This is a genomic window from Corynebacterium marquesiae, assembly GCF_030229635.1.
Taxonomy (GTDB): Bacteria; Actinomycetota; Actinomycetes; order Mycobacteriales; family Mycobacteriaceae; genus Corynebacterium; species Corynebacterium marquesiae.
Genome location: NZ_JASPII010000008.1, coordinates 1 through 115,343, shown reverse-complemented (window position 1 = coordinate 115,343; position 115,343 = coordinate 1). Strand labels below are relative to the sequence as shown.

Below are 115,343 nucleotides of genomic sequence, written 5' to 3'. Positions count from 1 at the left end.
CCTTGATTCCGCATCCGAGTTTGCTGGTGTAGTCTCTAGCCTCGATGAAATCCTCGCGGTGGAAGGCGAGGCGCGCAGGCGCGCGAATGCGCTGATTGATTCGCTGGCTGACTAGAAAGCTTTCACACCATGGCAAACTTGCTGGGCATTGTGTTTTTCGCCCTCGGCATCGGGCTTACCGTAGCGCTGCACGAAGCAGGCCATATGCTCACCGCGCGTGCCTTTGGCATGCGCGTGCGCCGCTATTTTATTGGCTTTGGGCCGCGCCTTTTTTCCTTCCGGAAGGGCCACACCGAATATGGACTTGCGGCCTTCCCAGTAGGCGGGTTTTGCGATATCGCTGGCATGACCGCGCAGGATGAATTCCTCACCGAGGAAGAAGAGCCCCATGCGATGTATAAAAAGCCGTGGTGGCAGCGCATAATCGTGATGGCCGGCGGCATCGCTGTCAACCTGATTTTGGGCTTTGTCATCCTCTATTTTGTGGCGATGACGGCTGGCCTGCCCAATCCGGATGCTGATGTGCGCCCGCGTGTGGGCGAGGTGACTTGCTCGGCCAATCAGAAGCCGAACCAAGAGCTAGAAACGTGCACGGGTAAAGGCCCTGCTGGAAGGGCCGGCGTGCAGGAGGGCGATATTATTGTGGCCCTCGATGGTCAGAAGCTGGATTCTTTTACCCAGCTGCGCGATGAGGTAATGCAGCGCCCTGGCGAGACCATCACGCTGACGGTTGAGCGCGGTGGGGAAGACAGGGACTTCACAGTCCACCTCGATACGGTCAAGCGGTTGAACCAAGACGGCGAGCTAGTGGATGCTGGCTCAATCGGGCTGAGCAATCAACTTATCGATGTCGTCGAAAAGCACGACGCCGTCGACGCGCTACCGGCAACCTGGCGCTTTAGCACCTATTCGCTGGGCGCAACGGTCGATGGTCTCAAGCAATTCCCCGGCAAAATTCCGGGTGTGGTGGCCTCCATCTTCGGCCACGAACGCGAGGCCGATGGCCCGATGTCCGTCGTCGGCGCATCCCGCGTGGGCGGCGAATTGGCGGAGCGCTCCCTGTGGTCGATGTTCTTTATGATGCTGGCCACGCTGAACTTCTTCCTCGCACTCTTTAACCTGATTCCGCTGCCGCCTTTCGACGGCGGACATATCGCAGTCATCATCTATGAAAAGCTGCGCGATGGCATCCGCAAGCTGGCAGGTAAGCCCGCTCTGGGCCCAGCCGATTACACCAAGCTGATGCCGGTGACCTATGTAATGGCCGGCCTGCTGATGGGCGTTGGTGTCATCGTCATCGTCGCCGATGTGGTCAACCCCATACAGCTATTTGGCTAGCCGCCGCAGCCCTCGCTGCACGCACTTCAGGCATAAAGCAAGCAGTGCTAGAGTGGGGGCGTTAATCACCCACCGTATGTACTTACTGTGCTTCAACAAGGAGAATTCATGTCGACCCCCATCGGTCTAGGAATCCCAGACGGCCCACCACCAGTCCTGCACCCACGCCGCAAGACTCGTCAGCTGCAGGTGGGCCCGGTCGGTGTCGGCTCTGACTCACCAATTTCGGTGCAGTCGATGACCAATACGAAGACGCACGACATCAATGGCACACTGCAGCAGATCGCTCAGCTAACCGCTTCCGGCTGCGATATCGTGCGCGTGGCTTGCCCTAAGCCTGTCGATGCGGAAGCGCTTCCGGCCATTGCCAAGAAATCTCCCATCCCGGTGATTGCGGATATCCACTTCCAGCCTAAGTACATCTTCCAGGCCATCGATGCTGGTTGCGCCGCCATCCGCGTGAACCCGGGCAATATCCGCGAGTTTGATGGCCGCGTGAAGGAAGTTGCTAAGGCAGCCGGCGATGCCGGCATTCCAATTCGCATCGGCGTGAATGGTGGCTCCTTGGATAAGCGCTTGCTGGAAAAGTATGGCAAGGCCACCCCGGAGGCACTCGTCGAGTCCGCTATTTGGGAGGCTGGCCTGTTTGAGGAGCACGGTTATGGCGATATCGCTATTTCCGTTAAGCACTCCGATCCGGTTCTGATGGTGGAGGCCTACCGCCAGCTGGCGGAAAAGACTGATTACCCGCTGCACCTCGGCGTGACCGAGGCCGGTCCGAAGTTCATGGGCACCATCAAGTCTTCGGTTGCCTTTGGTGCACTGTTGGCAGAAGGCATTGGCGATACCATTCGCGTGTCCCTGTCCGCTCCGCCGGTAGAGGAAATCAAGGTGGGCGACCAGATTCTGCAGTCGCTCAACCTGCGCCCGCGCAAACTGGAAATCGTTTCCTGCCCGTCCTGTGGCCGCGCCCAGGTGGACGTTTACAAGCTGGCGGAGGAAGTTACCGCCGGCTTGGAGGGCATGGAGTTCCCGCTGCGCGTTGCCGTGATGGGTTGCGTTGTCAATGGCCCAGGCGAGGCCCGCGATGCCGACCTCGGCGTTGCCTCCGGCAATGGCAAGGGCCAGATCTTTGTTAAGGGCGAGGTCGTTCGCACCGTGCCGGAGGACAAGATTGTGGAAACCCTCATTGAAGAGGCCATGCGCATTGCCGATGAGCAGGGTATGGAAGCCGTGGAAGGCGCCAAGGCTGAGGTTCGCGTAACCCAGTAATTTACCCACTTTGAGCAGACTGCCCCGCACTTCGGTGTGGGGCAGTCTTTTTTGGCGCTTGCGCTGCTAGAGTGCCAAGACATGAAGAAGTTGGTCGCGCTGGTTGCAACTATCACGCTCGCCTCCACCAGCGTGGTTGCCTGTACACCGAAGCCGGTTTCTGCGGAACCGGTCGCGGAAGAATTCCTCCAGGGGATGGAATCCCGCAATAATGACGGCTTAGCCGCGCTTACCGACGCCCCCTCCGACGCCACCTCCGCCCTCGATGCCACCTACTCCGGCCTGCAGGCCGAGGGGCTCGACATTGAGCTTGAAGGCGTGGACCAAGATGAGAACCTCGCCACGGCGAACTACAAGGTCACCTGGGATCTGCCCAAGGATCGTACCTTGAGCTATGACACGCAGATGACGCTGACGAAGACTGAGGATGAGTGGACGGTGCGGTGGAAGCCAAGCCTTATCCACCCCGACCTGGGAGCAAACCAGCACTTGGAGCTGCGCGCGTTGGAAGCAAAGCGTGCCAGCGTGGTTTCTTCCAATGGGGTGGAATTGATGAGCCCGGGGCTGAACTACCGGCTGGTGGTAGATACCAGCTCGCTCGATGATGTGCGGCCCACCGCCTCAAAGATCAGCGGCGCGTTGGCAGCCGCCCATAGCCAGGATGATTCAATTGCAGAGATTGATGCCAAGGATTTGGCCAAGAAATTGGAGGATGCAGACGGTTCTTACTCCGTAACTATGTTCACGGAGGACCAAGCCAAGGCGGTGCGCCCGAAGGTGGAGGGCATGGACGGCGTGCGCCTTAATGAGGAACCAGCCTTGGTTACCCGCGACCGCGGGTTAGCCCCCGATCTTATGTCGCGCGTGCGCTCTGCGGTCCAAGACGAGGTCGATGGTCAAACTGGCTGGTCCATCTCCGTGGTTAATGAGAATGGTGCGGCGCTTTCGGACGTCGAGAAGCATGCGCCTAATGCTGCGCCGTCGATTAAGGTGGGCCTTGATTACGACGTGCAGCGAGCCGCACAAGAAGCGGTAAACGAGCGCTCGGATTCGCAAGCTATGCTCGTAGCCATCCGGCCTTCTAATGGCGATATTTTGGCCGTCGCCCAAACCGAGAAAGCCGATGAAGACGGTGACGTAGCCCTCCAAGGCCAGTACCCACCCGGCTCAGTGTTCAAGATTCTCACTGCCGCGGCTGGTGTAGAAAAGCAGGGCCTTAATACCGACTCCATCGTGCCGTGCCCGGGCACCATGGATATCTTTGGCCGCGTGGTGACCAACTATAATGCCTTCGCCCTAGGCAGCGTTCCGCTTAGCCAAGCCTTCGCGCAGTCCTGCAACACCACCTTTGCGGATATTTCTACTAAGCTCAAGCCCGGTGAATTGAAGGACATGGGAAAGAAGTTCGGCTTCGGCGTGGAATACGATATTCCGGGCCTGACTACCATTACTGGTTCCATCCCGGAGGGAAAAGAACCACTAGAGCGCACGGAAGCCGGCTATGGACAGGGCTATGACTTGGCGAGCCCTTTCGGCATGGCACTTGTTTCTGCAACGGTTGCTAACGGCAAGACGCCTATACCGACGCTTATCGAGGGACACAAAACCACAGCTTCCGATAAGCCGCAGCGGATTCCCAAGCACGTGCTGGACAATGTCCGCGCCATGATGCGCCAAGTGGTCACCAGCGGTACTGCCCGCAGTATGGCAGCGGGTGGCACGATTTACGGCAAGACCGGTGAGGCCGAGATTAATGAGGGCTCGCACGCCTGGTTTACCGGCTACCGCGAAGAAGACGATATTGCCTTTGCCACCCTCGTGGTCTTGGGCGGCGGCTCCGATGCTTCGGTCAATATCACCAGCAATTTCTTGCAGAAGGTCGATGGCTACCGCTCCGGTCCGCACGAGGGTGCGGCTCCGCCGGCCGAAGGGTAGACCTAGACCCAGAGCTGGAGCTACGGCCCTAGCTTATGACCCCGGCTGCTGCATTATGGGCGCAGAGGACTACCATGGGAAACCATGAGTAATCGAGGAAAGCTAAAGCCAGGCAAGCCCACTCCGATCCTCACCGTGCCGGAGAGCATTGAGCGACCGGAGTACGTGTGGAAGGACGAGGTACAAGAGGGCATTGGTGAGCCCTACGTCCAGTCCCCCGAGGTTATTGAGAAGATGCGCGAGGCCTGCAAAATCGCGGCTAACGCCCTCAAGGAGGCTGGAAAGGCCGTGCAGCCGGGCGTAACCACTGATTACGTGGACCGCGTAGCGCACGAGTACATGTGCGACCACGGCGCTTACCCGTCTACGCTAGGCTACCGCGGCTTCCCTAAGTCCAGCTGCGTCTCCCTCAATGAGATTGTTTGCCACGGCATCCCGGATACCACCGTGATTGAGGACGGCGACATCGTCAATATCGATATCACGGCTTATAAGAATGGCGTCCACGGCGATAATAACGCCACCTTCCTTGCCGGTAACGTCTCCGAGGAACACCGCCTGCTGGTGGAGCGCACCAAGGAGGCCACCATGCGCGGCATCAAGGCCGCAAAGCCTGGCCGCGAGATCAATGTCATTGGTCGCGTGATTGAGTCTTATGCCAAGCGCTTTGGCTACAACGTCGTGCGCGATTTCACCGGTCACGGCGTCGGCCCAACCTTCCACAACGGCCTTGTTGTCCTGCACCATGACTCGACCGTGTACCGCGACATCCTTGAGCCTGGTATGACCCTGACTATTGAGCCGATGATTAACCTTGGCTCCTTGGATTACGAGATCTGGGATGACGACTGGACCGTGCAAAACACCGACGGCAAGTTTACCGCCCAGTTTGAGCACACCCTCGTCATTACCGAGGATGGCAACGAAATCCTCACCATTCCCGACGAGGACTAAAGCTTTTTAACAAAGGCCGCCTCCACACGACCCAATGCAGGGAAGTGGGGGCGGCCTTTGTGCATGCTTGCCGACGTCGTGTGGAAGCCAACCCGCCCTAAGTAGTGAAAAGGCACATAGTAAAAGGGTCTCCTTCTAAGAATGCAACCTAGTGTAAGCCTTAGCTTTCTAGCTCCAACACGTCGCCAGCAATTAGCGGAGGATTGTGCCCAAAACTTGTGGATAGATACGTTGTTACTGCGAAGTTATAATCACCGGTCACATCTTCGAATTGTGGAGTTTCGGCCGAGAAGAACGGGGCGTAGAACACGGCTCGCTATACCCCTAGTGCAGGTGGTAGTTTCCGGTCTCTTGCGAGTCCTGCGCTAGCTGTAGAACCGATCTTAGAGGACAAAGATGTGCACTCGAAGTTGCCAGCATTGAAGTCCTTGACAACTAAGAGCGGCCGAAAACTGGGCTGATCATACCGTCATGCAGAGTGCTGATGCCTGTACGGCGCTAGCCCTGAAAGACCATTTGCCCACGCAGGATCGTGGAAAAGTCCTTGGAGGAGACAATGACGCCAACGCCTTTAACTACTCGTGGCCGTCGGGCTAATTGTAAACCCTAGATTAAAGGGAAGGGGAGTAGTTGTCCAGATTGGGTTTTGCTGCCTTTTCTGTCTTGAAATGGTTAGCCTGCTCCAAATGATCTGCTCTACTCGGGGCAAACGTTCAAGTCAGCGGAGGTAATGGCGGTGTCATCGAATGCGACGGCGATTGCGGTAGCTATATCGAGATTGGATATTTCAAAATTACTTTTAAGGGTATTAGCAATGTTTTGCAGTGGGGAAACCAAAGTGTAATTGAGAATCTGGCAGAATTAGTAAAAGCGATGACATGTGCCTATCGGTTTGGGCCGGTATTTCGAGTGAATTTAGTAAACCTCCCGTCCTTTTGCGCGTCCAAGACTGGAATTTCAGCGATTAAATTAACTTGAGCCCAATTATGGTGGTGAATTGCCCCAAATTGTGAATGGGGCTTCCTTGGGGTGAAGTGGAAAAAGCCCTAAAACCCGGCAGGAAATTGGAAGAATGCGATAAGGCTCACGTAATAGTTCACTAATTCCACTCCAGTCCCAAGAGGGCATTTTCCACTACTTCTGGCAGCGCAGGATGGATCCAATATTGGTTGCGGGTGAACTCCCGCATGTCCAACTTGTAGGCCATCGCGGTAATCAATTGCTGGATCAAGGTAGAGGCCTGTGGACCCATGAGGTGCGCGCCGAGAAGCTGCCCAGTGGAGCGGTCTGCTATCAGCTTGCAGATGCCTGTGTGATCTTCCATAGCCCAGCCGTAGGCAACGTCGCTAAAGTTTTGTACCTTGACGGTGACGTCGAAGCCCTTCTGTCGTGCCTGCTTCTCAGTTAGGCCCACTGTGGCGATTTGTGGATGGGTAAAGATCGCAGCGGGGACATTGTGGTGGGGCAGTGGGCGGAGATCCTCTGGGTGGAGCAGGTTGTGCTGCACGGCGCGGGTCTCGGCATTAGCAACGTGCTTGAGCATGTACGGCGAGGAGACGTCGCCAAGCGCCCAAACGCCCTCGGCGGTGGTGCGGCCGAACTCGTCGGTGCTTACGCGGGCGTCGGCAAGCAGCTCAATGCCTGCCTTGTCCAGATCCATCTGATCGCCGTTTGGGGTGCGCCCGGTAGCAACGAGAATCGCTTCTGCTTCCACGGACTCACCATTGTCGAGCTCCAACCGCACTCCATTGTCGGTCTTTTCGAGTTTGGTGCCATTGGCTATGCGCACGTCGAAGCGATCGCGAGCAATCTGGTTGAAGCGGCTGGACAGGTCATCATCCAAGTGGCGCAGCAAGGTCTCGGAGCGATTGACTACGGTCACCTTGGTGCCGAGGCCGTCAAAGACATGGGCAAACTCCATGGCGATATAGCCACCGCCTACCACAATGAGGCTTTCTGGCTGGTGGTCCATGCGCATGATGTCTTCATTGGTGTAGTACTTCACGCCCGAGTTGGCATAGACCTTCGGAATCACCGGACGGGAGCCGGCGGCAATGACGATCTGGTCGCCGCTGATGACATGTTCGCCGGTTCGAATGGTCTTCGGACCGACAAAACGTGCGTGCCCGTCGTACACGGTGATATTCGGGGTTTCTTCACCGCGGCGATACTGCTCGCCGCCCTGGGCAATCTGGTCGATGCGGTTGGTAAAGACCCGGTCCACGATGGAATCCCAATCCACGCTATTGACCTGAGCATCTAGGCCTAGACGGCCGGCCTCGCGCGCCGCTAGGGCAATATCGGCGGCATAGACATACATCTTGGTGGGAATGCAGCCTACGTTGAGGCAGGTGCCGCCGAAGGTGCCTTTTTCAATGATGGCGATTTTCTGGTCGTCAAAATCCGGGCTAGGGATGGAGTTTCCGGAGCCGGTGCCGATGATGATGAGGTCGAAATGTTCCTCGGCAGCGGGCGTGTGGGACTGGTGTGAAGTAGTCACGTTTATTCCTTATATATAGGGACTAAATTACTGAGTGGATTGTGGAGTATCGAGGACGGTGGGCAGCCACTTATCACAGGTGTCAAAAGCTTCTTGGAGCGGGTCCGGAAGCGATAGGAACACATCGTGCCTAGCGCCCTTGATGGGATGCAAGGTGTAGTGGGCATTGAGTTCCTTTGCCCAGCGCCGCGTTTGCGCAACGTCGATGATGACATCCGCGTGGTTCACGCTGTCGGAGTACGGCTGACCCAATAGGGTTCGGGTGGACTGCAGTGTCAATATGGGGACGCCGGCATCAACGCGGCCGCTGTGGATAGCATCAAAGCCATGGAACACCGCGGCTATCCAGCCGACATATTTCTTATGGCCGGCCAATGGCTTAAAGCGAAGATCAAAATCCCAGTCGCCGTAGAAATCCTTGTGTACGGACTCGCCATAGGCGGTGAGGTTGCCGCCGGGCAGGGGAGTCATGGGGGCCTTGCGGCCCAGCGCATAGAGCAACGGCTTGAGGGGAGTGAGAATCTGGCCGGGCACGCCCATCATGTCGAGCCATGGACTATTAAGGATGAGGCCTGCTAAGCGCTGGTGGCGTTCTCGGTCGGTTCGGCGCAGATGATCCATCCACAGCGGGGCGATCAAGCCACCGGTGGAGTGGGCGATGAAGACGACCTCATCATTGGGGATGGCATCAAGTGCGGCGGTGAGGTCAGCGAAATAGAACGCCAAATCCGATACATAGTGCCACGACTGGCCCGAGCGGCGCGAGCGGCCGCACTTGCGCAGATCGATGGCATAAAAGTCATAACCCTCGGCGGCAAAGTGCTCCGCTACGTGGGTGTGGAAGAAATAATCGGTCATGCCGTGTAGCCACACCAGCGCCGGGCGTGACGGGGTGGCTGGCTCACGTGCAGTACCACCCGCGTGCTCCGGCGCGTAGTGCACCAGCGTGGTGACCACGTCGCCCTCGCCATCGGGGTCGGTGCCCAAGTCAATGGTGGCAGCTTCATAGTCAGGGCCAAGTTTGTCTGGGCCCCATACCGGGGAGTGTGTAACCATGCCTCGATTCTAGGCGCAATGAAGAACTTATGGTGCTGCCGGTGGGGTGTAAATACTGGGGGCGGAAATTCCCACATTTTCGCCACTGGTCTGGGGGAGAAATCCCAAATTGGATGAGAAAAGCGTAGAGTAAGGCCTTAATGCGTGACGCACTACCAGGTTGTCATAGCGCAACGATGGTGGCGCGGGGCGCTAAGCGCTAAAAATCAAGGCGTAGACCGCGCCGATGGATATCTATTTTCAATTCGAAGAGGTAATAACACAGTGTCCTCCGCTAAGAAGACAGCACAGGTTGTAGACGAGGTCGATGTAGCACTTATCGGTGCTGGCATCATGAGCGCCACCCTGGGTGCTATGCTCCGCGAGTTGGAGCCCAGCTGGACTCAGATGGTCTTTGAGCGCCTCGATGGCCCCGCATTGGAATCCTCCTCCCCATGGAATAACGCCGGTACTGGCCACTCCGCGCTGTGCGAGCTGAACTACACCCCGGAGAAGAATGGCCGCATTGATATCTCCAAGGCTCTGGGCATCAACGAGAAGTTCCAGAAGTCTCGCCAGTTCTGGTCCCACCAGCTCAACAACGGTATTCTCACCGACCCGAGCGAATTCATTAACCCGGTTCCGCACGTGTCCTTCGCACAGGGTGAAATCCAGGTAGATTACCTCAAGCGCCGCTATGATGTGCTGAGCGAGAAGCACATGTTCCCGGGCATGCAGTTCTCCGCAGATGATTCCGACTTTGCTGAGAAGCTGCCGCTGATGGCGAAGGGCCGTGACTTCTCCAATAAGGTGGCCATTTCCTGGACCGACGCTGGTACTGACGTCAACTTTGGCGCGCTGACCAAGCAGTTCCTGACCGCAGCTAAGGCCTCCGGCACCGAGATCCGCTACGGACATGAAGTCATCGACATCAAGCGTGATGGCTCCGCGTGGAAGGTGTACTCCAAGAACAAGCACACCGGTGACATCACTGTAGTTAAGGCAAAGTTCGTCTTCGTTGGTGCCGGCGGTTACGCCCTGGACCTGCTGCGCAAGGCAAAGGTGAAGGAAGTTGCCGGTTACGCAGGCTTCCCAGTATCCGGTCTGTGGCTGCGTTCCAAGAACCCTGAACTTATTGAGCAGCACCAGGCAAAGGTCTACGGCAAGGCCGCTGTGGGCGCCCCGCCAATGTCCGTGCCGCACCTGGATACCCGCGTTATCGACGGCGAGAAGGGCCTGCTTTTCGGTCCTTACGGTGGTTGGAGCCCGAAGTTCCTGAAGAAGGGCACCTACCTGGACCTGTTCAAGTCCATCCGCCCAGACAACATCACCTCTTACCTCGGCGTTGCCGTGCAGGAGTTCGGCCTGACCAAGTACCTGGTGGATGAGGTGCGCAAGAGCTTCTCGGACCGTGTGGAGGCCCTGCGCGAGTACGTACCGGAAGCAAAGGAAAGCGACTGGGAGACCGTTATCGCTGGCCAGCGCGTCCAGGTGATTAAGCCTGCTGGTGCTCCGCAGTTCGGCTCCCTCGAGTTTGGCACCACCTTGGTGAATAACCAGGAGGGCAATATCGCCGGCCTGCTCGGCGCTTCCCCGGGTGCATCCATTGCCCCGGCCGTCATGCTGGAGCTGCTGGAGCGTTGCTTCGGCGAGCGCATGATTGATTGGGCAGACAAGATCCGCGAGATGGTTCCGTCTTATGGCGTCAAGCTGCGCAACGATGAGAAGCTGTACGACGAGATGTGGGAGTACACCCAGAAGACCCTGAAGCTGGATCGCTAAAGCCGGCTTCTGTCTCGTTAGCCCCTGCACCGCTGCCGTTGTGGTGCAGGGGTTTCGTGCGCTTTGGGCAAGGTGGGGATTAGGTGCCGCAGTAGGTGAGGTAGCCCTCGAGACCATTAGGATCCGGCGATTCGAACGTTGGGTTGGGCTCCCACGGGTGGGTGACCGCGTGGAGAAGCTCCTGATACGGGCCCAACTCCCCGCGTTCGGCAGCATCCAGCGCGGATTCTACGGCGAGGTTGCGCGGGATAACCCGCGGCATGGCGCTATCAACACGGGAAGGGTCGGGCGAGGACGCAAGGTAGTCGTCCAAGAAGTCTCCCTCGGCAAAGAGCTCGCGGGCGTGGGTGGGGTGGCCCGCGGCGGCGTCGGCAAGAGCGCGGTGAGCCAGCGTGATATCTGGCCCGTTGAGCTGCATGGCAGCCGCATAAGAAGAGGCGACTTCTCGAGAGGTATCCAAAGCCTTTGCTAAATCTGCCCTGTGCTGGTCCTCAAAGCGCTCGGTAAAGTCGTTGATGGATTCTTGGGCGAAGTCCATGGCCTTATTCATGTCTATATCAAAAAGCGGCAGGAGGGATTCCGCCAAGCGGGCCAGGTTCCATCCCAGGATGGAAGGTTGATTGCCAAAGGCATAACGGCCTTGCCTATCGATGCTGGAAAAGACCGTCGCGGGCGAATAGGCCTCCATGAAGGCGCAGGGGCCATAGTCAATGGTTTCGCCAGAGATGGTGGTGTTATCCGTATTCATCACGCCGTGGATAAAGCCCAAGCGCATCCAGCGGGACACGGTGCGGATCTGCGCATCCATCACCTGGGTGAAAAACTCCTGGTAGTCCGCTCCAGGGTAGTGGCGCGCAATGGCATAGTCGGCCAACTGTCGGGTGTAATCCGTCTGCGCGGCAAGATGGAAAGTGCCGACGCGGATATGGCTGGCCGCTACGCGTACCACAATGCCGGCCGGTTGCACGTGCCCGCGCTGAATGGGCTGTCCGGTGGAAATAACCGCCAGCGCCCGGGTGGTGGGAACCCCCAAGGCATGCATAGCCTCAGAGACTAGGTACTCGCGCAGCATGGAAGACAGCGTTCCGCGGCCATCGGACCCGAGGCGGGAAAAGGGAGTAAGCCCAGTTCCCTTGGCATGGAGATCCCATAACCGGCCGTCCTTTTCCACCTCGCCCAAGAGCATGGCCCGGCCGTCTCCCATTTGCGGGTTAAACGCACCGAATTGGAAGCCGGAATAGGCCATGGCGTGGCCGCACGCGCGGCCGGTAAGGAAATCTACGCCCTCGGAGGATCGCAGCCAGTCTGGGTCGAGGCCCAACTCGGTGGCGAGCTCCTCGTTGAGGATGACCATCTGTGGGTTCGGCTGCTCCTCACCCTCGGTGGGGCGAACCAAGTGGGGAAGCTTTTGGGCAAAATCGTGGTGGAGCTGCATCTAGACCTCCAGTGTTCCGCGCACGCGAATCTGGGCGCGACCGCCCACCCAAATATCCGTGCCGTCATCGTTGATAAATACTTCTCCCGCCCGGCCAATCTGGCTGCCTTGTGTTGCGGTATAGAGTGGCGGGACGAGGTTGCGTGAGCGCATAAACTGCGCGGCGCCGCCGTTGAAAGAACCGGTGACTGGGTCTTCGAATTGGGTGGTAAAGGCCCGCACCTCATAGGCCGGCTCGCTCTCTGCGGCGTTGGGATTAAGACCCACAACGCCGACCTTGGGGCGCTCGGCCCGGGGCTCAACCGCGCGCACCGCCGCGGCGTCGCGCAATTGAAGCAGGCGCCAGCCCGGGCCATTGTCCACCCAGCCATGGTCCACAATATCCGCGCTATCTAGCCCCAACCCAGCGCAGGCCTCCTTCAGCTCCGCCGGGCTCAGCGGTTCTTCGCGGCGCAGCGGCGGGGTAGCAAAGGAAAAGACTTCGCCCTCTTCACGGACGGTTACCAAGCCCACGCCGCATTCTTGAACGATAGTTCCCTCTGTCTGCGGGCTATTGCCCAGCGCCCGCCACGCGGCAGCGCTACCCAGCGTGGGGTGGCCGGCGAAATCAAACTCTTCGTACGGGGTGAAAATGCGCACGCGGTAGTCCGCGCGGGCGTCGCTAGGCTCGAGCAAGAAGGTGGTTTCAGAAAAGTTGGTCCAGTTCGCGATTGCCTGCATCTGCTCGGTACTTAGGCCATCGGCGCCCGCAATCACCGCCAAGGCATTGCCGTTAAAGGCACCCGTGGCAAAAACATCAACCTCAAAGAACTCGTGGTGCATGCCCACCAGTCTAGTCAGCCCCAGGGATGAGGACTAAGGCTTAGAGCCTGCGCTAGCCTAGAAAGCCATGAAGAAGCTATGGCCCGATGCACTTCGCGCGTGGGTAGGCCCACCGTGGAGATTTATCATTCCGCTGTTTTTCTGGGTTTCTTCGGTTTCTTATGCTGCTGATGTAGTGGACGGGGATTCCCTCTTTCACAGGGGCGTTTTAATTCTTTATTGCGTGGTTCTCCCATTGGCGTTGTGGCTGCATCCTAAGTTGAAGGAAAAGGCGATAGGCGCAATCGCTATTGTCTTTACCCTGTGTCTTTTTACCCCTTTGGCCGCGCTGAGTAACGTCCATGCTTTTCCCTTGGCGTATTGCGTTTTTCTCATTGGGGCGCATTCCCCGAAGCGCATGCGCCGTGTATGGATTGCCTGGATAGGCGTAGGCACCCTTTTCTCTGTGTGGGCACAGCATTTTGGAAACCTTATCTTTAGTGATATTGATTTTGGGCTCGAGGGAGCACAGATTGATCCCCTAGTGTCCTTAGCCTCCGTCGTCATCATCGCGTGGCCGGTCATGGGCTTTTTCTTCCTGCTTGGCACCAATGACCGCAAAAAGCGCGAGGACCAGCAGCTTCTGATTGAACGTGCGGAGATGGCCGGCGCGGTAGAGCGCAACCGCATCGCCCGCGAGATGCATGACATCGTGGCGCATAACTTGGCGGGCGTTATCGCTCTTGCCGACGGCGCCCGGTTCGCCGCCGCCAAAAATCCCGCAGCTGCCACAGAAGCCTTGGAAACCATCGCCTCTACCTCCCGCGATTCCCTCAAGCAGATGCGCGGATTGCTCTCTGTGCTGCGAGATGGAGATTCCCGCGCCGATACCAAGGCGCCCGGCGCGAGTGATATCGCAGGACTCATCTCGGAAGCCCGCCGCAGCGGTTTCGATATCACCGTGCACGGGCTGGAGGACCTGCCGACCGAAAGCGACGAGCTCTATCAGTTCACCGTCTACCGCGTGGTGCAAGAAATTTTGACCAATATGCTCAAGCATTCCCGCGATAAAAGGGGAGTTCTGCGCTTCCGCTCTACTGGAAGCGGCCTAGTATTGAGCGCCGATAACCCGGCCGCACGCACGCCGGACAATCACGAGCCCGGTTACGGGCTCATCGGGATGAGCGAGCGCGTTAGGGCCTATGGCGGCAGCGTTGCTACCCGCACAGAGGACGGACACTTCTTTATCACCGTGGAGGTACCCAATGACTAACCCTGAGCAACCAGCAAGATCGCATGCCGCTCCCATCCGCATTGGCCTAGTAGATGACCAGCCCCTCGTGCGCGCCGGGTTCGCCATGCTCCTTGGCTCCCAAGAGGATTTAGACGTTGCCTGGCAGGCATCCGATGGCGATGAAGTCCTCGACCTCGCCCGCGCGCAGCCTGCCGATATCGTGCTCATGGATGTCCAGATGGCGCGCGTCAACGGCATCGCCGCCACCGAAAGGTTGCTGCCGGAATTCCCAGACACCCAGGTCATTATGCTTACCACCTTCGATGACCAGAACTTTGTCCACGGCGCCATTTCCGCCGGGGCTTCCGGATTCCTGCTCAAAGACGTCGAACCGGAGGAACTCCTCGCCGCCATTCGCACCGTACATTCCGGCGAGGCCGTCCTTTCACCGCGCATTACCGCACAGGTACTGCAGCAATTGCGCAGCGAGCAGTCCGCGTCACAGCCCGATTCACATGCCACCCCCGTTGCGGCAGCAGCTACCGCCCCTCCGGCTGAAGATATCACGCCACGCGAGCTGGACGTCCTCAAGCTCATGGCACTGGGGTATTCGAATACCGAAATCGCGGAATGCGAGTTTGTCTCCATGGCCACGGTCAAGACCCACGTACGCCATATCTTGACGAAAACCGGCTCGCGCGACCGCGTGCATGCTGTGCTCTACGCCCTTACTCATGGCGTGGTCTCGGTGGAGGAGCTGCTGTCTCATCCCTAGGTATGACCTGCCAAATCACTCCCAAGGATGGTTACTTCGTGCCGGTCAGGCGGCACGATGGAAACCATGCTCAAAGTTTCACACCTTTCCAAGAAATTCCGTTCCTTTAAAGCAGTAGATGACCTCTCCTTTGAGGTCCCAGACGGTCAAGTCACCGGCTTCCTCGGTCCGAATGGTTCTGGTAAATCCACCACCATGCGCATGTGCGTGGGGTTGGAGAATCCGACTTCCGGCACCGCGACTTTCGATGGCACGTCCTTCCGCGGGCTGTCCAATCCCGCTACCACGGTAGGCACCTTGTTGGACGCCAACTGGTTTCATCCGGGCCGCAGCGCCCGTGCTCACTTGGGCTACATGGCCGCGTTGCAGGGCGTATCCATGAACCATGTGGATGACACCCTGGACCGCGTCGGCCTTACCCAGGTAGCCACCAAGCGAGTGGGCGGCTATTCGCTAGGCATGAAGCAGCGCCTGGGCCTTGCTTGTGCGCTCATCGGCGAGCCGAAGCACTTGCTTCTTGACGAACCCGTCAACGGCCTCGACCCCGAAGGTGTGCACTGGATGCGTGCCCGTATCCGCGAATTTGCTGAGGCTGGTTGCTCCGTGCTGGTTTCCTCCCACCTGCTTTCGGAAATGCAGCTCACCGCAGACCGCCTCGTGGTCATCGGCAAGGGCAAGCTGCTGGGTGAGGGCACCATGGATGAATTCGTTAACGGAACTGGAGGCGCAAGCCTTGAAGTCATCGTTGACCAGCCCGATGAGCTCCTGCGCCTGTTGCACGGCACCGATGCGGAGACCTCCTTTGACGGTGAGATCCTGCGCGTGCGCGGCCTAGAAGGCTCTGACATTGGCCGAATCTGCCTGGATAACCGCATTCTCATCTCCAGCTTGGAACGCAAGCAGCCCTCCCTGGAAGAGGCCTACCTTGGCGCGACCGCCGACCACGTGGCCTACCGCTCCGCCTAAACACACAACCCCACCTTAAGGACAGATTTCTATGAATACTGTGGTTTCAGAATCCCGCAAACTCTTTTCCCTGCGCTCTACCTGGGTCTACCTCGCCATCGTGGCACTCGGTATGGCCGCCGGCGGCGTGCTCATGGCTTGGGGCTATGACTTTAACGGCAGCGTGGATGGCAAATTTCAATCTAGTGATGTCTTAGCAGCTAGTGACCTCGCCATGGTGGTGATGATCTTTGCCTCTGCGATGATGGTCGGAGGTGACCTGGGAAAGGGAACTGTTGCTTGGTCTTATCTTTCATCTAACCGCCGCGTTGGCATAGTGCTCAGCCAATTCTTAGTCATCCTGGTATCACTCTTGCTTGCGGCCACACTGGGTATAGCTGTGGGAACTTTGCTGATTGCGGCATTCGGCGGCGATATTGACTTCACAAGCTTTTATGAGTGGCCGGACTGCAACCGAGTGGTGTTTGCTTACCTGGAATGGACCGGATTTAGCCTGCTGGCTATGGGGCTGGCTTTTCTCTTGCGTAGCGGCACATTTGCCGCAATGATCCTCGTGGTGGAATTCTTTGTCGTAGAAACTGCGCTTATGGCATTTGATACCTCTTGGGCAGAAGCGATATTGGGCTGCCTGCCCTTCGCCAATATGCAGACCTTGGTCCTGGGTAGCGATTCGGGCCCCTTGGACCATTCCCGTGGCGTATCGGCTTTGATTCTGGGCATCACGCTGGCAGTCTGCGTCGGCGGTGCGTGCGTAGTATCCCGCCGCCGGTCCGTCGCCAAATAGCACCCAGAACTAGCTACGCTGGTGGGCATGAGTGATGCACTTTTTGCCCGCATAGAACCCATCCAGACCATGCGGGATGGCACGGTCAAGCAGGTCAACCCGTTCTCCGGGACCGAGGTGTGGACCGTGCCGGGCCGGGGCAACCGCCCCTTGTCCACACCGGTGGCTAACCCGCAGCCGTTGCACGAAGAAGACTTCACCCACCGCTGCGCCTTTTGCTCAGGTCGCATGACTGATACCCCGCCGGAAAAGGCCCGCATCCTGCCTTCCGGCGGGATTGTGCGTGGCTTGCCTTTGAGCGAATACAGCCACACCGTGCCGGCCTTTCGCCGCATCCCCAATCTGTTTGAAATCGTCTCCTATGCCTACTGGCACGCTAACTACGGCTTCGACATGGATGCTGAGACCCGACAGCGCATGGACAACTACCTTGCCGATCCTGCCGGCCGGGAACATGTGCTCAATATCGTGCGCACGAAGCGAAAGGCAGCGCACCTGCCTGAGGCAAGCGAAGAAGAACTTATAGAACAGGCGGCGGGCTTCTTCGCAGGAGGCCACGACGTCATCGTGGCCGGCCGCCATTTTGAGCGCGGTGCACAGGATGATTCGCACGTGGTATCTTCCGGCACCCTAAGCGCCGAAGAGCACCTGCTTTTTATGCAGCTGACTATCGATGCCATGCGGGACCTCTACGAGCGCAACCGCTACGCACCCTATGTGGTGGCCTTCCAAAACTGGCTGCAGCCAGCCGGCGCCTCCTTTGAGCACTTGCACAAGCAACTCGTTGCCATCGATGACCGCGGCATGGCTTCCCACCGGGAGGTACAGATGCTGCGCAGCAATATGAACATGTACAACGAGTGGGCGGTGGACTATGCCGCTAGCCGCAACCTCATCGTCGCGGAAAATGACCATGCCGTTCTCTTCGCCGGCTTTGGGCACCGCTATCCCACCTTGGAGGTCTACTCCAAGTCCGCGACCTGTGAGCCGTGGCGGCAGTCAGAAGAGGAAATCCGCGCCATGAGCGACCTTGTTCACGCCGCCCACGCCGCAGTAGGCCGCGAGGTGCCCTGCAATGAGGAGTGGCACCACAAGCCTGCCGACGTCGACGTCGCTCAGCCATGGCGCATCCTCATCAAGCTCCGCATTTCCACCCTTGCCGGATTCGAAGGCGGCACCAAAATTTACCTCAACACCATCTCGCCCTGGGATCTGCGCGATAGGGTAGTAAGCCAGCTTTATCCCCTGCGCGAGTCCGGGCATGTTGCCCGCTCGGTCCGCGTGGCTACCGAATGTTCGGTACAGCGCAACAGCCTGCTGTATAACCCACAGCTGCGCTAGACAAGCTGTGCTGAGTAGTTTGCGGTGGGCTTAGCGCTTGACGACGAGCGTGAGCTCACTCGACCCAGGCCCCGGCTCCTCAACTGTCATACCCGCGGCGCGCGCAATGGCGGCAACGTCGGCGGCGCAATAGGCGTCAGCAGGCGAGAGCGCTAACTCGCGGGCTAAAAGGCCCTTGTAGTGCTTATTGAAGTGGCTGACCACCTTGCGCGATCCATCGTCCTGCACGCTTTCCACCCGTACCGTTACCGCATCCTTTACGCGGCCGAGCTGCTGGTAGGTGCCCGAGCGCAGATCCACAAGAAGCTCGTCTACCCCCTCGAGCGCCTGCGTGATCTGTGTGCCCCAGCGTGACTTCATGGTGCGGCCGCCTAGCTTCGAGCCTCCCGAAAGTCGGTAATGCGGAATGGGGTCGCCGGCGCGGAGGACGCCAAAGAGGGCGTCGCCAATAGCAAGGCGATCCCACGTGGGCAGGGAAGGGGCATCCAAGGCATCAAAAAGCACGCCGGTATAGCGCAACACGGCTGGCATGGTGGGGGTGGTGAAAAGCCCCTGGTTGGATTCGGCCTCACCGCGCAGCTTTTCCGAAAGCTTGAGTACCTCCATGGCCTCGTCTACCGGAAGAGACTGCAGTTCAGCAGCAATTTCTTGCCGGGTGGCATGCAATTGCGGAAAGGACAGCTGGCTGAAGTCAAGGGGCTGTCCCGTACCGCCATGAGCTTTAGTTTCTGAAGGAGGGAGGATAATGAGCATATATACAGGGTAGCGGGGTATATTTTGGTGCATGATTACCCGCCTTTCTGAACTATTTCTCCGTACCCTTCGTGAGGACCCCGCCGATGCCGAGGTTCCTAGCCACAAGCTGCTCGTACGCGCCGGTTATGTACGCCGCGTCGCGCCGGGCGTATATACCTGGCTGCCGTTAGGGCTGCGCACCCTGCGCAAGATTGAAGATGTAGTCCGTCAGGAAATGGACGCCATTGGCGGCCAGGAAATGCTATTTCCTGCCCTGCTGCCGCGCGAGCCTTATGAAAAGACCAACCGCTGGGTGGAATACGGCGATAACCTCTTCCGCCTGAAGGACCGCAAGAACGCAGATATGCTGCTTGGCCCTACCCACGAGGAAATGTTTGCCAGCGCGGTCAAGGATATGTATTCCTCCTATAAGGATTTTCCGGTCACGCTGTACCAGATTCAGACCAAGTACCGCGATGAGGAGCGCCCTCGCGCTGGTGTGCTGCGTGGCCGCGAATTCACGATGAAGGATTCCTACTCCTTCGACATGACCGACGAGGGCTTGGACGAGTCCTACGGCCGCCACCGCAAGGCGTATCAGAATATCTTCAACCGTCTAGAGATTGACTACGCCATCTGTAAGGCCACCTCTGGTGCCATGGGAGGCTCCGCCTCCGAGGAATTCCTCGCCGTCTCTGAGGTGGGCGAGGATACTTTTGTGCGTTCCACCGAGGGTGACTACGCAGCCAACGTCGAGGCCGTGGTGACCCCAGCACCGGCGGAGAAGGATATTGAGGGCCAGCCGGAGGCACAGGAGTATGACACCCCGGGAGCAGAGACCATTGAGAAGCTGGTCGAATGGGCCCAGGGCGCAGGCCTTACTGTCGACGGCCGCGAGGCCACCGCTGCAGATACCCTCAAGTGCATGATGGTCAAGCTCTTCCACCCGGCCGCGGAGAGCGAAGAGCGCGAGTCGGAGTTGGCGGCCGTTCTCATCCCTGGCGATCGCGAGCTGGATGAAAAGCGCCTTGAGGCCGCACTCGAGCCGGTGGAGTTTGAGTTGGCCGGGGACAAGGACTTTGCTGACAATGCCTTCTTGGTCAAGGGGTATGTTGGCCCGCGCGCCTTGAACGCCAATGGCATCAAGGTCTTGGCCGATCCGCGCGTGGTCAAGGGTACGGCGTGGATTACCGGCGCCGATGCGAGCGAGCGCCACGTGGTTGACTGCGTGGCCGGCCGCGATTTCACCGTGGATGAGTTCATTGAGGCCGCAGAGGTTAAAGAAGGCGACCTGGCTCCTGATAACCAAGGCACCTTGACCTTGGAGCGCGGCATTGAGCTCGGCCATATCTTCCAGCTGGGCCGCAAATACACCGAGGCCTTTGACGTGCAAATCTTGGATGAGAACGGCAAGCGTGCCGTTCCTACCATGGGGTCCTATGGCATTGGTATTACCCGCATGCTGGCCGTCCTGGCCGAGCAGCGCCATGACGACAAGGGCCTCAATTGGCCGGTTGCCATCGCGCCTTACCAAGTGCACGTGGCCGTGGCTAACAAAGACGCCGCCGCCATGGAGGCCGGCGACAAGCTGGTAGAGGAGCTCTCTGCCAAGGGGCTCGAGGTGCTTTTCGATGACCGTCCAAAGGTCTCCCCAGGTGTGAAGTTCAAGGATGCAGAGCTCCTTGGCATGCCCTTCGTGGCCATCTTGGGCCGTGCCTTCAAGGAAGGGAAAATCGAGTTGCGCATCCGCGGTGGTGAGACCCTCGAGGTTCCAGCCGAGGACATCGTGGACAAGATCCTCGAGCTCGTGCGTGGTTAAATAAGACCAACCTCTGCGCGGCGGGGTACCGTGGAAGGCATGAACTTTCAAAAGAATGGGCTTTCCACCGTGCTTTCAGCAATGGGCGTACTGCACTTTGTGAAGGCGAAGACTTTCGAATCCATTGTTCCGCCGCAACTGCCAGGCCCTGCGCGCTTCTATAACTTTGCTTCGGGCCTGTGGGAGATTGCCACCGGTGCTTTGCTTCGCCGCCGCGCCACCCGCGGCTTCGGCGGTGCTTCCGCACTCGCACTCTTTGCTGCGGTGTGGCCGGCTAATATGTACCACGCTTGGATTGAGCGTAAGGCAGGGTGGCCAAAGAAGCTCTACCACATCATCCGCCAGCCGCTACAAGTGCTGTTGATGGTGTATGCCTGGAACATCGCCAAGCACGAGGCCTAAATTCACCATGGCTGCATGCTAGCCATTTATAGGAAGCACAAAACCGGCCTCCTCCCCATCCCGCGAAACCCCGCGGAGTAAGGGAGGAGGCCGGCTTCGTGTTAAATGCCGGGGCTAGGAACTAGCCGGCGACGGGGCCGCCGCAGTTGGGCCAGGCGCCAGCACCCTGGGTGGCTAGGACGCTTTCGGCCACGGCAATCTGCTGCTCGCGGGTTGCCTGGTCAGCGGTCGGGGCGTACTGGGTACCGCCATTGGCGGCCCAGGTCTGCGGGTTGAACTGCAGGCCGCCCTGGTAACCATTTCCGGTATTGATGTGCCAATCGCCGCCGGACTCGCAGGCGGCTACCTGGTCCCAGGCGCTAGCCGGTGCGGCGGTAGCAGCAGGCGCGGCCAAGCCAGCAAGGCCGAGAGCTGCGGCGGAAACGGTCAACATGGTCTTCTTAGAACGCATTGAGAGGAAACTCCTTCTCTTTGTGTCTGTTTAGCTTGCGGAATCTCCTGCAAGCTCATGGTGACCCAACCTACGCACGCTAGAGGAACCGAGGCAATGCATAGCGTCGTAGAGGTAGCTGTCATTTCGCTGGCCCATTGCCAGGGGATGGACAGGTGGGGCTGGCTGGGGCGGCTGTGGTCTAGCGCATGCCGTGGGACTCCGCCGCGATGCCAATGAGCCAAGTAACCCATTCCTGATCTGGGGACTCTTCTTGCGCTGCACCCGTAGCGGCCGCGGACCACTTGCGGCCGTCGTGGTCGGCAAGGCCATCGATAAAGGCCAGGGCGGAAGCGGAATCGTGGGGCAGTTCTTGCTCTCCGGAGGTATAAGCCGGCTCCGGCTGCGGCGTGTTGCCGTAGCGGGCTAGTGCGTCCTGGAGGGCGTCGATGCGGCGATGATGAACGGCTAGGCGATGATCCACCTTGTCCTCGTGTTCGGGGCCAACGTAGGCGCGGGCGAAATCTAGGCCGTATACCTGCTCATACTCCCAACTCAAGAGATCAGCAGCGCTCTTTTGCTCCGGTTGGGAAAGCTCGGGGATATCGGGGGCATCGCCAGGCAGCCAAGCATTGAGCGCGATGGCCTGCTCGGTAACTAGGGTGCGCGATTCGACGGTGACTTCATCGGCCGCCTCTGTTGTTGCGGAGGCGGCATTTTCCATAATTTCGCCAGAGTCTGCGGCGTGATTGGCCTCGGTAGGACGCTCTACCTCGCAGGAGCGTGGGGGATTGCCAGCATCATCCGTGCCACATAGCCGTGTAATTTCGGCATAAAGGGCGTCCGCCTGGGAGTTGCGCAGCCCTGCGGCATGGTCATCGACGCCGCTGAGGGACAAGGCGTCGGTGGCGGCGGCGTCGGCAAGCGCCAGTAGCCTGCTTTCTGGCCGCGGGCCAAAATAGTCGACGACGGAATCAACCGCTTGGCACCCAGCCAAGGCGGGCAGGGTGGCGGTTGTGGCTACGAGGGTTAAAGCTATTCGTCGGCGGTTCACGCAAAAGACTGTACCCCGTAGCACGTAGGCTAGTGCACATGGCTTTCCCAGATGCACAACAATTGACCGATCTCCTACAACCCAAACTGGCTGAGCGGGGATTGGACGTAGAAGACATTAAAACCACCAAGGCGGGAAAGAAATCCCAGGTCATTATCCGTATTGACGGCGATAAGCGTCCTAGCTCCGATGTGTTGGAGGAAGTATCCAACGAGATTTCTGCCTTCTTTGATGACAAGGAAGCGCAAGGAGAGCTGAACTTCGGCGCAGGCTATACCTTGGAGGTCTCCACCCCCGGCGTGGACTTGCCGTTAACCGCCCCGCGCCACTGGCGCCGCAATCGGGGGCGCAAGGTCTCCTTTGACCTTGGCGATGGCAAGACTCACTCGGCGCGCATTGGCGCGCTTAACGACGCCGCCGATGCCGTAATTCTCATCACGGCAAGCAAAAAGGACGTGCAGGCGCGCGCCGAACGATTGGAAAACATTGCCCGGGCAGTGGTAGAAATTGAGTTTGCACAGCCGTCCGAACAAGAGTTAGAGGCAGTGCGCAAGACGTTTGAAGAAGCCGAGAATTAACCGGCAACCGAGAGGAATGACAAGTGAATATTGATCTACAGGCACTTCGTACCATCGAGTCCGAGCGCAACGTCCCCGTAAAGGACTTGCTGGAAGCGATTGCGGGTGCCTTGTTGTATTCCTACCTGGATTACCGCGAGTCTAATGCTGGCGGCAAGGTAGAAGGCGCCAAGTCCCGCGTCGATATCGACGCCACCACCGGTGCGGTCAGCGTCATTGTCTCGGAGCGGGACCCAGAAACTGGGGAAGTAACCACCGAATATGATGACACCCCGGAAAACTTTGGACGTGTGGGCGCGCAGGCCGTGCGCGAGGCCATCCTGCGCAAGCTGCGCGAGGCCGAGGCAGAGCGCACCTACGATTCCTATTCGGAGCTTACCGGTCGCGTTGTCAGCGGCATCGTCCAGCGTGATGCGCGCGCTAATGCCCGCGGCATCGTCGTGGTCCAGCTGGGCTCTGAGCTGGAGTCCCAAGACGGCATCTTGTTGCCGGCCGAGCAGATTCCGGGAGAAAAGCTCGAGCATGGTGACCGCATTAAGGCCTATGTCGTAGGCGTTAACCGCAACGGCGCCCAAGTACAGATCAATCTCTCCCGCACCCACCCGGAGCTGGTGCGTGGCCTTTTCGAGCTCGAAGTTCCAGAAGTTGCTGATGGCGCCGTAGAAATGATTGCCATCGCCCGCGAGGCGGGACACCGCTCCAAGGTGGCCGTTGTGGGCCATGCCAAGGGCCTGAACGCTAAGGGAGCCTGCATCGGCCCGCGCGGTCAGCGCGTCAACAACATCATGCGCCAGCTCGGCGGTGAGAAGATTGACATCATCGACTTCAGCGAGGATCCAACGGTCTACGTGGGTAACGCATTGGCTCCCTCGAAGGTGGTCAAGGTCACCGTTGTAGACAATGAGGCGCAAATCGCGCGCGTGGTGGTGCCGGATTACCAGCTGTCCCTGGCTATTGGTAAAGAGGGGCAGAATGCCCGTCTAGCTGCCCGTTTGACCGGTTGGAAGATCGATATTCACTCGGACGCTGACGCTAATTAAGGATCTGCGCTTTTGTAGCGTAGGCTAGTAAACGGCCCAGTTGCAGATTGGGGCATATTGGCGACGCGAAAAGTAAGGAGTTGAATGTCTGAGAGACTAAGACTCCGGACCTGCATCGCTACTCGCCGCCGCCTGCCAGATACGGACTTGCTACGGGTGGTCATTGACCACGATGATCCGCACGGCCGCCGTCTGGTAGCAGATCCACACCGCCGGCTTCCCGGCCGCGGGGCGTGGATTAGCCCCACTCTTTCTGCACTCGAGCTAGCGGAGCGCAAACGCGCTTTCAAGCGCGCGCTTCGCACGTCCGCACCCGTGGACACAGGTCAGGTACGGCAGTACTTGGAAGCGCATAGCGGACAGGTACCTAGCGCGGAAAACGCCGCGTTGGATTCGTACGAACCAGAGTTACAAAGGAAGACCGAACACTGATGAGCGCACAACGATGAAGCATCAGCGATGAAAGTCCTACACACCTAACTAGGGGTCAGGCCAGTTTCCGCGGCCTTGACTCCTAGTCGATACCAAGAGGAGACAAGTGCCCGGAAAGCTACGTGTTCACGAGCTCGCAAAGCAGCTCGGAGTAACCAGCAAGGAACTGCTCGCCACCCTGAAAGAACAGGGTGAGTTTGTAAAGACTGCTTCTTCCACCATCGAACCGCCGGTGGTTAAGAAGATGCGAGCTCATTATGAAGCACAGTCCGGCGGCGATGACGCCGCCGAAAAGAAGCAAGACAATAAGCCTGCCAAGGGTGCCGCTAAGAGCACCGCAAAGGCGAGCGCCCCTAAGCCGGGTGCGAAGCCCGCTGCCCCCAAGCCGGGCGCAGAGGCGCCAAAGCCAGGCGCGAAGGCCGCTGCACCGAAGCCTGGCCAGGGCGCACCGAAGCCGGGACAGGGTGCTGCTGCTAAGCCCGGCGCAAAGCCAGCTGCCCCGAAGCCGGGTGCTCAGGCCCCGAAGCCTGGTGCTAAGCCTGCTGCACCGAAGCCTGGCCAGGGCGCACCGAAGCCAGACCAGGCTGGCGGCAAGAAGTCGGGCGAGCGCCCGACCCCAGGCAATTCCATGCCTCGTCCAATGCCGAAGCCAGGCGGTTCCCGTCGCGTAGCCAATAACCCGTTCTCCACGGGTGGCGGCGACAACCGTCCGGGCCCCCGCCCAGGCGGTTCCAAGGGTCAGCGTGGCGGCAATAAGCCAGGCGATAACCGCGGTAAGCGCGGTGGCCAGAACGAGGGCGGAAATAACCGCCAGGGTGGCAATAACCAGGGTGGCGGCGGTCGTCGTCCATCCCCGGCCATGATGCCGTCCCACCCGAACCCTGCGTCGATGCCGTCTAAGGCACCGAGCGGCGGTGGACGTGGTGGTCGCGGTCGCGGCGGTCGCGGCGGTCCGGGTCACGGTGGCCCAGGTGGTGGCCGTCCAGGCGGTTTCCGCGGAGGCGGACGCGGCGGACGCCGCGGCGGCACCGCGGGTGCATTCGGCCGTCCAGGTGGCGCTCCACGTAAAGGCAAGAAGTCCAAGCGTCAGAAGCGCCATGAGTACGAGGAGCAGCAAAAGCATGTCGTAGGCGGCGTGCGCTTGCCAGATGGCAAGGGCCAGACCGTCCGCCTGCGTCGTGGCGCATCCCTGTCTGACTTCGCCGAGAAGATCGGCGCGGATCCAGCAGCACTGGTGCAGGCACTGTTCAACCTCGGTGAAATGGTGACGGCAACCGCTTCCGTATCGGAAGATACGCTGCAGCTGCTTGGCTCCGAGATCAACTACAACGTTGAGGTCGTCTCGCCTGAGGACGAGGATCGCGAGCTGCTCGAGTCCTTCGACCTGAAGTTCGGCGAGGACGAAGGCGGCGAGGAAGCACTGGAGAATCGTCCTCCAGTCGTCTCCGTTATGGGTCACGTTGACCACGGTAAGACCCGGCTGTTGGACGCCATCCGTAAGACCAACGAGGGCGCCCGCGAGGAAGGCGGCATCACCCAGGGCATTGGTGCCTACCAAACCACGGTGGACGTGGACGGCGAGCGCACCATCACCTTCCTGGATACCCCGGGCCACGAGGCCTTTACCGCCATGCGTGCCCGTGGTGCTAAGTCCACCGACTTGGCCATCCTCGTGGTTGCCGCCGATGACGGCGTCATGCCACAGACCGTGGAGGCCATCAACCACGCTAAGGCTGCCGATATTCCGGTCGTCGTGGCTGTGAACAAGGTGGATAAGCCGGAAGCTCAGCCGGATAAGATCCGTGGCCAGCTCACCGAGTACGGCCTGGTTCCGGAAGAGTACGGCGGTGACACCATGTTCGTGGATATCTCCGCGAAGCAGGGCAAGAACATTGACCAGTTGCTTGAGTCGGTCATCTTGACCGCGGATGCCGCCTTGGAGCTGACCGCTAACCCAGACATGGACGCACAGGGCGTGGCCATTGAGTCGCACCTGGATCGCGGCCGTGGTCCGGTGGCAACGGTCATCATTCAGCGCGGTACCTTGCACGTGGGTGACTCCATCGTCGTCGGTGATGCGCACGGTCGTGTCCGCCGCATGCTCGATGAGTTTGGCGAAGATGTCGAAGAGGCTGGCCCATCCCGTCCGGTGCAGGTCCAGGGTCTGTCCGGTGTGCCGGGTGCAGGCGATAACCTGCTCGTGGTGGAAGACGACCGCGTTGCCCGCCAGATTGCTAACCAGCGTGATGCTCGCAAGCGCTCTGCCCTGCAGGCCAAGCAGCGCAAGCGCGTCTCCCTGGAGGATCTGGACAAGGTATTGCAGGAGACTTCGACCCTCAACCTCATCCTCAAGGGCGACAACGCCGGTTCCGTCGAGGCACTGGAAGATGCCCTGCTGGATATCAAGACCGAGGACGAAGTTGAGCTCAACATCATCGACCGTGGTGTCGGTGCTGTGACCGAGACCAACGTATCTCTCGCAGCGGCTTCCGACGCCGTCATTATTGCCTTCAACACCCGTGCGGAAGGCAAGGCGACGGAGATGGCCACCCAAGAGGGCGTGGATATTCGCTACTACACGATCATCTACAAGGCCATCGAAGAGGTCGAGGCTGCGCTCAAGGGCATGCTCAAGCCGATTTACGAGGAACGCGACACCGGTGCGGCCGAAATCCGCGCCCTGTTCAAGTCCTCCGCGGTGGGTACCATCGCCGGCTGCATGGTCACCGAGGGCAAGGTTGTCCGCAACGGCAAGGTTCGCCTGCTGCGCGATAACAACGTCATCACTGCCGATGCCAAGATTGAGTCCCTGCGTCACGAAAAGGACGACGCAACCGAGATCAAGGCCGGCTACGAGTGCGGTATGGTGCTCTCTTACCCGGATATCCAGGTAGGCGACATCATCCAGGCCTACGAAGAGGTCGAGGTTCCGCGCGACTAAGAGTCGCCGTCTCAAGGCCCGCTTCCGCTCCCGCCGTCCCCACTGCATGTGCTGCCAGCACACAGTAGGGAAGGCCCGGGGAGATGGGGAAGCGGGCCTTGTGCTATTCCTGCGTCTGTGAGTCGAGGGCGCCGTGGGTACCGCTGCCTACAGGCGCTGCCGCGACGGGTTTTCATTGTCCGCGATTCGGCACTAAACTGGTGGTTTCTTCTACCGGTTGGCGGTAATTTTAGAGATAGATTCTTTTTGAGCTGGGAGGTTCACATGGTCGATCACGCACGCGCAGCGCGCATGGCCAAGCGCATTCAGGAAATCGTGGCAAGCGCCATCGAACGCCAGATTAAGGATCGCCGCCTCGAGTTGGTGACCATTACGGATACTCGAGTGACGGGCGACCTGCACGATGCCACCGTTTTTTATACCGTGCGCGGAAAAGACATTGACTCCGAGCCAGACTTCGCACAAGCAGAAGAAGCCCTCAAGCGCGCTAAAGGTCAGCTGCGCAAGATTGTGGGCGATCAACTCTCGGTGCGGTTTACCCCGACGCTAACCTTCGAGGTCGATACCGTTCCGGAGACCTCTGCTCATATGGAAGAACTCCTGGCCCGTGCTCGCGCCCGCGATGAAGAACTGGCAAAGCTGAAGGAAAACGCCCAGCCGGCAGGGGATGCGAACCCGTATAAGACCTCCGATGAAGACGAGGCTTAAGTGACCAAGAAGCAATACGAGCCGGCAGTTGCCGCTTTGCACGATGCTCACAGCATCTGCATTGTGACGCACCTGCGGCCGGATGCCGATGCCATCGGCTCTGCTGCGGCGTTGCTGCTCGCACTGCGTCAACGGGGCAAAGACGTGTGCGCCGTTGTGGGGCAGGAGCGGGAAATTTCCCATAACCTTTACACCATTCCTGCCGCCGACGACGTCACCACTAGTCTTAAGCTGCCGGAAGGCTATGACCTCTACGTCACCGTTGATTGTGGTTCTTTGGACCGAACGGGGTTCTTTGCGGATCGGATTGAACAGCTAGCCCAGCAGGGCCGGGTTCTGTGCATTGACCATCATTCTTCTAACCCAGGGTTTGGTGCCGTCAATGTGGTGGACACTGAATGTGAATCCACCACCGTGGTATTGCTGAGAATCCTGGATTCACTGGAGATTCAGATTGACCGTCATATTGCGCACTGCTTATATGCCGGTTTGATGACCGATACTGGCAGCTTCCGCTGGGGTAGGCCGGCTATGCACGATATTGCCACCCGCCTCATGCACTACGATCTTGATACCAAGCAGATCGCAGCTGACCTTTTAGATTCCACCACTCCGGACGATCTTCAGATGATCGGTAGGGTATTGGCCGGTTTGCGCCTCGAAGAAGCAGGGGAGCACACCCTAGGCATTCTCGTCGCGCGGCTGGAAGATATCCAGGGACACTCCGATTCGGCTGTCGAATCACTAGTGGAGTTCGTTCGCGCGCTTGAAGGAACCACCGTCGGCGTAGTGTTTAAGGAACAAGCTCCGGAGGTTTGGGCGGTTTCTTTGCGTTCTTCTCGCATTGATTGTTCTTCGGTGGCGCTAACCTTCGGCGGCGGCGGGCATGTACCGGCCGCGGGCTATACCGCCCACGGGGCTCCGGAAGAGATTATTAAGGAATTGGTGGCCGCTATCCAATGAGAAATAGGCAGACGGATGGAATGAACGCTCAGGATCGCTCCACCGCCGGCACGGTAACCGCACGCGAGGTCTTTGGCCTCGCGTTTCCCGCGCTTGGCGTACTTGCGGCCATGCCGCTCTACCTTTTGCTAGATACCGCGGTTGTCGGTCGTCTTGGTGCCCAAGAGCTCGCCTCGCTTGCTGCAGCCACCACAATTCACTCCGTGGTGACGACGCAGTTGACTTTCTTGTCCTACGGCACGACCGCTCGCTCTGCTCGGCTCTTTGGCTCCGGCAAGCGCGAAGCTGCGGTTGCTGAAGGCGTGCAAGCCACCTATGTGGCTCTAGGAGTAGGCGGGCTGCTCGCGGTAATCATGTGGATTTTCGGCGGAGTATTTGCCCGTGCTCTCACTGGTGATCCCACTACAGCCGCCGGGACGGCCTTGTGGTTGCGTATCGCAGCTCTGGCTATTCCCGTTACTCTGGTGGAGATGGCCGGAAACGGCTGGATGCGTGGTGTCCAAGATACAAAGAAGCCACTGTACTTTACTTTGTCGGGCATGATTCCCGGCGCTATTGCGGTGCCCATCTTCGTTCATTTCTGGGGGCTGGCAGGCTCGGCCATTGCCACGGTATTAGGCATGAGCATTATTGCTGCGCTATTCGTCCGCGAATTGCACAAGGAACATACTGGCTCCTGGCAATTTCAGTGGCATGTGGTACGCGAACAGCTCATCTTAGGCCGCGATCTTATTTTGCGTTCGGCTAGCTTCCAGGTGGCCTTTCTTACCGCCACGGCTGTGGTTTCCCGCGTTGGTACCGCTTCCTTGGCCGGTCACCAGATCATGATGCAGCTGTGGAACTTCATGTCCCTCATCTTGGATTCGTTAGCCATTGCCGCGCAATCATTGACTGGTGCTGCACTAGGTGCTGGCTCTGCGCGGCACGCACGAAGTGTGGGCAGCAAGGTGGCGTTGTACTCTACGATTTTCTCTGGCCTCTTGGCTGTCGTATTTGCTGCTGGTGCAGGGGTTATTCCGCGCATCTTCACTTCCGCTCCGGAAGTGCTCGATGCCATCTCCCAGCCGTGGTGGATCCTGGTAGCCATGGTTATCGGCGGTGGCGTGGTCTTCGCCTTCGATGGTGTCTTGCTGGGCGCGGGCGATGCTGCGTTCCTGCGCACGCTGACCATTTCTTCGGTCTTGGTGGGATTTTTGCCGGGCGTTATCTTGGCGCACTTCATGGGTACAGGCTTAACCGGCGTGTGGTGTGGCCTCGCCGCTTTCATTGCTTTCCGCATGGTGGGTGTGGTCTACCGGTTCCGTTCGATGAAATGGGCCGTAGTACAGGGGCGCTAGCTGCGCTAAAGTAGGCGTGTTCATACTCTTGCGTGGTGCTCGGCTCCGCGCAGCGCGCAGATCCTAGGAAGGCGGGTGAGAAACCTATGCCAACAGTGTGGGCGGTTTCTGACCTGCATGGAGCGGTCAAAACCAATAGCGAGCGCATTGATCAGCTCTCCCCACCCGATCCCGCAGATTGGCTCATCGTGGCCGGGGACGTTGCAGAACGCACCGATCTCATTATTCGTATTTTGCGCCAGCTCAATGATCGCTATGCCAGGGTCATCTGGGTGCCGGGTAACCATGAGCTATTCTCCCGCTCCCAGGACCGGTATCAAGGCCGAGAAAAGTATGCGCACCTGGTGGAAAGGTGCAGGGAAATTGGAGTTATTACTCCCGAAGACCCGTATCCGGTATTCCACGGGACCACCATCGTTCCGTTATTTACTTTGTATGATTACAGTTTCCGTCCGCATGGCCTTACCGTGGACGAAGCTATTGACGCGGCGCGCGCAAAACAACTGATGATGACCGATGAGTTCGCCATCGCCCCCTTTGTAGACGTGCGGGCGTGGTGCTGGGACAGGTTGGCCTATTCCATCAAGCGCCTTTCCCGAGTCCATGGTCCTACCGTGTTGGTTAACCATTGGCCGTTGGTCCAAGAGCCGACAATGTTATTGCGCTTTCCTGAAATTGCCTTGTGGTGCGGAACCAGGCATACGCGGTCGTGGCCGCGGCGCTATAACGCGCAGTCCGTCATCTATGGGCACCTGCATATGCCGTCTCGCATGAATGTGGACGGCGTTGACCACATCGAAACGTCATTGGGGTATCCGCGTGAATGGCAGGGGCGTGAGAACGCCCAGGCGTGGCCCTATCCGGTACTGCGTTCCTTTGTAGAGGAGGGGACACGATGATGTATCCAGAGCTATTTCCAGAAAGTGCGCGCTATTGCTACGTACGCACGGACTCTAGCTATACGGATTTGGCCAATTTTGAAGAACTCGCGGCCGAAGAAAAGTCTCTGGTTTCCCAGGCAGTTGATGTACGCAAGGCAGAATTCGGAGATGCTCGGTGGTGTGCGCACCGAGCCTTGCAGGAATTGGGGGCCAGCCCGGCGACGCCGATTCTGCGCGGCGAGCGCGGCATGCCGCTGTGGCCCGAGGGTTTTGTAGGCTCGATGACGCATACCGAGGGCATGCGGGCTGCGGTGGTTGCCCCTGCCTCAGCCTTAAAATCCGTAGGCCTGGATGCAGAACCCGCCGAACCGCTGCCGGATCATGTGCTCACCATGATTGCCCGAGCGGGGGAGATGCCGCAGCTTTTGCGGCTTCGTGAGGCGGGGATTACCTGCCCGGACCGATTGCTTTTTTGTGCCAAGGAGGCCACATATAAGTCGTGGTTTCCCATGACCTTTCGCTGGCTGGATTTTGACCAAGCAGAAATTGACCTGCGCGAGGATGGCACGCTTATTTCCTATATTTTAGCTAGGCCCACACCGGTGCCTTTTATCACTGGGCGCTGGGTAATTCGAGATGGCTACGTTATCGTCTCCACCTCGGTTCCGGCTTTAGACTTTAGCCACTAAAGGGTAGAGGGCCGTGCCACAAATACGGTGGCTAGGCGCTTGCCTTTTTCTTTAATGAGCGCCACGGCTTGGCCATTAGGGGCCACAGCAGCGTGGACGCCCTTGAGTCCGCGGGGCTCAAGCCACTTGCCCATGGCGAGGGCGGCTGCCTCCTCCTCCGTGACGGAAAGGACGGGGAAGCAGCGAGCCAAGGCCTCATCCAAGTTGAGGGAAAGGCGAGGGGAATCGGCAAGGGCGTCGAGCGAGAGGGCGTCGGCAAGCGCAAAAGGGCCCACCTTAGTGCGACGCAAGGCGGTCAGGTGTCCGCCCACCTGCAGGGCCTCGCCCAGATCGCGGGCCAGGGAGCGAATATAGGTACCGGAAGAACAATCCACCGTGACGTCTAGATCGATGTAGTCGCCCTCGCAGCGCTCTGCCAGAACGTCAAACCTATCTACCGTTACTGGGCGGGCGGGAATGTCTACCTCCTGGCCCTCGCGTACTAGCTCATGGGCGCGGCGGCCGTTAATTTTAATAGCGGATACGGCCGCGGGCTTTTGCATAATATCGCCGGTGAGCTTGGCAATCTCTGCCTCGATTGCGGTGCGGTCAATGGCCGCAGCGCTAGCGCCCCAGCAGTGTTCTCCTTCGGCGTCATCGGTTGTGGTGGCGGCGCCGAGGCGAATGGTGGCGTCGTAGGACTTAGTGGAGGCAACCATGTGGGCCAAGAACTTGGTGCCACGCTCCAAGCCAAGGACAAGCACGCCGGTGGCCATGGGGTCAAGAGTGCCGGCGTGGCCTACCTTCTTGGTGTGAAAGTACCTGCGTAGGCGGCCGACAACATCGTGGGAGGTCATGCCGGCGGGTTTGTCTACGATGACGAGTCCGGAGTTTGCGAGCGCATCAGTCATAGCCTCTAAGTCTATGCTCTACGATGGTCTGCGTGGATATTTGGTACGGAATCGATGACATCCCCGCGGAAATGGGCCCAACGTCAGTAACCATCGGCGTCTTTGACGGCCTGCACCGGGGCCATCAGCAGCTCATCTCCGCCTGCGTGGAGCATGCACGCGCTCATGGTGAGCGCCCTGTCATGGTGACCTTTGACCCGCACCCGGTGTCGGTATTCCTCCCAGAGCGTGCGCCCTTGGCGGTGCTGAGCTTTGAACGCCGACTGGAATTGGCCGAAGAGATGGGCATTGCAGCCGTACTCGTTATTGACTTCACCCGAGACCTTGCTGGGGTGGAGCCACGGCCCTACGTAGAGGATTTATTGGTAGGAAAGCTCGCAGCACAGCACATCGTGGTAGGCGAGAACTTCACCTTTGGCGCCGGCGCCACCGGAACCGCCCAGTCTATGCAGGACTTTGGTGCCGAGTTCGGCTTTAGTGTCGAAATCGTCCCACTGCTGGATGATGAGGGCGTGCGCATTTGCTCCACCCACATCCGTGAGTGCCTTGCGCAGGGGGACATCGAATCCGCAAACTGGGCTCTCGGTCGCCATTTCACCGTGACCGGCCCCGTAGTGCGCGGCGCAGGACGTGGTGGCAAGGAGCTGGGATTCCCCACTGCCAATCAGTATTTCCCGGATACGGTGGCCATCCCGGCCGATGGTGTGTACGCGGGCTGGTTCATCGTGCACTCTGATTCCTCTATCGAAGGGGATATGCGCCCTGGCGTGGCCTATGCGGCCGCTATTTCCGTAGGCACTAACCCCACCTTCGGCGATGAGGAGCGCTCTATCGAGTCCTTTGTGCTCGACCGCGACGCTGACCTGTACGGCTACGAGGCCACGGTGCACTTTGTGGGCCACCTCCGCGATATGGTGAAGTTCAATTCCGTAGACGAGCTGCTAGAAGCGATGGCCAATGACGTAGCCAAGGCCCGCCAGGTGCTCGCTGCCGATGCTAAGGCGCAGGGCTGGACCGCGAAAGACTACTTCCTGCGGGAGAAATAAATGAAGGCGATTCTCGATCTTGATACCGGCATTGATGATGCCCTAGCGCTGGCGTACGCCATCGCCCATCCGGACCTGGACCTAATCGGCGTGACCTGCACGTACGGCAACGTGACCGTGCCCTTAGCCGTGCGCAATACACTGGCCCTTCTAGAGCTACTGGGCCAAGACGATATTCCAGTCTTTGCGGGGCCTAGCCCGGATGGTTTTCGGCCAAGCGAGATTTCTTCTTTTATCCACGGTCACAACGGCGTGGGGGAGGTCCTTCTTACGCCGGCAACCACCCAGGTGCAGTCCCAACCTGCGGCCGATTTCCTTATCGAGGCTGTGCACGAGCACGGCGATGATTTAGTAATCATTCCGACCGGCCCGTCCACCACGATTGCTGCCGCCATGCAGCAGGACCCTTCCTTTGCCACGGCCGCACACCTGGTGATGATGGGTGGGGCTCTCACCGTTCCTGGTAACGTCACGCCGTGGTCTGAGGCCAATATCTCCCAGGATCCGGAAGCTACCGATTACCTCTTCCGTCACACTAGCGATACCACCATGGTTGGTTTGGATGTTACCTTGCGCACACTTTTGACCACGGCGGAGTCCGCGCGTTGGCGCGCTACCGGTACCCGCGCCGGCCGCATCTTTGCGGATATGGTGGACTATTATATCCGCGCTTACGCCACCACCTCGCCCCACTTGGGCGGGTGCGGCCTGCACGATCCATTGGCCGTTGCGGTGGCGGCAGATGCCTCGCTTGTCGACGTCCTTTCGCTAAACCTCAAGACTGACACCGCCGGTCCTACCCGTGGACGGACAATCGCGGATGAAACGCGATTGGATGCGCCGCCCACCGCCCGAGTGGCTGTGGGTGTGGATAGTGAGCGCTTTGTGCGAGAGTTTGTCGAACGCCTTGAGACACTCTTCAGCCAGCTCTAAAAGCACAGCCTAGAAGCCATGTGGTTTTGATTTTTTCTGCCTGGGCGCTGTAAGGTGTTTGTTTGGCTTAGCGACTGCGGTTCACAGCAGTTGCGGCACGCACAAGTACTGCGCCCAGCGCAGGCTTAAGCGTCACGATAATGTGGACTGAAATAAAGGAGAAATACTCATGGCATTGACCACTGAGAAGAAGGCCGAAATCCTCAAGGAGTACGGCCTGCACGAAACCGATACCGGTTCCCCTGAGGCACAGGTTGCCCTGCTGACCTCCCGCATCAATACTTTGACCGAGCACCTGAAGTTCCACAAGCACGATCACCACTCCCGTCGTGGTCTGCTGCTGATGGTTGGTCGCCGTCGTGGCCTGCTGAAGTACTTGGCTGAGAACAATGTCGATCGCTACCGTGATCTGATCTCTCGCCTGGGTCTGCGCCGTTAATTTCGGCCCAGCTTCGGCCACCTCGCCCCGCCCTTTGGCGGGGCTTTTGTGGTTTTTCTGTTAGAATTTGACACCGTTGTCATAGACAAAATCGACCAGGCGGCATCGACGATCGCCTAAACCACTCAAGGAGACATTTTTTAATGAGCGTTCAGAACTCCGTCGAGTTCAATATTGACGAGGACTTTGGCATTACCGAGGCCATTGCCACGCTAGACAATGGTGACTTTGGCACCCGCACCCTGCGCTTTGAAACCGGCCAGCTGGCCCGGCAGGCAGACGGCTCCGTGACCACCTACTTGGACGATGACACCATGTTGTTGGCCACGACCACCGCGTCCAACCAGCCACGCGAGGGATTTGATTTCTTCCCGCTGACTGTGGACGTAGAAGAGCGCATGTACGCGGCCGGCAAGATTCCAGGCTCCTTTTTCCGCCGCGAGGGCCGTCCTTCTTCTGAAGCCATCCTGGCATGCCGCCTTATCGACCGCCCGCTGCGCCCAACCTTTGTCAAGGGCCTGCGCAACGAGGTCCAGGTCGTTGTCACCGTGATGTCCCAGGATCCGGAAGAGTACTACGACGTCGTTGCTATCAACGGCGCTTCCGCCGCCACCCAGCTGTCCGGCCTGCCCGTTTCCGGCGCTGTCGGCGGCGTCCGTATGGCACTGATCGCTGATGATAAGCACCCCGAGGGCCAGTGGGTGGCCTTCCCGAACCACGAGCAGCACGAGCGCGCTCTCTTTGAGATGGTCGTTGCCGGCCGCATTGTCAAAAAGGGCCGCAAGGACGACGTAGCCATCATGATGGTCGAGGCCGGTGCTGGCACCAACGTTGCTGAGCGCATTGCCGACGGCGCTCCTGCACCGCAGGAAGCAACCGTTGCTGAAGGCTTGGAAGCAGCAAAGCCATTCATTAAGACCTTGTGCGAAGCCCAGAACGGTCTCGCGGAGCGTGCCGCCAAGGAGACCCAGGAGTTCCCACTCTTCCCGGCATACGGCGATGATGTCTTCGCGGCAGTGGAGAAGGCTGCTACCAAGAAGCTAGAGAAGCTGCTGACCATTCCGGGCAAGCAGGAACGTGACGACGCCACCAATGAATACATGGAGCAGGTCGAAGAAAAGCTCTTGGACCAGTTCGAGGACTTGGAAGAGGCCGATGCGTCTAAGCAGATTCGCGGCGCTTATAACGCTTTGATGAAGCAGATCGTACGCCAGAAGATCCTCTCCGAGGGCTTCCGTATCGATGGCCGCGGCGTTACCGATATCCGTGACCTTTCCGTTGAGGTGGACCTGGTTCCGCGTGCTCACGGTTCCTCCCTGTTCGAGCGCGGTGAGACCCAGATTCTGGGTGTTACCACCCTGGACATGCTCAAGATGGAGCAGCAGATTGATTCCCTGACCCCGGTGGAATCCAAGCGCTACATGCACCACTACAACTTCCCGCCATTCTCCACTGGCGAGACTGGCCGCGTGGGCTCCCCGAAGCGCCGCGAGATCGGCCACGGTGCATTGGCCGAGCGCGCTCTGCTTCCGGTCATCCCATCCCGCGATGACTTCCCGTACGCCATCCGCCAGGTCTCTGAGGCCTTGGGCTCCAATGGCTCGACCTCTATGGGCTCTGTGTGTGCCTCCACCTTGTCCCTCTACAATGCCGGTGTTCCGCTGAAGGCTCCGGTAGCTGGCATCGCTATGGGCCTGGTCTCTGGCGAGGTAAATGGCAAGGAAAAGTTCGTCGCCCTGACGGATATCCTCGGTGCCGAGGATGCCTTTGGCGATATGGACTTTAAGGTCGCCGGTACCTCTGAGTACATCACCGCCCTGCAACTGGACACCAAGTTGGATGGCATCCCGTCTAAGGTCCTGGCCCAGGCCCTGGAGCAGGCTCGCGATGCCCGCTCTACCATCCTGGAAACCATGGCTGAGGTCATCGATACCCCGGATGAGATGTCCGGCCTTGCTCCGAAGATTACCTCCGTCAATATCCCGGTTAATAAGATCGGCGAGCTTATCGGACCAAAGGGCAAGACCATCAACCAGATCACCGAGGAAACCGGCGCCGATGTCTCCATCGAGGATGACGGAACCGTCTACGTTTCCGCTGCTACCGGTGAGGCTGCGGATGCTGCCATCGATAAGGTGAACTCCATTGCAAACCCCCAGCTGCCGAAGGTTGGAGAGCGCTTCCTGGGCACCGTGGTAAAGACCGTGCCGTTCGGCGCATTCGTTTCCTTGACCCCGGGTCGCGATGGCTTGATCCACATTTCTAACCTTGGTGGCGACGAGCGCATCGAGAAGGTAGAAGACGTCATCAACGTTGGCGATAAGGTTCAGGTAGAAATCGCGGATATCGATAACCGCGGCAAGATTTCCCTGGTTCCGGTGGAGGACTAATTCCTAAACCCAAAGAAGGCTCTGCCTTCCAGCTCACTCGCTGGAAGGCAGAGCCTTTCTTCGTAGATGTGCACCAATTAGAGGCGACGCTAAACGTTAGTTCTGGAAGTCGATGACCACGCGCGAGGGGTCCTTCAGATACGTCACGGAGTAGGCAGTCTTCTTCTCTAGACCAATAATAAGCTGTGTTTGTGCCTCAAAGGTGGTGGTGTAGTTGACTGCGCTGACCACCCCGGCACCAGGGGTCGTGCCTGGCTGCATGTACTTTTCTTTTAGCTCTGGGGTAGAAGGCCACGGCGTTCCCTCAATGCCTAGGTTGAGGAAGGCATTTCCTTGGACCTCAACCGGCTTTCCGGATGCCTGTTGGGCAGGGCTATCAGTATAGGAAGTAAACCACCCCGGTTCACCTTCGCCCTCCATGTCAATGACGACGCGGGTGAACCCATCGTGCGCCCCCACCCGCACACCCGTGGGGACGAGATTTCCGAGACTCTTTGGCATATGCTGTTGGTCCTCGAGAGAGGCCGTGCCTATACCGGCGAACGCCATTGAGGCAGAGTCTTGGGGGAGTTTTTGCTTTTCTGCATCCGCCGTTGAGGTACTGCGCGGTGCAGAAGTGGCGGCAGGGGTAGGGGAGCTGTTCTGAACTTCAGCAGTGTCGGTAGTTGACTGAACCTCACTGAAAGCCGGCGCGTCTGCCTGCGTAGTGTCCTCATCGGAACAAGCGGAAAGCGCTAACGCGCATCCTGCACTGATGGCCACGGCGATAGTGCGAGAGAAAATTGAGGGAGACATATTCATCACTTCCTTGGTGCTTACCGTGTTGTTACACCCATTCTACTGGGGCAGATGGGACAAGAATTAGGAAGTGATGCAATTGTTAATCCGTATGATGAAGGGAGGGTGCGACTACCTCTTCAGTTCCACGAGCTGAATAAGGTTGCCCACGGTGTCCTCAAAAACAGCGATGATGGACGGCCCGACATCGGTGGGCTCCATGGTGAACTTCGCGCCCTTGTCACTGAGCTCCTTATATTCGGTTTCCACATCGGCGGACAGGAACTGCGTGACCGGAATACCGTCGGCCTTGAGTGCTGCGGCGTAGTCTTTGGCGGCGGGATGGCCCTTCGGTTCCAGAAGCAGCTCGGTATTTCCCTCACCTTCAGCATTGGTAACAGTAAGCCACCGAAAAGCTCCGTGAGTTACGTCATCCTTGACTCGGAAGCTAAGGGTATTGACGTAAAAGTCGTGAGCGCGGGCAACGCCGTCTACGGGGACGGAAGCGATATATATATCTGCATGCTCGCCATCCTAGTGAGACTCAGGGCATCGTCGAAGAGCGCAAGTCCATTCCAAGGCAGGCGAAGAATTGTGCAACCTCCATGCGCGTTAGGATGGGGAGAAAAGTACTACCGATGTGGCTGAAGAAGGAGAACACACCATGGCTATCAAGGTTGGCGTACTGGGCGCGCATGGACGCGTAGGCCAGGCAATCGTTGAAGGTGTCAACGCGGAAGATGACCTCGATCTGGTAGCGGAAATTGACCGCGGTGATGATTTGCAGCAGCTTATCGACGCCCACGCTGAGGTCATTGTGGACTTTACCCAGCCAGATTCCGTAATGGGAAACCTTGAATTCTGCATCGCAAACGGGATTCACTGTGTGGTGGGAACCACCGGTTTTGATAAGGAGCGCTTGGCTCAGGTAGAGGAGTGGACCAAGCAGGACGGTGCTGGAAATGTCCTCATTGCGCCGAACTTTGCCATTTCCGCAGTGCTCACGATGGTGCTAGCTAAGCAGGCTGCTAAGTTCTTTGAGACTGCAGAGGTTATCGAATTCCACCACCCAACCAAGTTGGATGCACCGTCCGGTACTGCGATCCATACTGCCGAAGGAATTGCCGCCGCCCGCAAGGAGGCTGGTCTGGGTGACATGCCGGATGCTACCGAAAAGCAGCTCGATGGTGCCCGCGGCGCCACCGTCGACGGCATCCCGGTTCACGCGGTTCGCACCCGTGGCATGGTGGCACACGAAGAGGTTGTCTTTGGTGCTCAAGGTCAGTCGCTGACCATCCGCCAGGATTCTTATGACCGCGCGTCCTTTACACCAGGCGTACTGGTGGGCGTGCGCCAAATTGCAGACCACCCGGGCCTAGTCGTAGGCCTTGATAAGTACCTGGGGCTTTAAACCATGGCTAAAGCAAGTGAGCTAGACATTCAGCTCATTGCCGCAACGCAGTTCCACGCCCCGCAGGGCGTGGAGTGGCACGTGGATGACTCGGCCTCTGATGGCGAGGCGCTTGTCGAGTTTGCAGGACGGGCTTGCTACGAGTCCTTTGATAAGCCAAATCCTCGCACGGCAACTAATGAAGCCTACCTGCACCACATCATGGAGGTAGGCCATACTGCGTTGCTCGAGCATGCCACGGCCACCATGTACATCACAGGGCTGTCGCGGTCGGCGAGCCATGAGCTCGTGCGCCACCGGCACTTTTCCTTCTCTCAGCTCTCCCAGCGCTTTGTGCACCCGGAGGAGACGGAGGTGGTCCTGCCTAAATTGGTGGCTGAGGACGAGCAACTTAGCCGATTAGTAACGCAAGCGGTAGATGAGACTCGCTTTGTCTACGATGAACTGCTTAGCGCACTAGAAGAGAAGCTGGATGAACCTAACGCGCTCCTGCGCAAGAAGCAGGCTCGTCAGGCGGCGCGTGCCGTGCTGCCAAACGCCACAGAAACGCGCATCGTTGTTACTGGCAACTATCGCGCGTGGCGGCACTTTATTGGTGCACGGGCCGCCGAACAGGCCGATGAGGAACTCCGCCACGTTGCGGTGGAGTGCCTGAAACTGCTGCAAAGCAAGGCGCCAGTGCTCTTTGATGATTTCAATATCACCACTCTGGCTGATGGAACCCAGATGGCAGCGAGCCCCTACGCCTAACACGCGCGGGACCCCGATGCGGCTAATTGCAAGCCAAAAGGGTAATCTTGACGGCTATGAGCACAGGTATGACAGCAAAGACTGGCGTCGACACCTTTGGACGCATCGGCGTCGCCATGGTCACCCCATTTGACCGTGACGGTGCGCTGGACGTTGCAGCAGGTCGTCGCCTAGCAGCTCATCTCGTTGACAATGGCGTTGATTCGCTCATCCTAGGTGGAACCACGGGTGAATCGCCGACCACTTCGGTCGAAGAGAAGCTGGAGCTGCTCAAAGCCGTAAAGGAAGAAGTAGGAGACCGCGCAAAGCTTTGCGCCGGTGCCGGAACGAATGACACCGCAACCTCTATTAAGTTGGCTCAGGCCACCGCGGAAGCGGGGGCAGATAGCCTGCTGGTGGTAACTCCGTACTACTCCAAGCCTTCTCAGAAGGGCGTTTACGAGCACTTTGCCGCAGTCGCGCAAGCCACGGATCTGCCGATCTGTGTCTATGACATCCCTGGCCGCTCGGGCATCCCAGTGGCGCCGGATACCCTCCGCCGCCTTGCGGATTTGCCGACCATCCAAGCCGTAAAGGACGCTAAGGGCGACCTTCCTGCGGCCGCAGAACTCATCCAAGAAACCGGTTTGGCCTGGTATTCCGGTGATGATCCGATTAACCTGCCGTGGCTTTCCCTCGGCGCTTCTGGTTTCATCTCCGTCATCGGCCATGTTGCACCGCGTGCCTTGGTAGAACTTTATGAAGCTTTCGACGCGGGCGATATGGCCCGCGCCCGAGAAATCAATGTCACTACGCTTCTTCCGCTAACCCATGCACAAGCTCGGTTGGGCGGAGCGACGTTTGCAAAGGAAGCCCTGCGCCTGCAGGGCATCGAAGTTGGCGATACCCGTCTTCCTGTCACCGCTGCGAGTGAGGAGGAACGCGAGGTGCTTCGCCGTGATCTGGAACAATCTGGAGTCCTCTAAGAATGAATGAACCCCGTAACCGTTCCCGCAAGGTGACCCGCAAGGCGGGTCCACCGGCGGAAAACGAAACCGCCTCCAACGAGGCGGCTTCGCCAGTTTTCCAAGCCCCAGCAACTGACGCAGGCAATTCCGCGCAGGATAATTCCGCTAAGGGCGACAAAGATAATTCTGGCAAGAAGAATTCCTCTGACAACAACACTGATGGCGGCAGCAACAACCGTCGCTCCCGTTCCCGTGGCAGCCGCGGCCGTGGCCGTGGTGGCAACGGCAATGGCAATAACCACGGTGGAAACAATAACCACGGCGGCAAGAACGGCAACGGCAACGGAAAGAACGGTAAGGGCCGCGGCCGCAATAACCGTGGCCGCCGCAACGTGCCGAAGTCTATGCAGGGTGCGGATCTGACCAAGCGCCTGCCGGAGCCACCGAAGCAGCCGAAGGATGCCCTGCGCATTTACGCTCTGGGCGGTATCTCGGAGATCGGCCGTAATATGACCGTCTTCGAGTACGGCGACGACCTCATCATCATTGACTGCGGTGTGCTCTTCCCATCCTCTGGTGAGCCAGGCGTGGACCTCATCCTGCCTGACTTCGGCCCCATTGAGAAGAAGATCCACAAGGTCAAGGCCCTCGTCGTTACCCACGCGCACGAGGATCACATTGGTGCAATCCCGTGGCTGCTCAAGCTGCGTCCGGATATCCCCATCGTTGCTTCCCGCTTCACCATCGCGCTCATTGCTGCAAAGTGTAAGGAGCACCGCCAGAAGCCGAAGTTCGTCGAGGTTAATGAAAAGTCTGACGTAACCTACGGTCCGTTCCGCGTGCGCTTCTGGGCAGTCAACCACTCCGTGCCGGATGCTTTGGGCATCATGCTGGGAACCCCAGCCGGCAACATCATCCACACCGGTGACATCAAGCTGGACCAGACCCCGCTGGATAACCGTCCAACGGATCTCCCAGCCCTGTCCCGCTATGGTGACGAGGGTGTTGATCTCATGCTGTGTGATTCCACCAACGCCACGGTCCCTGGTGTATCGGCGTCTGAGGGCGATATTCCCGCCAACTTCAAGCGGCTTGTCGCCGGCGCTAAGCAGCGCGTAATCTTGGCGTCCTTCGCCTCCAATGTTTACCGTGTCCAGGCCGCTATCGACGCCGCTGTGGCTAACGGGCGCAAGGTAGCTTTTAACGGCCGATCGATGATGCGCAACATGGAAATTGCGGAGAAGATGGGCTTCTTGAAGGTTCCACGCGGCACTATTATCCCCATCGATGAGGCAGCCAAGATGGCTCCGCATAAGACCATGCTGATTACCACCGGTACTCAGGGTGAGCCCATGGCAGCTCTGTCGCGTATGGCTCGCCGTGAGCACCGCCAGATTACCGTCCGCGATGGCGATACCATCATCTTCTCTTCCTCGCTCATCCCGGGCAACGAGGAGGCCGTCTACGGCGTCATCAACATGCTGTCCCAGATCGGTGCCAACGTTATTACCAACCAGGATGTAAAGGTGCATGCTTCCGGTCACGGTTACGCTGGCGAGCTACTCTTCCTGTACAACGCAGCGCGCCCGCGCAACGCGATGCCGGTGCACGGCGAGTGGCGCCACCTGCGCGCCAATAAGGAACTGGCTATTTCCACCGGTGTGGACCGCGACCGTACCGTGCTGGCACAAAACGGCGTCGTCGTGGACCTGCACAAGGGCCGCGCTGAGGTCGTAGGCCAGATGCAGGTAGGCAACCTATACGTCGACGGCGTATCCATGGGCGATGTGGATGCCGATACCTTGGCTGATCGCACCAACCTGGGTGCCGGCGGCGTGGTTTCTATCACCTGCGTGATTGATAACCGCACCTCGCGCCTGCTGGAGCACCCAACGGTATCTACCACAGGCTTCTCCGATGATGACCGCGGCATCGTGCCGGAGGTTGCGGAGATGGTGGAAAACACCATGAACGATCTCGCCGCAGAGGGTGAGAACGATACCTACCGCATGGTGCAGAAGCTTCGTCGCAAGGTATCCAAGCTTATGGATTCCAAGTACAAGCGCGAGCCGGTTATTCTCCCGACCATCGTGCCGACTAATTCCGGTCCTTTGGTTACCGATGAAGAAGATGTTGACGCTTCTCGGGAGTCCCTGTAAATAGAACGGGTTCCTCGCGCTAAGTAAAAGCAAGCCCCAGCATGCCAGTTAGCTCGGTATGCTGGGGCTTATGTCGTTTTCTTCTGCTGAGCGCGCCAAGATGGTAGCGCTATTTCATAAGCTTGGCCCCGATGCCCCCACCTTGTGTGAGGGCTGGACAACCCGCGACTTAGCGGTACATCTGTGGGTGCGGGAAAATCGCCCCGATGCGGCCGCCGGTATCTTCGTTAAAGCACTGTCTGGCCGTCTTGAAAAGGAATCACGCAAGGTGGCCGAGCGCGACTTTGCTGAGTTGGTTGATGACTGGGGGAGGGGGCCTGCTTCCTATAACCCCGTCCGGTTTGTGGATGCACAGCAAAACTTTGTGGAGCACTTTGTTCACCACGAAGACATTCGCCGGGCTAACGGCATGGGCCCACGCGACTTTTCGGCACGCATCAAGCAACAGATGCATAGCTACCTAAAGCCCTTGGCTAAGCTGGCTCTGCGCAAATCTGAACGTCCGGTTATTCTGCAGCCGGAAGGTTTACCGCGAATCGTGGCCGCCGATTCGCATGGCGTGGCGGATAAGGGTGATGCCGTCGTCCGTGTTTCAGGCGAGGTAGGCGAGCTCATCCTCTGGTCCTTCGGGCGTGATGCTGCTGAAGTTAAGGTCGAAGGGGATACCGAGAAGATTGTAAAGTCAAATATCTAAACTTGATTTAAGTGTTTATCCTTAACTGCAGGCTGTGACTGAGGTGTATGCCGATAGATTGAGGTCTAGGAGTTAAAGAAACGCGTGTGGCTAATGTTATTTATGGGGTGGCCCGGTTAAAGTAGAGGCATGTCTGTCAAAAATGCCTCTTCGCGCGGATCGCGCCGAAAGTCGAATCGTTCACGGCCGTCGGGCCGCAGCCGGTCCGGTGCTGGCATGCCGGAAAACCTGGCTATGACGTCTTCGCATCGGCGCGCGGCGGCGACCTCGCAAGAGCGTACGGGCAGTGCGTTCCGGGCCGTCGGCAAGGGCTTGGGTGTTGCCTTTGGCGCCACGGCCCGCGGCATGGGAAATATGGCGCGGGGCGTAAGCCACGGCGTGGCCGGGCTCAAGCCTAGCGAAGACATATATGACACCGAGGAGTACGAGACGACGAGGGAGCCGGAAGAAATTTCTGCACGCGGGGAGAAAAAGAAGAAGAACAAGGTTACTCGGGCGCGCGATGTAACTGCGGAAGAAGAGCTTTCTACCGAGGAAGTAAGCGAGGAAGAATCGCGCGGTATTCAGGTGAAAAATCCTGATGCGGTGGCACTCGTTTTGATCGGCATTGCCATCGTGCTTGCGGCTACCGTCTGGTTTGGCGTTGCCGGCCAGGTAGGTACCTGGGTGGGCAATATCGTCCGCTATGTCATTGGTGCAGGTGCCTGGGTGCTGCCGGTTGCTCTAGTGGCCTTGGCCATTGCCTTGATGATGGACATCTCTGGTCCAGCGGGACACTTTAAGCCGCGCATTGTGGGCGGTATTAGCATTATCGTTCTTGCCATGCTCAGCTTGATCCATATCTTTGCTGGTACCCCTGAGCTCGGCTTTACCCCGGACAGCGCCGGTGGTGCCGGCGGCGTAATCGGCTACGCCATCGGCGGCCTTCTGGAGACGGCCTTCACCTCTTTCGTCGCTGTGCCGTTGCTTTTCCTCGTCATTATCTACGGCGCCCTATTGGTCACCGGCATTACTATCCGCGAGGCCTATGAGTTGGTGGCTGATGCCATTGCTGCGGCCTTCTCCCGCTTTGGCGGCGCGGACGAAGATTATTACGACGAAGAGGGCGATGACCTCTACGGCCACGTGACTGGCGATATTGATGACATCGCGGAGGGACGCGAGCGCAGCGAGCGCCCAGCACGACCTGTGGCCAAGCGTCGTTCCTCTGAGCGTGGTGGAAGCCTGCGCGCTTTCCGACGCCCCACTGAAGACCCCGCCCCGCGTGGTTCTTCTTATCCGATGGAATCCCCTGCTGCAGCAGAGGAGGAACATGCCACCCGCGCCTTTAGCGCACCAACCCGAGGCGGGTTCCAGTCCGTGTCTAACGCGGCTGAGAAGCCGGTCTCTCGTGACATCGGCGATACCGATGAGATCCCGGTGGTAGACGACGCCGCTGCGTCGTCGCCGCAACAACCGGCTTCCGGGGACCCGGAACCGACCCGAGTGTTGGGCACTATTCGTCAACGTCCCACTTCTCCTTCCACTCGCTCGGCTACGTCAGCGGGTGCTGATGCTGGCACCGCCGCCGGTACCGCCATTGGCTCGGCCGCTGGTGCGGCTGCGGGCGCCGCGGGTGCTGCGGGAGCTGCCAGTGGCGCAGCAAAGACTGCTGCTACGGGTGCTGCCGGTGCCGCTGGCGCTGCAGCAGGCGGTGCAGCTGCAGGCGCTGCTGGATCTGTGGTGGAAGGAGGCGCTGATGCAGTATCGTCCGCGCACGAGAAGGCCCGCCAACTCTTCCGCGAGCGCTCCGGACGTGACGCTACGACCGGTGCACAGGTGGACTCCACCGAGCCTGCAGCCGAGGCCGCAGGGGAAACGGGTACTTCTGCAGCTCCTGCGCCGTCCGCGCAGTTTGGCAATGAGAATTACGCGGTTCCCACCACGGACCTGCTGACCCCGGGTACTCCAGCAAAGGAGCGCACGGAGATTAATGACCGCATCATTGAGGCCATCACCGATGTCTTCGAAGAGTTCAAGGTCGATGCCCAAGTAACCGGCTTTAGCCGTGGCCCAACAGTTACCCGTTATGAAATCGAGCTAGGACCAGGCGTCAAGGTATCGAAGATTACGAACCTGCAGTCCAATTTGGCCTACGCCGTGGCCACGGATAATCTACGTTTGCTCACGCCCATCCCCGGCAAGTCGGCCGTCGGCATTGAGGTCCCGAACCCGGACCGCGAGATGGTGCACCTGCGCGAGGTGCTTGATGCGCCGAGCATGACCAGCTCACCGGATCCCATGCTCATCGGTTTGGGCAAGGACATCGAAGGCGAATACACCTCGTTCTCGGTACAAAAGATGCCGCACTTGCTGGTCGCCGGTGCTACCGGTTCCGGTAAGTCCGCTTTCGTCAACTCCATGTTGGTCTCGCTGCTAACCCGAGCTACCCCTGAGCAGGTTCGCCTCATCCTGGTGGACCCGAAGATGGTGGAACTTACCCCGTACGAGGGCATTCCGCACCTAATCACGCCCATCATTACCCAGCCGAAGAAGGCCGCAGCAGCCCTGCAGTGGCTGGTGGAGGAGATGGAGCAGCGCTACATGGATATGAAGGCTGCTCGCGTGCGCAAGATTGAGGACTATAACCGCAAGGTGGTCTCCGGCGAATACCAGGCACCGGCAGGCTCCGAGCGTGAGGTACGCCCGTACCCATACATCGTCTGTGTCGTTGACGAGTTGGCGGACCTGATGATGACTGCGCCAAAGGAGATTGAGGACTCCATCGTCCGCATCACCCAGAAGGCGCGTGCCGCCGGAATTCACTTGGTGCTGGCAACCCAGCGCCCGTCCGTTGACGTGGTGACCGGTCTGATTAAGACCAATGTGCCTTCACGCTTGGCCTTCGCGACGTCCTCACTGACGGACTCTCGCGTTATCTTGGACCAGGGTGGCGCGGAAAAGCTCATTGGTATGGGCGATGGCCTCTTCATTCCGCAGGGCAAGCGTCCTGTGCGTATGCAGGGCGCATTCGTCTCGGACGATGAAGTCATGGCGGTTGTCGATGCCGCCAAGTCGCAAGCCGCGCCGAACTACACCGAGGGCGTGACTGAAGAGAAGCAATCCGAGGCCAAGCAGGAAATCGATGAGGAAATTGGCAAGGACATGGACGACCTCCTCGAAGCCGTCGAGCTGGTGGTCACCGCCCAGTTGGGCTCGACCTCGATGCTCCAGCGCAAGCTCCGTATCGGCTTTGCCAAGGCCGGTCGTCTCATGGACCTGATGGAATCTCGTGGCGTCGTCGGACCGTCCGAGGGCTCCAAGGCCCGCGAGGTCTTAGTGAAGCCGGAAGAGCTGGATACGATCATTTGGATGATCAAGGGCGCTGATCCTGCCGAGGCGCCGAAGGAAATTCAGGAGGAGATGCAGCAGCAAGAGCAGGATGATGCCGCCGCTACTTCCGATGCCGACTCTTCTCCAAGCTCCGATTCCTCCCCGCAGGGCGACGCCGAGGACACCCGTACCGTCCAGGCAACGTATAACCCTTCGACAGGTGCCTTCTAAGATCGTGTAGAGTTGGACGGGTCTTGGAGGGGAGTACCCCATCCTTCGGCATTGATCGTCAGCACGGAAGCTTTACGCTCCCGGTCGTGTCGGCCCGGCTGCAGCTATCTAGCCGGGCGGGGGAGACCTCCGGTCACTTTGTTGTATCTTCGACCGGAGGGATGTACCAATGCATGTGCCATTGTGGATCTGGGCGATTTCCATCGTCGTCATTCTTGGATTCTTTGTTTTTGATTTCTACTCCCACGTGCGCACCCCGCACGAGCCGACGCTGAAGGAATCCGGGTTCTGGACCCTATTCTATGTCGGCCTCGCTTTACTTTTTGGTGCCGGCGTGTGGGCCGTATGGGACCACGAGCACGGCATTCAATACCTCACGGGTTACGTGACAGAGAAGGCGCTATCCGTAGATAACCTTTTTGTTTTCGCGCTTATCATGGGCGCCTTCAAGATCCCGCGTAAGTACCAGCAAAAGGTATTGCTCATCGGTATCGTCATCGCCCTAGCATGCCGCCTAGTATTCATCCTTTTGGGTGCTGCGGTCATCGCGGCATGGTCCGATATCTTCTACCTGTTCGCGATATTTCTCATCTACACAGCGATCAAGCTCATCGTCGATGAGATTCGGGATGCCCCCGAAACCGATCCCAATGACATGGCCATCATCAAGCTGATCCGCAAGGTAGTCCACGTCACCCCGCGCTACCACGGCGATAAGCTCACGCACCGCGTGGAAGATTCCTCGGGCAAGCGGAAATTTGCGTTCACCCCGCTATTTATTGCGTTGGTGTCCATTGGCCTTATCGACGTGATGTTTGCCTTCGACTCCATTCCGGCCATCTACGGCATTACCTCAGAAGCTTTCTTGGTCTTTACCACGAATGCTTTCTCCCTCATGGGATTGCGCCAGATGTACTTCCTGATGGATGGCCTACTGGATCGCTTGGTGTACCTGCCCTATGGTTTGGGCATCATCTTGGGCTTCATCGGTGTAAAGCTCATGTTCCATGCGCTGCATGAGAATAATTTGCCGTTTGTAAACGGCGGCGAGAACGTGGAGTCCATTCCAGAATTTTCCACCATCACCTCACTTATCGTGATCGTGGGCGTCCTGGTTATTACGGTTATCGCCTCGATTATTAAAAACAAGCGCGATGAGAACCAAGGCGGAGTACCGGTATCGCACAATCACTTCGACTGGGACGAGGAAGGCAATAAGATCGTCCGGAACAAGAAGGGCGAATTCCTGGGCAAGGCCGAAGACCTGCCCAAGGAAGAGCTACCCCACTAGAAGCGGGCGTTTACGGGATTCCATTCGCGGAAGCTGCGGCCGGTGATGCAGCCGGCTTGGTAGAAGGGGTCGTTGTCCATGAGGGCGATGGCGTCGGCGACCACGGCGTCGTCGGCAAGCCCCACGATGATCAGCGCGCCGCCCTTGGAATCCGTCAAGGGGCCGGTGGCAATGATGGTGCCCTCCTCAAAAAGTTGCGCGGTAAACTCGCGGTGCGCGGGGCGAGCCTTAGCAATCTCCGGATTATTGGGGTTGTAGTCGTAGCCAACAGCAAAATACTTCATGCTTCGCATTTTAAAATGCAGGGGCATCCAAGCGCAGGTGCTTGGTGCTAACAGGTAGTATGTATAACGTGAATCAACCCGGAACACAGTCAGCGCAATCCTCGGATGTGAATCCGCAGGTGTCCAATTGGAACCTGCCAAATATTCTCACCAGCCTGCGCATTCTTTTCATTCCGGTTTTCGCATGGCTAGTTATTGCCGGCCATGAATGGTGGGCTTTTGGCCTATTTGCGGCCTTAATGCTCACAGATAAGCTCGACGGGGACATCGCACGTGCCCGTGGCCTTATCACCAATTTTGGCAAGATTGCTGATCCCATCGCCGATAAAGCGCTTATGACTACCGCACTGGTATGCCTCAACATCATTGGGGTACTGCCGGTGTGGATTACTGTGGTCATTCTCATCCGTGAGTTTGGTATCACCATCTGGCGTATGGTTTTGTTGCGCCGCGGCAAGGTGGTACCTGCTTCGAAGGGCGGCAAACTGAAGACTGTATTGCAATCCTTGGCAGTCGGGCTGTATCTGTGGCCGTTGCCGGAGTGGATGAACGTTCCTACCTTCCTAGTGATGCTCTTGGCTGCAGTGGTGACCGTAGTTACCGGCGTGCAGTACCTCATCGACGGCAAGAAGCAGAATAGCTAGGTAGTTCATGAGCACCATGGCGGCCCGCCTCGTATCCGAGCTCACTGAGCGCGGCGAGACTTTGTCCTTTTGCGAGTCACTTACTGCTGGGTTGGCCAGCGCCACGGTGGCTTCTGTCCCTGGAGCCTCGGCTGTATTGCGCGGAGGGCTTATAACATATGCCACCGAGGTGAAATCCCACTTTTTGCACCAACCGGTAGCCGATATCGAAGCAGCCGGAGTGGTTTCTGGGGAGACTGCCCTTGCAATGGCCCGCGCAGCAGTGGCAGAAACCGCTGCGGACTGGGGGATAGGCCTTACCGGAGTGGCAGGACCAGACCTACAAGAAGGCAAGCCGGCGGGCACCGTATATATCGGCATCTATTCTCCTGGCAGAGTCGCTTTCTCCCAGTTGCTATCCGGATTGGGCAAGGAGCGCAACGAAATTAGAGAGGCCACGGTCGCAGCGGCCTTGCGTCTACTGTGCGCAACTGTGGAAGAAAATCCGGCACTGCGGGAACAATAGCGAGACAAGGAGCGTTGACCATAGTGATGAACACTTCTACTGCAGTCCTCGAACACTCGGTAAACAGCGCTACTGCACCAGCCGCGCCCGCCACTGCTCGTACCCCTGAGCCGCTTTTGCGTGAGGCTCTTGGGTTGACGCTGCGCGCCTTCCGCGCGGACAAAGGAGTGACCCTACGCGAATTGGCCGGAGTGGCCCGCGTATCGCCGGGTTACCTTTCAGAGCTCGAACGCGGTCGCAAGGAGGTCTCCTCTGAGCTCCTTGCGTCTGTGTGCCACGCGCTAGATTGCTCGGTCTCTGACGTATTGATTGAAGCAGCCGGTTACATGGCCCTGCCCTCCATGGATGAGGAGCTAGCCCATACGGCACCTGCCGCATCAGAGCTTTAGCCCACAGCGGTATACGTCAGCAGCCGGCCTCTTCTCTCGCGAGGAGGGTCGGTTGTGGTGGTTAAGAGGGGGCGTCGGCAAGCGCCCGCGACCGCGGGGAGTGCAAGCGGTGGAAACAGCGCTTCGCTAGTATAAACAGCAGAACATTACGCACATTTTTAACCTAGAAAGGTGTGAAGCACACCATGGCGAACCCATTTGTTAAGGGCTGGAAGTACCTGATGGCACTCTTCGATAATAAGATCGAGGAAAACGCCGATCCGAAAGTGCAGATCGAGCAGGCTATTGAGGATGCTCAGCGCCAGCATCAGGAGCTGTCTCAGCAGGCGGCCGCCGTGATTGGTAACCAGCGTCAGCTGGAAATGCAGCTTAACCGCCGTCTGGCAGAGGTAGAAAAGCTGCAGGGCAATGCTCGCCAGGCTCTGGAATTGGCTGATCAGGCCCGTGCCAAGGGCGATGAGAATAAGGCCGTGGAGTACGAGAACGCAGCAGAGGCCTTCGCCGCCCAGCTGGTTACGGCTGAGGAGTCCGTGGAGGATACCAAGAAGCTGCATGACCAGGCGCTGCAGCAGGCAGAAAAGGCCAAGAATGCGGTCCAGCGTAATAACGCCGCGCTGCGCGAAAAGGTCAATGAGCGCTCCAAGCTGCTTTCCCAGCTGGAGCAGGCAAAGATGCAGGAAAAGGTCTCTGAGTCTTTGAACTCCATGAACGAGCTGACTGCCAATGGCAATACGCCGTCTCTGGATGCTGTGCGCGATAAGATTGAGCGCCGTTACTCCAAGGCGCTAGGCCAAGCCGAGCTTGCCGAGAACTCCGTGGAAAACCGCATGGCCGAGGTTCAGCAGGCAGGCGTGCAGATGGCCGGTCATTCCCGCTTGGAGCAGATTCGCAGTGAAATGAACTCTTCTAAGTCCGTGGAAGGCAATAAGGCTCAGGCCATTGAGGGCAATAAAGCTTCTGGCTCTGCTGCCGACAACGCTGCCCAGCCAGGCAGTGCCAACAACGATGCTGTACAGGCCCGTCTGCGTGAGTTGCGTGGGGAGTAAAACCCCCGACTGTCTTTTAAAAAGTTATCGCCTCCCTTGGCCATCATTTGGTGGTGCAAGGGAGGCGATAACTTATGCTGCTAGTCGCCGACGCCGCGGGCCTGCAACGCTTCCCCCATCGCGCGCGCTCGCCGGATGGAGCGAATAATAACGGGGGTGCCAAATGCCAGCGGGGACATCCCGGCACCGCGCGCTTTGCGGGCATCTAGGACTTCATAGACGGTTTCAAACATCAGCGGGATGAGCCGAATAGTCAGTGACATAGCCAAGCTGATGTTTTCTACCGGTATTCCTAGTCGCTTTAGGGGCTGCAGCGACTCTTCCAGTGACTCCATGATTTCATCTACCGTGGAGGTCAGCGTGAGCAGGAAGGCAGCCATCATAGCGGCGAAGACATTGAGGAACATCACCGCCGCATAGTCGAAGTCCTTTGCCCACCATTGAAAGCCTGCCAAGGGGACTAGGAAAAAGAGAGGCGGCCAGATTTGACTCCACGCAATGGCCGGTGGAATCCGGGCGCAAGCATAGAGAAAGACGACGAAAATGACGCCGCCTGCTGCCCACGGAATGGACTTGAAAAAGATGCTGGTGACCAGGATAAAGACTAAGAGGAATGCGATCTTCCAACTAGGTTTGATGCGATGAACAAAACTGGTGCCATCAACATAGACGGAAAGTGGGAGATTCGTGCGTCGTTGCATGAGAATTCTCCCTACAGTGGCCGCTGGGCCATGAGGTCTTGGTAAAAATCTATGACCTCCGCTGGCCGGCCATCCGCGGCGATGCGGTGGTCATCGATGCAAATGACCCGATCAAAATCGCGCAGAAAGTCCAGATCGTGCGTCACCACAATTAGTTGCTGTTCTAATCGCGCGAATTCTCTTTTGATTCGATCGCGGTTGCGCAGATCCAGCAGGGTAGTGGGCTCATCAGCGATGATGAGAATCGGGTCGATGACCATGACCGCTGCCAGCGCGAGGAGCTGCTTTTGTCCGCCGGAGAGCGTATGCGGTGAGCGCTCAGCAAATTCGGCGAGTCCGAAGCGCTCGAGGGCAGCATCCACGCGGGCGAGGCGCTCGTGTTTCGGCAGCTTAAAGCGGCGGAGCGAAAAGGCGACGTCATCGCGCACATTGGGCATGACAATCTGGTTTTCGGCATCCGAAAAGACAAACCCCACCTTTTCGCGCACCTTTTTGCCCTGCTTGGCGACGTCCATCTGGTCCACCGTCACCGTACCTTCACTAGGCTCGCCCAACCCATTAATGAGCCTGGTCAAGGTGGATTTCCCGCCACCATTCTGGCCGATGATGCCAATGCGTTGTTCGGTGAGGGTGAGGTTGATGTCCTCGAGCACCACGGTGTCATCAAAAGCCACCGAGACCGAGGTAAATTCGATCGTGGGCACTAGGCGGCCTTTCGTCCCATCAGATCGGGGAAGGCCGAGTGAACACCGAGAGCGATGATGACGGCAACGACAAGTTTTCCGGCATCGACAGGGATGAAGGGCAATTGGGCTGCGAAGGCTGGACCAATTTCCAAGCCAGAGCGGATCATGAGACCAAAGGCGCCGCAGATGTATTGGACGGCAAGGCCGACAATGGCAGCAATGGCAAGTATGACCGCCATGCCACCCTTGTTCTTAGGGGAGCGGTAGGCAATTGCACCTGCAACCGCTGGTGAGAGAACATAGCCGATGATGTAGCCCGCGGTTGGGCCTGCCAGGGCGCGCAGCGTGGTACCGCCACCTGCTAAAACTGGGAGGGCAAGGCCCAGGAACAAAAAGAGGAGTCCCACGTAACCGCCGCGCTTGCTACCCAAAATAAGGCCGGCGAGGATCAGTGCTGCGTTTTGCAACACGATGGGCACGCCGGCCGAACCGATGGGGATGGACACGAAGGCAAGGACGATAACGAGAGCGGTAAACACGGCAACATAGGCAATGGTGGTTGCCAGAGAGTTCTTTTTCATGTTCAAGAGGTTAGCACTGCATGAAAACTGCAGACAATTGAGGGTTTTGAACGGTGTTCATCCGAGGCTGATAATTGTGAGGTAGGGCCATTGCGGCGGGCTCCCAATCGACGCTTTCTGGACTGCTGGCGCCCGTGCTTTGGTGCTGAGTAGGATGGCGCGCATGCGATTGACCGAGTATCACCAGCTCATTGTGGACGAATTTGGCGAGTCTAAGGGAAAGTGGATTAGCCACTCCCATGTCTTGCCCGACCTCGGGGCAACGCCCGATGAGCTTATCGAACGCGGCGTCGATCCGCGTCGCGTCTGGCTGAGCCTGTGCGATGACTTTGATGTACCGAAGGAGCGCAGGTTGGGAGTCGATTACCCTACTTTATAGCGCTGTCGAATTTGACGGACTGGCGTGTTCACTTTCAAAATTCGAACAGATGTATGTAATATGGCGGAGGTGTCGATGCAGTCGTCTACAGTGGGATGGCGTTGACGGAGGGAACCGTTTGAGTTCCACGGCAGTCTAATAATGCGTTAGTACATCGTCGTTAAAGATAAGGATGAAAGTTAATGGCAACCAAAAAGAAGTCTTCTTCTGCCGCCTCTAAGGGAGATGACCGCCAAAAGGCCCTCGATGCCGCAATGGCCATGATTGAGAAGGATTACGGCAAAGGCGCTGTGATGCGCCTGGGTGATGACAACCGCCCACCGATTAAGGCCATTTCTTCCGGTAATACCGCAATCGATGTTGCTCTGGGTATTGGTGGTTTCCCGCGCGGGCGTATCGTAGAAATCTATGGCCCGGAGTCTTCTGGTAAGACCACTGTTGCGCTGCACGCCATTGCATCTGCACAAAAGGACGGCGGCATTGCCGCGTTTATTGACGCCGAGCACGCGCTCGACCCGCAGTATGCTCGCCTGCTTGGCGTGGATACCGATAACCTTTTGGTTTCCCAGCCAGATACCGGCGAACAGGCCTTGGAGATCGCCGATATGCTGGTACGCTCTGGCGCAATTGACATCATTGTCGTTGACTCTGTGGCTGCCCTTACCCCGAAGGCGGAAATTGAAGGTGAGATGGGCGATAGTCACGTCGGTCTCCAAGCCCGCCTGATGTCGCAGGCGCTGCGCAAGATGACCGGTGCCCTGTACAACTCCGGTACCACCGCTATCTTCATTAACCAGCTGCGCGAAAAGATTGGCGTGATGTTCGGCTCGCCAGAGACCACCACCGGTGGTAAAGCGCTCAAGTTCTACTCTTCCGTGCGCTGCGATATCCGCCGCATCCAGACCTTAAAAGATGGCCAGGACGCCATCGGTAACCGCACCAAGCTCAAGGTAGTAAAAAACAAGGTCTCGCCACCATTTAAGATTGCCGAGTTCGACATCATGTATGGCGAAGGCATCTCTCGCGAGTCGTCCATCATTGACCTTGGCGTCGAAAACGGCTTCATTCGCAAGTCCGGCTCTTGGTTTACCTACGAAGGCGACCAGCTGGGCCAGGGTAAGGAGAAGGCGCGTAATTTCCTGAAGGATAACCCGGATCTAGCCAATGAAATCGAGCAGAAGATTTTCCAGAAGCTCGGTATCGGCGAGGCCGCGGCCGAAGGCGAGGAGGGTGCCGCGATGGACGTTCCTGGTGCCGATGACCCATTAACCGATGAGTCCGTTGATCTCGTTCCAAACGTCGATTTTGATGACGACTAGAATCGTCTAACCCCGTACCCACACACTCCGCGTACCATTTGAATCTGCATCATGAATCAGCCCGCCCCCGAAAAGCTCGCCCAACTCCGTCAGGCCCTCGAGGCCTATGAGAATGGAGCAGCTGGGGGCGGGCTTTTTGATCGAGAGGCAGAGGAAGCCAAGGCCAAGGTCCGCTCTCGGGCACTGGGCCTTTTGGATCAGCGTTCTAGGTCCCGGAAAGAGCTCTATGATCGTCTAGTAAAGGCCGAGTTTGAGCCAGATGTCGTTGAGGACGTGCTAGATGATTTAGCCCACGCGGGGCTGGTGAATGACGCAGCCTTTGCACACGAGTGGGTGCGCCAACGGCATAAGCGGCGCGGCAAGTCCAGCTCGGTTCTCAACAGGGAATTGCGGGAAAAGGGCGTGAGCGAGGCCGACCGTGCTGAGGCCCTCGAGCAAATTGACCCTGCCGATGAACAAGCCATGGCGCAGGCCCTTGCGGAAAAGAAGGCTCGCTCCATTAAGACCGTCCCGCCGGATCGCAAGGAGCGCGACAAGGCCCTACGCCGCATCGTGGGTGTGCTGGCACGCCGCGGCTTCAATGAAGGAATGTCATTGCAGATCGCAATCGCAGCGCTTGACGCGCGGTGCGCGGAACTGCGCGCAGAGGACTGATACGGCCAAGGCAGGGTAGCGCCGGAGTGAACAAGTCCGACAGTTATGAGATGCCTAGCTTCATAGCTAAACTATGCCGACGTGGAGCAGACAATCGCAGATAACCGTACTTATGAAGTCCGAACTTTCGGCTGCCAGATGAATGTGCACGATTCAGAGCGCATCTCTGGCCTCTTGGAGGAGGCCGGCTACGCGGCCGCCGGCGAAGGTGTGGAGCCAGATCTCATCGTCTTTAATACCTGCGCCGTGCGCGAAAACGCCGATAAGCGGCTCTACGGCACCTTGGGTGCCTTGAAGAAGACAAAGGAAAATCATCCCGGCATGCAAATTGCCGTGGGTGGTTGCTTGGCGCAGAAAGACAAGGACACCGTCCTAGATAATGCCCCGTGGGTTGATGCTGTCTTTGGCACTCACAATATGGCGGCCCTGCCGACGCTGTTGGAGCGCGCCCGACACAACGATGAAGCCCAGGTGGAAATCGTTGATTCCCTCGAGGCTTTTCCGTCGGTCTTGCCAGCCAAGCGTGAGTCTGCCTATGCCGGCTGGGTTTCTGTTTCTGTAGGCTGCAATAACACCTGCACCTTCTGCATTGTTCCTTCCTTGCGCGGCAAGGAAGAGGACCGTCGGCCCGGCGATATCCTGGCCGAGGTCAAAGCCCTAGTAGACCAGGGCGTATCCGAGGTCACCCTGCTGGGACAAAACGTCAATGCTTATGGCGTCAATTTCGCCGATCCCGATATGCCACGCGACCGTTTCGCCTTTTCTAAGCTGCTGCGCGAGGTTGGCAAGATCGAAGGCCTTGAACGCCTGCGCTTTACCTCTCCGCACCCGGCTGAGTTTACTTCCGACGTCATCGATGCCATGGCCGAGACCCCGGCTGTGTGCCCGCAGTTGCATATGCCCCTGCAGTCTGGCTCCGACAAGGTCCTTAAGGACATGCGTCGTTCCTACCGCACTAAGAAGTTCCTGCGGATTTTGGACGAGGTACGGGAGAAAATTCCGCACGCCGCAATCACGACCGATATCATCGTGGGCTTCCCAGGCGAGACCGAGGAAGACTTCCAAGACACCATGGAGCTTGTGCGCCGCGCTCGCTTTGCCTCGGCCTTTACCTTCCAGTATTCGCCGCGTCCGGGAACCCCGGCTGCGGAAATGGAGGATCAGATTCCCAAGGAAGTCGTCCAGGATCGTTTCGAGCGTCTCGTTGCCCTGCAAGATAGCATCCAGGCCGAGGAAAACAAGAAGCTCATCGGCACGGATGTGGAGCTTTTGGTGCAAGCTGAAGGCGGCCGCAAAAACGATGAAACCCACCGCATGACCGGCCGCGCGCGCGATGGCCGCCTGGTGCATTTCACCCCGGTTGATTCGGATGGCACGGACATTTCGGCGGAGATTCGCCCTGGCGATGTGGTGCATACCCAGGTCACCGGTGCGGGCTCCTTCTTCTTGCTTGCCGACGCCGCCGTTACCTCCCACACCCGTACCAAGGCCGGGGACATGTCTGCTGCCGGCGAAACGCCTACCACCGCACCCATCGGCGTCGGTCTGGGATTGCCGTCGATTGGCAAGCCCGCAGCGGTCGAATCTGGCGATTCCTGCGGTTGCTAGCAGGGGAGTAGGCTAGGGAGCCATGACTGAGGAACATTCGACCACCGTAGCCCATAATGCAGCTAACGCTGAGCGTAGAGCAGCACAAACAATGGACCTCGGCGGTCACAAGGTCACGCTGTGCATTGCAGTGGTGGCCTATCTCCTCTACCTGATTTTGCCCTACGCCGGTCCAGCCCACGGCTGGGAGGCATTGACGTTCGGCACCACCTCAAGTGGCGTCAGGATTTCCATCATAGAAACCGTCTCTGCGTGGCTCGCGCTCATTGGGTTGGGCATTCTTACTCCGGTGACAATGTTCACCCGCCGTGCCACGCCTGGGCTGGTTGCATGGATGCTGGTGACGGTGTCCTTTTTTGCCAACCTATGGGGCTTTTGGCTCCGTGGTTCTACCGCCGACGGGGCGTCGCTGGGAATGTGGGTGGGAATGCTGGCTACTTTCCTAGCATTTCTGGCCTATAGCATGGTGGCGCTGCGCCGCAGCCCAGAGCAGAAGGCCGCCGAAGCTCGCGTGCGCGCCACCGCCGGACAGCTCGATGAGGTGGGCGAATTCCAGTCCAGGATTGACGCGGCACCGCAGCAGGAGCCTCTGGAGGACAATCGCCGCAAGCAAGCCGCCGAACGCCACCGCGCCCAGCGCGGCGAGCAGTAGGCCTACCGCCACTAGTCCCGCAGCCGCAACTCCCACGCAGAAGAGCGGGAGAGTTCCCGGGCGCCCAGGCTACGGTAGATGGCATTCATGGCCGCATCCTTGGCCGCAACGGAACCATAGCAGCGTCGCACCCGCGGCCAATAGCTAGCCACCTCATGCAGCGCTGTGAGCTTGGCTAGCTGCGCAAGTCCGCGGCGGCGGTGGGGGCGATCGGTCACAGTCAGGGTCCACTCACATACCTCAGGATTCGCGTCCTCGTGCCGCGCCATCTCAGTCAGCGCGAGTATGCTCCCGTCCTCGGCGGTGAGTGCGATAAGAAGCGTGTGCCCGCGACGAGAACGCAGGCGGCTGTGCGCTTCGCGCAATCGAGCACGCGTCCACACGATGGGCTCCACCGTCAGATCACCAGTCTCCGCATCTGTGGACGCTAGGCTAAGCAGCCGCATGACCTCGTCGAGATAGCCCTCAGGGATGTCGTAATCTGGCCAGACTCGGGCGGTGATCCCTGCTGGGAGCAGTGCTGCGACAGGGCTTTCGGGGATGTCCATTACCAGCTGGTGCTCCGCATGCCTTTGCGTAAATCCCAGATGGCGGTAGATGCTGCCCATAGCGTCGTAGTCTGGGCCCGCGCCCGGCGGGTGCAATAGTCCCACGTGCGCTACGGTGCGGCCGAGTTTCCGGGCCAACTCCAGTGCCTTCGCCCCCATCCACTCGGCTACTTGGCGCCCCTTCTCATCGAGCTGTTCGCCAGGGAGGGGCAAATCGCACAGCACGCACTCAATCTCTGCTGCCTCGCGCTCTTCTAAAAGCGGCAGGCTAATGTGGATGAACCCGAGGTAATCCAGCTCCGGGCTGGGTTCTATTGCGGGAATCTGCGGCAGTTCTAGCTCAGAAACCTCACCAAGGGTGGAGTCGCCGTCCACTACGGCAAAAAGATGGGTCTGTGATTCGCTAGAACCTTGCAGACGCTGGACCACGCGGCCCGGCGACGTCGATGCCGCGGCATCGCCGCTTGCTTCTTGGGCCGCCAAGTTGGCCCAAAAGACGAAGCTGCGAATGCAGTCCGCAGGTTCGCTGGGCCGGGCGTGAGCGGTAGGCGAGTGCGGCCGCGGTGGCCGCGCAATGTGGACGAGGTGCACTACTTATCGTTGACGGCGTTAGCGGCGGCGTCGGCAAAAGCCTGCCACTGCTCGGCCTGCGCACGCAGATCAGCGGCCTTTTTCGCATTGCCCTTGGCCTCAGTTGCCTCGGCCTGAGAGTTAAACTCATCGACCTTAGCCTGGAACTGCGCCACGCGTGCTTGCGCCTCTGGGTCGGTGCGGCGCCACTCGGACTTTTCTGCCTCGGTGACGCGCTGCTCCAGCGCCTCAATCTTGGACTCGTACTCGCGCACTTGCTTGCGGGGAACGAAGCCTACCTCTTCCCACTTTTCCTGCAGCTCGCGCAGCTTGGCCTTCGCACCTTCGATGCTCTTGGACGGGTCGATCTGGCCGTCGTATTCCGCAATCAAGGCGTCCTTGGCCTTGGCATTTTCTGCAAACTCACGGTCGCGTTCGTCATTGACGGCATTGCGGGCATTGAAGAACTTGTCCTGGGCGGCGCGGAAGCGGGCCCAAAGCTTATCGTCTACGTCGCGCGGGGCGCGGCCGGCGGCCTTCCACTCGGTCATCAAATCGCGGTAGGCGCGGGCGGTGGGGCCCCACTCGGTGGAATCCTGGATGGCCTCGGCACGCTCGACGAGTTCTTCCTTCTTCTTGCGGGCAACCGCACGGGCGCGGTCCAGCTCGGCAAAGTGGGAGCCTCGACGGCGGTTGAAGGAGTCGCGGGCGCGGGAGTAGCGCTTCCACAGGGCATCGTCGGTCTTGCGATCAATGCCCTTAATCTGCTTCCACTCCTCCAAGATCGCGCGGATGCGGTCTCCAGCGGCCTTCCACTCGGTGGAGTTTTCGGCAATCTCTTCTGCTTCCGCCGCCAGCTTCTCCTTGGCAGCAATAGCTTCCTCGCGGCGACGCTCCTTATCGGCCTGCGCCTGCTCGCCGGCTTCTACCGAGTGCTCAATGACGGCAACAAGGCGGCGGTCAAGGGCCGCGATATCACCAATAACCGCAGCGGTAGGCAGGGTTTCGCGCAATTGCGCTGCGGTCTTCTTGATGCCAGCGGCCTCACTGGGGTTGGCGCGCAGGCGGGCCTCGAGCAATTCAATTTCGGTGGAGAGATCGTCGTAGCGCGCGCCATAGTGCTGTAGACCCTCCTCGGGAGTGCCGGCCTGCCATTCGCCAATCTTGCGCTCGCCCTCCGGAGCGGAAACGAAGACGGAACCATCCGCGTCGACGCGGCCCCATTTGGCCGGGTCATTCTTGCTTGGTGCCTGCACGGGAACAGGCTTTGCGGTGGGGCGAGGGCCCTTCTTGGGCATGGAACCTGGGGTAGGGATGGGAGACATGACAAGCCCTCCTATGCATAGATCGCCGCGCGTCACGGCTGCCGAATAAAATCACTCGATACATTACCGCGAATATCCCGCGCGTGCCCAGATTCTATTTAATTACCTCCACTTGGGTAGATAGTATGGAGGAATAATGTTCAATCTCATGGTAATGCCAGCCTCACCGGCTCTGGCCGTGGAGCTTTCCGCTCATGACGCCGCCTCCCGCGCACTACTTGCTGCTGCCCGTACGCTCGCAGTGGAGGCTGCGGCCGCCGGAATAGCGGAAGTAGATATCGTCGGCAGCCAGGATAAGCGCTGGTATACCGCCCATACCGGTAGCTTACGGGCCTGGGGCGCGGCTACGGACCTAGGCGGCGGCAACTTTCTTCCGGAGATCATGGCCCGGTACGTGCTGCACAGCGTGCCGCAGCTTGAAGCCCGCGCTAGCCGGGAGCACATCGGCCAGCCGGATCCGGCGGCGCTGACCATCGTGGTGGCAGATGGCAGCGCGGGTCTGACCGAGCGCGCCCCCTTGGCGCTGGTTCCCGGTGCCCAGGAAGCGCACGAGTGGTGCGAGGAGGTGCTCATGGGGGCGTCGGCAAGCAAGGCAGGCGAGTGGCTGTCCCAGCGCGGTGTGGTAGAGCCCGCGCTGTGGGAGCAGTTAGCAGGACTACAACCAAAGAAGGCGCAGTTGCTGGCCACCGACGCCACCCTGGGTGTTGGCCGCTACGTTGCAGGGTGGGAGGTCTAATGCGCCCGATTGCAGTGTTTGGACCCACCGCCTCCGGCAAATCTGCGCTGGGGTTGGCGCTGGCGCAGCAGCTGGACGGCGAGGTGGTCAACGTCGATTCCATGCAGCTCTACCGCGGTATGGACATTGGCACCGCCAAGCTCACCCCCGCCGAGCGCGAGGGAATCCCGCACTACCAGCTCGATGTGTGGGACGTGACCGAGACTGCTTCTGTGGCCCGCTACCAGCGCGATGCCATCGCGGACGTGGAAGGCATCATGGCCCGCGGCAAGACGCCAATCCTGGTCGGCGGCTCCATGCTTTATGCCCAAGCGCTTGTCGACGACTGGCAGTTCCCACCCACCGACCCCGCCGTCCGCGCCAAGTATGAGGCCCGGCGCGTAGAAATCGGTACCGATGCCCTGCACGAGGAGCTAGCGCAGGTGGATCCGGCCGCAGCCGCCATCATTGAAGATAAGGACCCACGTCGCACAGTGCGCGCGTTGGAGGTCATCGAACTGACCGGTAAGCCTTATAAGGCTAGCCAACCGCCGAAGGATGCCCCGCCGCGGTGGGGCACCCGTTTGCTCGGCCTGCGCACTACCGCAGATTGGCTTAATCCGCGCATCGAGCTACGCACGCGCCAGATGTTTGAGCGCGGGCTCATCGAGGAAGTCGAGGGCCTCCAATCCCAAGGCTTGGTGGCCGATTCCACGGCCGGGCGCGCTATAGGGTATGCGCAGGTATTCCAAGCCCAGCGCGGCGAGCTTACGTGGAATGAGGCCGTCGAGCGCACAATTACCGGGACACGGCGCTATGTGCGCCGCCAACGTTCCTGGTTCAACCGCGATAAGCGGATCATGTGGCTGGATGCCGCGGGCGATACGACCGCCCAGGCGCTGCGCGCGCTAGGGTAGGGAGCATGAAATTTGCCAAGGGTCATGGAACTGAGAACGACTTTGTCATCGTCGAGGACCACGCGGCCGCCACGCCGCTTTCCCCCGAGCGCGTAGCGGCGCTGTGTGATCGCCGCGCCGGTATCGGCGGCGATGGTGTGCTGCGCGTCGTGCGCGCCGAGGCCTTGCTCGCGGCCGGGGAAATCGAGTCGCTGCCCGAGGGCATCGCGTCCAGTGACTGGTTCATGGATTACCGCAACGCCGACGGTTCCGTGGCCGAAATGTGCGGCAATGGCACCCGCGTTTTCGCCCACTGGCTGCGCTCGCGCGGCCTGGTGGAAGAAGACGAGTTCACCATCGGTACCCGCGCCGGCGCCAAGCGCGTGACGGTGCACTCGTGCGATGAGCATGCGGCTGAGGTCACCGTGGAAATGGGGCCGGCCGAAGTAACGGGTGTATCTACCGCGTCTATGGGCGGGGAGAGCTACGCCGGTCTAGGCATTGACATGGGCAACCCCCACCTCGCGGCCGTGGTGCCGGGGCTGGACGCCGAGGGCCTTGCAGCCAAGACCTTCGAGCAGCCCGTCATTGATGATTCTTTCTTCCCCGCCGGCGTGAATGTTGAGGTCGTGACCCCGCTGCGCGATGGCCACGTGCATATGCGCGTCTTTGAGCGCGGGGTAGGAGAGACCCGCTCCTGCGGCACCGGCACCGTGGCGGCCGCGACCGCCGCGCTTGCCGACGCCGCCGTTGACCACACCACCACCCCTCACGGCACCGTGCACGTACACGTCCCCGGCGGGGAAGTGACGGTGGACATCTACGAGGGTGGCTCGCGCCTGACCGGCCCGTCCGCCATCGTTGCCACCGGCGAGACCTCCCTTTAGACTGCGTCGGGCCCGACGCGCGCGGTGAGTGCTTAGGCGCTGCGCCCTTCGCCTTCCTCTTTCTCGAATGCTTGCTCTTCGAGGGCTTGGCGGCGCAGGGCGCGATTTTTTACTTCGTTCTTTTCATACTTCGGCCCGAGCGCAAAAGCGGCGCGGCGGGCCGATAGCCATGCTTCCTTGAGCTCGCGAGCCCGTCCATCGGTCACCTTCAGCAAGGACTCCAGCTCGTTGGTGCTGACCTCTTCCGCGTTGACGCGCAGGTTCAACCGGCGCAGGAACCGTCGGGCGCCCGAAGTTTCATAGTGGAAGGCTTCGATGGTGGGGTCGGAGCAATCCAGATCTAAAAGCGCCGGCCGGTAGAGCGTGCGGTCCGCGATCTTCTCGGCCGCCTCGGAGGACCGGAAGTCTTCGTACTCCGCCAAGATGTCCTCAATATCTTCGGCAGAGAGCCGAATAGAGCTGCGCAGCGCCGCCTGCTCCGAGGCATCCGGCCGTGCGTGGAGCATAAGCAGTGCCGCCGCGATAAGTAGTGCCGCGATGAAAACCCCGGGAAGTTTTAGGGTTGCCACAACCGCCACTGATCCGACCAGGATCAGCGTGAGAACCAGCACCCGCCGGATTCTCGCATTTTCCGGAAAAGGCATCCACACAGCTATTCCACCAGGCCTTTGCGTCAGTTCTTAGTGGCCGCCGCAGCCGCAGCCACCAGAGCCACAACCGCAGCCAGCGCCGTCGCCGCAGCCACCGCTGGGCATTTCAATAGAAGCCGTCAGCAAGGCGGTGCCGGCCACGATAGAGTCCTTGGCCGGTAGCTCGTCGCCCCCCGCAGGTAGGCAGAGATCAAAGGGGAAAAGGCCATCCATGACGAGGTGGGCGAATTTCTCGCCGGTTAGCTCATTGGTACGCCACTCGGATTCCATGACGCGGGCCGCAAAGGTAGCGGCTGGGGTAGGAACCTCCGCGCCAGAGCCGGAGGAGATAACCTTCGCTCCCGCGGACTCAAAGAGCGCCGGGAATTCGCCCTCGGCCGCCTCATAGGCAGCGGCGGACTCGTAGGTGCGGACATCAAGGCCCATGGCGGTGAGGGAGATTTGCTGCCATTGCTGCAAGGGTTCGTCGGCAAGCAAAGGCCCCTGCGCCAAGTTCGCGGTGGCCTGGGCGATGGTGGTGCCGAAAGGATCGATAATCTCCAGCAGGGCGAGGACATCGTTGACCATCTCCACGTGGGCGAACCCCTGCGTAACGGCATTGAAGCCAATGAAAGTAGCAAAAGGTTCCACCGCGAGGATATTGAGCTGCGCGCCCGATGGATCGGTGAACTGAATCAGCTGACCACCGCGTACCTCGCCGGTAACGGCTAAGCGATCGCTAGCGATAGCGGCCTCGACGGCATCCTGCCATCGTTCGAAATTGAGGCCAATGGCCTGCATCTCGGTATTCTGCTTAGCCCCAGTGTCCTTAACGTTCATGCCCGCCATTGTATCGCCTTGCGCAGCCAGCTAAGAATCCGCAATTCCCGCTTTCGGCCGCAACATGCCAAAATGAAAGGTAGTATGACCGAATTTTCCCAGCACAATAACGACGATCTCCTTGCCCGCGCGTTCCGCGATAATGACGCCCCGGCCGTACCAGAGGCGACGCCCACCACCGGTGACCTTGACCTGGCAGAGCGCAACGCCTTCCGCCGCGTTACCCGTGAGACCACCATCCGCGCCGAGGACACCACCGATGGCTATGAGGTGGAGTACCGTAAGCTGCGCCTCGAGCGCGTCATCTTGGTTGGCGTGTGGACCGAAGGCACCGTGGCCGAAGTCGAAGCCACCATGGACGAGCTCGCGGCGCTGACCGAGACCGCCGGCGCCGAAGTAGTAGAGATGATCTACCAAAAACGTGATAAGCCTGATCCCGGCACCTTCATTGGCTCCGGCAAGGTCAAGGAATTGCACGACATCGTCGAGGCCACCGGCGCCGATACCGTGGTATGCGATGGCGAGCTCAACCCCGGCCAGCTCACCGCTCTCGAACGCGCGCTTAACACCAAGGTCATTGACCGCACGATGCTCATCCTTGACATCTTTGCCCAGCACGCCAAGTCCAAAGAAGGCAAGGCACAGGTCTCCTTGGCGCAGCTGGAATACCTCTACACCCATACCCGTGGTTGGGGCGGCAATCTTTCGCGCCAGGCGGGCGGCCGCGCCGGCTCCAACGGCGGTGTGGGCCTGCGTGGTCCCGGTGAGACCAAGATCGAGACGGATCGCCGTCGCATCCGCACGGAGATGGCTCGGTTGCGCAGGGAGCTGCGCGCTATGAAGACCGCCCGTGAGGTCAAGCGTTCCAAGCGCCAGCGCTCAACCATCGCGCAGATAGCCATTGCCGGTTATACCAATGCTGGAAAGTCCTCGCTCATCAACGCCATGACCGGCGCCGGCGTGCTGGTGGAGGACGCACTTTTTGCCACCTTGGATCCCACCACCCGCCGTGCCACGCTTGCCGACGGCCGCCAAGTCGTCTTCACCGACACCGTCGGGTTTGTCCGCCACCTGCCCACGCAGCTGGTCGAGGCCTTCAAATCCACCCTAGAAGAGGTACTGGCCGCCGATATTATGCTGCACGTGGTCGATGGCTCTGACCCATTCCCGCTCAAGCAGATTGAGGCGGTCAACCAGGTCATCTATGACATTGTGTCCGAAACCGGCGAGCAGGCCCCGCCCGAGATCATCGTGATCAATAAGATCGACCAGGCCGACCCGCTGGTGCTCGCCGAGCTGCGTCACGTACTCGACCACGAGGACGTCGTTTACGTATCCGCGCGAACGGGCGAGGGAATCGACGAGCTTACCGCGCGCGTAGAGCTCTTTCTCAACGCCCGCGATAGCCACGTCAAGCTGCAGGTTCCCTTTACCCGCGGCGATGTGGTGGCCCGCGTCCACGCCGAGGGTACGGTGCGCCACGAGGAGTACACGGCTGATGGCACGCTTGTCGACGTCCGCCTTCCCGCACCCACCGCCCGCGAACTCGCCGAATTCATCGTGGAGGAAGTTTCCTAAAACCAGCCCGGGTGATCCATAATTAAGGCTCGTGAGCTTAAAAGGTTGGACCGTCCACGGAGACGGTAAAAGGATTGCACCGGGCGCGGTCGTAGCGCCGGAAGAACGACTCAGCTGGGGCCGAACCATCGGCATCGGAATGCAGCACGTGGTGGCCATGTTCGGCGCTACGCTTTTGGTTCCCACCTTGACCGGATTCCCCGTCAATACGACGCTGCTCTTTTCCGGTCTCGGCACAATTTTATTTCTGCTTATCACGCGCAACCGGTTGCCGTCCTACCTCGGCTCCTCGTTCGCGTTCATCGCACCGCTTTCGGCGTCGCAGCAGTACGGCATCGCCGCGCAAGCGGGCTCCATTTTGGTCACCGGCCTCGTCTTGGCCGCGGTGGGTGTGGCAGTCAAAATCGCCGGCCGCCGCGTCTTGGACGCCGTCATGCCGCCGGCCGTGACCGGTGCGATTGTGGCCCTCATCGGGCTCAACCTGGCGCCGAATGCGGCCGAGAACTTCGCCTCCCAGCCGCTCGTGGCCGCCGTGACGCTACTCGTCATCCTGCTGGCCACCGTCGCCGGCCGCGGCATGGTCTCGCGCCTGTCCATCCTGCTCGGCGTGGTCGTCGGCTGGGTCTTCGCGGCGCTGACCGGCAACCTCGGTGATGACGCCGTGGCGGCCATCGATGCCGCCCCGTGGGTGGGCCTGCCGGAATTCCACGCGCCTTCTTTCAACGTTTCCGCCATTGCCGTGGCGCTTCCCGTGCTGGTAGTTCTCATCGCGGAAAACGTCGGCCACGTCAAGGCCGTCTCCGAGATGACAAAGCGCGATCTCGATGACCTGGCCGGTGACGCCCTGATTGCCGATGGCCTCGCGTCCACCCTTGCCGGCGGCTTCGGTGGCTCCGGTACCACGACCTACGCCGAAAATATCGGCGTGATGGCCGCAACGCGTGTTTATTCCACCGCCGCCTACTGGGTAGCAGCCTTTACCGCTATCCTTTTGGCCTTCGTGCCGAAGTTTGGTGCGCTGATCTTTACCATCCCCACCGGCGTTCTCGGCGGCGCTTGCATCGTGCTGTATGGACTCATCGGCATGCTGGGTGTGCGCATCTGGATGGATAATAAGGTTAATTTCAATAACCCGGTCAACCTGACTGCGGCCGCGGTGGCGCTGATCGCGGGCATCGGCAACCTGACCCTCACCGTAGGTGGGGTCTCCCTCGAGGGCATTGCGTGGGGCTCGGTTGGCATCATCGTGGCCTATCCGATTATGAAAAAGCTCTACGATTCCGTCGGCGAGGGACACGGCGCCAAGTACTAATTTTCAACCTGTGAATAACTGCCCATCGCGCGCCCGCGGCGGGCAGTTTTGTTGACGGGCCAACGCGGGTTATCCACAGCGGGCCGATATGCGGCTCGCACGGGCCTGCGGGTGCTGTTTAACTCAACGGCATGACCGCATTAGACGCATACTTAAACGCTGTGGGCGCCGGCATGGACATTATCGCCGCCGTTCAGGGGCTCAGCGATCGTGAGCTGATCGCGCGAGGCGCCTCAGATATAGCCGCGCGCGACCTGCTGCGTTTATGCGATACCTACTTCGGCCGGTGCGGCTTTGCCGCCAAACAGCGAGCGGCGCGGCAGACTTGGCATTCCCTTGACGTGCTACTGCTGATTGAAAAATACGCCCTGCGCTTGCCGACGCAGCGCGATGCCTGGACCCTACGCACCGAACTGTGTGCCTTTCGCGGCAGCGCCACCGCCCTGGAAAAGCGTGCCCGCGCTTTGGTACGCGAACTGCGACCGCGCCGCGCGCCCGAAAAGGGAGTACGAATTACCCGCCGCTCCGGCGGCCCGTGGTCATTGACCATTACCGGGGATTCGGCCGATGTGGCGGATATGCACGCTGCATTGGATGCCAATAAGCCGCTGGAATCTGCCAAAGACCTCTTCTTTGGCAAGGCGGATGCGTCGCGCACAACGGTGACGACGCAGGTGGTTCTCACCCTCGACGAGCTCGATCGCGTAGTAGACGGAGGCGGAGAGGAAATCACCCTCCAACTCACCAATGGCGCTCGAATCACCGGAGCCGAGCTTGTCGCGCGGACACTGAGCGACCACGGCTATGTCACGCTCGTCCATCCCCATGAGGGGCCGGTTAACCTCTACCGGACCTCGCGCGTAGCCAACGATAAGCAGCGGATCATGGCGGCTGCGGTCAACCCGGTATGCCCGTGGGAGAGCTGTAACTATCCTGCCGACAAGTGCCAGATTCATCACCTCAAAGCCTGGAAGCATGGTGGCGAGACCAACGCTGCGAACCTCATGGGTGAATTGGTGTAAAACTACAGATATGACCACAAAGACCACCACCACAACGCTGCCCGCCGGTATCTACGTGCGCATTTCCCTAGACAAGCACGACGGCGCCGGTGTTGAGCGCCAAGAAGAAATGTGCCGTAAATTGGCCGCCGAGCACGGCCTTGAGGTCTCCCGCGTATATTCCGATAACTCAATTTCGGCCTACTCAGGGAAAGACCGCCCCGGCTTCATTAACCTTTTAGCCGACGTTAAAGCACGCAAGATAGGCGCGGTGCTATCGTTCGCACCCGACCGGATTAGCCGCAATGTGGGTGAGTACGAACTATTCAAGGCCACGCTTAAGAACACGCATTGCCGCCTTATCTACGTCAATGGCGGCGAGCAAGCCCTAGACGACCCCAACGCCGACCTTATTAGCACCATGTTGTCGGGTGTGAGCCAGTGGGAAAGTGCGATTAAGTCCACCCGTGTAGCCGCGGCCTTTGCACAGCACCGCAGCCGTGGGGACTATCCCACCAAGCCCAACCGGCTGTTTGGATACACCCGCAGCGGTGAGCCTCACCCCACCGAGGCGGCCCTTGTACGTGACGCGGCAACCCGTATCTTGGCAGGGGAGTCACTACGTCGCATTGCCCGTGAATGGGAGGACAAGGGCGTTACCACAACCAGCGGCGGGCGCCCCAATGCACAGAACTTACGTAAGAGCTTGCTAACGCCAACAATGGGTGGGTTCACGCATTACGGGTTAAAGAAAAAGGATTACACCGCCGCCGAGTGGGAGAAGTTGAGCGCGTGGGACAAGCTCGGAATCATTGGCCGCGGCAATTGGGAGCCGGTGCTCGACCCCGAGGTATGGCAGGCGTTGTGGGCACATCTGACCAACCCGGCTCGCACGACCAACCGTGTAGGCAACGCCCCGCAACACTTGCTTAGCGGAATTGCGCTGTGTGGCAAGTGTGGCGCGCCCATGTCCTGCCGTAAAAAGTGGTACAAGAAAAAAGGCGAGGGACAGCCCAAGCGTGTCTATTGGTGCAAGGGACGCGGTGGCGGGCACCCAACCCGTATAGCCGAGCCGCTGGAGCGCTATATTACCGACCTTGTCCTTGCCCGGCTTTATCAAGCAGACATTATCGGGGACTTAGCCGCCGGTGTGGATACGGACCGCCGCGCCGAGCTGACAGCAACACGCGATATGGTGCGCGGGCGTATGGCCGACCTTGAGCAACAGGCCACACTAGGAAATGTAAGCATGGACCAGTTTGGCCGTATGAACAAAGCGTTAACAGACCAGCTCGAGGCTATCGACGCCGAGCTTGTAGAGCTGGCAGGCGCGGGCGGTGTCTTATCCGAGGTGGCCGGGGTGACAGACGTTCGCGCGTGGTGGGCAACAGCCACGCTCGAGCTAAAGCGCGAACTTATCCGGGCGCTAATGACTATCACCATAGAGCACACCGGCGGCCCGCAATCTAAGTTCAACCCCGAATACGTCACCGTAGATTGGAAGGTGTAGCCATGGCCTCTCGCGTACTGAAAATTAAATGTAAGTGTCGGCCTACGCCACAGGGGGCGCCGCGGCCGGTATCCAACCTCATGTGGCTTAAGCAATCTGCCCACGCTAACCACTACATGGCACCGGCTTTTGACCGGCAGGTGCGTAACGCTGTGGTGACCGATCACGGGCACCAGCCCAATGAGCCTGTAGGGGAGAACGTCTACACCTTGGAATGTACCAAGTGTCGCCGCGTGCATACGGTGAAGTTTGCACAGCTCGTTGAGTGGTGGGGCGATTATCTCAATGGGGGCACCCCCTCGGTTGAACTATGAAATTCTATAGTTTATAATTGGGGCATAACTTTATCGGCGTGGTTACCAAACGAGCCTCTACCAGCGTCAATGCTAGGTAAACGGTATTCACCACATTAAGCCGCGGGGAGCCTCCATACCCTGCCTAAACGGTGGCCTTATAACCTCTCTCCCGAGAGAGGTGTGAAAGGTATGCCGAAATGGCCCCCAAAGAATCACCAACCGTATATCGCCTAAACGGGCGCCTAAACGCGCAAAGGCGCTGGCACCCGGGTGCTGATACCACCGAGCTGGAACAAGACCTAGCCGCGTTCCGAATCAGTGAGTACGCCCGCAAAATCATGGCCGAGGCGCCTGCCCTCACCCAAGCTCACATTGACGATGTAACCGCCATTTTGTCCAAGGCGGGTGCATAGCCGTGGCTGAACCTAATTTCTTTCAGGGCATGAGTGCCGAAGTTCAAATTTACAATCTAATTGACTTCATGGACGTTGTGAGCGGCGACCGCAATGACGACAACCGCGGCGACAATATCGTGCTTGAGATTGTCAACGCCATGCAGCGCCTAAGCTGCCCGCTTATCTACGTGGGAGAGCGCGACATTTTCCCGGCCATGGTTCACCACCTCGTTGTGGTCACCGACCCGGCCTACCGTGAGCAGTGGGTTACCCGTGTGCACATTGAGGCCGCCCACGGCGACGACGATATGGCGCGCAAGTTCCGTATCACCCTTAAATCTGGCAGCGGTGACGACGTGAACGAAAATACCCGGTATTTCAATTCTGTGTATGACTTCATGCCGGTGTTGTTGGCAATTGCGCTTATCGCCAAGGAACGCCCCGGCCGCCCGGTGGAGTGGTCCGAGATTGAAACCATGCTGTCGTTTGCCGGTAGCAAAGACTTTGTAAAGCCATGGACACCAAGGGTTAACGGCCCGGCAAAGGAGGTTTGGCAGTGACCACACCCGCAATGACGCCTACGCAGCGTGCCGAGTATATCCGCCTTTCTTTCGCCACGATGGACACCCTCAAGGCTGCCCACGAGGCACGCCGCGCGCCTGCCTTAAGCCCCGAGCGCCTAGACCGCTTGACCTCCATCTACCGGGCCAATAAGGCGGTGGTGTAGATGGAACCAATATGTCTGCACCCCGGCACCGTCGTGGGCGTATGGGAGCAAACCGGCGCGGGGTGGGTATTGGGAGACTTATTCACCATTGCCACCCCTCCGAGAATCTATTACACGGTTCCCGAACCGCCGCCCCACATGACGTTCTTAGCCGACCGCCCGCAAACCCTCGAAGAGCGCCGCCAACTACGCCGCCGCCTTGGCAACCGCGGTGAACCAAAAGGTGAAGTACTCCCCAACAATCTAAGGCAGCGGCCCAAGCCTGCCCCCTCTAATCAAAAGTGGGTGGAAGTAGGCCTTGTCCTGCCTTGGTATCACGGCAAGAAATCGCGCATGGAAAAGACCCCCGCCGAAAGGACTCACAGCGAGGGCCACCATGCCACCACCAACAACAAAGAAAGTGACAGTTACTATGGTAACCCATAATTTTGAGTCCACACAGTCCGCACAGCGTGGTTTGAGCCTAGCTGAATGGGAACAACGCACCCCATGGGAAACGGTACTGGCAGGCGCCGACCTGCCCGAGGGCGCCCGTTTCAACCGCTGTGACGACCCCGACGCCAAGTTTGAGGACACCGAGCGGTGGACAGACGCCCTCTATGAGGACGACGACGCGATTGAACTCATTGCCCACGAGGCCCACCTTGAGCTTGCTGACGCTGACAGTGAGCCGCCATTGTGGTGGCCTAGGGAATCTACCAAGCCGGTGGACAAGCTCACAGCCTATGCCGGTATGCGTGAAATCAGTAGGGCCGAGGCGGCGCGCGCAATTGGGCTTGACGAATTAAGCGTTATTGAGTCTATGGAGTGGATATTTTCCTACCCCGGTCTAGACAAGGTTGCCAAGGCAGCCAAGGCCCGCGGCGTGAACCCGTGGGGCGTGCTTGGCGCTGTCATGGCGTGGGTGGCCGTCGACATTCCGCCCGAGGTCACCACGCTTAGCGAACAAAAGGGTAAAGGCACATTCAACCTTTTCGTGGCGCTGTGTGGCGAGCCGGGCGCTGGCAAGGGGCGCACCATGGAACTTGGCGGCGATATGGTTCGCCGTGAGATACGAGGCAATTTTGTCACCGCTGGATACAATAAGCCGACGCGCGCTCCGGTTGGTTCGCCCGAGGGCATGATTAGCGCGCTAAGGCCACGTACCGCAGCCGAGGACGAGGACGAGGACAACCAGCCCCCAGAGCTTGCCCGCGTTATTTTCGAGGTTGCCGAAATTAACCGTCTTTATGGTGAGCGGCGCACCCAAGAAAGCACTCAAGAGGGCACCTTGCTGTCGATGTGGTCTAACGAGAACGTGGGAGTGTTGCGCAAAAAGGAACAGGACACGCTCGCCGTCGACGCGTGGTCGTATCGTGTCTGTTTCCTTGTCGGTGCACAGGCCAAGTGGGTGCACCGCCTAGCAGGGGAGACCTCGGCCGGTCTTGCACAGCGGTGGCTGTATCTGCCCGCCGCCACTACGCACGTTGAGCGCCCACAGCTAGGCAGGAAAAGGAATGCCGTCGAGGTGGAAATTCCCACAATCGACATTCCGGCCGAGGTATGGAATGCCACCAAGCCTGTTGTTATCGACAATTACGTCCAATATGCCTTGGAGCTACAGGCCTATTTTCTACGAAAGGCCGACGCTGAAAAGCGCCCTGTGGACCCGTTCAACGTGCACCGCGCCTACAACCAAGCTCGAGTTGCCGCCGCGCTTGCTGTCATTACCCGCGGCCGGTTGGAAGTCTCCCCCGAGGCGTGGCACCTTGCCGGGGTGGTTATGGACGTCTCCGACCTCACGCGCGCTCGCATTGTGCGTGAGTATGAGCACCATGAGCGCCGTGACCGAGTTGAGGCCGCCGCTGACAAGGTTGGTGTCCATGACGAGGCCGTTGTTAAGGCAGCCGAGACAAAGATTGTTAAGGTGCTCAAGGATAACGGCGGGACCATGCCGGGCGGCAAGTTACGCAATACCTTGAGTAAACCACAGCGTGAGGTTAGCGAGCAGGCCGTTAACAACCTGAAACAGTCCGGTGTTATCAGTGTTGAGGAAATAGAGGCCAAGGGAAACCGGGCGGCGTGGTATCTGTTCAAGCTCAACAAAGCAGGGTAGGCACTTAAATGGGTAGGGTAGGCTCCTATGCGAGCCTACCCTGTTTGTGCAGGTAGGGCTATATTTTTGGGGTAGGGTAGGCAGGGTAGGCAGGGTAGGCTGTGTATAGCTCCCCACAGCTACGGCACTTCTACTATAGAGACCTTATAATTAATAATAATATATTATAAATATACATATAGTACTGGAAGGCTGTGGGGTGGGTTGGATACCTAAAGCGGTGCCTACCCTGCCTACCCTACCCAACCTCACTTGACCTGCATGTTTAGGAGCCTACCCTAAGTGCCTACCCTGCCTTGTAGCTGCCTACCCTTACAACATAACCGCAGGTCGGCAATAAACCAGCGGTGTGAAGTGAACGAAAAGACCTCAAGCAAACAATCATGTTTGCCTATCAATAACGAGCTTTGGCGACAATCGGCAAGGCTGTGGACAGCTCATTGCTTCCGCTGTGTGGACATGCCTCGCGCCACGGCCGCGCGTAGTGAGCAACGCCAATGAAAGATGGAAATGAATAATTGGAAACCTCGCGTATAATTTCCATTGGCCTAGTCTCCGGCCCCTTGCCGGGGTGGGGGTGACTCCCCTCCGCCTCGGCCTCTCTATCCTCCCGGTATATGGACTTTTGTACCGCGTAACCCAAATGCTCGGAACCGATACACAATAAACCCCCTCATGCCGTGAATAAACCATGCATAAAATGGCTGTAGAGCACCAACGCGAAAGGAATAACAGCCGTGACTAGCCCACAGACACCCCGCAAAAAGCGCGATAAGACCAACGCCCCTTATGCCTTTTCCCACTCATGGCGCAAAAAGGTCACCATGTGGCGGCGCAAACTTGAGCGCGACCCAGCTTTGGCTGTGTGCTGGTTGTGCGGTGGCGCTATCGATATGAACTTGCCGCCAAAGCACGGCCGGGCGTTCACCCTCGACCACCTTGTTCCCCTTAGCCAAGGCGGTGACCTCATGGGAGAGGTAAAACCCGCGCACCGCTCGTGCAACTCCGCTCGTGGTGATGGGCGCCGTTCCCGCCGCGGGCCTAATCCACCTACTTTGTTGGACTGGTAAACCACGCCGAGGGCCAAACAGCGCGAAATCAACGCCTCACGCGGCCATGGACGGCCTTTCACGCCTCGGCGGTATAACTTTACCCGGCCACGCCCCTACAGGGCGCGAGAGAGGCACACAGGCCCGTTTGACCAAATCGCACGCACCGACGCCGAGGGCAATACCTATTGGACGCCGCCGCGCCCGGCCGCCTAGTACCCCCGCAGTGGCAATCTTGGCGGCGCGGCTGTGAAGTACCCCCGTTTGCTACCCCCGGTCGTGCCAGCGACATAAACACAGCCATGTTATTTAACCTTGGACAATGCCGAAAAGGTACCCATTTCCAGCATGAATAGTACCTTTTCTAATTCTTGCCAACGCCGCTAATACGGCTCACAATAAAAGGCAAGGGGCACGCCCCTAATCCCAAACCACATGTGCTTGCACGACCTCCGGTCACTTCTCCCATAGGACTCACTGTCACTATCCACCAACTTGAGTAAAGGACATTGAGCTATGGCTACAGAGCCAATTGCACACTTCTCTAATCGCGTTGCCGCTGTATCGGCCGCGCTAAGCATGACGGGTGCCCGCCCGGCCGCCGCCGAGGCTATGGCACGAGCGGACGAAAAAATTTCCGCCCGCATGGCTGACTTTGACGACCACTACGCCAATAAGGCGAGCGACGACAAGCTAAAGGCCGCGGCCGCCAAGTGGGTGAAGCTCAACAGGGCTAGTTTCAAAGACCTAGACGAGCTCATTCTTTCCCCAACCCCTACCGAAAACACCACTGTTCCTATTTACGTCAATGACGGGTGGGGCGGTAAGTGGGAGTATCACAATGCCTCAACCCCCGAGGCCCGCCGCCTAGCTACAGCGCGCAAGCACGTCTTGAATGGACTTATTGCAAAATATGACAAGCCTGACTATTCCACCGAGGCGCTAATTGAATCGTGCAAGCCTGACGTGCGTGCATGGTTCGACAATCTGGCAACGGAATACACCGAGGCCGTGGCAGCACTAGACGACAACGCTCGTGACCGTGCCCGCCGCGGCAACCACATGACCTCAATTCTTGAGTTGATTGACCTTGCCACTACGCCCGAGGCCACTATCACGGCCTACCGCCGGGCGGTGCGTGCATGGAAGATGATAGACAACAAAGAGGCACATGAATCACTAGCCCGCGCCATGGCTTTCCATGATGTAAGCGACACGCCTGACCCCGAGCGTGACGTGTTCCGCCGCTTGGAAGAAATGACCAGCAACCGGGCGCGCTACCGTGCCCTTATGTTCGACGCCCAAACGTGTGCACTAAGCGCGCTTGGCATGGGAGATATTGAGGCGGTGTGCAAGGGGCTTGGACATATCGCGCCGCTGGCCGACCCGCTTGGCGACGACCTGCCCGAGCTTGAACACCGCATTGACGCTATTAGGGCAGTTGACGCGTGGCTGGATTACCGTGAGCGCACTGTTGGCGACCCCTATCGTGGAAAGGGCTGGCACGAGCCGTATGAGCGGTTCGGCATGGCCACCCCCGAGCAGTCACTAGCGGCGCTCAAGGAATACAACCCGACGGTGTTTGAGTACAAGACCGACAACGCCGACGACTATGACCTTGACGCGGTAGACGACCCCTACGAGAACTAAATGCCATGGACGGCCTCGACCTGAATGTGTGGCCATGCCACCCGCATGGCTCATGGCAGAGGGCCTTAGCTCACAAAGCTATGGGGCTGCCTGTAGACGACGAGGACGCTAAGGTCCTAGCGGCGTGGGATAAAGAGGGAAAGAACGCCCACGTTAAGCAATCGCGTATAAAACAGCACAGGCAATATGTGGCACGTGTGGCAGCCGCGGCCCGTAGTCATATTGGGCCTCGAGAGGTCGTGGGGTGCCGTGAACTATCCCGCCGGGTTGCAGAGGCCCCTGACATGCCCTCCCGAGTTGAAGTGGCGGGCGTGTTGAAGGCGCTCAAACCGGGGCGAAGCTATGGCGGTCTTACCAAGCGCTATATAGACAACCTGAGTGGACACCCCGGCCATTTTTTCGCCCGGCATGAACGTGACTTTGACATCTTCATTGCACGGCGAAAGGCCTACCGGGCTGAAATTGGCAGGCGGGTCTGTGCCCAATACATCAACGCCGGGCAAGAAAGAGAAAGGAAACACAGCTAATGGCCTACAGAGATGAACTAACCGAGATTGGCGCTCGCGTCTATGGGCGCAGCACCAACACCGAGACCGGACAATTGGGCGCTCGTATTTATGGTCGCTGTGACGAAACAGACTCGGCACAACTAGGTGGCCGCGTCTATGGTCACAATGATGAATTGGACGCCCTCGGCCACCGCGTCTACAACCCCACCCACGGGGAGGTTGTGAGCTACCAACAGGACGACCCCGCCGAGGAGGAGGAGGAGTCTCGGCCATGGCGGCTAAATGAGTCACGCCCCGGCCCCGGTGCTCACCACCTCGACGACGCGGGGCAAGAGGACGACCTCGACGCTATCGGCGCCCGTATCGCACGCGGGGGCGGCGGCGTAGAGGGAATTAAGACCGCCGATAACCGAGACACGAACTACTACGTCACAGGCACGTTCGGCCTGCCCGGCTTTGATTACTGATAAAATAAGGGCGTAGTTGGTTAGCCAACTATATTGTCAAGGCCTCACCGCCCCGGTGCTTACCGTACGAGCACCGGGGCAGTGTTCTATGTCTTTTATCTAGTTGGCTGTAGTCGTACGAAATATGTAAATGTTCCTTAGCAGAGCGCTGCAGGTCCTCCGGACAGCCGTTTATAACATATGTAATTTCTTTTGACGGCAAGCCCTTCCCCTCATTAATTTGACGGAACTTCCGAAGGCTGCCTGCCGCTTCATCATTTCTTGCAAGCCATTCTTCTAGGCATTTACACACTTCAGGGTGCGTGACGTCTAGGTTTAGATCCTTTAGATAGTCTTCGTACCGCTTAAAAAGTTGCCGGTATTTTTCCAGGTCCTCCGGACCAGATGCTCTCGTTGCCTCGGCTTCACGCATCTTTCTGATGCACTCGGACACAGCCCGGCGTTGGCTCGCGTAATCCTCACGTCGCACTTGTTCCAACCGTTCCCGGTCACGTCGTTTATTGTTATAAACCACGCTACCAATGGAAACAATAGGGGAAATGATGGCGCTCAAAATCGGAATAACAATGTCCCAAGGAATGTTCATAGAGCAAGCATAGAGGCGTTAGCCCCTACCCGCGTACCGGCGGCGACCGTTCAACGCCTTAAATCGCATTTCCCACCTGCATGTTTGCACCCTTTGGCGGTGGGGCCGGGCAGGGCAGGTGCTACCCCCTAAAGGGTTAACACTAATTCACCAATTAGCAACCTTGCGACATGCTGTCCATATCACAACGGCGTCAATGATGATGACCCCAACGCCCCGCCGCGACGAGGCCGGCTAGCCCGGGTGCGTGGGCAGGTGACGTGGGTGCCACCGTGGGGATAGGTGGCGTCGGCAAGCGAAAGGCTCCCCACCGCAAGGGTGGGGAGCCTAGAGCCGAACCGTTTTAGGACTTAGGAAGCGTCCAAGTCCTTCTCGATAAGAGCAGCAATCTTTTCCACTGCTTCTTCGTTTTCGGAGGTGACGGTAACCTCATCGCCCTGTTCTGCACCAAGAGCCATAATCATCAGGGAAGAGGCCGCATCGGTCTCATCCTCATCATCGTCGCCGACCAGGTTGAGGAAGATATCCTCATCGAACTCGCCGGCAGCGTCCGCGATAATAGATGCAGGACGTGCGTGCAGGCCTACAGAGGAGCCAACCTTTACAGTCTTGGAAGCCATGGAAAATATCCTTTCTTACGGGGATTTTTACAATCCAGTGTACGAGTGTTTGGTTTATGCTGCCACGTTCTGGGCGGCTTCTTCGACGGCCTTGTTAGGCCAGAACTGCTTCATCGCCAGCACCGCCGCAGTGGAGACAACCACGCCGGCTGCAATGGCCACGAGGTAGCCCCAGAACGGGTCAATGGCGAAGAAGACGAACACGCCGCCGTGCGGGGCACGGGAACCGACCGAAAGAGCCATCGAAATCGCGCCCGTTACCGCGCCGCCGGCCATCATCGAAGGGATGACGCGGAACGGGTCGGCCGCGGCGAACGGGATGGCGCCCTCCGAGACGAAGGACAGACCCAGCAGCCAAGCAGACTTGCCGTTCTCCTGCTCGGCCGGTGTAAACAGCGACTTGCGGATGAACGTGGCTAGCGACAGTGCAATCGGTGCGACCATGCCGGAAGCCATGACGGCGGCCATGATCTGCATGGAGGATTCGTCACCGGTGGAAAGCCCGGCCGTCGCGAAGAGGTAGGCAGCCTTATTGACTGGGCCGCCCAGGTCGAAGCACATCATCAAGCCGAGGATGATGCCAAGGAGCACGGCCGAGGAGCCGGACATGGATGATAACCAATTTTGCAGGCCGTCCATGATGGCTGCCAACGGTGCACCCAGCAGCAGGTACATTGCAAGGCCGACGATTAGCGAGGCAAGCAGAGGGATAATGACGACCGGCATGAGCGAGCCCAGCCAGCGTGGCACTTTCCAATTGCCAATCCACATGGCGATAAAGCCCGCCAGAAGACCAGTTACCAGGCCACCGATGAACCCAGCGCCCAAGGTAACTGCGATCGCGCCGCCCGCGAAGCCCGGGGCGATGCCCGGACGGCCAGCGAGCGCGTAGGCGATATAGCCCGACAGCGCGGCGACAATAAAGCTCATAGCCGCTTGGCCGACGGCGAAGAGAACAGCGCCGAGATAGAGCAAGAACCCGGAGCGCTCGAAGTGCATGAGTTCGCCGTCAACGGTCACGTCATGGCTGGGGAGGTTGCCGAGCGAAAAGTCCGTCGATAGTGCTTGCCAACCATTTGCCATATCGGCACCACCGAAAAGAAAGCCCAGGGCGAGCAGCAGACCACCGGCCGCGGCGAACGGGACCATATAAGACACGCCGGTCATAATGGCTTGCTGGATGCGCTTGCCCCAACCGAGGGACTTGCCTTCTTCTTCCGCATCGGCACGGGTAGCGGTGCCGGAGACTTTGTGCGAGTGGGGGTTGTGCGCGGCAGCGACGGCCTCATCGAGCATGGTGCCGGGCTCATTGATGGCGCGCTTGACGCCGGATTCGATTACCGGCTTGCCAGAGAAGCGCTCGCGATCGCGCACGCCGACCTCCGTGGCAAAGATAACTGCATCGGCCGCGTCGATGGTGGCTTGAGAGACAGACTCATTATTTGACGAGCCTTGGGTCTCTACGGTCAGCGAGACGTCGTCACGCTCGGCTGCGGTCTGGGTCAGCGCGTCGGCGGCCATGTAGGTGTGGGCGATGCCGGTGGGGCAGGCGGTGATGGCCACGATGCGGGTGACATCGGCCGAAGATTCTGCGTTAGTAGGGGTTGCGGCCGAGGGCGCGGCGGCGGAGGAGCCGGCGCCACTGGCACCGGCACCGGCGCCGGTTGCGGCAGTGCGGGCAGTAGCGCCCTGGGCGGTCGGTTCTTCGGCTGGCTTCTTCTTCGGCTTTTCGGCATTTACTACGTCCAGCACAAGCCGAACGATTTCTTCCTTGGTGGGTGCGTTGCGAAGTGCCTCGAGGAAATCCTTGCGTACTAGGGCGCGGGCCAACTTGGACAAAATCTTCAGGTGGGCCTTGCCGCCACCGGCCGGAGCGGCGATGAGGAAGACGAGCTGAGCGTCGCCGTCGGGGCCGGAGAAATCCACGCCGCGGCTCAGACGAGCGAATGCGAGGGTAGGTTCGGTCACGGCCTCGGAGCGGCAGTGTGGAATGGCGACTCCGCCAGGGACGCCGGTTCCGGCCTTGGCCTCGCGGTCGATGGCGGGCTGTGCCAAACCGGCGATGTCGGCGGCTCGGCCGGTGTCATGGACCAGCGTGGCCAGGTTGGTGATGACGGAGTCAACGCTGTCGCCGAAGTCGGCGTCGAGCGCGACTAGGTCGGTAGTGATGAGGTCGGAAGCCATGTTTAGGCACTCCTTAGGCTAGCGAGTTTACGGGGGTATGTGCGATATCGAGTTCTTCTGGGCGGGGGAATTGGGTGCCTTGTTTGGATGCAGCCGCAGTTCCGTAGGCCACCGACTGTGCGAGGCTATCGGCCGGTGATTTACCTTCGGTGCGGCCGAGGAGGTATCCGGCGAGCGCGGCGTCACCGGCGCCTACGGTGGATTTCACCGTTGCTGGCGGGGGAGTTGCAGCCCAAGCGCCGTCCGCGGTAACCAGCACCGCGCCGGCACCGCCAAGAGTGACGAGTACTTCTGCGATGCCCTGCTTGACGACGTCCCGGGCCGCCCGAACAACCCCCGAGTACTCGCCGCGTGCGGCCTGGTCTTCCAGTTCGCGGCCATCGGTTCCGGTGAGCTGGCCGAGCTCTAATCCATTGGGCTTAATGAGATCCGGCGCAGCAGAATTGAGGCTTTCGCCAATGGCCTGCATTGGGGCATCTGACGTATCGACGGCAATGCGAGCCTGTGGTGCGGCCGCGCGGACCGCGGAGATGAGATCGCAATACCAATCGGTGTTAACGCCACGCGGCAGGGAGCCGGCTAGTACCACCCAGTCGGAGGCAAGGGCGCGGGCGGTGAGCTCGGAGGTAATGGCGTGGGAGTCGACGTCGGAAAGCACAGGGCCTGGACCGTTGACCTTGGTGGTAGTGCCATCAGGCTCCGTGATGGTGGTGTTGACGCGAATTGTGCCATCCATGTGGATTGCAGAGGAAGGCAGCCCGGCCGAGTGGATGAGAGTTAGGAAAGAATCGGAGTCGTGGGCCGGGAAAAGAGCCAAGGATTGCTCGCCGGCCAAGTGCACGGCATGGGTGACGTTTACGCCCTTGCCGCCAGCAACCTGTGTGACCTCGCTGGCGCGGTGGACATCACCGGAGGTCAATGGCTCGCTGAGCACAAGGGTGGCGTCGATACTGGGATTGGGGGTCAGCGTGAGAATCAAGTTGTCCCTTTCGCAGGTTGTATATTGGGGCCGAACGCCGTTGGAGAGAACCTCGCGGGCATGGCCCGCCCTTAAATGTTGATTCTTGTCCGATTATGTCCGAAAGTCAACAGAATTTCTGTGGTATACATTGCTTTTCTATCCGATTTGTGGTGTTCTGGAAGTTAATAAACCGCTATCTTCGAAGGAAGTACGCTCATGGAAAACGCGTCTGAGTCCACAATCAAAGGAACCGGTGTCGTTGCAGGAGTCGCCTACGCCGAAGCCGTGTGGGTCCGCCCTCGCCCGGCCCTGCCTACCGACGGAAGCATTGACCCAGAGCAAGCGAGCGATTCTGAATACGACCGCTTCCTTGCGGCCGTAGATACTGTTGCTGGCCGCTTGGAGCAGCGAGCTGCTGCCGCGGAAGGTCAGGCTGCGGAAGTTCTGACCGCAACGGCCGGCATGGTCAAGGACCGTGGTTGGCATAAGGCGGTGCGCAAGAATATCCGCACCGGCCGGGATGCGGAATTCGCCACTGTCGGTGCCACCGATAAGTTTGTCACCATGTTCGAGGCCGCTGGCGGCGTGATGGCAGAGCGCACCACTGACTTGAAGGACGTGCGCGACCGCGTAATCGCAGAGCTGCGCGGCGAGGACGAGCCGGGCCTGCCGCTCGTAGACAGCGAGGCTGTGCTGTTCGCGGACGATTTGGCCCCGGCCGATACCGCGACGCTGGATACCAAGCACATCAAGGCCCTTGTCACCGAGCTTGGTGGACCTACCAGCCATACGGCCATTATCGCCCGTCAGTTGGATATTCCGTGCATCGTTGCTGTAGGCGCCGCGCTTAGCGATATTGAAAGCGGCACGTTGGTATTCGTCGATGGTGCAGTGGGCGCCGTCACCCTTGGGGCCGATGAAGAGGCTTCCACAAAGGCAGTGGCCGAGTACCGCGAGCGTGCGGCACGCGTTGCCCAATGGCGCGGCCCGGCTGAAACCAAGGACGGTCACCGTGTGCAGCTGCTTGCCAACGTCGCTGATGGCAACGCCGCCCGCATTGCTTCGGATTCGCAGGCAGAGGGTATCGGCCTCTACCGCACGGAACTATCGTTCCTCTCGGCCAGTGAAGAGCCCAGCGTTGATGAGCAGGCAAAGATTTACGGCAAGGTCTTTAATGCCTTTCCTGAATCAAAGGTTGTCGTACGTACGCTGGATGCTGGATCCGATAAGCCTATCTCTTATGCCACGCTAAGCTCCGAGGAAAACCCAGCATTGGGTGTTCGTGGCCTGCGTATAGCACGCGATAATGAGGCTCTGCTGACCCGCCAGCTGGATGGGATTGCGCAGGCGGCTAAGGCTCGCGATGACAAAGCATCTACTTGGGTGATGGCTCCTATGGTTGCCACCTCTACCGAGGCCCAGTGGTTTGCTAGCCTGTGCCGTGAACGCGGCCTGACTGCCGGCGCCATGATCGAGGTTCCGGCCGCAGCGCTTATGGCGGATAAAATCATGCCGCACCTTGATTTCGTGTCCATCGGCACCAATGACCTGACTCAGTACACTATGGCTGCAGATCGCCTGTCGCCACAGCTGGCCTACCTGACCGACCCGTGGCAGCCGGCTGTGCTGCGGCTCATTCAGCACACCTGCATCGTGGGCCAAGCCAATAACGTCGCGGTAGGCGTGTGCGGTGAGGCAGCAGCCGACCCGATGTTGGCCTGCGTGCTTACCGGCTTGGGCGTAAATTCGCTATCCGCAGCGTCGACGGCGGTAGCAGGCGTCGGCGCGCAGCTGGCAGAAGTTACCTTGGAACAGTGCCAACAGCTTGCCGAGGTGGCACTGGATGCGGAAAGCCCTGACGCTGCCCGTACCGCAGTGGTAGAACGCATGGAGTCCTTCGCCTAAAGTAGGCGAAGGATCGGGGGATTATTCGCTGGCGAGCACGACCTCAATTTCGCGCTCGCGCAACGCTTCCACGAAAGAATCGGGGGCAGCGGCGTCCGTAATGACGACGTCGATATCGGCGGCAGACGCAAAACTTACCAAATAGTCATTGCCCAGCTTGCTGGAGTCACACATGACCACTACCTTGTGGGCATTGGTGACAAAGGCGGACTTGATGGCTGCCTCTTGGGAGTCGGCCGTCGACAAGCCATGGTCCAGGGTTAGGGCATTGGTGCCGATAAAGGCGACGTCGGCACGCATTAAAGCTATGGTGCGCAGCGCGGTATCGCCAACGACGGCTTGAGTAATCGCGCGGACCGTACCGCCAAGTAGCTGGACGTCAGGCACGCCATTGCCCGCTAGCGACAGGGCGATGGGCAGGCTATTGGAGACAATATTAAACTGCGCCTGAGGGTATTGCTGTCCAATGAGCTCCGCGAACGCGTTAATGGTGGTGCCTGCGTCCAAGAAAATGCTGCCGCCGCCCTGGGGGAGAAAATCTAGGGCCGCGCGGGCGATAGCCGCTTTTGCGCCGGAGGCGGACCGCTGGCGGGTATCCAGGGTAAGCTCCGCGGTCTGGAAGGATTGGGAGGCTACTGCGCCGCCATGCACGCGATGGACGATGCCCTCACGGTCAAGCACCGCAAGGTCGCGGCGAATGGTCTCGGCCGTAACTTCGAAGCGTTCTGAGAGCTCAGTGACGTTGACACGGCCTTCAACGGCGGTGAGCGAAGCGATTTGGCGACGCCGCTCTTCTGCGTACATGATTCCTCCTTGAATCTAGAGACATCGCGTCATGGCGTGGGGGTAAAAGTTGCCACTTTATGCGGAAGTGAAGATCCGGCGATGTTGTTTTGCTTAGTCCATTGTCTCAAAAATCGGGAATAAACGGACTAAAGCAAAAATTTGCACAGCTGCATTGTGGGCCGAACACTCTGAAATGCCTGGTTAGAAGGAAAAGTGGGAAAGTGGGATTTTCGTCTCTTTTGGTGTCCGGGTCCGAATTGGAGCAAAAATGGGGGTAGCAGCAAACGGGCCGCGTCAACGAAGGGTGAACATAGATAGACCCCGCGAGGCCACGCTCGGCCCTTGCGGGGTTATAGAATCTGCGTCGGGTGAGTGCTTAAAGCTTACGGAATACCGATACAACCTTGCCCATGATTTCCGCATCATCGCCGTTGATGGGAGCGTAGGCCTCATTGTGGGGAAGCAGCCACACGCCGGAGGAATCGCGGTGGAACTCCTTGACGGTAGCTTCAGATCCTTCGAGCAGGGCGGCCACGAACTCGCCTTCCTCTGCAACTGACTGGGAACGAATAATTACCCAGTCGCCGTCAAGGATTCCGGCATCCTGCATCGAGTCGCCGACTACTTGCAGCATATAAAGGTCGCCGCCGCCGACCACCTCGTCAGGCATTGGGAAGTATGTGTCGACGTTTTCCTCTGCGGTAATGGGTGCTCCCGCAGCGATACGGCCGACCACAGGAATATAGGAAACAGCACCTGCATCCTCGGGAACTTGCTGCTCAGGCTTAGCCGGCTTGCGGCCGGGCTTTTTGGCGCCATCATCCGTATTAAGGTGACGAACATCTACGGCACGCGGCTTATTAGGGTCTCGGCGCAAAAACCCTTTCTCTTCCAATTGTTTTAGCTGATAGGCGACCGATGATGTGGACTGTAGACCCGCTGCGTCACCAATTTCGCGAATGCTTGGTGGGTAACCACGCAACATAACGGCGTCACTAATGACATTGAGAATGCGTCGCTGGCGGTCAGATAGGGAGGCGTAATCGGTCTTCTCGGTGGTCTTCTTTGGCTTACGGCCCATTGCTGGCTCCTCGGAGGGGATTGGGTGGGTTTATAGGTGGTCTGTTAGCTGGCGGCGCTGAAAAGTTGCCACACGTCATTTGTAGCACGAAAAGTACAGATGTTCGAGATTTACGCGTTGGGGTGGACAAGTATTCGAGGCAATGCTATAAATCGAACGTACCAACTAAATCGAACATTATGGCGACTGGACATCATGACGTGTCGCATGAGGGGCCTACGGTGGGTTCAGTCGTCGAAAGGAAAGTTATGTCTCTGCTGCTCAATTCTCGCAATAACCTGGTAACTCGCAACGCTATCGAACCTGTAGTGGTGCCTTCTGCATCCGTATGGGATGTGGAGCGTGGCTACGGTTCTGCGGTCTGCGGTTCCGCAAACTCTTGGTATGTTCGAACTCTACGTGTGGAAGATTGCACGACCTATCGTTCGAACCGTACGTCGACCGGAGACTCTGGGGACAGATCGAATAGGGGTCGAAGCAGCGTAGGTGAGTCGAACACAGGTAACTACGCATTGGGCGCAGTGTTTGGTGTAGCGGTCTTTGTGGGCACTTTGTTAGGCGGACTAGCTAGCACTGAAGGAAACAGTGCACCGCAACCGCCGGCCTCTAATGTGCATCAAGTAGAGGCTGCAGTAACACGCTAGGGGGAACGGGGGCGAAGCCCGGTGGTCGAGCGGAATTGAAGGTGAGTAAACTACTGGCATAACAACGTCAGTGAAAGGACCACTGTGTATTGCCCCTTTTGTCACAATGAGCAATCCCGCGTCATCGACTCGCGTGTGGTCGATGCTGGAGCGTCGATTCGTCGCCGGCGCGAGTGTGCTTCGTGCAAGGGGCGCTTTACCACGGTTGAGAAAGCCGTGTTGCTTGTGGTGAAGAGAAACGGTCTGGCCGAGCCCTTCAGCAGAGATAAATTGATTCGCGGCGTGCGCCGTGCCTGTCAGGGGCGAGATGTAAGCGACGATGCCCTGAAGAAGCTGGCGCAAGAAGTAGAGGAGACCGTGCGCAGTCATGGCTCCTCGCAGGTCAACGCGAACGAGATTGGCCTGGCCATCCTGGAACCACTGCGGGACCTTGATGAAGTGGCCTATTTGCGCTTTGCCTCTGTATATAAGTCCTTTGAAAGCGCAGATGACTTTGAATCCGAGATTCGACTGATGCGAAGGCGCGATCGCGAGGACTTTTAACGCAGTTTGTCCACCGCCTTTTGGATACGGCGGAGTGAAACGGCGTGGGCTGTGCCAAGACGCTGAGCGAAAAGAGAAACTCGAAGTTCTTCGATCATCCAGTGCACGTCCTTGACCTCGCGGGTCTTTTCACGGCCGGCCGGGAGGCTGCGAAGGCGGTTGGATAGGTAGGCCTTGGCGTTATCTACCTCGGCTTGGCGGTCCGCATCGCGGTCCGGGTCAAGGTTCATGTCCTCTAGACGAATTCGCATGGCTTGGATATATCGCGGTAGATGACGCAGATGGGACATTCCGTGGACAGTGATGGCGTTTCGGGGTAGGAGGAAGTCCAGTTGTGCGCGCATGTCATCGATCGCTGGACCGTCCCAATGAGCGAGTTCCGCTCGCAGGTTGGAGTACTCGGCGAGTCCTGGGGCAATAGCTACTACTGCCTGGCGTACGCGGCCTGGGACTTGGGGCTTGACGGTGTCTTTAAGCTTCTGGAACGCTGCGGGGGTGCGGACGGGTCCGCCGGCTTCCATCATCAGGTCGCGGATCGCGGCGACGCGGGCGTCGTTGACAAGGCCGTCGGCGCCGCCGTGCGGATAGGAATCGACGGCGACGCGCTGTTGCAATGGCAGGCCCTTGACCATTTGGGAGGCGTTGACGGATATCTCACGCATGAGGAGCGTAAGTGTGGTCGTGACCATGGCGGCATCTGCGGCGGCCTTGGTGGGATGGACCTTGAGTTCGACGCCGTCCTTGGTAGCGACCAGGGCAGGGTAGGCGGTGACCTCGTGGCCGTCGACGGTGGTCTTGACCGTGTCATCGATGGTTCCGAGGGTGTCGTCGGTCCATTCGCTGACGGCGGTGGACTCGGAGGTGCGCGAGACGCGAGATACGGAGGACTTGATGTGTCCGGCCTGACGTCTGACGAGCGCCGCGAGGTCGCGGTCGGAGTCGACGATTTTGCCGCGCTTATCGATGGCCCCGTAATTCATCCGCAGGTGGGCGGGTAGCTTGCTGGCCTGGAAGTCGGTGGCGTTGATTCCTTGACCACCGAGTTCGCGGAGGACGTCGGCAAGCTGCTGGGTGATGGGTCCTTCATAAGGGATGAGGCGGTCGCTGGCGCGCTCGGCAAACTCGGGCGCGGGTACGACGGTGCGGCGCAGGGCCTTGGGCAGGCTCCGGATAAGCTCGGTGACGAGCTCTAGGCGCAGACCCGGAACGAGCCAATCGAAGCCTTCGGTATCCAAGCCGGCGAGCATAGGAATGGGAACCATTACGGTGACGCCGTCGAGAGGATCGCCGGGCTCGAACTTGTAGGTCAGTTCGTAATCGATAGAACCTTTGCGCCAGTGGTCGGGGAAGGATTCCTCGGTGACCTCATGGGAGTCATCGATGAGCTTAGTGGGATCGAAATCCAGCAGATCCGGGGTGCGGCGGCGCTCCTTTTTCCACCACGAGTCAAAGCGGCGGCCGGTGGTTACCTTGGCCGGAATGCGCTGGTCATAGAAATCGAAAAGCGTGTCTTCGTCCACGATGAGTCCGCGGCGGCGGGCCTTTTCTTCGTATGCGGCGGCGTCGTCAAGCGCTTGGGCGTTGGCCTTGAAGAAGGCGTGGTGGGTGTTCCAGTCGCCGGCGATAAGGGCATTGCGGATGAACATATCGCGGGCAGCGGAGGGATCGACGCGGTGGTAGGGCACGGTGCGGTCCGCCACGATGGGCACGCCGTAGAGCGTGGATTTTTGGTGCGCGATGGCGGCGGCGCGCTTGCGAGACCAGGTGGGCTCGGAGTAGTTGTGCTTGAGCAGGTCTGCACCGAGCTTTTCCACCCAGGCGGGATCGATGGCGGCGACATCGCGCGCCCAGAGGCGGGAAGTTTCTACCAGCTCGGCAGCCATGAGGAATTCGGGAGGCTTTTTAGCCAGGGCGGAGCCGGGGAATACCAGGAAGCGGGTGTTGCGCGCGCCCTGGAACTCCTTGGAATTGCCATCGCGGGCGCCGATATTGGATAGCAGGCCCGAAAGGAGGGACATGTGTATGTCATCGGAGCGGCGCTCGGTGCCTTCCTGGTAGGTCCAACCCAGCTGCTTGGTGACGTCCTTGAGCTGGCGCACCAGGTCGAACCACTCGCGAATGCGCATGTAGTGGAGGAACTCCTGTTTCATGCGCTTGCGGAATTTATTGCCGGATTGCTCGTTGCGGGTTTGCTTGATGTAATCCCATAGTTTGAGCATGGACAAGAAATCCGAGGTCTTGTCCTTGAAGCGGGCGTGGGCTTGGTCGGCCTGGGCTTGGAAGTCGAGGGGGCGTTCGCGCACATCCTGGATGGTCATGGCGGCAACGATGACCATGACATCATCGAGGCATCCGTTGGTATTGGCTTCAATGAGCATGCGTGCCATGCGCGGATCCAGTGGGATGCGGGCGAGATCGCGGCCGACGGTGGTGAGCGAGGGCTTGTCCTGCTTGTCATGGAGGGCGCCGAGCTCGTGGAGGAGTGTGAGACCATCGCGGATGGCCTTGTGTTCGGGAGGTTGGATGAAGGGGAATTGTTCGATATCACCGAGCTTGAGCGAAACCATTTGAAGGATGACACTCGCGAGGTTGGTGCGCAGGATTTCTGGGTCGGTGAACTCGGGACGGCTTTCAAAATCCTGTTCGCTGTAGAGGCGGATGGCGATGCCGTCCGCGACGCGGCCGCAACGGCCGGAGCGCTGGTTGGCGGAGGCCTGCGAGATGGGCTCGATGGGCAACCGCTGGACCTTGGTGCGCGTGGAATACCGCGAGATGCGGGCGGTGCCGGTATCGACGACATAGCGGATGCCGGGCACGGTAAGCGAGGTTTCGGCGATATTGGTGGCCAAGACGATGCGGCGGCCGCGGTGCTCGCTAAACACGCGGTGCTGCTCTTGGTTAGATAGGCGGCCAAAGAGGGGAGTGACCTCGACATTTTTCCACTTTTTGCCTTCGATGGCCTCCATGGCATCGCGGATATCTCGCTCGCTAGGGAAGAAACACAGGATATCGCCGTCGCCTTCGCGCATGAGCTCTTCGATGGCCTCGGTCAAGCCGTCGAGCGGGTCTTGGTCCACGACTTTTCCGCCGGCCTCGAATTCGAGTGGCCGGTAGCGGATTTCTACGGGGTAGGTGCGTCCGGAGACCTCGATAATGGGGGCGGGGTTGCCGTCGGCGTCGGCAAAGTGGGCGGCGAAGCTTTCTGGGTCGATGGTAGCGGAGGTGATGATCACCTTGAGGTCGGGACGCTTGGGCAATAGGCGCTTCAAGTAGCCCAAGAGGAAGTCGATATTGAGCGAGCGTTCGTGGGCCTCATCGATGATGATGGTGTCGTACTTATTGAGGAAGCGGTCGCGTTGCATCTCGGCGAGCAGAATGCCGTCGGTCATAAGCTTGACGGCGGTGGTCTCAGAGACGCGGTCATCGAAGCGGATGGCGTAGCCAACGGACTCGCCGATTTTCTGGTCCAATTCCGAGGCGATGCGTTCGGCCACGGTGCGCGCTGCAATACGGCGCGGCTGGGTATGACCGATGAACCCGCGGCGGCCGCGACCTAGCTCGAGGCAGATCTTTGGGATTTGAGTGGTCTTACCAGAACCGGTCTCACCGGCGATGATGACTACCTGGTTGTCCCGAATTGCCTCGGCGATATCGTCCTTGCGGGCGGTGACAGGGAGGGCGTCGGGGTAGGAGATGGTGGGAACGGCGGCGTCGGTAAGTGCGACGCGCTCGGCCGCGGCCTGGATCTCAGCGCCGATTTCTTGCAGAGCTTTAGGCGCACGGGCCTTCTTGAGGCGGCGGCGGAAGGAGCGGGCCTCGGCCAAAGTGACATTTTCGAGTGCGGCGAAGAGCTCGTCGCGAGAAGGGGATTCGTTCTTAGTCATGACTAGGCAACGAGTTTACCCGTCCACCTGAAATGAGGAAAAAGTTGTTAAAGTTAAAATACTTATCCATTTTTCTATGTGCATTCCTGAAGGAGGAGCACCGCCTATGACGAACCCGTATTCGGGTGGAAATGACGATTTTCCTCGCTATGAGCCGACCAACCATCCTGAGGATCGGCCGGACTACGGCCAGCTTCCGTCTTATGGCGGCGCCCACGAGGGCAACGCCCAAGGCTATGCCGGCTACCATGCGGGCCAGCCTCAACACACCGGAAGGGTTTCGGCCATAGATGCCGTTTCTTGGGCCTTTCGGGCGGTCTTTAGCAACTGGAAGCTATGGATTTTGGGAACGTTGCTTGCTGGCGTTCTCGGCGTAGTCTTTTTCGCCATTTCCGGCGGAGTGGGCGCTGCGACGGCGAGTGTCGATGGTGATATCTCTGCTAGTTCCACGATCATGCAAATCATTTCCTGGGTGATTGGCATCGTGCTAACTCTAATGCTTATGCGCCTGGCGCTTTTCCAGATTGATGATTCTCGCACCGGGTGGGGCTACCTGTTTAAGAATGTGCGCTGGTGGCAGCCACTGGTCATCATGGTCGTCATCGGCGTTGTGGCGGGACTGATTTCCTTCGTCGCTCTGCGAGGTTCTGCGGCGGGGCTAGTCGGCAATGCCGAGCAGCTTTCCGATGAAGAAGCGTTCACCGCCGTCATGGGCATGCTCGGTGTCTTGGCCGTGATTTCGCTGATTAGCTTCTTTGTGCAGCCGCTGTTCTCCCTGATGCAGTGGTTCGCGGCCGACGGCGATAGCGTCGGTGACGCCGTGAAAAAGGGCTTTCAGGCAGGTAAGAACAATTACGGTCAGCTGCTACTGCTTTCCATTTTGAACTTTTTCATCGTTGTTGCAGGCTTCTTGCTTTTGGGTATCGGCCTTATCGTGGCGTATCCGGTTACGCTCTTGGCACAGGCACATATGTACCGCCAGTGCGCGGGCCGCAATATCTTCCCACAGGCGTAGCGCACCATAGCTAAAGGCCACCGTTCCAGTTAGGGGCGGTGGCCTTTGGCGTGCTTGGCGACGCCCCGTGGGGCTTGCCGTGAGCGATTACTGCCGGGAGCGCTCAATCGCCTTGTTATAGGCGGCGGTGATGAGCGTGCCGAATTCGCGGAACTCCTCGGCGCGAGCTGCGGAGGAACGGAACACGAGACCCACCTCGCGTTCAGCGGTGACATCGGAGGCAAAGTGGGCGATGGCGACGTCCTTGCCATGGCATTCGGTGGCGAGGGCGGATTCGGGGACGAGGGTGCAGCCCAGGCCGCCCCTGACCAGCTGCATGATGGTGGTCAGGGAGGAAGCACGGGTGACGGAATTGGTGGCCTCGGCCGGGTTGATATTGGCATGGCGGCAAAGGTCGACTACTTGGTCGCGCAAGCAGTGGCCGTCGTCGAGCAGCAGCAAATCTAGGTCCTTGAGTTCCGCAAGCTCGACATCCTCCCGGCCAGCGATGGGGTGATCGGGCGGGCAGACAATGGAGAATTGCTCCGTGTAAAGCGGGCTATCGACCATGCCGGTGGCCTCGGATGGAAGGGCCATGATAGCAAGGTCCAAGTTACCGTTGCGCAGGCGGGTAATGAGGTGTTGGGTTTGCTCCTCGACGAAGCGCGGCTCGAGATCCGGGTAAGCCTCCGCAAGCATGGAGAGCAGATCGGGGAGGATGTAGGGAGCAATGGTGGGGATAACGCCGATGGTCAGTGGACCGGCAAGGGTGCCGTTGGCGCCGCGAGCGTGGGCGAGGAAGGTATCTGCTGCTTCAAGCGTTGCCTTGGCGTAGGGGAGGAGGGTCTCACCGGCCGAGGTGACGATGACCTTGCGGGTGGAGCGCTCGATAAGCTGCAAGCCCAATCCCTGTTCGAGGGCAACGAGGCCCTGGGAGAGGGAGGGCTGGGAAATCTCGAGTTTGGCGGCCGCGGTACCAAAGTGCTTGTTTTCTGCAACGGTGACGAAGGTACGCAGCTGAGCAAGTGTAGGGCGGTACTCTTTATTATGCATGCCTATTACTCTAACACTTACCTATAGGATTTGCTATTGACGCGAGCGGAAAAGATGGTATAACTGATCGTGTTGGGCCGGATGCGGTCCGGCCCCGCTGCTTGTACGGCAAGCGGCAGGAAACTTAGAGGAAAAGCCCTTGCTAAAGGAGTTGAAGACTATGCCTATTTTGACCGTCGGCGAAAAGTTCCCAGAGTTCAACCTCACCGCCCTGACCGGTGGCGACCTGCACGATGTCAACGCTAACCAGCCGGAGGACTACTTCGAGCAGGTATCCCTGGACAAGTACGAGGGCAAGTGGAAGGTGGTCTTTTTCTACCCGAAGGACTTCACCTTCGTCTGCCCGACCGAGATCGCTGCCTTTGGCAAGCTGGACGAGGAGTTCCAGGACCGCGATACCCAGATCCTTGGCGGCTCCACCGATAACGAGTTCGCTCACTTCAACTGGCGCGCAACTCACCCAGAGCTGAAGGAAGTTCCTTTCCCGATGTTCTCTGACGTGCGCCACGACCTCATCCGTGCACTGGGTGTAGAAAACGCTGATGGCGTTGCTGACCGTGCTACCTTCATCATCGACCCGGATGGCGTTATCCAGTTCGTCTCCGTTACCCCGGATGCTGTTGGCCGTAACGTAGACGAGGTTCTGCGTGTGCTCGACGCCCTGCAGTCCGAAGAGGTTTGCGCTTGCAACTGGGAGAAGAACGACCCAACCAAGAACATCAACAAGATGGACGTCGTTCAGTCCGCACTCTAAATCTCACTGAGATGCAGGTTCACCCCGCTTTCGTGGCGGGGTTTCCTTTTAAATCCAGCACAGCAAATTCCTATCAAAACCTCAAAGGAGAAAAGCAATGTCTATTGATAATCTGAAGTCCTCCCTGCCGGAGTACGCCAAGGACCAGAAGCTCAACTTAGGCACCCTGACCCGTTCCAAGGACCTGGACGAGGAGCAGCTCTGGGGCTGCCTGCTGGCATCGGCTGCCGCAACCCGCAATGACACCGTGCTGTCTGAGATTGCGGAGGAAGCAAAGGAACACCTGTCTGAGGAAGCTATCGAGGCAGCCTACGGCGCAGCCACCGTTATGGCTATGAACAATGTTGCCTACCGCGCCAAGGGCTGGTTGGGCGATGACTACGCACAGGTTAAGTTCGGCCTGCGCATGAACATCATCTCCAAGCCAGGCGTGGACAAGGCCAACTTCGAGCTGTGGAATACCGCAGTCTCCGCCATCAATGGCTGCGAGCACTGCCTGGGTGCTCACGCTCACGAGCTCAACGAGGCTGGTCTGAGCAAGGAGCAGGTCTGGGAGGCCGTCAAGGTTGCGGCCGTTGTCCAGGCTGTGGCACAGGCTGTCCAGATTGAGGCCGCACGCTAAAATAGCCGGCTTTAAGCCGCCCTCGCGCTTGCCGACGTCCCTCTTATTCTGGGGCGTGGCAGCCAGGGCGGCTTTGTCGTTTTCGCAGGCTAGTACTCCACGCGCAGGTCTGCTAGGCGGACTTCGCCGGCCTCATCGGAGGCATCGAGATCTACCGTAGCGACGAACTGGTAGGCGTGATCGCCGTCTGGGTCCTTGATGATCTGGCGCACGGACCACGCACGCGAGTCAGTATCGCCTAGGCGGAAAAACTCCGGGCCGCGGGCCTCGGGGCCGGAATCGATGTCATCATACTCATCGAAGTAATCATCTAGGATAGCGCCGAAGTCCGGCACCTCGTCCAAGTAGTCAAGCAGCTCCGCTAAGCGCTCTTCCTTTTCCAAAGCAAAGAGCTGCACCAAGCGGAACATGTAATTGCGCACCATGATGGTAAAGGCGCGGCGATTGGCCGTGAGCGCGGTGGGGTCCTCCACGCCAAAGGCCAGCTCGCGGTCCACCGTGTCTTGGTCGATGGGGGAGTCTTCGCCGGCCATTTGCGCCCATTCGTCGACAAGCGAGGAATCCACCTGGCGAATAAGCTCACCTAGCCAGACAACGATATCTTCGAGCTCTGGAGTGTTGTACTCGTCCGGAATGGATTGCTTAAGAGTGCGCCAGGCGTCGGTCAGGTAGCGCAAAATCACGCCCTCGGAGCGAGCCAAGCCGTAGGTTGCGACCAGATCCGAGAAGGTCATCGCGTTCTCGAGCATGTCGCGCACCACGGACTTGGGTCGCAGCTCAAACTCCTTGACCCACGCATTGGTCTCGGCGAAAGTATCGTAGGCCTGCTCCAATAGCTCCTCGAGCGGCTTCGGCCAAGTGATATCCTCCACGATATTCATGCGGTCGGTGTAGTCCACCCCGTCCGCCTTCAGCGCGGCGATCTCTTCGCCGCGGCGCTGCTTCTGCTGGGCAATGAGCACCTGGCGCGGGTCATCTAGGATGGCCTCGAATACGGAAATAACGTCCAGGTTATAGGTTTCTGCTTCCGGATCTAGCAGTGAGAGCGCCGCTAAGGCGAATGGGCCCAGCGGTTGATTGAGCGCAAAGTCACGCGGCAGCTCTCGCACCAAATGGTAGGGGCGGCCGTAGATATCCAAACCCTTGGTGGACTTTTGCACCACGCCGGAATCCACTAGCCCGCGGAAGAGATCGAGTGCGGTGAGGATGTCCTTATTCTGCTTGCTGCGGTTATCGTGGTTGTCTCGCAGCAGGTGGCGCATGTGGTCATAGCCATTGCCGTGGCGCGCCAAGACGTTGAGCAGCATGGAATTAGAAACGCGAAACTGAGAGGTCAGCTGTTCCGGTTCCGCCTCAGTAAGGCGCGCGAAAGTCTTCTCGGACCAGGACACCTCGCCTTCTCGGGCGGACTTTTTCTTGAGCTTCTTCAAGCGTTTGGGGTCGTCGCCGATGCGGCGGCGTTCCTTGGCATTTTCGATCTCGTGCTCGGGGGCCTCGACCACTACAGTGCCCTCGGTGTCATAGCCGGCGCGGCCGGCCCTGCCGGCAATCTGGTGGAATTCGCGCGATTTGAGGATGCGTTGGCGCTGGCCGTCGAACTTGGCAAGCCCAGTCATCAGCACGGTGCGGATGGGAACGTTAATGCCCACACCCAGGGTATCGGTACCGCAAATGACCTTGAGCAGGCCCTTTTGTGCCAGGCGCTCTACCAATCGGCGGTATTTGGGCAGCATGCCCGCGTGGTGGATGCCGATGCCCTTGCGCAGCAGCTTGGATAGATCCTTGCCAAAGGCGGTGGTGAAGCGGAACCCACCGATTTCCTGGGTAATCGCTTCCTTTTCTTCCTTAGTGATAATCCCCGAAAGTGAGGTCAACGCCTGCGCGCGCTCGGCCGCTTCACGCTGCGAGAAGTGCACCACGTAGATGGGTGCCTTCTTATCGGCCAAGAGCTCCTCGATGGTCTCGTGCACCGCGCTAAAGACATAGGAAAAGTCCAGTGGCACGGGCCGCGTGGTGCCGGCGACGAGGTTGGTGGCGCGGCCGGTGCGGCGGGTGAGATCCTCTTCTAGCCACTGAGTATCGCCCAGAGTGGCGGACATGAGCAGGAACTGCGCCTTGGACAACTCCAGCAGCGGCACCTGCCATGCCCATCCGCGGTCCGGTTCGGAGTAGTAGTGGAACTCGTCCATCACTACCTGGTCGATATTGGCCTCGGCGCCATCGCGCAGCGCAATATTGGCCACAATCTCGGCGGTGGCGGCGATGATGGGGGCATTGCCATTAACGGTGGCGTCGCCAGTCATCATGCCCACATTCTCGGCGCCGAAGATATCGCACAGGGCAAAGAACTTCTCGCTCACAAGGGCCTTGATCGGTGCGGTATAGAAACTGCGCTGGCCACGAGCTAGGGCAATGAAGTGCGCAGCATTAGCCACCATGGACTTTCCCGAGCCCGTAGGGGTAGCGAGGATAACATTATCGCCGGCCAAAATACCGAGCGAGGCTTCTTCCTGAGCTGGGTACAAATTGATACCCCGGCCGGTGGTCCACGAGGTAAAGGTATCCCAAATTGCCTCGTCTACGAGGGGCTCGGGTACTTCCGTTAAATCTGGCAGCAGCTGAGATAAGTTCACCCCCACCACCTTAGCGGCGATGGGGGCGGGTTAGTTAGATATCGTCACCTAAGTCGCCCTCGCCCGAAGCAGAATCAGGGCCATCCTTCCCACCATCGGACTGCGGGCCTTCCTCCTCGGCGGAATCTTCGCGGTCATCGATCTCGGTATTGATGATCTGCTGGCTTTCTTCTTCATTCAAGGAAGCCAAGAATGCCTGGAATTCCTCGCTGATTTCCTCACCGGTAGGCATGGGCTCCTCGCCAGGCATGATCGCCTGCGGATGCTCCTTGCGGTAGCGCTCCATATAAGCGTCATACTGCTGCTCGAGTTGTTGGACTACGCCTTCAATCTCATCCGAGCCACCAACTTGTTCCTCCAGTTGGTTTTCCACGCGAGAAATGTCGGCCTCAATGCTGCCCAAAGGAATATTGAGGCGCGCCGCCCGGGCCACCGCATCCAACAACTGGTACGTGGCCTGCGGATAAGGCGAAGCGGCCAAGTAATGCGGCACGTGGACGGTATATCCAGCCACCGTGCGGTGCTTATCCGCCAGAGCCTTTTCCAGATACAGCGCAGCGGAGCCTGGCACCATCATGGTGGAATCCATCGAGAGCATGTGCTCGGTCAAGCGGGAGGAGGTGCCATGGGCCGTAACCACCGTAGGGCGGGTATGCGGCACCGGCATCGGCGCGGCATAGAGCATGATGGTGTCTTCAATATTGAACTTTTCCACCAGCTTCACCACGGCGGTAGTAAACGCCTCCCAGCGCATGTCTGGCTCAGGGCCAGACAGCAGTAGGAAGGTCTTGCCGGAATTATCGCGCAGGACCTTAATACCAAGATCCATAGACTCGATTTCCAGCGCCCGATCCTTATCAATCGTGATGGCTGGGCGGCGCGAGCGGTAATCAATCAGCTCATCAGAGTTAAACGATGCCAGCTGACGGCCTTCCAAAGCGGCCTTCAGATGGTCAGCACTTGCTTCAATGGCCTGGCCAGCGTCAGCATAGCCGTGCATGGCAACAATCATGGTGGGGCCTTGTCCGTCACCGGAATCATCCCTAATCACCGGAGCCGGATATTCCAGCTCATACATGCGGCGATCTTCTTCGTGCATGTTGTGTTACCTCCTTGCTTTCTCACCTACCCCAACGCCGCGTGCGTGCGTACTATTCCCGCGCGCACCGCGAGGTTAAATAAACAATTGTGCCCCAAACCGCTGCGCATTGCCAGCGCAATCCCGGGCGGGGTGTGGAAAGCCGCTTGCCGACGCCCCCTTCACCCCACCTATCCACAGATCCCCACCACCTAACCCTTGGTGGCCTATGCATAGTTGCGCGCGTGGTTGAAGCTGGGGCCATGGACATCACAACACCAACTCAGCCCATCCGTACGCCCGGCGATATCCTCGCCAATATTCCAGGAATCCTCGGATTCTTTCCCACCGAATCAGTCATCCTCATCTCCATCCAACCCAGCCAACGCGGATACAGCATCGGACCAGTAGCCCGCCTCGATCTGCACGATGTGCCTGGTGCCCTTCACGAAGTGATGGATGCGTTTCACTGCGGAAATCCCGAAATCATTTTCTGTTTCGTGCTCTCCCAGCGCGAGGAAGGAGAGCTCTGGGATATTCTGCAGTCTCTTTATCATTTCCAAGACCGGACAGGTATGGGCATCGATGCCTGCTGGCTGTCCGAAGAACTCTCCACCAATACCGCCTATGACCTCATCTTTGGCCACGCCACAGAAAGCGGCGAGGGCCCGCTGCAGAACTGGATGGAAGGAACCATACCCGCCATCTCGACGAGCCACACGATGCGCGCCTGCGTGAATAATGGCATGCTTCCGGAACTTAGCCGTCATGACTTGGTCCAGCGCTTTAAGGACCCGAACCCCTACTTTGGGGAAGAAGAGATTAGGGCCATGGAGCGATGCGCCGAAGAGATTGCCCGCCAATTGCGCGCCGGGCACGGGTATGGCACTACAGATCCAGTGCAGGTGGTCAAACACCTTATTGCCGATGCCCGCTATGTGCTCAGCGAGGTCGAATCGCTGGAGGAAACCCTAGAAAATGAAGAATTGTTGTGTGTGGCAGCCATGTGGATGTCTACCACCTGGACCCGCGACCTAGTCATTACGGAGCTCGTCTCCGCGCCGCAGGAAGCAGGTGACCTGTTATTGGCGGTAGCACGTACATTCCAGGGGTCTATTCGCTATAACGCTCTAGCTTTGTATGCTGCTAGCCAGGTGTCCCACGAATTCGGAATTTATGCCGGTCCGGCGCTTTCCGTAGTCGTAGAAGAGGCGCCCCATCACAATTTGGGGCGCCTCATAGCGCAGGGATATCGCAGCGGCATGGGAAAGCGGTTGGTCTCCAGCCTATGCCATGGTTGCGAGCTAGCCCGCGAGGCAGCGGGGCTCCGCGTCGACAGCCCCGCTTAACACGCGCGGCGTTCTAGGAGCGCTTCGCCGAATGCGCCTTATCGCCGAGCTGTCGGGTGAAGTTCCACGCGTCGGTGACGATGGTTTCCAGGTCCGTACGGGTGGGATTCCACCCGAGCTCGCGCTGAATCTTCTCAGAGGAAGCGATGAGCGTAGCTGGGTCGCCTGCGCGGCGCGGGGCCACCTCAGCCGGAATGTCGTGGCCGGTGACCTTGCGGCACATTTCGATGACCTGCTTGACGGAGTACCCATCGCCAGAACCCAAGTTGTAAATGCGGTGGGCGCCAGATTCATTGGACTCGAGGGCAAGCACGTGGGCGTCGGCTAGATCGCGGATATGGATGTAGTCACGCACTGGGGTGCCGTCTGTGGTATCCCAGTCATCACCGAACATGAAAATCTTATCCCGGTGGCCCAAAGCAACTTGCAACACGATGGGGATGAGGTGGGTTTCTACCTCGCGGTTCTCGCCAATATTTCCGTAGGCGCCAGCCACATTGAAATAGCGCAGCGAGGTAGCGCCCAGGCCGTAGGCGTGGGCAAAGGACGTGATCATGTAGTCGATGGCCAGCTTGGTCGCACCATACGGATTGGTGGGCTGGGTTGGCATGTCTTCCGTAATCGGTACCTGGTCAGGCTCACCGTAGGTTGCAGCGGTGGAGGAAAAGACGAGGTTTTTGACGTCGTTATCCCGCATGGCATTAAGCAGCATCAGGGTAGTAACTACGTTGTGCTGCCAGTACTCATCTGGTTTTTCCACGGATTCGCCCACCAAGGAGCGTGCAGCGAAGTGAATGACGCCTTCGAAGCCACCTTCGCCCAGGACATCGGCAGCCTTGTCCGCGACGTCGCCCTCGATGAGGCGGGCGGCTTCCGGAACGGCCTCACGGTTGCCGGTGGAGAAATTATCGATGATGGTTACGTCATGGCCCTGCTCGACTAATACTGCGGCGCAGACGCTGCCCACGTAGCCGGCGCCACCGGTGATGAGAAGCTTCATGGCTATACCTCCACGCGCACTGCGTGCGCCAAATCGTCGGAAAGCACGACGCTGCCACCTTCCGGTGTCGACAGTGTAATCGTGCCGCTGTTATTGACTACAGACACCTTGGCGCCCACACGGATCCCAGCATCGGTGAGTTCTTGGAAGGTGCCATCATCAACCTGCAGGATTTCATTGACCTGGATGACGGTCGCGGAGACTTGCTCGCCATTGGGGAGATCGACCGCGCGGGTGCCCTGGTCCGGCTGAGTAACATTGAAGCCAAGTGCAGATAGCGCCGGAATAGGATTGCCAAAAGGCGACCGCGTCGGATCATCGAGAACGGCGACCATGCGCTTTTCCACCTCTTCGCTCATCACATGCTCCCACCGGCAGGCCTCGTCGTGAACCTTGGCAATGTCGAGCCCCAGGACGTCGGTAAGCAAACGCTCTGCCAACCGGTGCTTGCGCATGACTGCGGTAGCTAGGTCGCGGCCCTTGTCCGTGAGATCCAAGCTGCGGTCGGTGCGCACGTGCAAAAGGCCATCGCGCTCCATGCGAGCTACAGTCTGAGAGACCGTAGGCCCAGACTGCTCCAAGCGCTCCGCAATGCGGGCGCGTAGGGGAGTAATGCCTTCTTCCTCTAGCTCGTAGATGGTCCGCAGATACATCTCCGTTGTATCAACTAGGTCCCTCACGTGGGCATACCTTTCTGTGTGAATACAGTTACGCGGCTATAGTCCCGCCCAAGAACGGGAAAGCGCTTTCTAGACTCTGCAGTCCAGATTAGCCTACCCAAGGCTTGGCTCGCCGCTAGGAACCAAGCCGATGTCTTATCAACGCCAAACCCCGAGTCCATGGCGGTACGTTGCCAAATGGGCCCGGGGAGAGGATGTGCTGCCAAATACGGTAGGCGTGGATTACAAAGCGTACTCGCGCAAGCGATCGGCGCGGTTTCCATCGCGCAGCTTTGCCATGACTTCGCGCTCAATCTGGCGTACACGCTCGCGTGAAAGGCCGAAGCGGCGGCCTATCTGATCCAAGGTGCGCGGAACACCATCATCGAGGCCATAACGCAGGCGGATGACGTCTTGCTCGCGCTTCTCTAAGGTGTCAATCACACCGCGGATATCAGAGTGACGCATAGATGCGACGACCGCAGTTTCAGCATCGGTAGCTTCTGCATCTTCAATGAAGTCGCCCAAAGGAGCTTCTTCATCGGTACCTACCGGCATATCGAGAGAGACCGGATCGCGTGACTGGCGCAGCAGCATTTCAATCTTGTTCTCATCAATACCGGATTCTTCCGAAAGCTCCTCGTTGGTAGCTTCGCGGCCCAATGATTGATACATCTCCCGCTTAATACGAGAAAGCTTGTTAACCTGCTCAACCAAGTGGACTGGGAGGCGAATGGTGCGGGACTGGTCAGCCATGCCGCGGGTAATCGCCTGACGGATCCACCAAGTGGCGTAAGTGGAGAACTTGAATCCCTTGGCGTAATCGAACTTCTCCATTGCGCGGATAAGGCCTAGGTTGCCCTCCTGGATGAGATCCAGCAGTGGCATACCGCGGCCGGTGTAGCGCTTGGCCAGCGAGACAACGAGGCGCAGGTTGGCTTCGAGCAGGTGGGAGCGTGCCTTCTTGCCTTCGCGGGCGAGGATCTTTAGGTCGCGCTTTTCGGCACGGGTGAGCTTTTCTGCGTTATTGAGCTTGTACTCCGCGTACAGTCCAACCTCGATGGCCTGAGCGAGTTCTACCTCATCTTCCGCGCTGAGCAGTGCGGTCTTGCCAATGCCGTTGAGATAGACGCGGACGAGGTCGGCAGAAGGATTATCGTTGGTTTGGTTGCGGCGAGATCCGCGGTCTACTTCCTGTTCTTCATCAGTAGTGGCACTTGAAGTGCCCTTGGCGGTGGTGGCAGATGTCTTCGTCATAGTGAAGCCTCCTGAATTTGTCGCCGGTTTCACAAAGTACAACGGAGTCTTTAGCGATTTAGTTCCCAGTGCAGAGAGAATTAGTAAAAACAGTTGGTCCCCGTGGTACAACTCCACCTTTTCGGGGGAGAGGTACCACGGGGAACGGTTACGAGCTGCGAATAGCTTGGTATGTGGAACTACTATCCGCGTACCTGGACGAGGTAGCGGTAGATAGTCGGTTCAGATACGCCTAGGCGCGTCGCTGCCGCGGCAATTCCGCCTTTAAGAAGGAAGAATCCTGCATTCTCAAGGTCAGAGACCACTTCGAGTCGCTCCTCGCGCTGCATGCGAGGTACTGGCGTGCTCTGGTTAGAAATTGCGGAATTCAACATGGAATCTAGAAGGTTCTCCACGTTGGAACGCAAAGACTCGCTGACTTCTTCCTTCTCTGGCGCCTCTTCCGCAGCCTCGTCTTCTGGAACCGGGTCTGGTACCGCGACGGGTCGCTGCGGCAGCTCTTCCGTACCGGGGTAGCCGCCGAAGGCCTTTGACTTATCAAATGCGGGATCATCGGCGTTGCCGATAAGTGCGGCGGCAGCATCGCGAATGTGTACCAATTCAGAGACATCAACATTGATGCACAGCATGCCGCGCATATGGCCGGAGTCGTCTCGGATGAAATAACTAGAAGAGCGGCAAATTTTTCCTTCCGCATTGACGGCGCGGTAGCCGGTCATCATGGGGATTGCTGCGGCATCGCCTTGTTTCATAAACCACAGAGCGAAATCGGTCACTGGGCCGCCTAGCTGCCGGCCAGAGATGTGGCCGTTGGCGATGGCCATGATGGATTTATCGGGAACGTCGAGATCGTGCAGCACGATTTCGGTGTTGGGGCCCATTGCCTTACCGAGGAATTCGACGAGGGGAATGTACTGCTCGAGGAAGTTTTCTTCGGAGGCACTGCCGCTAGGGAAGTTCATTAGCTGAAGCATGTCCTTTAATTCCTGTCAGATTATAGAGAAGATATCACACGGAAGCGAATAGGCGGAAGGGGCAGTAGCGCCAAGAAAGCCGGGTGAACACAAGCGGCTTAGCGCTGTGCTCACCCGGCTCGTCGCTTCTTTACAGGGTGGTCTCTATCCACACACCGGAACTGGCGGGTGAACTGCTAGGGCCAGGCCACCTTGTGAGGTTTCCCTGTACTTGGCGTTCATATCCTTACCAGTCTTATACATGGTCCAGATGACTTCGTCCAAAGAGACGCATGGCTTGCTCTCGCGTTCCAGCGCCATGCGGGCGCTGGTGATGGAGTCAACGGCAGCGACAGCGTTGCGCTCAATGCAGGGTACCTGAACCTGCCCGAGTACTGGGTCACAGGTCAGGCCTAGCTTGTGCTCCATGCCAATCTCGGCTGCAATGCAAACCTGCTCTGGGGTAGCGCCCATGAGCTGGGCGAGACCACCAGCAGCCATGGAGCACGCTACACCAACCTCTCCCTGGCAGCCGACCTCAGCGCCAGAGATGGAAGCGTTCATCTTGTACAGGGAAGCAATCTGGTTGCAGGCGAAGATGTAATCAGCAAACATCTCGGTGGTAACGGGCTCAACGAACTTGTCGTAGTAAGCCAGTACTGCCGGGACAACGCCGCAGGCGCCGTTCGTAGGTGCGGTGACAACGCGGCCGCAGGATGCATTCTCTTCAGAGATAGCCAGTGCGAACATATTGACCCAGCTGAGGATGTTTAGACCATCGTGCGGTTCGGACTGCTCCAGGCGGCGCCTGAGGGCAGCGGCGCGGCGGGGGACAAGGAGGGAGCCTGGGAGCGGGCCGTCGGTAGCGGAGCCGCGCTTGATGCCGGTGTACATGACATCGCGAACCTTGCGCAGGTGCTCATTGACCTCTTCTTCGGAACGAAGTGCCAACTCGTTGGCAAGGCCTAGCTCCGGGAGGGTCATGTTGTTCTTCTCGCACAGCTCGAGCATTTCTGCGGCGCTGGCGTACGGGAAGGGGATATCAACCTTGGCGTCCGTGCGCTTGGCAAAGTCTTCCTGCTTGACAATGAAACCGCCGCCGACCGAGTAGTAGGTCTTGTGCAGGATGTCTTCTTCGCCGGCGAGGGCGATAAGACACATTCCGTTTTCGTGCATTGGCAGGTACTCGTCGTGGAAGAAGAAGCCGCCGTCCTTGGGGAATTCCACCTCGTGGGAGCCGCCCAGCATGAGCTTCTCGCTGCTGCGGACATTCTTCATGAATTCGGAGATGCCGTCGATATCAACCGTCTCTGGCTCTTCACCAGCGAGGCCGAGAAGGATGGCCTTGTCGGTGGAGTGGCCGATGCCCGTGAGGGAGAGGGAGCCGTAGACATTTGCCTGAACTCGAGTGACCTTGTCTAAGAGGTCCTTTTCCTTGAGCTCGTCCACGAAAGCCTTGCCGGCTTTCATTGGGCCAAGGGTGTGTGAGCTTGAGGGGCCGATGCCAATCTTGAACATATCGAAGATGCTGATGAACATTGTTCTTTCCTTGAATCCTCTGCGATTTTCTCGTCTGTGGCGGTGCTTAGAAAGCCTGGACGATGGAGTAGATGATGGTTGCTAGGGCGACGAGGCCCATGAAGAAGACGAAGTAGTTGGAAGCCTTGCCCTTGTAGCGCTTCAGCGCTGGGACCTTGTGGATGGCGACCATTGGGATGATGAAGAGCATGATGGCAATCGTCGGGCCACACAGGGTTTCAATCATGCCCAAGATGGATGGGTCAGCCCAGGCGACGAGCCAAGCGGTGACCAGCATGAAGATGAGGGTGATGGTATCGAGCTTGTGAGCGGACTCTGCGTCGTCCTTGCTTGCGTTCTTGCTGCCCTTGACGACGAGACCTTCGAAGCCTTCGGCTGCGCCGAGGTAGTGGCCGAGGAAGGACTTAGCAACTGCAATCATGGCGATGATGGGGGCAATCCACTGGATAAGTGGGTTATCGAAGTGGTTGGCCAAGTAGGACAGGATGGTGATGTTTTGTGCCTTAGCTTCCGCCATGTCAGCCGGGGAGAGGCTCAGAGCGCAGGAGAAGACGAAGAACATAACCACGACGACCATGAGGATTTCTGCGCGGAGCAAGGTCTTGCGGGACTTGGCCTCAGCGAACTTGCCGTAGGTCTGGCGGCGGTCAACGGCGAAGGAGGAAATCATCGGGGAGTGGTTGAAGGAGAAGACCATAACCGGAACCAGCAGCATCAGGGTAACGCCCATGCTGTGGCCAGAAGCCTCGCGAGCAACGTTGAGGTCGAAGGAATCAAAGAGCGCGGTATTCCACTTTGGGATGAGGTAGAGGGAAAGCAGAACCAAGATGCCGATGAATGGGTATACCAAATAAGACATGACGTGAACTACGACGTCCTTGCCCATGCGGACGATTAGGATGAGGCCGCCTACCAGCAGGAGGGAGGTAAGCCAGCGGTCCGGAGGAGTAATTCCGAGCTGGTGCTCCAGGAAGGAGTTGACCGTGTTCGTGATGGTGACCGAGTAGACCAGCAGGATGGGGTAGACCGACAGGAAGTACAGGACGTTCATGAGCACACCAGCCTTTTTGCCAAAGTGCTCTTCCACGACGTCCGTGAGGTCACCGTCTGGCTTGGAACTGGACAGTACCAAGCGGGTCATTCCGCGGTGAGCCCAGTAGGTCATAGGCAGTGCTAAGACCGTCATGATGATAAGCGGGATGATGCCACCGATGCCGGCGTTAATGGGGAGGAAGAGGACACCAGCGCCGATTGCGGTGCCGAACAGGGAGAGCATCCATACGGTGTCTTCCTTATTCCACTTCGGTGCACCCTTCTGGCCATCGAACGGGGTGTCAATGCCAGGGGCTGGTGCGGATTCCTTGGAGGAGGGAGCTGCCTTGGAGGCCTTGAGATCCTCAGGCAACTCAGCTTGGTTTTCTGGGTGCTGGGCTTTGTTGCGCCGCGTGATTGAGTGGGACATTTTCTTTCCTACATCTAGTTGGTCGGCCGAAGCGTTTGGGCTTCTGCAACCATGATTGAGAAAAAATTTTCTCAATCAATTTTGCGTTTGTAGGATTTTGAGAATCTATCTCGCATCCTGCATGTCCAGCCCTTTTGCTTCGCTGTGCCTTCAGCATAGAACAAAATCTTGCAGAGTGATAATAAATTATTGCACTGCGAGTAGGGCATTTATCACTCTCTGAGAATTTGCATTCGCCAGCGCTTTATGGCTTGCTCTAAACAATATCTGGAAAAGTGGTTTGGCTCACGGAATCGTTTGTAAACGGTCCTGCTTAACACGATTTTCAGATCTCGTGGGGCGGAAATTGAGGGTGCGGGCTAGGTCTCTACCAAGACAGTGAAAGGTCCTTCGTTCACAGAGGAAACGCGCATTTTAGCCCCGAATTGGCCTGTTTCTACTGACACGCCGCGTTCCCTGAGGTTCGCAATAATCGCCGCGATGACCGGTTCGGCCTCGGGTCCTGGAGCGGCATCCGCCCACGAAGGGCGTCGACCTTTGGCAGTGCGGCCGTACAAAGTAAATTGGCTCACCACAAGCACGGGCGCTCCGGCATCAATGACTGACACTTCGCCATCAAGAATGCGCAGTTCTGCAATCTTGCGTGCCATCTTCTCAGCGCGGGGTTGCCAATCATCCATATCCTCGCGTGAGACCCCAATTAGAGCGAGAAGGCCACCGGTTTCGGGACTAGTAATGGCCCCTACGGTCTCTCCATCGACGGTCACTGTGGCCTCCGATACCCGAGTCAAAACTGCGCGCATGGTTTACTTCTCCTTATATAACGAGTGGGGGGACAGTGCGGATCTAGCTGAGGTCCGGCGAATCGGTATCCAAGAGGAGATCAGCTGGGATAAGCAGGCCATGTCGGACCATATCGATCACGGCGGGTAGGGCAGCAGTAGTAAGTTCTGCTTCGTCGAATCCGTGCGCCGCCGCATACAGGCCAATGGTTTCTTCCAGGTTCAAGCCCTGTGGGTTGAGTCCAGCGACTATGGCAGCGATGTGTTCATCTACTTCGTGGCTCCAGCGCGGACCGTCGGTGCGAGTAAGACGTAGCGCGGCCCGTGTAAAGCCCTGGCCCAATTCCCCATCTGGGGTGCTGATATCTTCGCGTGCCAGCCCCGGGCGCACGTGGAAGTGCTTTCCCTGTAGCTCGCCGGGTACTAGGTCGCGCAACCACGCCACGCGGGCAAAGTATTCTTCTACTTCAGGGCCAAGTGGGTCGCTAAAGGCCTGCGGCATTTCTTCGGCCAAGATATCGGCAGGTTCATCGTCGCCGATGCGTTGGATAGCGACAAATCCAAAGCCAATGCCATTGACCTCATGTTGCTGGAAATGTTCCAGCCAGGCGCGTGAGCGCTCTTGTCCTTCAGGGGAGCGTACATCCAGGGATTCGTCCTCGAGCCAGGTGGACACATAGAGTGCGGGATCGGCTACGTCGCGCTGAATGATCCAGGCGGCAATTCCTTTGTCCGGCAGCCAGGAAGCAACACGTTGCTGCCAGGTCTCGCCGCTGGTGTGTACCCAAGCGGCTAGAAGGTGAGCCGTTCCGCCAGGGGTTAGGTGGTCGGTGGCCCGAGAGACAACCAGCTCGCTGGCACCATCCAGGTTTAACCCGGAATCGCGGTAGACGTGGCCAACTTCGGGAAGGCCAACGACAAAAGGTGGGTTAGCTACGAGGCGGTCAAAGCGGCGGCCGGCTACAGGGTCGAACCACGAACCTTGCAGCAATTCCACTTTCTCGCTATCGCCAGTAGCGGCAATGGTAGCCTCGGCCAGCTTCAACGCACGCTCATGCACGTCGGTGGCGGTAATCTTTTCAGCGCAATCGAGCTGCCCCAGCAATTGGACGCCCGAGCCAGTGCCTAGATCTAAGACGCTGCCCACTGGGCTTACTGGTGTGGATTGCAGTAGGGAGAGGCTTGCCGCGCCAACGCCAAGCACATGGTCTGGGCCAGGTACGTGGTCGACCAAGGAGGCGTCGACGTCGGAGAAGATGAGACGGTTGGCGCCAACGATGGTGTGGGGGCGGATATCGAGGGCAATGTATACCTTGCCATGGGCGTCGGCAACCGCAACATTGGCATCCAGCAACTGGGTAGCCAGGCGCGCGCCTACCGCTTCGCCCAAAAGCGTGGCCGGCAGGTGTTGATGCAGGAGAAAGAAGCGGATCAAAAGATCCAATTGAGATTCGCTGTGCGCGGCGAGCGCAACTGGTGCGGGTTCGCCGCGGAAGAGGGCCTCGGTAACTTCCGGACCTAGGTGCCCGGCTATGCCATCGGTAGTAAAACCGGCGGCGGTAAAGACGTCGGAAAGCTCTGCGGCCAGCTTGGCTAGCGCGGGGGCATCAAAGTCGGGGCCAAAAGCGGTCGTCATGTAGGCAGGAATCCTTTACTCTTCTTCGTGATCGATGATGTCGTGGTGTGCCTCAATAGGCCGGGCGGTACCGCCGGATACCTGTGGGGCGTGGGCCTGGCTATAAAGCTGCCGGTTCATGGCTGGCTTGTACACGTTTTTCTCGCGCTTATCCTTCTTTTCACCCCGGCCGTTGCCAATCACCACGGCTATCCAGGGGAGGGGAAATGTCACGCCCACAATGATGGCGGCTAAAAGCCACCAATGCATATAAAGGAAATAGCCTGCGATGAGCAGGGAAGGAACGCGCAAAAACTGGAAGATTCCGTACCGAATTTCGCGGCGCTTGCGGTCCTGGCCAGGCGTGAGCTTGGCATCTGTGATGAGATAGCGCTCTTTTTTGCCAAACAACCTAGACTCGGCTCCCCTCGTGCGCGTCGGAGTTCCCTCGATAAGGGGAGTGGGGCGCAGTGGCCGGCGTGCATGACGTGTACATGTTCTCCAAGGGTAGCCGCCTGACTCGCAAAGTTCGATGCCGATGCGGCAAAATGGAGTGCGTGACTACGACTACGAAGACAATTGAACGGCCAGATATTCGTGAAGACACTTCGACGACGGATAATGACACGCCGAAGTTCTTCCACTACGTCAAAAAGGATCACATCCTCGATTCCGCGGTGAACGGCAAGTACGTCGTTGCGCTATGCGGTGAAACTTTCCCGGTGACCAAGCAGGCAAAGCCGGGTTCTCCGGTGTGCCCCGATTGTGAGCGTGTGTATAAGGGTCTGCGCCGCAAGTGAGGACTTTTAAAAAGACTAACCTTCGCGCCTGGCAGCAATCCGCCCTCGATAAATTCCTCGCCACTAAGCCGCAGGACTTCATGGCGGTGGCGACCCCGGGCGCCGGAAAGACTACCTTCGCACTGCGCATTGCCACCGAGCTCATGGAAGACCGCACGGTCGAGCGCGTCATCGTGGTGGTGCCTACCGAGCACCTTAAGACCCAGTGGTCTAGCGCTGCCGCGCGCGTAGGTCTAGCTCTAGATCCCGCGTTTAGCAATTCCTCTGCCGTTAATCCCTCCATGGACGGCATTGTGGTGACCTATGCGCAGGTGGGTATGCACCCCTTCAAGCACCGCGCGGTGGCCTCTGCTCGGCGCACTTTGGTGATCCTTGATGAGATTCACCATGCAGGCGACGCCAAGAGCTGGGGCGATGGCGTCAAGGAAGCCTATGATGATGTCAATCACCGCTTGGCTTTGACCGGTACGCCTTTCCGCTCCGATGACTCGCCCATTCCATTCGTTCAGTACGTAGACGATGGGGAGGGGCACAAGGTATCCCGCTCGGACCATACCTATGGCTATGGCGATGCGCTTGCCGATGGCGTCGTGCGCCCCGTTGTATTTCTTTCTTACTCTGGCGAAGCCCGCTGGCGCGATTCGGCCGGTGAGGAGCATGCAGCCCGTTTGGGCGACATTATGAATGCGGAGCAAACCGCCCGAGCGTGGCGCACCGCCTTGGACCCCAAGGGCGAGTGGATCCCTGCGGTGCTGCAGGCGGCGCATACCCGCCTGATGCAAATGCGACGCAATATGCCGGATGCCGGCGGCCTGGTGCTGGCTTCGGATACGACGACCGCACGCGCCTATGCCAAGATCCTCAAGCAGCTTTCCAATACACCCGTGTCGGTGATTTTGTCTGATGATCCCGGCTCCTCGGACCGCATTCAGGAATTTTCGGAGTCCACCGATGAGTGGATGGTGGCAGTCCGCATGGTGTCCGAGGGCGTCGACGTCCCGCGCCTAGCGGTGGGCGTCTATGCTACCTCGGCATCAACCCCGCTCTTTTTCGCCCAGGCCATCGGCCGCTTCGTGCGCTCGCGCATGCCGGGTGAGACGGCGTCGGTTTTCCTTCCTTCGGTCCCTGTCCTGCTGGGCTTGGCCGAAAATATGGAAAAGTCCCGCGACCACGTCTTGGGTGAAGAAAAGCCCGACAAGGAAGGCTGGGACGACGAACTGCTAGAGCAGGCGAATCAGAAGAAGACCGAACCAGACATGCTGGAGAAGTCTTATGAGTCGCTTGGTGCCGAGGCAGAGTTCTCGGGCCTGCTGTATAATGGTTCTCAGTTCAATACCGGGGATATGACCACCGATGAGGAAGCGGACTTTCTAGGTATTCCCGGGCTACTGGATGCGGACCAAGTAAAAGACTTGCTGCGCAAGAAGCAATCCGAAGAAATGGACCGCCGCGAAGCGGAGGAAAAGGCGCGACGCGCCGCAGAGGCGGAGGAAGCTCACCGCCGCAAGCTCTACGGCATGGACTATGCGCCGGCCTCACGGAAGAAGTCCAGGGAATCTGAGCCCAGCGACACCGGAGTCGTCGACGAGCTAGGCCAGCTGCGCAAAGAGCTCAATACGGTCGTATCCATCGCTGCCCAGCGCTCCGGCCGCCCGCACGGTGCTATCCATACTGAGGTGCGCAAGGCCTGTGGCGGTCCGCCCACCGCGCTGTGTAGTGCCGAGCAGCTGCGCGAGCGCATCGAGTACTTGCGCAAGTGGTAGAGGTAGAGCGGCCTACGGTGGATAGAAAGTAGTTACGCAAAAAGCCCGCACCGAAATTGGTGCGGGCTTTCTTCGCTCCTGCAGCTGCAGCGATTAGTCGAGGTAATCGCGCAGAACCTGCGAACGAGATGGGTGGCGCAGCTTCGACATCGTCTTGGACTCGATCTGGCGAATGCGCTCGCGGGTAACTCCGTAGACCTGGCCAATCTCGTCTAAAGTGCGCGGCATGCCGTCGGTCAAGCCAAAGCGGAGGCGAACCACGCCGGCCTCACGCTCGGACAGCGTAGTCAGTACGTCTTGGAGCTGATCCTGCAGCAAGGTGAAGGATACGGCGTCGACCGCGATGACGGCCTCGGAGTCCTCGATGAAGTCACCCAATTGGGAATCGCCTTCGTCACCGATGGTCTGATCCAAGGAAATGGGCTCGCGGGCGTACTGCTGGATTTCGAGCACCTTTTCCTCGGTGATATCCATCTCCTTCGCCAGCTCCTGCGGGGTAGGCTCACGGCCCAAGTCCTGCAGCAGCTCGCGCTGGATGCGGCCCAGCTTGTTGATGACTTCCACCATGTGCACTGGGATGCGGATGGTACGAGCCTGGTCAGCCATGGCGCGAGTAATGGCCTGGCGGATCCACCAGGTGGCGTAAGTGGAGAACTTATAGCCCTTGGTGTAATCGAACTTCTCCACCGCGCGGATAAGGCCCAAGTTGCCTTCCTGAATGAGGTCCAAGAAAGCCATGCCACGGCCGGTGTAGCGCTTGGCCAAGGAAACCACCAGACGCAGGTTGGCCTCCAGTAGGTGGTTCTTGGCCTTGCGGCCATCGCGGGCGATGCTGCGCAGGTCGCGCTTTTCCATGGGGGAGAGCTTGGCAGCCTTATCGCCTTCGGCGCGGGCTTTTTCCATCTCATCCATGCGGTGCTGTGCGTACAGGCCAGCCTCGATGCGCTTGGCTAGGGAAACCTCTTGCTCGGCGTTGAGCAGGGCGACCTTACCAATCTGCTTGAGGTAGGCACGAACGGAGTCAGCAGAGGCGGTTAACTGCGCATCCTTGCGTGCCTGGCGCAGCGCAGCGGATTCTTCCTCGTCCCAGACGGAAGAGGAGTCTTCCTCTTCTTCCTCATCGTCGTCGTCCAAGTCCTCTTCGAGGTCTTCGCCGGCGTCGAAGTCATCATCGTCTTCGATGTCCGCATTGGTGGGATCGAAGTCGACGTCTTCGTCGTGCTCGTCCTCCTCGAGCTCCTCTTCTGCTTCCGGCTGTGCCTGCTTTTCGGACTCGGCTGGGGATTCCTGCTTCTTTGCCGCGGATTTGCGGACCGTCTTCTTAGTGGCCTTTTTGGCAGACTTCTTAGTGGTCTTCTTGGCCGACTTTTTGGCGGTCTTCTTCGCAGTCTTCTTGGCTGTTTTCTTAGCGGTCTTTTTGGCCGTCTTCTTAGCCGTCTTTTTCGCGGTTTTCTTTGCCGTCTTCTTGGCGGTCTTCTTTGCAGGAGTAGATGCCTCAGCGGCGTTTTCGCCCTCGCCGAGTGCCTGGTCTGAAGATTCAGTGGCTGCCACGTACGCCCTTTCGACTAACTTCTTGATTGAAACAGCTCTGTGCGCCCTAGTCGGGTGCTCGTGCATCAGTGTGATGTTAGCGCGTTGTGGCCTTATGCAGGCCAGACACGCCCTAGAGCTATTTAACTTAGGATCGACCGCCCAGTATAGAGGATCTTTCCAATCTGCCGGTGGATAGGGTCACCTGCAGTGCGTAAATATTACGGTTTCAAACCGTCTACCGCCGCCATCGCAGCTCCGACAATTCCTGCGCGATTGCGCAGTTGTGCAGGCATGACGGGGGTTTCAATATCAAGGTGTGGGCCCCACTTTTCAAACTTGCGGGAAATTCCACCCCCGATGAGGAAGGCCTGCGGGTTGAAGAGCTTTTCATATTCCGCGAGGACCTTGTTGAGTCGTTTAGTCCACTGCTTGTACTTGAGTTCCTCGCGGTCCTTTACGGCCGAGGACGCAATCTTCTCAGCCTCGTCATCGCCCACCGTGAGGTGCCCCAGTTCGGTATTAGGGAACAACTGGCCGTCCAGGAAGAATGCCGAACCGATACCGGTGCCTAGGGTTAGGAAAATTACGGAGCCCTGCTTGGCGATGTCCTTTCCGTAGGCGACCTCGGCTAGTCCCGCCGCGTCGGCGTCGTTAAGCACGACAAAATCTGCATTGAGGTAGTCCGCAAAGAGTTCTGTGGCGTTGACCCCAATCCAGTCCTTGGAAATATTTGCCGCAGTCTCGACTTCTTGGTTGCGAACCACGGAAGGCAGGGTGATGCCAACGGGGCCGTCCCACTGTTTTTCCTGCACGATGTGGGCTACCACCTTGGCAACATCGTGCGGCGTAGATGGCTGTGGGGTGGCGATCTTCATGCGTTCACCCACGAATTCGCCGGTGGCAAGGTCCACCTCAGCGCCTTTAATGCCGGAGCCGCCGATATCGATGCCGAAGGAATGGCCAGAAAGAGTAGTCATGCCCGATAGTCTAGAAGAAGGCACAATAGTTGGCATGACTGAGCAGATCGATTTTCTCCACTTGCGGGATTTTGCCGTTTCTACCGCCACGCGGGCTGCGGAATTAATTACTGCGCGGCGCGCAGAACTCGTAGCAGGCGACGGCATCGCGGCGCATACTCACACCAAGTCCAGCGACGTAGATCCAGTAACGGAGGTCGATACCGCGACAGAGGAGTTCATTGTCACCACCATCCGCACCCAACGCCCCGGGGACGGAATCTTTGGCGAAGAAGGCGCCAATGTGGAATCGACGAGTGGTGTTACCTGGATTGTCGATCCGATTGACGGCACCGTGAATTTCCTCTACGGGGTGCCGGACTACGCCGTATCCATTGGTGCAGAATACCAAGGGCACCTCGTAGCTGGCGCGGTGGTCAACGTGGCGCGCGGGCGCACCTATGCTGCCGCAGCCGGCCGAGGTGCCACGGTCACCGGCCCAGATGGAATTGAGCACGCACTGCGGTGTGGCCAGACACAAGATCCTGCGTTGGCCTTGGTAGCCACCGGATTTGGTTACGAAGCTGACCGGCGAGCAGCCCAAGCCGAGCTCCTTACCAAGCTCCTGCCTAATGTGCGTGATATTCGCCGCATCGGCGCTGCCGCGCTCGACCTATGCAGGGTGGCAGAGGGAACCGTTGACGCCTACTTTGAGCACGGCATCAATGCGTGGGACTTCGCTGCCGGGGCAATCATTGCTCGCGAGGCAGGTGCGGTGGTGCGCCATCCAGGCTTTGATAAAGGATCCGCTGACGGTGAACTTACCTGGGCCGCGGGGGCAGATTTGGCCCCCGCATTCGAAAAGCTTTTAGCAGCGCACAGGGCCACGGACGCGCTGCGGGGGTAATAGTTTCCCACGCCGGCGAGCGGTGAGATGACATCGAGCCATTTGTGCTTTACTATGCGCGATCGATAAATACCCATTCCTTAAAGCAACTTGACCATTAGGGGCGTGCATTATGGCCACCGATTATGACGCACCGCGCCGGCGCGCGGAAGATGAACTCGAAACTGACTCCCTAGAAGGACTCAAAGCCGCTGAGGGCGATAACAACGGCATGGACGATGACGGAGAAATCGTCGAAGCCTTCCAGCCGCCATCAGTAGACCTCACGGGCGAGGAGCTTAATGTTGAGGTAGTTCCACGTCAGGAAAATGAGTTTACCTGCGGTTCGTGTTTCCTAGTGCAGTCAAATAAGCGTTACTCTCACGAAGAGGACGGCCAGCCAATCTGCAAGGATTGCGCCTAAAGGAATACGCAGCAGAAACGAAACCCCGCACTCGGTAACTTTAAACCTGCCGGGTGCGGGGTTTGTTGTAGCAGCCACCACAGGCGGATTCTAGTGGTCGTGGAAACACTTCTTATGTTTCGGTTGAGTTTATCAGTGCGGCCATTTTCTCGGCTGGTG

Annotated in this window: 107 protein-coding genes and 1 pseudogene (1 of these 108 running past the window's edge); 69 read left to right on the top strand and 39 right to left on the bottom strand. The window is 58.8% G+C overall.

Annotated elements, in window-relative coordinates; translation table 11 throughout:
• The 5 genes from dxr to map form a co-directional block, all read left to right on the top strand.
• A protein-coding gene (gene dxr, locus QP971_RS07075; RefSeq protein ID WP_284811187.1) for a 1-deoxy-D-xylulose-5-phosphate reductoisomerase crosses the window boundary here: on the top strand, positions 1-115 show its 3' end. It extends 1,046 nt beyond the left edge of the window; only the last 115 of its 1,161 coding nucleotides appear in the window; its start codon lies beyond the left edge, outside the window; its stop codon occupies positions 113-115.
• A 14-nt stretch (positions 116-129) separates the two neighbouring features.
• Positions 130-1,338, top strand: coding sequence for a M50 family metallopeptidase (locus tag QP971_RS07070; RefSeq protein WP_284791120.1), 1,209 nt, complete (start codon positions 130-132; stop codon positions 1,336-1,338).
• 108 nt (positions 1,339-1,446) lie between these two features.
• Positions 1,447-2,610 carry a flavodoxin-dependent (E)-4-hydroxy-3-methylbut-2-enyl-diphosphate synthase gene (gene ispG / locus QP971_RS07065; protein WP_269953086.1) on the top strand — a complete coding sequence of 388 codons (1,164 nt, stop codon included), beginning with the start codon at positions 1,447-1,449 and terminating at the stop codon, positions 2,608-2,610.
• 81 nt (positions 2,611-2,691) lie between these two features.
• The gene (locus tag QP971_RS07060; RefSeq protein ID WP_284811186.1) at positions 2,692-4,545 is read left to right on the top strand and encodes a penicillin-binding transpeptidase domain-containing protein; all 1,854 of its coding nucleotides are present in this window, start codon (positions 2,692-2,694) and stop codon (positions 4,543-4,545) included.
• An 84-nt stretch (positions 4,546-4,629) separates the two neighbouring features.
• Positions 4,630-5,499, top strand: a complete 870-nt coding sequence (gene map, locus QP971_RS07055; protein WP_284786915.1) for a type I methionyl aminopeptidase — start codon at positions 4,630-4,632, stop codon at positions 5,497-5,499.
• Positions 5,500-6,598: 1,099 nt separating this feature from the next.
• On the opposite strand, the gene mtr is transcribed toward map, so the two are convergent.
• Entirely contained in the window at positions 6,599-7,999 is a 1,401-nt protein-coding gene (gene mtr / locus QP971_RS07050; RefSeq protein ID WP_284791115.1) for a mycothione reductase, read from the bottom strand.
• A gap of 27 nt (positions 8,000-8,026) precedes the next feature.
• Positions 8,027-9,055, bottom strand: coding sequence for an alpha/beta hydrolase (locus QP971_RS07045; protein ID WP_284786917.1), 1,029 nt, complete (start codon positions 9,053-9,055; stop codon positions 8,027-8,029).
• Between the two features lie 264 nt (positions 9,056-9,319).
• Here QP971_RS07045 and mqo point away from each other — a divergent pair, with 264 nt between their 5' ends.
• A complete protein-coding gene (mqo, locus tag QP971_RS07040; RefSeq protein ID WP_049377461.1) occupies positions 9,320-10,816 on the top strand; it encodes a malate dehydrogenase (quinone) in 1,497 nt (498 codons plus the stop codon).
• Positions 10,817-10,895: 79 nt separating this feature from the next.
• Here mqo and QP971_RS07035 read toward each other — a convergent pair whose 3' ends face one another.
• Both QP971_RS07035 and QP971_RS07030 read right to left on the bottom strand, forming a co-directional pair.
• On the bottom strand, positions 10,896-12,251 hold the full coding sequence (locus QP971_RS07035) for a protein adenylyltransferase SelO (protein ID WP_284811185.1): 1,356 nt from the start codon (positions 12,249-12,251) through the stop codon (positions 10,896-10,898).
• Positions 12,252-13,073, bottom strand: a complete 822-nt coding sequence (locus QP971_RS07030; RefSeq protein WP_284811184.1) for a PhzF family phenazine biosynthesis protein — start codon at positions 13,071-13,073, stop codon at positions 12,252-12,254.
• Positions 13,074-13,296: 223 nt separating this feature from the next.
• Here QP971_RS07030 and QP971_RS07025 point away from each other — a divergent pair, with 223 nt between their 5' ends.
• The 5 genes from QP971_RS07025 to QP971_RS07005 all read left to right on the top strand — a co-directional run bounded on the left by QP971_RS07025 (position 13,297) and on the right by QP971_RS07005 (position 18,152).
• A complete protein-coding gene (locus QP971_RS07025; RefSeq protein ID WP_284839642.1) occupies positions 13,297-14,325 on the top strand; it encodes a sensor histidine kinase in 1,029 nt (342 codons plus the stop codon).
• Positions 14,318-15,061, top strand: a complete 744-nt coding sequence (locus tag QP971_RS07020) for a response regulator (RefSeq protein WP_284811182.1) — start codon at positions 14,318-14,320, stop codon at positions 15,059-15,061. The genes QP971_RS07025 and QP971_RS07020 overlap by 8 nt, the downstream gene beginning before the upstream one ends.
• Positions 15,062-15,127: 66 nt before the next feature.
• Entirely contained in the window at positions 15,128-16,027 is a 900-nt protein-coding gene (locus QP971_RS07015) for an ABC transporter ATP-binding protein (protein WP_239273085.1), read from the top strand.
• Positions 16,028-16,058: 31 nt separating this feature from the next.
• On the top strand, positions 16,059-16,811 hold the full coding sequence (locus QP971_RS07010) for an ABC transporter permease (RefSeq protein WP_239273084.1): 753 nt from the start codon (positions 16,059-16,061) through the stop codon (positions 16,809-16,811).
• 27 nt (positions 16,812-16,838) lie between these two features.
• Positions 16,839-18,152: a DUF4921 family protein gene (locus tag QP971_RS07005; RefSeq protein ID WP_284811181.1), complete on the top strand. Its 1,314-nt coding sequence runs from the start codon at positions 16,839-16,841 to the stop codon at positions 18,150-18,152.
• A gap of 30 nt (positions 18,153-18,182) precedes the next feature.
• On the opposite strand, the gene yaaA is transcribed toward QP971_RS07005, so the two are convergent.
• Complete coding sequence (gene yaaA / locus QP971_RS07000; RefSeq protein ID WP_239273082.1) at positions 18,183-18,905, bottom strand: peroxide stress protein YaaA; 723 nt, start codon at positions 18,903-18,905, stop codon at positions 18,183-18,185.
• 31 nt (positions 18,906-18,936) lie between these two features.
• Here yaaA and QP971_RS06995 point away from each other — a divergent pair, with 31 nt between their 5' ends.
• Both QP971_RS06995 and QP971_RS06990 read left to right on the top strand, forming a co-directional pair.
• Entirely contained in the window at positions 18,937-20,706 is a 1,770-nt protein-coding gene (locus QP971_RS06995) for a proline--tRNA ligase (protein ID WP_239273081.1), read from the top strand.
• A 39-nt stretch (positions 20,707-20,745) separates the two neighbouring features.
• A complete protein-coding gene (locus tag QP971_RS06990) occupies positions 20,746-21,108 on the top strand; it encodes a DoxX family protein (RefSeq protein WP_239273080.1) in 363 nt (120 codons plus the stop codon).
• Positions 21,109-21,229: 121 nt separating this feature from the next.
• Here QP971_RS06990 and QP971_RS06985 read toward each other — a convergent pair whose 3' ends face one another.
• Both QP971_RS06985 and QP971_RS06980 read right to left on the bottom strand, forming a co-directional pair.
• Positions 21,230-21,559, bottom strand: a complete 330-nt coding sequence (locus QP971_RS06985) for a transglycosylase family protein (protein WP_049377454.1) — start codon at positions 21,557-21,559, stop codon at positions 21,230-21,232.
• Positions 21,560-21,740: 181 nt separating this feature from the next.
• Positions 21,741-22,592 carry a DUF4439 domain-containing protein gene (locus tag QP971_RS06980; RefSeq protein ID WP_284811180.1) on the bottom strand — a complete coding sequence of 284 codons (852 nt, stop codon included), beginning with the start codon at positions 22,590-22,592 and terminating at the stop codon, positions 21,741-21,743.
• Between the two features lie 38 nt (positions 22,593-22,630).
• Here QP971_RS06980 and rimP point away from each other — a divergent pair, with 38 nt between their 5' ends.
• The 9 genes from rimP (at position 22,631) to QP971_RS06935 (ending at position 32,161) form a co-directional block, all read left to right on the top strand.
• On the top strand, positions 22,631-23,170 hold the full coding sequence (gene rimP / locus QP971_RS06975) for a ribosome maturation factor RimP (RefSeq protein ID WP_239273077.1): 540 nt from the start codon (positions 22,631-22,633) through the stop codon (positions 23,168-23,170).
• 23 nt (positions 23,171-23,193) lie between these two features.
• Positions 23,194-24,210: a transcription termination factor NusA gene (nusA, locus tag QP971_RS06970; RefSeq protein ID WP_239273076.1), complete on the top strand. Its 1,017-nt coding sequence runs from the start codon at positions 23,194-23,196 to the stop codon at positions 24,208-24,210.
• A gap of 84 nt (positions 24,211-24,294) precedes the next feature.
• The gene (locus QP971_RS06965) at positions 24,295-24,642 is read left to right on the top strand and encodes a YlxR family protein (RefSeq protein ID WP_239273075.1); all 348 of its coding nucleotides are present in this window, start codon (positions 24,295-24,297) and stop codon (positions 24,640-24,642) included.
• A gap of 106 nt (positions 24,643-24,748) precedes the next feature.
• Positions 24,749-27,583 carry a translation initiation factor IF-2 gene (gene infB / locus QP971_RS06960; protein WP_269953074.1) on the top strand — a complete coding sequence of 945 codons (2,835 nt, stop codon included), beginning with the start codon at positions 24,749-24,751 and terminating at the stop codon, positions 27,581-27,583.
• Positions 27,584-27,847: 264 nt separating this feature from the next.
• Positions 27,848-28,291, top strand: a complete 444-nt coding sequence (gene rbfA, locus QP971_RS06955) for a 30S ribosome-binding factor RbfA (RefSeq protein ID WP_239273073.1) — start codon at positions 27,848-27,850, stop codon at positions 28,289-28,291.
• Positions 28,292-29,254 carry a DHH family phosphoesterase gene (locus QP971_RS06950; RefSeq protein WP_284811179.1) on the top strand — a complete coding sequence of 321 codons (963 nt, stop codon included), beginning with the start codon at positions 28,292-28,294 and terminating at the stop codon, positions 29,252-29,254.
• A 20-nt stretch (positions 29,255-29,274) separates the two neighbouring features.
• Complete coding sequence (locus QP971_RS06945; RefSeq protein ID WP_284811178.1) at positions 29,275-30,591, top strand: MATE family efflux transporter; 1,317 nt, start codon at positions 29,275-29,277, stop codon at positions 30,589-30,591.
• Positions 30,592-30,677: 86 nt separating this feature from the next.
• Entirely contained in the window at positions 30,678-31,490 is an 813-nt protein-coding gene (locus QP971_RS06940; protein ID WP_284811177.1) for a metallophosphoesterase family protein, read from the top strand.
• Complete coding sequence (locus QP971_RS06935) at positions 31,487-32,161, top strand: 4'-phosphopantetheinyl transferase family protein (protein WP_284786934.1); 675 nt, start codon at positions 31,487-31,489, stop codon at positions 32,159-32,161. The genes QP971_RS06940 and QP971_RS06935 overlap by 4 nt, the downstream gene beginning before the upstream one ends.
• Here the strand turns inward: QP971_RS06935 and truB are convergent.
• Positions 32,158-33,051 (bottom strand): tRNA pseudouridine(55) synthase TruB, encoded by an 894-nt coding sequence (gene truB, locus QP971_RS06930; RefSeq protein WP_284811176.1) that lies wholly within the window; start codon positions 33,049-33,051, stop codon positions 32,158-32,160. The two genes, QP971_RS06935 and truB, sit on opposite strands and share 4 nt — an antisense overlap.
• Positions 33,052-33,074: 23 nt before the next feature.
• Between truB and QP971_RS06925 the strand changes: the two genes are divergently transcribed.
• From QP971_RS06925 to QP971_RS06910, 4 genes are all read left to right on the top strand, one after another.
• Positions 33,075-34,097, top strand: a complete 1,023-nt coding sequence (locus tag QP971_RS06925) for a bifunctional riboflavin kinase/FAD synthetase (protein WP_269953068.1) — start codon at positions 33,075-33,077, stop codon at positions 34,095-34,097.
• Positions 34,098-35,030 carry a nucleoside hydrolase gene (locus QP971_RS06920; protein WP_284811175.1) on the top strand — a complete coding sequence of 311 codons (933 nt, stop codon included), beginning with the start codon at positions 34,098-34,100 and terminating at the stop codon, positions 35,028-35,030.
• Between the two features lie 169 nt (positions 35,031-35,199).
• Positions 35,200-35,469: a 30S ribosomal protein S15 gene (rpsO, locus tag QP971_RS06915; protein ID WP_005278802.1), complete on the top strand. Its 270-nt coding sequence runs from the start codon at positions 35,200-35,202 to the stop codon at positions 35,467-35,469.
• A gap of 143 nt (positions 35,470-35,612) precedes the next feature.
• Positions 35,613-37,859 carry a polyribonucleotide nucleotidyltransferase gene (locus QP971_RS06910; RefSeq protein WP_284811174.1) on the top strand — a complete coding sequence of 749 codons (2,247 nt, stop codon included), beginning with the start codon at positions 35,613-35,615 and terminating at the stop codon, positions 37,857-37,859.
• 96 nt (positions 37,860-37,955) lie between these two features.
• Here QP971_RS06910 and QP971_RS11380 read toward each other — a convergent pair whose 3' ends face one another.
• Entirely contained in the window at positions 37,956-38,654 is a 699-nt protein-coding gene (locus QP971_RS11380; RefSeq protein WP_420361651.1) for an AMIN-like domain-containing (lipo)protein, read from the bottom strand.
• Between the two features lie 114 nt (positions 38,655-38,768).
• The gene (locus QP971_RS06900; protein ID WP_284811193.1) at positions 38,769-39,152 is read right to left on the bottom strand and encodes a VOC family protein; all 384 of its coding nucleotides are present in this window, start codon (positions 39,150-39,152) and stop codon (positions 38,769-38,771) included.
• Between the two features lie 148 nt (positions 39,153-39,300).
• Between QP971_RS06900 and dapB the strand changes: the two genes are divergently transcribed.
• The 7 genes from dapB to QP971_RS06865 all read left to right on the top strand — a co-directional run bounded on the left by dapB (position 39,301) and on the right by QP971_RS06865 (position 49,431).
• Positions 39,301-40,047, top strand: coding sequence for a 4-hydroxy-tetrahydrodipicolinate reductase (gene dapB / locus QP971_RS06895; RefSeq protein ID WP_049377438.1), 747 nt, complete (start codon positions 39,301-39,303; stop codon positions 40,045-40,047).
• 3 nt (positions 40,048-40,050) lie between these two features.
• Positions 40,051-40,797 carry an FAD-dependent thymidylate synthase gene (gene thyX / locus QP971_RS06890; RefSeq protein WP_284791085.1) on the top strand — a complete coding sequence of 249 codons (747 nt, stop codon included), beginning with the start codon at positions 40,051-40,053 and terminating at the stop codon, positions 40,795-40,797.
• 56 nt (positions 40,798-40,853) lie between these two features.
• Positions 40,854-41,762, top strand: a complete 909-nt coding sequence (dapA, locus tag QP971_RS06885) for a 4-hydroxy-tetrahydrodipicolinate synthase (protein ID WP_225746820.1) — start codon at positions 40,854-40,856, stop codon at positions 41,760-41,762.
• A gap of 2 nt (positions 41,763-41,764) precedes the next feature.
• Positions 41,765-43,903 (top strand): ribonuclease J, encoded by a 2,139-nt coding sequence (locus QP971_RS06880; RefSeq protein WP_239273061.1) that lies wholly within the window; start codon positions 41,765-41,767, stop codon positions 43,901-43,903.
• A gap of 58 nt (positions 43,904-43,961) precedes the next feature.
• Positions 43,962-44,597: a TIGR03085 family metal-binding protein gene (locus QP971_RS06875; RefSeq protein ID WP_225746822.1), complete on the top strand. Its 636-nt coding sequence runs from the start codon at positions 43,962-43,964 to the stop codon at positions 44,595-44,597.
• Between the two features lie 216 nt (positions 44,598-44,813).
• Positions 44,814-48,140, top strand: a complete 3,327-nt coding sequence (locus QP971_RS06870; protein ID WP_431831078.1) for an FtsK/SpoIIIE family DNA translocase — start codon at positions 44,814-44,816, stop codon at positions 48,138-48,140.
• Between the two features lie 169 nt (positions 48,141-48,309).
• Positions 48,310-49,431, top strand: a complete 1,122-nt coding sequence (locus tag QP971_RS06865) for a TerC family protein (protein ID WP_284811171.1) — start codon at positions 48,310-48,312, stop codon at positions 49,429-49,431.
• Here QP971_RS06865 and QP971_RS06860 read toward each other — a convergent pair.
• Positions 49,428-49,715, bottom strand: a complete 288-nt coding sequence (locus QP971_RS06860) for a YciI family protein (protein WP_284811170.1) — start codon at positions 49,713-49,715, stop codon at positions 49,428-49,430. The two genes, QP971_RS06865 and QP971_RS06860, sit on opposite strands and share 4 nt — an antisense overlap.
• Positions 49,716-49,774: 59 nt before the next feature.
• On the opposite strand from QP971_RS06860, the gene pgsA reads away from it, so the two are divergent.
• From pgsA to QP971_RS06840, 4 genes are all read left to right on the top strand, one after another.
• A complete protein-coding gene (gene pgsA, locus QP971_RS06855) occupies positions 49,775-50,359 on the top strand; it encodes a CDP-diacylglycerol--glycerol-3-phosphate 3-phosphatidyltransferase (RefSeq protein WP_005325132.1) in 585 nt (194 codons plus the stop codon).
• 7 nt (positions 50,360-50,366) lie between these two features.
• Positions 50,367-50,864 carry a CinA family protein gene (locus tag QP971_RS06850; protein ID WP_225746826.1) on the top strand — a complete coding sequence of 166 codons (498 nt, stop codon included), beginning with the start codon at positions 50,367-50,369 and terminating at the stop codon, positions 50,862-50,864.
• A 26-nt stretch (positions 50,865-50,890) separates the two neighbouring features.
• Entirely contained in the window at positions 50,891-51,253 is a 363-nt protein-coding gene (locus QP971_RS06845; RefSeq protein WP_049377430.1) for a helix-turn-helix domain-containing protein, read from the top strand.
• A gap of 185 nt (positions 51,254-51,438) precedes the next feature.
• Positions 51,439-52,299, top strand: a complete 861-nt coding sequence (locus QP971_RS06840; RefSeq protein WP_049377429.1) for a PspA/IM30 family protein — start codon at positions 51,439-51,441, stop codon at positions 52,297-52,299.
• A gap of 80 nt (positions 52,300-52,379) precedes the next feature.
• On the opposite strand, the gene QP971_RS06835 is transcribed toward QP971_RS06840, so the two are convergent.
• The 3 genes from QP971_RS06835 to QP971_RS06825 are packed head-to-tail and all read right to left on the bottom strand — an operon-like array spanning position 52,380 to position 54,267.
• Positions 52,380-53,000, bottom strand: coding sequence for an energy-coupling factor transporter transmembrane component T family protein (locus QP971_RS06835; protein ID WP_198493211.1), 621 nt, complete (start codon positions 52,998-53,000; stop codon positions 52,380-52,382).
• 11 nt (positions 53,001-53,011) lie between these two features.
• Positions 53,012-53,704, bottom strand: coding sequence for an energy-coupling factor ABC transporter ATP-binding protein (locus QP971_RS06830; RefSeq protein WP_284811169.1), 693 nt, complete (start codon positions 53,702-53,704; stop codon positions 53,012-53,014).
• Positions 53,704-54,267 (bottom strand): biotin transporter BioY, encoded by a 564-nt coding sequence (locus QP971_RS06825; RefSeq protein ID WP_023021360.1) that lies wholly within the window; start codon positions 54,265-54,267, stop codon positions 53,704-53,706. The genes QP971_RS06830 and QP971_RS06825 overlap by 1 nt, the downstream gene beginning before the upstream one ends.
• Positions 54,268-54,430: 163 nt before the next feature.
• Between QP971_RS06825 and QP971_RS06820 the strand changes: the two genes are divergently transcribed.
• The 5 genes from QP971_RS06820 to QP971_RS06800 all read left to right on the top strand — a co-directional run bounded on the left by QP971_RS06820 (position 54,431) and on the right by QP971_RS06800 (position 58,879).
• Entirely contained in the window at positions 54,431-54,646 is a 216-nt protein-coding gene (locus QP971_RS06820; RefSeq protein WP_005325117.1) for a DUF3046 domain-containing protein, read from the top strand.
• A 182-nt stretch (positions 54,647-54,828) separates the two neighbouring features.
• Positions 54,829-55,965, top strand: a complete 1,137-nt coding sequence (recA, locus tag QP971_RS06815; protein ID WP_005328639.1) for a recombinase RecA — start codon at positions 54,829-54,831, stop codon at positions 55,963-55,965.
• Between the two features lie 51 nt (positions 55,966-56,016).
• Positions 56,017-56,619, top strand: a complete 603-nt coding sequence (recX, locus tag QP971_RS06810; RefSeq protein WP_023021362.1) for a recombination regulator RecX — start codon at positions 56,017-56,019, stop codon at positions 56,617-56,619.
• An 81-nt stretch (positions 56,620-56,700) separates the two neighbouring features.
• Positions 56,701-58,227 (top strand): tRNA (N6-isopentenyl adenosine(37)-C2)-methylthiotransferase MiaB, encoded by a 1,527-nt coding sequence (miaB, locus tag QP971_RS06805; RefSeq protein ID WP_284811168.1) that lies wholly within the window; start codon positions 56,701-56,703, stop codon positions 58,225-58,227.
• A 22-nt stretch (positions 58,228-58,249) separates the two neighbouring features.
• Positions 58,250-58,879: an Rv2732c family membrane protein gene (locus QP971_RS06800; protein ID WP_284811167.1), complete on the top strand. Its 630-nt coding sequence runs from the start codon at positions 58,250-58,252 to the stop codon at positions 58,877-58,879.
• Positions 58,880-58,890: 11 nt separating this feature from the next.
• Here the strand turns inward: QP971_RS06800 and QP971_RS06795 are convergent, their stop codons facing one another.
• Together QP971_RS06795 and QP971_RS06790 are read right to left on the bottom strand one after the other, a co-directional pair.
• The gene (locus QP971_RS06795) at positions 58,891-60,018 is read right to left on the bottom strand and encodes a GNAT family N-acetyltransferase (protein ID WP_284811166.1); all 1,128 of its coding nucleotides are present in this window, start codon (positions 60,016-60,018) and stop codon (positions 58,891-58,893) included.
• Positions 60,018-61,322: a DUF349 domain-containing protein gene (locus QP971_RS06790; protein WP_284811165.1), complete on the bottom strand. Its 1,305-nt coding sequence runs from the start codon at positions 61,320-61,322 to the stop codon at positions 60,018-60,020. The genes QP971_RS06795 and QP971_RS06790 overlap by 1 nt, the downstream gene beginning before the upstream one ends.
• A 136-nt stretch (positions 61,323-61,458) precedes the next feature.
• On the opposite strand from QP971_RS06790, the gene QP971_RS06785 reads away from it, so the two are divergent.
• From QP971_RS06785 to dapF, 3 genes are read left to right on the top strand one after another with little or no spacing between them, the layout of a single operon-like run.
• Positions 61,459-62,058 (top strand): hypothetical protein, encoded by a 600-nt coding sequence (locus tag QP971_RS06785; protein WP_284811164.1) that lies wholly within the window; start codon positions 61,459-61,461, stop codon positions 62,056-62,058.
• Complete coding sequence (gene miaA, locus QP971_RS06780; RefSeq protein WP_284811163.1) at positions 62,058-62,954, top strand: tRNA (adenosine(37)-N6)-dimethylallyltransferase MiaA; 897 nt, start codon at positions 62,058-62,060, stop codon at positions 62,952-62,954. The genes QP971_RS06785 and miaA overlap by 1 nt, the downstream gene beginning before the upstream one ends.
• 5 nt (positions 62,955-62,959) lie before the next feature.
• Complete coding sequence (gene dapF / locus QP971_RS06775; RefSeq protein WP_284811162.1) at positions 62,960-63,820, top strand: diaminopimelate epimerase; 861 nt, start codon at positions 62,960-62,962, stop codon at positions 63,818-63,820.
• 32 nt (positions 63,821-63,852) lie between these two features.
• Here dapF and QP971_RS06770 read toward each other — a convergent pair whose 3' ends face one another.
• Complete coding sequence (locus QP971_RS06770) at positions 63,853-64,464, bottom strand: hypothetical protein (protein WP_431831077.1); 612 nt, start codon at positions 64,462-64,464, stop codon at positions 63,853-63,855.
• A 36-nt stretch (positions 64,465-64,500) separates the two neighbouring features.
• Positions 64,501-65,298, bottom strand: coding sequence for a hypothetical protein (locus tag QP971_RS06765; RefSeq protein WP_284811160.1), 798 nt, complete (start codon positions 65,296-65,298; stop codon positions 64,501-64,503).
• A 75-nt stretch (positions 65,299-65,373) separates the two neighbouring features.
• Here QP971_RS06765 and hflX point away from each other — a divergent pair, with 75 nt between their 5' ends.
• The 13 genes from hflX (at position 65,374) to QP971_RS06700 (ending at position 77,878) form a co-directional block, all read left to right on the top strand.
• Positions 65,374-66,867, top strand: a complete 1,494-nt coding sequence (hflX, locus tag QP971_RS06760) for a GTPase HflX (RefSeq protein ID WP_284811159.1) — start codon at positions 65,374-65,376, stop codon at positions 66,865-66,867.
• Positions 66,868-66,898: 31 nt separating this feature from the next.
• The gene (locus QP971_RS06755) at positions 66,899-68,179 is read left to right on the top strand and encodes a uracil-xanthine permease family protein (protein WP_040425259.1); all 1,281 of its coding nucleotides are present in this window, start codon (positions 66,899-66,901) and stop codon (positions 68,177-68,179) included.
• Positions 68,180-68,310: 131 nt separating this feature from the next.
• Entirely contained in the window at positions 68,311-69,201 is an 891-nt protein-coding gene (locus QP971_RS06750; protein WP_284811158.1) for an HNH endonuclease signature motif containing protein, read from the top strand.
• A 10-nt stretch (positions 69,202-69,211) separates the two neighbouring features.
• Positions 69,212-70,690, top strand: a complete 1,479-nt coding sequence (locus QP971_RS06745; RefSeq protein ID WP_284811157.1) for a recombinase family protein — start codon at positions 69,212-69,214, stop codon at positions 70,688-70,690.
• A gap of 2 nt (positions 70,691-70,692) precedes the next feature.
• On the top strand, positions 70,693-71,004 hold the full coding sequence (locus tag QP971_RS06740) for a hypothetical protein (protein ID WP_284811156.1): 312 nt from the start codon (positions 70,693-70,695) through the stop codon (positions 71,002-71,004).
• A gap of 179 nt (positions 71,005-71,183) precedes the next feature.
• Positions 71,184-71,399: a hypothetical protein gene (locus QP971_RS06735; protein WP_284811155.1), complete on the top strand. Its 216-nt coding sequence runs from the start codon at positions 71,184-71,186 to the stop codon at positions 71,397-71,399.
• Positions 71,400-71,467: 68 nt separating this feature from the next.
• Positions 71,468-71,941, top strand: coding sequence for a hypothetical protein (locus QP971_RS06730; protein WP_284811154.1), 474 nt, complete (start codon positions 71,468-71,470; stop codon positions 71,939-71,941).
• A complete protein-coding gene (locus QP971_RS06725) occupies positions 71,938-72,108 on the top strand; it encodes a hypothetical protein (RefSeq protein ID WP_284811153.1) in 171 nt (56 codons plus the stop codon). The genes QP971_RS06730 and QP971_RS06725 overlap by 4 nt, the downstream gene beginning before the upstream one ends.
• A 412-nt stretch (positions 72,109-72,520) precedes the next feature.
• Positions 72,521-74,203, top strand: a complete 1,683-nt coding sequence (locus tag QP971_RS06720; protein ID WP_284811152.1) for a hypothetical protein — start codon at positions 72,521-72,523, stop codon at positions 74,201-74,203.
• 737 nt (positions 74,204-74,940) lie between these two features.
• Positions 74,941-75,273 (top strand): HNH endonuclease, encoded by a 333-nt coding sequence (locus tag QP971_RS06715; RefSeq protein ID WP_284811151.1) that lies wholly within the window; start codon positions 74,941-74,943, stop codon positions 75,271-75,273.
• Positions 75,274-75,768: 495 nt separating this feature from the next.
• Entirely contained in the window at positions 75,769-76,902 is a 1,134-nt protein-coding gene (locus tag QP971_RS06710) for a hypothetical protein (protein ID WP_284811150.1), read from the top strand.
• 284 nt (positions 76,903-77,186) lie between these two features.
• Complete coding sequence (locus tag QP971_RS06705) at positions 77,187-77,429, top strand: hypothetical protein (RefSeq protein ID WP_284811149.1); 243 nt, start codon at positions 77,187-77,189, stop codon at positions 77,427-77,429.
• Positions 77,429-77,878: a hypothetical protein gene (locus tag QP971_RS06700; RefSeq protein ID WP_284811148.1), complete on the top strand. Its 450-nt coding sequence runs from the start codon at positions 77,429-77,431 to the stop codon at positions 77,876-77,878. Before QP971_RS06705 ends, QP971_RS06700 begins: the two co-directional genes overlap by 1 nt.
• Positions 77,879-77,906: 28 nt before the next feature.
• Here QP971_RS06700 and QP971_RS06695 read toward each other — a convergent pair whose 3' ends face one another.
• Positions 77,907-78,464, bottom strand: a complete 558-nt coding sequence (locus tag QP971_RS06695) for a hypothetical protein (protein ID WP_284811147.1) — start codon at positions 78,462-78,464, stop codon at positions 77,907-77,909.
• Between the two features lie 153 nt (positions 78,465-78,617).
• On the opposite strand from QP971_RS06695, the pseudogene QP971_RS06690 reads away from it, so the two are divergent.
• A pseudogene (locus tag QP971_RS06690) lies at positions 78,618-78,746 on the top strand (HNH endonuclease signature motif containing protein); the annotation flags it as partial.
• 68 nt (positions 78,747-78,814) lie between these two features.
• Here QP971_RS06690 and QP971_RS06685 read toward each other — a convergent pair.
• The 3 genes from QP971_RS06685 to QP971_RS06675 are packed head-to-tail and all read right to left on the bottom strand — an operon-like array spanning position 78,815 to position 82,247.
• Positions 78,815-79,084, bottom strand: a complete 270-nt coding sequence (locus QP971_RS06685) for an HPr family phosphocarrier protein (RefSeq protein WP_005325102.1) — start codon at positions 79,082-79,084, stop codon at positions 78,815-78,817.
• A 54-nt stretch (positions 79,085-79,138) separates the two neighbouring features.
• On the bottom strand, positions 79,139-81,268 hold the full coding sequence (locus QP971_RS06680) for a PTS fructose transporter subunit IIABC (protein WP_284811146.1): 2,130 nt from the start codon (positions 81,266-81,268) through the stop codon (positions 79,139-79,141).
• Between the two features lie 13 nt (positions 81,269-81,281).
• Positions 81,282-82,247, bottom strand: a complete 966-nt coding sequence (locus QP971_RS06675; RefSeq protein ID WP_284811145.1) for a 1-phosphofructokinase family hexose kinase — start codon at positions 82,245-82,247, stop codon at positions 81,282-81,284.
• Positions 82,248-82,445: 198 nt separating this feature from the next.
• Between QP971_RS06675 and ptsP the strand changes: the two genes are divergently transcribed.
• A complete protein-coding gene (gene ptsP, locus QP971_RS06670) occupies positions 82,446-84,134 on the top strand; it encodes a phosphoenolpyruvate--protein phosphotransferase (RefSeq protein ID WP_284811144.1) in 1,689 nt (562 codons plus the stop codon).
• A 21-nt stretch (positions 84,135-84,155) separates the two neighbouring features.
• Here the strand turns inward: ptsP and QP971_RS06665 are convergent, their stop codons facing one another.
• Together QP971_RS06665 and lexA are read right to left on the bottom strand one after the other, a co-directional pair.
• Positions 84,156-84,938: a transcriptional regulator SugR gene (locus tag QP971_RS06665; protein ID WP_049377410.1), complete on the bottom strand. Its 783-nt coding sequence runs from the start codon at positions 84,936-84,938 to the stop codon at positions 84,156-84,158.
• A gap of 358 nt (positions 84,939-85,296) precedes the next feature.
• Complete coding sequence (gene lexA, locus QP971_RS06660; RefSeq protein ID WP_150851050.1) at positions 85,297-86,001, bottom strand: transcriptional repressor LexA; 705 nt, start codon at positions 85,999-86,001, stop codon at positions 85,297-85,299.
• 728 nt (positions 86,002-86,729) lie between these two features.
• Between lexA and nrdR the strand changes: the two genes are divergently transcribed.
• A complete protein-coding gene (nrdR, locus tag QP971_RS06655) occupies positions 86,730-87,188 on the top strand; it encodes a transcriptional regulator NrdR (protein ID WP_005328590.1) in 459 nt (152 codons plus the stop codon).
• Here nrdR and hrpA read toward each other — a convergent pair.
• Positions 87,185-91,072 carry an ATP-dependent RNA helicase HrpA gene (gene hrpA / locus QP971_RS06650; RefSeq protein ID WP_284811143.1) on the bottom strand — a complete coding sequence of 1,296 codons (3,888 nt, stop codon included), beginning with the start codon at positions 91,070-91,072 and terminating at the stop codon, positions 87,185-87,187. The genes nrdR and hrpA overlap by 4 nt on opposite strands.
• 106 nt (positions 91,073-91,178) lie before the next feature.
• Between hrpA and QP971_RS06645 the strand changes: the two genes are divergently transcribed.
• Positions 91,179-92,087, top strand: a complete 909-nt coding sequence (locus QP971_RS06645) for a hypothetical protein (protein ID WP_284811142.1) — start codon at positions 91,179-91,181, stop codon at positions 92,085-92,087.
• An 87-nt stretch (positions 92,088-92,174) separates the two neighbouring features.
• Here the strand turns inward: QP971_RS06645 and QP971_RS06640 are convergent, their stop codons facing one another.
• Positions 92,175-93,119, bottom strand: coding sequence for a hydrogen peroxide-inducible genes activator (locus tag QP971_RS06640; protein WP_049377406.1), 945 nt, complete (start codon positions 93,117-93,119; stop codon positions 92,175-92,177).
• Between the two features lie 160 nt (positions 93,120-93,279).
• Between QP971_RS06640 and QP971_RS06635 the strand changes: the two genes are divergently transcribed.
• Together QP971_RS06635 and ahpD are read left to right on the top strand one after the other, a co-directional pair.
• Entirely contained in the window at positions 93,280-93,873 is a 594-nt protein-coding gene (locus tag QP971_RS06635) for a peroxiredoxin (RefSeq protein ID WP_023021385.1), read from the top strand.
• 97 nt (positions 93,874-93,970) lie between these two features.
• Positions 93,971-94,495, top strand: a complete 525-nt coding sequence (gene ahpD / locus QP971_RS06630; protein WP_204608707.1) for an alkylhydroperoxidase, AhpD family — start codon at positions 93,971-93,973, stop codon at positions 94,493-94,495.
• 89 nt (positions 94,496-94,584) lie between these two features.
• Here the strand turns inward: ahpD and QP971_RS06625 are convergent, their stop codons facing one another.
• Both QP971_RS06625 and QP971_RS06620 read right to left on the bottom strand, forming a co-directional pair.
• Positions 94,585-97,128 (bottom strand): DEAD/DEAH box helicase, encoded by a 2,544-nt coding sequence (locus QP971_RS06625; RefSeq protein ID WP_284811141.1) that lies wholly within the window; start codon positions 97,126-97,128, stop codon positions 94,585-94,587.
• Between the two features lie 34 nt (positions 97,129-97,162).
• A complete protein-coding gene (locus tag QP971_RS06620; RefSeq protein ID WP_284791055.1) occupies positions 97,163-98,227 on the bottom strand; it encodes a PAC2 family protein in 1,065 nt (354 codons plus the stop codon).
• Between the two features lie 242 nt (positions 98,228-98,469).
• On the opposite strand from QP971_RS06620, the gene QP971_RS06615 reads away from it, so the two are divergent.
• Complete coding sequence (locus QP971_RS06615) at positions 98,470-99,555, top strand: DUF4192 domain-containing protein (RefSeq protein ID WP_049377402.1); 1,086 nt, start codon at positions 98,470-98,472, stop codon at positions 99,553-99,555.
• A gap of 13 nt (positions 99,556-99,568) precedes the next feature.
• On the opposite strand, the gene galE is transcribed toward QP971_RS06615, so the two are convergent.
• The 9 genes from galE to QP971_RS06570 all read right to left on the bottom strand — a co-directional run bounded on the left by galE (position 99,569) and on the right by QP971_RS06570 (position 109,233).
• Positions 99,569-100,555, bottom strand: coding sequence for a UDP-glucose 4-epimerase GalE (galE, locus tag QP971_RS06610; RefSeq protein WP_239273029.1), 987 nt, complete (start codon positions 100,553-100,555; stop codon positions 99,569-99,571).
• A 2-nt stretch (positions 100,556-100,557) separates the two neighbouring features.
• Positions 100,558-101,235, bottom strand: coding sequence for a metal-dependent transcriptional regulator (locus tag QP971_RS06605; protein WP_239273028.1), 678 nt, complete (start codon positions 101,233-101,235; stop codon positions 100,558-100,560).
• Positions 101,236-101,457: 222 nt separating this feature from the next.
• Positions 101,458-102,471, bottom strand: coding sequence for a sigma-70 family RNA polymerase sigma factor (locus QP971_RS06600; RefSeq protein ID WP_005325073.1), 1,014 nt, complete (start codon positions 102,469-102,471; stop codon positions 101,458-101,460).
• Between the two features lie 182 nt (positions 102,472-102,653).
• Positions 102,654-103,445 (bottom strand): helix-turn-helix transcriptional regulator, encoded by a 792-nt coding sequence (locus tag QP971_RS06595; protein WP_431831076.1) that lies wholly within the window; start codon positions 103,443-103,445, stop codon positions 102,654-102,656.
• A 144-nt stretch (positions 103,446-103,589) separates the two neighbouring features.
• On the bottom strand, positions 103,590-104,963 hold the full coding sequence (locus QP971_RS06590) for an L-serine ammonia-lyase (protein WP_284811140.1): 1,374 nt from the start codon (positions 104,961-104,963) through the stop codon (positions 103,590-103,592).
• 46 nt (positions 104,964-105,009) lie between these two features.
• Positions 105,010-106,425: an SLC5/6 family protein gene (locus tag QP971_RS06585; protein ID WP_049377397.1), complete on the bottom strand. Its 1,416-nt coding sequence runs from the start codon at positions 106,423-106,425 to the stop codon at positions 105,010-105,012.
• A gap of 359 nt (positions 106,426-106,784) precedes the next feature.
• Positions 106,785-107,228, bottom strand: coding sequence for a D-aminoacyl-tRNA deacylase (gene dtd / locus QP971_RS06580; protein WP_049377396.1), 444 nt, complete (start codon positions 107,226-107,228; stop codon positions 106,785-106,787).
• 43 nt (positions 107,229-107,271) lie between these two features.
• Positions 107,272-108,843, bottom strand: coding sequence for a DUF7782 domain-containing protein (locus tag QP971_RS06575; protein ID WP_284811139.1), 1,572 nt, complete (start codon positions 108,841-108,843; stop codon positions 107,272-107,274).
• Between the two features lie 15 nt (positions 108,844-108,858).
• Complete coding sequence (locus QP971_RS06570; RefSeq protein ID WP_239281982.1) at positions 108,859-109,233, bottom strand: DUF3099 domain-containing protein; 375 nt, start codon at positions 109,231-109,233, stop codon at positions 108,859-108,861.
• A gap of 137 nt (positions 109,234-109,370) precedes the next feature.
• Between QP971_RS06570 and QP971_RS06565 the strand changes: the two genes are divergently transcribed.
• Positions 109,371-109,622, top strand: a complete 252-nt coding sequence (locus QP971_RS06565) for a DUF3039 domain-containing protein (protein ID WP_005325062.1) — start codon at positions 109,371-109,373, stop codon at positions 109,620-109,622.
• The gene (locus QP971_RS06560; protein WP_049377393.1) at positions 109,619-111,385 is read left to right on the top strand and encodes a DEAD/DEAH box helicase; all 1,767 of its coding nucleotides are present in this window, start codon (positions 109,619-109,621) and stop codon (positions 111,383-111,385) included. Before QP971_RS06565 ends, QP971_RS06560 begins: the two co-directional genes overlap by 4 nt.
• Positions 111,386-111,478: 93 nt before the next feature.
• Here the strand turns inward: QP971_RS06560 and QP971_RS06555 are convergent, their stop codons facing one another.
• Positions 111,479-113,002, bottom strand: coding sequence for an RNA polymerase sigma factor (locus QP971_RS06555; RefSeq protein ID WP_193393090.1), 1,524 nt, complete (start codon positions 113,000-113,002; stop codon positions 111,479-111,481).
• A gap of 134 nt (positions 113,003-113,136) precedes the next feature.
• Positions 113,137-113,895, bottom strand: a complete 759-nt coding sequence (gene ppgK, locus QP971_RS06550; RefSeq protein ID WP_284811138.1) for a polyphosphate--glucose phosphotransferase — start codon at positions 113,893-113,895, stop codon at positions 113,137-113,139.
• On the opposite strand from ppgK, the gene QP971_RS06545 reads away from it, so the two are divergent.
• Positions 113,894-114,781: an inositol monophosphatase family protein gene (locus tag QP971_RS06545; RefSeq protein WP_049377390.1), complete on the top strand. Its 888-nt coding sequence runs from the start codon at positions 113,894-113,896 to the stop codon at positions 114,779-114,781. The two genes, ppgK and QP971_RS06545, sit on opposite strands and share 2 nt — an antisense overlap.
• A 112-nt stretch (positions 114,782-114,893) precedes the next feature.
• The gene (locus QP971_RS06540; RefSeq protein WP_049377389.1) at positions 114,894-115,184 is read left to right on the top strand and encodes a DUF4193 domain-containing protein; all 291 of its coding nucleotides are present in this window, start codon (positions 114,894-114,896) and stop codon (positions 115,182-115,184) included.
• Positions 115,185-115,343 lie beyond the last annotated feature (159 nt).

Excerpts from the sequence above, each read along its gene's own strand:
- QP971_RS06565 (WP_005325062.1), top strand. The coding sequence starts at position 109,371 with ATGGAGTGCGTGACTACGACTACGAAGACAATTGAACGGCCAGATATT.
- rpsO (WP_005278802.1), top strand. The coding sequence starts at position 35,200 with ATGGCATTGACCACTGAGAAGAAGGCCGAAATCCTCAAGGAGTACGGC.
- QP971_RS06875 (WP_225746822.1), top strand. The coding sequence starts at position 43,962 with ATGCTGGGGCTTATGTCGTTTTCTTCTGCTGAGCGCGCCAAGATGGTA.
- QP971_RS06575 (WP_284811139.1), bottom strand. The coding sequence starts at position 108,843 with ATGACGACCGCTTTTGGCCCCGACTTTGATGCCCCCGCGCTAGCCAAG.
- QP971_RS06545 (WP_049377390.1), top strand. The coding sequence starts at position 113,894 with ATGCCCGATAGTCTAGAAGAAGGCACAATAGTTGGCATGACTGAGCAG.
- QP971_RS06585 (WP_049377397.1), bottom strand. The coding sequence starts at position 106,425 with ATGTCCCACTCAATCACGCGGCGCAACAAAGCCCAGCACCCAGAAAAC.
- QP971_RS06865 (WP_284811171.1), top strand. The coding sequence starts at position 48,310 with ATGCATGTGCCATTGTGGATCTGGGCGATTTCCATCGTCGTCATTCTT.
- QP971_RS06685 (WP_005325102.1), bottom strand. The coding sequence starts at position 79,084 with ATGGCTTCCAAGACTGTAAAGGTTGGCTCCTCTGTAGGCCTGCACGCA.
- QP971_RS06785 (WP_284811164.1), top strand. The coding sequence starts at position 61,459 with ATGTTCAATCTCATGGTAATGCCAGCCTCACCGGCTCTGGCCGTGGAG.
- QP971_RS06965 (WP_239273075.1), top strand. The coding sequence starts at position 24,295 with ATGTCTGAGAGACTAAGACTCCGGACCTGCATCGCTACTCGCCGCCGC.
- QP971_RS06935 (WP_284786934.1), top strand. The coding sequence starts at position 31,487 with ATGATGTATCCAGAGCTATTTCCAGAAAGTGCGCGCTATTGCTACGTA.
- QP971_RS06750 (WP_284811158.1), top strand. The coding sequence starts at position 68,311 with ATGACCGCATTAGACGCATACTTAAACGCTGTGGGCGCCGGCATGGAC.
- recX (WP_023021362.1), top strand. The coding sequence starts at position 56,017 with ATGAATCAGCCCGCCCCCGAAAAGCTCGCCCAACTCCGTCAGGCCCTC.
- QP971_RS07005 (WP_284811181.1), top strand. The coding sequence starts at position 16,839 with ATGAGTGATGCACTTTTTGCCCGCATAGAACCCATCCAGACCATGCGG.
- QP971_RS06700 (WP_284811148.1), top strand. The coding sequence starts at position 77,429 with ATGGCCTACAGAGATGAACTAACCGAGATTGGCGCTCGCGTCTATGGG.
- QP971_RS07015 (WP_239273085.1), top strand. The coding sequence starts at position 15,128 with ATGCTCAAAGTTTCACACCTTTCCAAGAAATTCCGTTCCTTTAAAGCA.
- QP971_RS06595 (WP_431831076.1), bottom strand. The coding sequence starts at position 103,445 with ATGCTTCAGCTAATGAACTTCCCTAGCGGCAGTGCCTCCGAAGAAAAC.
- map (WP_284786915.1), top strand. The coding sequence starts at position 4,630 with ATGAGTAATCGAGGAAAGCTAAAGCCAGGCAAGCCCACTCCGATCCTC.
- QP971_RS07045 (WP_284786917.1), bottom strand. The coding sequence starts at position 9,055 with ATGGTTACACACTCCCCGGTATGGGGCCCAGACAAACTTGGCCCTGAC.
- QP971_RS06800 (WP_284811167.1), top strand. The coding sequence starts at position 58,250 with ATGACTGAGGAACATTCGACCACCGTAGCCCATAATGCAGCTAACGCT.
- QP971_RS06825 (WP_023021360.1), bottom strand. The coding sequence starts at position 54,267 with ATGAAAAAGAACTCTCTGGCAACCACCATTGCCTATGTTGCCGTGTTT.
- QP971_RS06820 (WP_005325117.1), top strand. The coding sequence starts at position 54,431 with ATGCGATTGACCGAGTATCACCAGCTCATTGTGGACGAATTTGGCGAG.
- QP971_RS07020 (WP_284811182.1), top strand. The coding sequence starts at position 14,318 with ATGACTAACCCTGAGCAACCAGCAAGATCGCATGCCGCTCCCATCCGC.
- QP971_RS06745 (WP_284811157.1), top strand. The coding sequence starts at position 69,212 with ATGACCACAAAGACCACCACCACAACGCTGCCCGCCGGTATCTACGTG.
- QP971_RS06590 (WP_284811140.1), bottom strand. The coding sequence starts at position 104,963 with ATGTTCATCAGCATCTTCGATATGTTCAAGATTGGCATCGGCCCCTCA.
- dapB (WP_049377438.1), top strand. The coding sequence starts at position 39,301 with ATGGCTATCAAGGTTGGCGTACTGGGCGCGCATGGACGCGTAGGCCAG.
- QP971_RS06770 (WP_431831077.1), bottom strand. The coding sequence starts at position 64,464 with ATGCCTTTTCCGGAAAATGCGAGAATCCGGCGGGTGCTGGTTCTCACG.
- yaaA (WP_239273082.1), bottom strand. The coding sequence starts at position 18,905 with ATGCTCATTATCCTCCCTCCTTCAGAAACTAAAGCTCATGGCGGTACG.
- QP971_RS06705 (WP_284811149.1), top strand. The coding sequence starts at position 77,187 with ATGCCCTCCCGAGTTGAAGTGGCGGGCGTGTTGAAGGCGCTCAAACCG.
- ispG (WP_269953086.1), top strand. The coding sequence starts at position 1,447 with ATGTCGACCCCCATCGGTCTAGGAATCCCAGACGGCCCACCACCAGTC.
- hrpA (WP_284811143.1), bottom strand. The coding sequence starts at position 91,072 with ATGACTAAGAACGAATCCCCTTCTCGCGACGAGCTCTTCGCCGCACTC.
- hflX (WP_284811159.1), top strand. The coding sequence starts at position 65,374 with ATGACCGAATTTTCCCAGCACAATAACGACGATCTCCTTGCCCGCGCG.
- QP971_RS07030 (WP_284811184.1), bottom strand. The coding sequence starts at position 13,073 with ATGCACCACGAGTTCTTTGAGGTTGATGTTTTTGCCACGGGTGCCTTT.
- dapA (WP_225746820.1), top strand. The coding sequence starts at position 40,854 with ATGAGCACAGGTATGACAGCAAAGACTGGCGTCGACACCTTTGGACGC.
- QP971_RS06680 (WP_284811146.1), bottom strand. The coding sequence starts at position 81,268 with ATGGCTTCCGACCTCATCACTACCGACCTAGTCGCGCTCGACGCCGAC.
- QP971_RS06710 (WP_284811150.1), top strand. The coding sequence starts at position 75,769 with ATGGCTACAGAGCCAATTGCACACTTCTCTAATCGCGTTGCCGCTGTA.
- QP971_RS06925 (WP_269953068.1), top strand. The coding sequence starts at position 33,075 with ATGGTCTGCGTGGATATTTGGTACGGAATCGATGACATCCCCGCGGAA.
- QP971_RS06860 (WP_284811170.1), bottom strand. The coding sequence starts at position 49,715 with ATGAAGTATTTTGCTGTTGGCTACGACTACAACCCCAATAATCCGGAG.
- QP971_RS06695 (WP_284811147.1), bottom strand. The coding sequence starts at position 78,464 with ATGAACATTCCTTGGGACATTGTTATTCCGATTTTGAGCGCCATCATT.
- QP971_RS06945 (WP_284811178.1), top strand. The coding sequence starts at position 29,275 with ATGAACGCTCAGGATCGCTCCACCGCCGGCACGGTAACCGCACGCGAG.
- QP971_RS06985 (WP_049377454.1), bottom strand. The coding sequence starts at position 21,559 with ATGCGTTCTAAGAAGACCATGTTGACCGTTTCCGCCGCAGCTCTCGGC.
- QP971_RS06920 (WP_284811175.1), top strand. The coding sequence starts at position 34,098 with ATGAAGGCGATTCTCGATCTTGATACCGGCATTGATGATGCCCTAGCG.
- lexA (WP_150851050.1), bottom strand. The coding sequence starts at position 86,001 with ATGGGCCGTAAGCCAAAGAAGACCACCGAGAAGACCGATTACGCCTCC.
- dapF (WP_284811162.1), top strand. The coding sequence starts at position 62,960 with ATGAAATTTGCCAAGGGTCATGGAACTGAGAACGACTTTGTCATCGTC.
- QP971_RS06790 (WP_284811165.1), bottom strand. The coding sequence starts at position 61,322 with ATGTCTCCCATCCCTACCCCAGGTTCCATGCCCAAGAAGGGCCCTCGC.
- QP971_RS06730 (WP_284811154.1), top strand. The coding sequence starts at position 71,468 with ATGGACGTTGTGAGCGGCGACCGCAATGACGACAACCGCGGCGACAAT.
- QP971_RS06990 (WP_239273080.1), top strand. The coding sequence starts at position 20,746 with ATGAACTTTCAAAAGAATGGGCTTTCCACCGTGCTTTCAGCAATGGGC.
- QP971_RS06555 (WP_193393090.1), bottom strand. The coding sequence starts at position 113,002 with ATGCACGAGCACCCGACTAGGGCGCACAGAGCTGTTTCAATCAAGAAG.
- QP971_RS06735 (WP_284811155.1), top strand. The coding sequence starts at position 71,184 with ATGGCCCCCAAAGAATCACCAACCGTATATCGCCTAAACGGGCGCCTA.
- ptsP (WP_284811144.1), top strand. The coding sequence starts at position 82,446 with ATGGAAAACGCGTCTGAGTCCACAATCAAAGGAACCGGTGTCGTTGCA.
- QP971_RS06615 (WP_049377402.1), top strand. The coding sequence starts at position 98,470 with ATGGACATCACAACACCAACTCAGCCCATCCGTACGCCCGGCGATATC.
- QP971_RS06645 (WP_284811142.1), top strand. The coding sequence starts at position 91,179 with ATGACGAACCCGTATTCGGGTGGAAATGACGATTTTCCTCGCTATGAG.
- rbfA (WP_239273073.1), top strand. The coding sequence starts at position 27,848 with ATGGTCGATCACGCACGCGCAGCGCGCATGGCCAAGCGCATTCAGGAA.
- QP971_RS06910 (WP_284811174.1), top strand. The coding sequence starts at position 35,613 with ATGAGCGTTCAGAACTCCGTCGAGTTCAATATTGACGAGGACTTTGGC.
- miaA (WP_284811163.1), top strand. The coding sequence starts at position 62,058 with ATGCGCCCGATTGCAGTGTTTGGACCCACCGCCTCCGGCAAATCTGCG.
- QP971_RS06540 (WP_049377389.1), top strand. The coding sequence starts at position 114,894 with ATGGCCACCGATTATGACGCACCGCGCCGGCGCGCGGAAGATGAACTC.
- QP971_RS06845 (WP_049377430.1), top strand. The coding sequence starts at position 50,891 with ATGAACACTTCTACTGCAGTCCTCGAACACTCGGTAAACAGCGCTACT.
- QP971_RS06740 (WP_284811156.1), top strand. The coding sequence starts at position 70,693 with ATGGCCTCTCGCGTACTGAAAATTAAATGTAAGTGTCGGCCTACGCCA.
- QP971_RS06620 (WP_284791055.1), bottom strand. The coding sequence starts at position 98,227 with ATGCACGAAGAAGATCGCCGCATGTATGAGCTGGAATATCCGGCTCCG.
- QP971_RS06835 (WP_198493211.1), bottom strand. The coding sequence starts at position 53,000 with ATGCAACGACGCACGAATCTCCCACTTTCCGTCTATGTTGATGGCACC.
- QP971_RS07070 (WP_284791120.1), top strand. The coding sequence starts at position 130 with ATGGCAAACTTGCTGGGCATTGTGTTTTTCGCCCTCGGCATCGGGCTT.
- ahpD (WP_204608707.1), top strand. The coding sequence starts at position 93,971 with ATGTCTATTGATAATCTGAAGTCCTCCCTGCCGGAGTACGCCAAGGAC.
- QP971_RS06850 (WP_225746826.1), top strand. The coding sequence starts at position 50,367 with ATGAGCACCATGGCGGCCCGCCTCGTATCCGAGCTCACTGAGCGCGGC.
- pgsA (WP_005325132.1), top strand. The coding sequence starts at position 49,775 with ATGTATAACGTGAATCAACCCGGAACACAGTCAGCGCAATCCTCGGAT.
- QP971_RS06840 (WP_049377429.1), top strand. The coding sequence starts at position 51,439 with ATGGCGAACCCATTTGTTAAGGGCTGGAAGTACCTGATGGCACTCTTC.
- QP971_RS06765 (WP_284811160.1), bottom strand. The coding sequence starts at position 65,298 with ATGGCGGGCATGAACGTTAAGGACACTGGGGCTAAGCAGAATACCGAG.
- QP971_RS06870 (WP_431831078.1), top strand. The coding sequence starts at position 44,814 with ATGCCGGAAAACCTGGCTATGACGTCTTCGCATCGGCGCGCGGCGGCG.
- dtd (WP_049377396.1), bottom strand. The coding sequence starts at position 107,228 with ATGCGCGCAGTTTTGACTCGGGTATCGGAGGCCACAGTGACCGTCGAT.
- recA (WP_005328639.1), top strand. The coding sequence starts at position 54,829 with ATGGCAACCAAAAAGAAGTCTTCTTCTGCCGCCTCTAAGGGAGATGAC.
- QP971_RS06995 (WP_239273081.1), top strand. The coding sequence starts at position 18,937 with ATGATTACCCGCCTTTCTGAACTATTTCTCCGTACCCTTCGTGAGGAC.
- QP971_RS06940 (WP_284811177.1), top strand. The coding sequence starts at position 30,678 with ATGCCAACAGTGTGGGCGGTTTCTGACCTGCATGGAGCGGTCAAAACC.
- QP971_RS06665 (WP_049377410.1), bottom strand. The coding sequence starts at position 84,938 with ATGTACGCAGAAGAGCGGCGTCGCCAAATCGCTTCGCTCACCGCCGTT.
- QP971_RS07035 (WP_284811185.1), bottom strand. The coding sequence starts at position 12,251 with ATGCAGCTCCACCACGATTTTGCCCAAAAGCTTCCCCACTTGGTTCGC.
- QP971_RS06635 (WP_023021385.1), top strand. The coding sequence starts at position 93,280 with ATGCCTATTTTGACCGTCGGCGAAAAGTTCCCAGAGTTCAACCTCACC.
- QP971_RS06640 (WP_049377406.1), bottom strand. The coding sequence starts at position 93,119 with ATGCATAATAAAGAGTACCGCCCTACACTTGCTCAGCTGCGTACCTTC.
- QP971_RS11380 (WP_420361651.1), bottom strand. The coding sequence starts at position 38,654 with ATGTCTCCCTCAATTTTCTCTCGCACTATCGCCGTGGCCATCAGTGCA.
- QP971_RS06600 (WP_005325073.1), bottom strand. The coding sequence starts at position 102,471 with ATGACGAAGACATCTGCCACCACCGCCAAGGGCACTTCAAGTGCCACT.
- ppgK (WP_284811138.1), bottom strand. The coding sequence starts at position 113,895 with ATGACTACTCTTTCTGGCCATTCCTTCGGCATCGATATCGGCGGCTCC.
- QP971_RS07010 (WP_239273084.1), top strand. The coding sequence starts at position 16,059 with ATGAATACTGTGGTTTCAGAATCCCGCAAACTCTTTTCCCTGCGCTCT.
- QP971_RS06720 (WP_284811152.1), top strand. The coding sequence starts at position 72,521 with ATGGTAACCCATAATTTTGAGTCCACACAGTCCGCACAGCGTGGTTTG.
- truB (WP_284811176.1), bottom strand. The coding sequence starts at position 33,051 with ATGACTGATGCGCTCGCAAACTCCGGACTCGTCATCGTAGACAAACCC.
- rimP (WP_239273077.1), top strand. The coding sequence starts at position 22,631 with ATGGCTTTCCCAGATGCACAACAATTGACCGATCTCCTACAACCCAAA.
- QP971_RS06880 (WP_239273061.1), top strand. The coding sequence starts at position 41,765 with ATGAATGAACCCCGTAACCGTTCCCGCAAGGTGACCCGCAAGGCGGGT.
- galE (WP_239273029.1), bottom strand. The coding sequence starts at position 100,555 with ATGAAGCTTCTCATCACCGGTGGCGCCGGCTACGTGGGCAGCGTCTGC.
- QP971_RS07060 (WP_284811186.1), top strand. The coding sequence starts at position 2,692 with ATGAAGAAGTTGGTCGCGCTGGTTGCAACTATCACGCTCGCCTCCACC.
- thyX (WP_284791085.1), top strand. The coding sequence starts at position 40,051 with ATGGCTAAAGCAAGTGAGCTAGACATTCAGCTCATTGCCGCAACGCAG.